The sequence below is a fragment of the Micromonospora sp. DH14 genome (assembly GCF_029809455.1).
GTDB lineage: Bacteria > Actinomycetota > Actinomycetes > Mycobacteriales > Micromonosporaceae > Micromonospora > Micromonospora parva.
The window spans coordinates 623,410-735,260 of the sequence record NZ_JARVKT010000001.1; the positions used below are offsets into that span (position 1 = coordinate 623,410).

Sequence of the window (111,851 nt, forward strand, 5' to 3'; positions counted from 1 at the left end):
CCGGTGATCGAGCAGGTCGACGACCTGGACGGCGGCCCGGCGTACCCGGTGCTCACCGGGGACTACACGGTCGGCGCGCGCTGGGAGTCGGTGCCGATCGAGGCGGGTCGCCCGCTGGCCGCGCCGAAGCCGGTGTTCCGCAAGCTCGACCCGTCGATCGTCGACGAGGAACTGGCCCGACTGGCCGACTGACCGCACGACGCGCGGCGGCGGGTCGCCCTGCCGCCGCGCGCCGTCACATCGCGTACCGGGTGTCCATCACCTGGTCGTCGGTCACCTCGGCGCCCGGCGCCCAGGCCTCGTAGACGCCGCGTTCCTGACACTGGGCACCGGTACTGAGCACCGCGTCCGGGTTCGGGTAGCGCAGCCGCAGCCGCAGCCAGCCCGCCTCCTCCCGCAGCACCAGACACGGCACCCCCCGCCACTGGGCGAACCGGACCCGGCGGGCCACCGCGTCCACCGGGTAACGGGCCGCCCGGGTCATCGCCAGCACCCGGAACCCGCCGGGCAGGTCGGCGACCGCCTCGTACTCGTTGTCGCCGTACGTGCCGACCAGTTGGGTGGAGCGGGGCACGTCGGCGTTCGGCACGTACTCCTGATCGGGGGAGAGACCCGGCACCGCGGCCAACAGGCGCCGCCACTGCGGGCCCACCATCCGCAGCCACCCGCGCTGCTCGGCCTGGTAGGTGTACAGCACCACCTCCACCCCCTCCGCCGGGTAGGCGATGAGGGCGGCGTTCGCCGGCATCGGCAGGTCGGCGAAGTCCCGGGTGATGAACTCCGGGATGAGCTGACCGTTGCTGGGCGTGAAGCCGGTGCCCAGCACGGGAGCGCCGACCCGGTCCCGGGAGGCCAGCGCGGTCAGGCCACGGTGCGCGGGGCCGGCCGGCACGTCGTAGTCACCACTGTCGGACGCGCGCCAACGCAACACGTACGCCACGTCCGGGCCGTCCCGGCCAGCGTCACCATCGGTACGCAGCACCTTCGTCGTCACCGGCGTACGCAGGTGCGCCACATCGTGCTCCCGGTAGCAGAAGCCGTGCGGCAGCCAACCCCGCAGGTGACCGGCGACCTGCTGGGCCGAGAGCACCTTCACCATCCGGGTGCCCCGCCGGACCACCGCCGACGCGCGCGCCATCGCCAGCACCGGGTCGCCCGCCGCCGCCGGCTGCTGGCTGAGCTGGTGCAGGTACGCCCAACCCCGCTCGCGATGGGCCGGCATCAGCAGCGGCGTCTCCGGCTCGTCGGCCGGTTCCGTCGCACCGTGCACCGCTGTCACCTCGGTGACGTGCACGAAACGCCGCCACGGCAGGGCGCTGCCCGGGCGGGGTGCCCACTCGAAGCCGGCCACCTCGTCGGCGCTGAACAACTCGTACGCGGCACCTCGGGCGATCTCCTCGGCCGGGTACACGGCGCCACCGAACGCCACGTGCAGTCCGGTCCGTTCGCTGGCCGTGCCGCCGGCCTGGGGGGTGACGCTCATGCCGTCGCCTCCCTGCTCGCTGGGATGGGGTCCGCACGCTGTCGCGTCCGCTCGTTGGTGACCGTAGAGTCGCGCGACGTAGCCGAGGTGAACGTCGGGTGGCGGGCAGATGGACAGCCCCGGTGTGTGATGCTGTCGCTGATGAGCGAGCCCAGAGAATCCCGCCGCGACCGTGCCGCCCGGCGGGCCGGAGAGTTCCCGCCAGCCCCCGAGTCGTTGCCCCGGGCGGTGCTGGACAGCCACACCCACCTGGACATCACCGTCAGCGAGGCCGGGGTGCCCGGCGGCGGGCCGGCCGACGACCCGGTAGCCGTGGCCATCGAGGTGGCCACGAAGGTCGGCGTGGACCGGCTGGTCCAGGTGGGCGTGGACGTCGCCTCCTCCCGGTGGGGCGCGGACACCGCCGACCGGTACCCCGCCGTGCTGGCCACCGTGGCGCTGCACCCCAACGAGGCGCCCCGGCTCAGCGACCTCGACGAGGCGTTGCGGGAGATCGAGTCACTCGCCGCCCGCGACCGGGTCCGGGGGATCGGCGAGACCGGAATGGACTTCTTCCGCACCGGCGACGAGGGGCGGGCCGCGCAGGAGGAGAGTTTCCGGGCGCACATCGCCATCGCCAAGCGGTACGACAGGACGTTGGTCATCCACGACCGTGACGCGCACGCCGACGTGCTACGGATCCTCGACGACGAGGGCGCCCCGGACCGGGTGGTGCTGCACTGCTTCTCCGGCGACGCCGACTTCGCCCGCGAGTGTGTCCGCCGCGGCTATCTGCTGAGCTTCGCCGGCACCGTCACCTTCGGCAGCGCGACGGCGCTGCGCGAGGCCGCCGCGCTCACCCCGGTGGACCAGATGCTCGTGGAGACCGACGCGCCGTACCTCACCCCGATGCCGTACCGCGGCCGGCCGAACGCGTCGTACCTGATTCCGCTCACCGTCCGGGCGCTCGCCGCGACCACCGGCAGCGACCTGGACGAGCTGTGCGCGGCCATCTCCGCCACCGGCGACCGGGTCTTCGGCCCGTGGTGAGCCCGGCCCGACGGTCGGCACCGACCCCGTCGCTACGCTGCCAGCCATGACCGGTCTCCTCGGCCCGGCGGAGATCCGGGAACTCGCCGCCCGGCTGGGCGTCGCGCCCACCAAGAAGCTGGGCCAGAACTTCGTGCACGACCCGAACACCGTGCGTCGGATCGTCACCGCCGCCGGCCTGACCCCCGACGACGTGGCCCTGGAGGTGGGGCCCGGGCTCGGCTCGCTGACCCTGGGGCTGCTGCCGATCGCCGGGCACGTGCACGCGGTGGAGATCGACCCGGTGCTCGCCGGGGCGCTGCCGGAGACCGTCGCCCGGCACGCCGGGGCCGATGCCGCCCGGCTCACCGTGCACCGCGCGGACGCGCTGCGCATCACCGCCGCCGAGCTGGCCGACCCGCCGCCGACCGCGTTGGTGGCGAACCTGCCCTACAACGTCGCGGTGCCCGTGGTGCTGCACCTGCTCGCCGTGCTGCCCACCCTGCGGCACGGCCTGGTGATGGTGCAGAAGGAGGTCGCCGACCGGCTCGTCGCCGGTCCCGGCTCCAAGGTGTACGGCATCCCGTCGGTGAAGCTCGCCTGGTACGCCCAGGCCCGCAGTGCCGGCAAGGTGCCGCCGAACGTGTTCTGGCCGGTGCCCAACGTCGACTCCGGGCTGGTCGCCTTCACCTGCCACCAGCCGCCCCGCACCGACGTACCCCGGGAGCGGGTCTTCGCCGTGGTGGACGCGGCGTTCGCGCAGCGCCGCAAGACGCTGCGGGCCGCGTTGGCCGGCTGGGCCGGTGGTCCGGACCGGGCCGCCGCGGCGCTCACCGCGGCCGGCGTCGACCCCGGCGCCCGTGGGGAGTCGCTGACCGTCGAGCAGTTCGCTGCCATCGCCGCGTCGGCTCCGGTCGGTACGCCGGCCGCGAAGTAGGCTGACGCCGTGCCCGCCGAGGAGGTGTACGAGTGACCGCGCAGCCGTTCGAGCCCACCGCCCACGGGATGTGGAGTCCGGATCCCGTCCGGCAGCGGCTGGCCAACCACACCATCGAGGACGTGCTGGCCCTGCCCGACGACGCCCCCCGCGTCGAGCTACGTGACGGAGTCCTCGTCGTGGTCCCCTCCCCGACCCTTGGCCATCAGAACATCGGCAACCTGTTGTGGATGTGGCTGCGGCAGCACGCTCCGGCCGAGTTGACGCCGGCCACCGCCGTCGGGGTGGCGATCAACTATCGGAACACTCTCGAACCCGACGTCGTCCTGCTGCGGCGTCCGGTGGCGGCCGATCACCACTACTTCGAGGCTGATCAAGTTGTGCTCGCCGTCGAAGTCGTCTCGCCCGGGACCCGTCGTCGGGACCGGCTGGAGAAGCCGGCCGACTACGCGGACGCCGGCATCCCGCACTACTGGCGGATCGAGCAGGACCCGCTGCACGTGTACGCGTACGAACTGGTCGGCGGCCGGTACGAGCTGGCCGCCGACTCCGCCGAGGAGCTGATCGTGGCCAAGCCGTTCGACATCCGCCTGCACCTGCGGGACATCACCCCGTGACCGAGGCCTGGCGACCGGACGACGAGGACGAGCGACGTGGGGCCGCCGGCCCGGTGCGGGTGCGGGTGCCCGCGAAGGTCAACCTGCACCTCGGGGTGGGCCCGCTGCGCCGGGACGGCTACCACGAGCTGAACACCGTCTACCACGCCATCTCCATCTACGACGAGCTGACCGCCCGGCGCGGCGACACGTTGGCGTTGACCATGGAGGGCGAGGGCACCGGCGAGCTGGCCCTGGACGACTCCAACCTGATCATCCGTGCCGCGCACGCCCTCGCCGGGTACGCGGGTGTGCTGCCGCACGCCCGCCTGCACCTGCGCAAGCAGATCCCGCTCGCCGGTGGGCTGGCCGGTGGCAGCGCCGACGCGGCCGCCGCGCTGGTGGCCTGCGACGCGCTCTGGGGCACCGGGCTGTCCCGCGACGAGCTGGCCGGCATCGCCGCCGACCTCGGCTCCGACGTGCCGTTCCTGATCTACGGCGGCACCGCGCTGGGCACCGGCCGGGGCGAGGCGGTCAGCCCGGTGCTGGTCCGCCCCACCACGTGGCACTGGGTGGTGGCCATCGCCGACGTCGGCCTGTCCACCCCGGCCGCGTACCAGGAACTGGACCGGCTGCGCGACTCCGGTGCCGCCGGGGCCCCGCTGGGCAGCACCGACGCCCTGCTGGGCGCGTTGCGTCAGCGGGACCCACGGGTGCTCGCCCGGACGCTCGGCAACGACCTGCAGGACGCCGCACTGGCCATGCGCCCGACGCTGGCCGACACCCTCAAGGCCGGCGAGGCGGCCGGTGCGCTCACCGGCATCGTCTCCGGCTCCGGCCCGACCTGCGTGTTCCTCGCCGCCGACGCGGCCAGCGCGGAGCGGATCGCCGCCGAGCTGACCGCCGCGGGCGTCTGCCGGGAGGCACGGGTCGCGCACGGTCCGGTCGCCGGCGCCCGGATCGGCTGACCACGCGTCCCGCGAGCGGCTGGCACGCGGTGCGGGCCTTCGGGGCGTCCGCGTACCCTGGGGAGAGGCGTCCAGGTGCCCGCCGGCACCGGGACGCCTTGACATTGAAGGGTGGAACGTGGCGAACATCGTCAATCTGGACCGGGTGTCCAAGGGGTACGGCGCCGCCGGGCGGCTGCTCACGGACGTCTCGCTCGGCCTGGACGACGCCGACCGGATCGGCGTGGTCGGCCTCAACGGCGCCGGCAAGTCCACCCTGCTGCGGCTGCTCACCAAGCAGGAGGACCCGGACGACGGCCGGGTGACGCACCGCCGCGACCTGCGGGTGCTGTGGCTGCCGCAGCAGCTCACCCTCGCCCCCGACGCCACCGTCCGGGACGTGGTGCTCGGCACCGCCTGGCTCGACGAGGGGATGGGCGCCGAGCACGAGTGGGCCGGCGACGCCGGGGTGCGCGCCATCCTCGACGGCCTCGGCATGCCGCACCTCGGCCTCGACCAGCCGGTCGGCCCGATGTCCGGCGGCGAACGTCGGCGGGTGGCGCTCGCCGCGCTGCTCGTCCGCGACTCCGACCTGCTCATCCTCGACGAGCCCACCAACCACCTGGACGTCGGCGGTGTCGACTGGCTGGCCCGGCACCTCACCGGCCGCAAGGGCGCCCTGGTCGTGGTCACCCACGACCGGTGGTTCCTCGACGCGGTCTGCACCACCACCTGGGAGGTCGCGGACCAGACCGTTCGCGCCTACGAGGGCGGCTTCGCCGCCTGGACCCTGGCCCGCGCCGAGCGCGAGCGCGTCGCCGCCGCCACCGAGGCCCGCCGGCAGAACCTGCTCCGCAAGGAGATCGCCTGGCTGCGCCGTGGTCCGCCGGCCCGTACCTCCAAGCCCCAGTTCCGCATCGACGCCGCCAACGCGTTGATCGCCGACGTGCCGCCGGCGCGGGACACCATGTCCCTGCAACGCATGGCCGTCTCCCGGCTCGGCAAGCAGGTGTACGAGCTGGAGAACGTCGAGCTGCACGCCGGCCCCAAGGAGATCCTGCGCGACGTCAGCTGGCTGGTCGGCCCCGGCGACCGGATCGCCATCCTCGGGGCCAACGGCGCCGGCAAGACCACCCTGCTGCGGATGCTCGCCGGCATCACCCGCCCCGACGGTGGCCGCCTCAACACCGGCTCCACGGTGCGGCCGGCGTTCCTCTCCCAGGAACTTGCCGAGCTGCCCGGGCAGCTGCGGGTGCTGGAAGCGGTGGAGGAGGTCGCCCGCCGGGTGCAGCTCGGCGACCGGGAGGTCTCCGCCTCCCAGCTCGCCGAGGTGTTCGGCTTCGACGACCGGCGGCTCTGGACCCCGGTCAGTGACCTCTCCGGTGGGGAGCGCCGCCGGTTGCAGATGCTGCGGCTGCTGGCCGGCGAGCCCAACGTGCTGCTCTTCGACGAGCCCACCAACGACCTGGACACGGACACCCTCGCCGCGCTGGAGGACCTGCTCGACTCGTGGCCCGGCACGATCATCGTGGCCAGCCACGACCGGTACCTGATCGAGCGGGTCACCGACACGGCGTACGGGATGTTCGGTGACGGTCGGCTGGTGCACCTGCCGGGCGGTGTCGACGAGTATCTCGCCCGGACCGCCGAGCGGGCCGGGACCAGCCGCGCCGGTGGCACCCCGACCGCCGCGGCCACCGGTGCGACCGCGAGTGGCCTGTCCGCCGCCGAGGTCCGGCAGGCCCGCAAGGAGCTGACCCGGCTGGAGCGGCAACTCGGCAAGCTCGACCAGCGGGAGACCACGCTGCTCGACCAGCTCGCGGCGGACGCCACCGACTACGCCCGGGTCGCCGAGTTGGACACCCAGCTCAAGGATCTGCGCGCCGAGCGGGAGCGGATCGAGGAGAGCTGGATGACGCTCGCCGAGGACCTGCCCGAGAGCTGACGGGCGGGGCGGACCGGCCCGGCCCCCGTGTGCGGCGTCACACCGCCACATGCGAGACAATCGTCCGCGACACCTCACCTCACGGCGTTGGAGACACAGACATGGCCCACACCCCCGTCAACCACCCCGCGCGGCCGATCTACCGGGCGATCGGCGGGCTGACCGGTCTGTACCTGGTCGTCTTCGGGGTGCTCGGCATCATCGCGAGCACCGGCAACGAGATCCTCGCCCAGGACGACACCCGGGTCCTCGGTCAGGGCACCAACCTCGGCTTCTCGCTGCTCAGCGTGCTGCTCGGGATCGTCGTGCTGATCGGCACCGTGCTCGGCCGCAACATCGACGTGGCGATCAACCAGTGGCTGGCGTACAGCCTCATGGTGATCAGCCTGGCCGGTCTCGCGTTCATCCGGACCGACGCCAACATCTTCAACTTCAGCATCACCACCGTGATCGTGGTGATGACTGCCGCACTGGTGCTGCTGATGGTCGGCATGTACGGCAAGGTCGGCACGGAGGACGAGGCGGAGGCGTTCCAGAAGGCTCGGCTCGTTCTCTGAGCTGTCTTATTGGTTGCGGTGGTGGGTTTTCGCCGGAGCCCGAGCTGCTCCGGGCGGTCAGGCTTGATCCCTGCGCAGCTCGGGCTCCGGCGAAAACCTGACCTGGTCCAGCCTTTCGGCGGACCCCTCCAGCATTGGTGTTCTTCAGACAGTCGGTCTTGCCTTGGGCGACAATCCTCCTGAAACGGTCAAACTCAGGTGGATGGGGTTCGGGGCTATGCCGCATTTTCCGGTTAATCATCCGGCTCGGCCGCTCTACCGGATCCTCTCCGGGCTGATCGGCGTCTACATCCTGGTCTTCGGCGTCTGGGGCGTCGCCGAGACGATCGGCGACCCGCTCTTTGGCCGGGACGGCACCTGGGCCCTCGGACTCCGGACCAACCTGGCCTTCTCGCTCGCCTCGCTGATCTTCGGGGTCTTCCTGATCATCGGGGCCTCGCGGCGCACCAACCTCGGCCACTACATGAACCTCACCGCCGGTGTGGTGTTCCTGGTGACCAGCATCCTGATGATGTCGGTGCTGCAGACCGACGCGAACTTCCTCAACTTCTCGATGTCGACGGTGGTCGTGTCGATGCTGTTCGGGCTGATCCTGCTCGGCACCGGTCTGTACGACAAGGTCGGCCCGCCGGAGTCCGCCGAGGCGGAGTTGGAGAATCGCAAGCACCCGGTGGCCGACGTACACCGCCCCTGATCGGGGGTCAGCCGCGCCGAGCGGTGATCAGCGTCGGCTTCGCCTCCAGGTGCGACAGCCCGTTCCAGGCCAGGTTGACGAGGTGCGCCGCCACCGTCTCCTTGCGCGGCTTGCGCACCTCCAACCACCAGCGGCCGGTCAGCGCCACCATGCCGACCAGCGCCTGTGAGTACAGTTCGGCGAGCTTGGGGTCGTACCCCCGGCTTTTGAACTCGGCGCCCAGGATGTGCTCGACCTGGTGCGCCACGTCGTTCATGACGCTGCTGAAGTTGGCGGTGCCGGACATCAGCGGCGACTCGCGGACCAGCACCCGGAAACCGCTGGTCTCCTCCTCGATGTAGCCCAGCAGGGCCAGCGCCGCCTGTTCCAGCAGCTCGCGTGGATGCCCGGCGGTCAACGCGGTGGTGATCCGGTCCAACAGGGCCCGGACCTCCCGGTCCACCACCACCGCGTAGAGCCCTTCCTTGCCGCCGAAGTGCTCGTAGACCACCGGCTTGGAGACCTTGGCGCGGGCCGCCACCTCCTCGATGGAGGTGGCGTCGAAACCCCGCTCGGCGAAGAGTTGCCGGCCGGTCGCTATCAACTGCTCCCGCCGTTGGGCCGCCGACATGCGGACCCGGGAGGTGGTCTTCGGTTTCGGTGCCGGTGCCGGCGTCGCCCGCCGGCCCTCGGTGCCATCCTTGCTCTCGGGCATATCGCCGCCTCGCTGGCGCTCGATGACGCCCTGCCGTGGGATGGTTTCTCCGCTGTGCCCGTTCACGTCGTCGCCTCACTGGCCGGCGGTCCGACCGCCCTGCCGCGCCGTCCGACCGAACCCGGGTCAGGGCCCGGCTGCCCGGTTGCCGAGTCGTCCGGTCCCCCCGCGTCGCTCGGTCATCCGAACATCCTGCCAGGCGGCATCCCCGAGCACCGCCCGGTTTCAGTGGGGTGCGACCGGCTTCACGAGCTTGGCGGCGATGCGTTCCGGCTTTGGCCAGCGCACCTGCGTCGCCGCACCGGTCTTCTCGAACAACCAGATCACGCGGGCGGAGATGTCCACCTGACCGCGCAGCACGCCGTGCCGGGCGCTGGTCGGGTCGGCGTGGTGCAGGTTGTGCCAGCTCTCGCCGAACGACAGGATCGCCAGCGGCCAGAAGTTCGAGGCGCGGTCCCCCTGGCGCATCGCGAACGGACGCTCGCCGTAGACGTGGCACACCGAGTTGATCGCCCAGGTGACGTGGTGCAGCAGGCCGATCCGGACCAGTCCGGCCCAGAAGAACGCGGTCAGCGCGCCCTGCCAGGACCAGGTCACCAGGCCGCCGATCAGCGCCGGGCCGAGCAGCGAGATGGCCACCAGCGCGGGGAAGAGCCGATCGACGCGGCTGATGTCCCGGTCGGCGATGAGGTCCGGTGCGAAACGCTCCCGGTTGGACAGCTCCCGGCGGAACAGCCAGCCCACGTGGGCGTGGAACAGGCCGCGGGTCAACGCCCAGAAGCTGGTGCCGAAGCGCCATGGTGAGTGCGGGTCGCCCTCCAGGTCGGAGAAGGCGTGGTGCCGTCGGTGGTCGGCGACCCACTGGATGATCTCGCCCTGCACCGCCAGCGAACCCGCGACGGCCAGAGTCACCCGCAGCCACCGCTTGGCCTTGAACGAGCCGTGGGTGAAGTAGCGGTGGAAGCCGACGGTGATGCCGAGCCCGGAGACGACGTACCAGACCAGGCCGATGATCACGTCGGTCCAGCCCAGCCAGCCGCCCCAGGCCACCGGCACGGCGACCAGCAGGGCGACGAAGGGGATGACCACGAAGGCCCAGAGGGCGGCCAGGATGCCGGGGGACTGGCTGCCGTCGGTGAGTGGTTTGGGGCCGGGGCCGGCGGTGTGGGGATCGAGCAGAGCAGTGGACATGGGACCTCGCAGGGGGAAGATGACGATCACTAACTTACGCCTACGTCACCGTAACTTACGGCTCCGTAGATCGCACGGGGAAGTTTCGAATCACCCTCGCGAAACTGATGAAAGACGCAGGTCAGTCCAGGATTGCGACGGGGTACGTGGGCGCTCCGGGAGGCAGTCGGTCGAGGTGTGGGTCGGCCACCCCGAGGTGCCGACCGGGTCGATCGCCAGCCGTGCGACGGGATGAGCGATGGCGCCCGGCGGCCGGGGCGCTAAGGTGTAGCGGCGGGATGTCCATCCCTCAGGCGACGTGCTCGCGTCGCTGATCGGCCGTGGTGTAATTGGCAACACCCGGGTCTTTGGTACCCGTATTTCAGGTTCGAACCCTGGCGGCCGAGCTGCACACCTAGGTCCGTTTTGGGGCCCAGTGGGGGTAAGCGGGGAAGGTGCCGGGCCGCGCGGCTAGCATGGCCGCGAGAGTGTCCGCCGTCCCGACGGGAGCCACATCGTGCCCCAGCCCCACCTCCGTACCGTCGTCGTGCTCGCCGCCGGTGAGGGCAAGCGGATGAAGTCGACACTGCCCAAGGTGCTGCACCCCCTGCTCGGTCGCACGCTCCTCGGTCACGTGCTGAGCGCCGCCGCTCCGCTGGGCGCGGACCGCACAGTCGTCGTGGTGGGACACGGCGCCGACCAGGTCCGGGCGCACCTGTCCGAGGTCGCCCCGGACGCCACGCCGGTGCTCCAGGCCGAGCAGCTCGGGACCGGGCACGCCGTCCGCATCGCGCTGGACGCGGTACCGGAGGGCGCCGGCACGGTCGTCGTGATCAACGGGGACGTACCGCTGCTGCGACCCGAGACCGTCGGCGCGCTGGTGACCGCGCACGAGGAAGCCGCCGCGGCGGCCACCGTGCTGGCCGCCGAGGTGCCCGACCCCACCGGCCTCGGCCGGATCGTCCGGGACGCCGACGGCCGCCTGGAGCAGATCGTCGAGGAACGTGACGCCGACGCGGCGCAGCGCGCGATCCGGGAGATCAACGCCGGCATCTACGCGTTCGACGCGGTGCGGCTGCGCGAGGCGCTGGGCAAGCTCTCCACCGACAACGACCAGGGCGAGGAATACCTCACCGACGTCTTCGGCCTGCTCCGCTCGGCCGGTGAGCCGGTGGCGGTGCACGTCGCCGTGGACCACGTCGAGACGTTGGGCTGCAACGACCGGGTTGAGCTGGCGTCGCTGCGCCGGCTGCTGCGCGACCGGATCAACGAGGCGTGGATGCGCACCGGGGTGAGCCTGCTCGACCCCGTCACCACCTGGATCGACGTGACCGTGGCGCTGGACCGCGACGCCGTGGTCGACCAGAACACCCAGCTGCGCGGCAGCACGGTGGTCGGCTCGGGCGCGGTGATCGGCCCGGACGTCACCCTGATCGACACCGTCGTCGGCCCGGGCGCATCGGTGATCCGCAGCCACGCCGACGGCGCCGAGGTGGGCGCTGGCGCAACCGTCGGGCCGTACGCGTACCTGCGGCCGGCCGCCCGACTGGCCGAGAAGTCGAAGGTCGGCACGTTCGTCGAGGTGAAGAACACCGAGATCGGCGCGGGTGCGAAGGTTCCGCACCTCAGCTACGTCGGTGACGCCACGATCGGCGCGAAGGCCAACATCGGCGCGGCGACCATCTTCGTGAACTACGACGGGGTGAACAAGAACCGCTCGGTCGTCGGTGAGGGCGCGTTCGTCGGCTGCGACACGAGCCTGATCGCGCCGGTCGAGGTCGGTGCCGGCGCCTACGTGGCGGCGGGCAGCGCGATCGCGCAGGACGTTCCGCCGGGCGCGCTCGGGGTCACCCGGGCGCCGCAGCGCAACATCGAGGGCTGGGTGCAGCGCAAGCGCCCCGGAACGGTCTCCGCGGCGGCTGCCGAGCGGGCGCAACGCGCCGCCGAGGGTGCGTCGGGTGTGGCCGGTGCCGCAAGCGACAGTGAGGCAATGCACGGGGGAGCCAAGACAGTGGGCGGCACAACCGGCCCGGGAGATACTGCAACCGAATAGTCCCTGACCCACCACCACCGGGTCGGGTACCGCCGACAAAACGGGAGCAGACGGGCCCATGGGCAGCATCGTCGCCGAAAACCGCAAAAGCCTGATGCTCTTTTCCGGACGTGGCTTTCCGGAGTTGGCCAAGGAGATCGGCGAGGTGCTCGGCGTCGCGCCGACCCCGGCCGACGCCTACGAGTTCGCCAACGGCGAGATCTTCGTACGCTTCAAGGACTCGGTACGTGGTTCGGACGCCTTCGTGGTGCAGTCCGTCACGCACGGGGTGAACACCTGGGTCATGGAGACCCTGATCATGGTCGACGCGCTGAAGCGGGGGTCGGCCAAGCGGATCACCGTGGTGCTGCCGTTCTACCCGTACGCCCGCCAGGACAAGAAGCACCGCGGCCGGGAGCCGATCTCGGCCCGCCTGGTGGCGGACCTGCTGAAGACCGCCGGTGCCAACCGCATCCTCACCGTCGACCTGCACACCGCGCAGATCCAGGGCTTCTTCGACGGCCCGGTGGACCACCTCTTCGCGATGGACATCCTGGCCGAGTACGTGGAGCACAAGTACGCCGGCCGGCCGATGACAGTGGTGGCGCCGGACTCCGGCCGGGTGCGGGTGGCCGAGCGGTGGACCGACCGGCTGGGCGGCTGCCCGCTGGCGTTCATCCACAAGACCCGTGACCCGATGAAGCCGAACCAGGTCGTGGCGAACCGGGTGGTCGGTGAGGTCGAGGGTCGGGTCTGCCTGATCGTCGACGACATGATCGACACCGGGGGCACGATCGCCAAGGCCGCCGACATCCTCAAGGAGTCGGGTGCCGCGGAGATCGTTGTCGCGTCCACCCACGCGCTGCTGTCCGACCCGGCCACCGAGCGGCTGAAGAACAGCTCGATCAGCGAGATCGTGGTGACGAACACGCTGCCGCTGCCGCCGGAGAAGCAGCTGGACAAACTCACCGTGCTGTCGATCGCGCCGCTGCTGGCGCGGGCGATCCGGGAGGTCTTCGACGACGGTTCGGTGACCACCCTCTTCGGTGGCCTGAGCTGAGCCCGCGCCCCGTTTCCGCCACCTGACACGCGGGCGGGGCGGGGCTGGCAAACTGGCGGAAACGGGGCCGGCGCGCTGGTGGAAGCACCACCGGCGGGCCGGTCTTGAGCCGCGATCGGGGACTGCCGGAAACCCTGGAAACAGCTCGGGTAGACTGGTGCGGTTGCCACGGCGAGGGTGCCCGGCGGGCCGCTGAAAAGCGCCGCACGGAGGCACCGTCATCGACGCGGTGCTCCGGGCAGTCGTTCATGACGCATGAGCCCCAGCGAGCCCCTCGCCCCAGCACCGCCAGACGACAAGCCGCCGCAGCGAAAAGCATCAGGAGTTTCCCCGTGTCCGAGGTAAAGATCAGCGCCGAGCCCCGTACCGAGTTCGGCAAGGGTGGTGCCCGCCGTACCCGCCGGGCCGGCAAGGTGCCCGCCGTGCTGTACGGCCACGGCGAGAAGCCCAAGCACATCGCGCTGCCGTCGCGGGAGTTCGCCGCGGCGATCCGCAAGGGCGGTGCCAACCAGCTCTTCGCGATCGACATCACCGACGGCACCCAGGTGCTGGCGCTGCCGAAGGCGATCCAGCGTGACCCGATCCGTGACACCTTCGAGCACGTCGACCTGATCCTGGTCCGCCGGGGCGAGAAGGTCACCGTCGAGGTTCCGGTCCAGCTGACCGGTGAGGCCGCCCGGGACACCCTGATCGTGCACGACCACGACACCCTCTCGGTGACCGCGGACGCCACCAAGGTCCCCGACCACCTCGAGGCCTCGATCGAGGGCCTGGAGGCGGGCAGCCAGGTGACCGCCGGCGACGTCCAGCTGCCGGCCGGCGTCGAGCTGGCCGCCGACTCGGAGCTGACCGTCGCCTCGGTGACCGCCGCCCCGACCGCCGAGCAGCTCGAGGCGACGCTGCCCGAGGTCGAGGTTGCCACCGACGAGGCCGAGGCCGAGGTCGGCGAGACCACCGAGGGCTCCGAGGGCGCGGACGCGGCTCCGGCCGCCGAGGGCGACGAGAACGCCGAGGCGCGCACCGAGGCCTGATCGGTTCAAGCTCTGCGACAGGCGTCCCCGGATGGTCGGGGGCGCCTGTCGGCATATCGGGAGTCGCTGCGTTGGGCGTCGGGAGGGACGGGTCGTGACGGACGAGGCGGGGCCGTGGCTGGTGGTCGGCCTGGGCAACCCCGGTCGGGAGTACGCCGGGAACCGGCACAACGTCGGGTTCATGGTGGCCGACCTGCTGGCCGGTCGGGTGGGTGCCCGTTTCGGCCGGCACAAGCGGGCGGTGGCCGAGGTGGCCGAGGCGCGGCTGGGGTTCGGTGGGCCGAAGCTGGTGCTGGTCAAGCCACTGACGTACATGAACCTCTCCGGTGGGCCGGTCGCGGCGCTGGCGCAGTTCTACAAGGTGCCGACGACGCAGGTGATCGCGGTGCACGACGAACTGGACATCGGGTTCGGTCAGGTGCGGGTCAAGTTCGGCGGCGGTGAGGGCGGGCACAACGGCCTGCGCTCGATGTCGAAGTCCCTGGGGACGAAGGACTACGCCCGGGTGCGGTTCGGCGTTGGTCGACCGCCGGGGCGGCAGGACCCGGCGGATTATGTGCTGTCGGATTTCGGCACGGCAGAACGCAAGGAGCTGGATTTCCTGGTGGACCGGGCCGCCGACGTGGTCGAGTCGGTGATCACCAAGGGCGTGGAGCCGACACAGAACCTCTACCACGGCAGCTGAGGCGGGCGGGGCGTACCGACTCGGAAACGACGGCCCGGTAGTCTGCGCCTTTCGGCGTGCCGCGACCGGCGACGCGAGTCGCGGCGGATCGGCCCGTGCGGGCAGCGCGGCGAGGCGACGGGAGCGGGCAGATGAGCAGTCCTCCGATGATCGATGGCGCGTTCGCCCGATGGTTGGCGTCCCGGGCCGGGCAGGCGCTGCTCGACCTGCGCACCGAGATGGGTTTCGCCGACTCCGGCGCGCTGAAGTCGGCCGGGGACAAGGTGTCGCACGACCTGATCCGCACGGAGTTGGCGAAGTGGCGTCCGGGTGACGCGGTGCTCTCCGAGGAGGACGAGGGGTCGCGGTTGGCCTGGGCCGCGGAGGTGAACACCGGAGCGGTGTCGCGGTTGACCGCGGACCGGGTGTGGATCGTCGACCCGTTGGACGGCACCCGGGAGTTCTCCGAGGAGGGCCGCTCGGACTGGGCGGTGCACGTGGCGCTCTGGGCACGCAACGCGCCGAGTCCGCACGGGCTGGTCGCCGGGGCGGTGGGGTTGCCGGCGCAGCACCGGGTGCTGGGCACCGACTACCCGCCGGCGTACCCGCCGATGACAGTGGAGGCGGCGACTGCCGGCGAGCGGAAGATCCGCCTGGCGGCGAGCCGGAGCCGACCGCCGGTCTTCCTGACCGACCTGGCCGAGGACGTCGGCGCCCACCTGGTGCCGATGGGTTCGGCCGGAGCGAAAATCGCGGCGGTGGTCACCGGCGAGGTGGACGCGTACATCCATGCAGGTGGGCAGTACGAGTGGGACTCGGCGGCCCCGGTCGCTGTGGCGACGGCCACCGGACTGCACGCTTCCCGGATCGACGGTTCTGCGCTGAAATACAACGAGGCGGATCCGCGACTGCCCGACCTCCTGGTCTGTCGCAAGGATCTCGCCACCCGGTTGCTTGCAGCGCTGCAGAAACATTCCGGGTAGCCTGAGCGGACTTTCTTGACATGCCCGACCGGAAAGGTCTGGAAATCGGATGAGCGAGCGAATCGAGCCGGTGTCATGACCACCCCCGCGGCGTACCAGGTCTCCCACCTGGACGCCCTCGAAGCGGAGAGCATCTTCGTGATGCGCGAGGTGGTCGCCGAGATGGAACGGCCGGTGCTGCTCTTCTCCGGTGGCAAGGACTCGATCGTCATGCTGCGGCTGGCGCAGAAGGCGTTCGCCCCGGCCAACGTCCCCTTCCCGGTCATGCACGTCGACACCGGGCACAACTTCCCCGAGGTCCTGGAATACCGCGACCAGCGGGTCGCCGAGCTGGGGTTGCAACTCGTCGTGGCGAGCGTGCCCGAGGCCCTGGCCAGCGGCATGGTCCGGGAGTCCGCTGACGGCATGCGCAACCGGATCCAGACGCCGGTGCTGCTGGACGCGGTGGAGAAGCACCGCTTCGACGCGCTGTTCGGTGGCGCCCGCCGGGACGAGGAGAAGGCCCGGGCGAAGGAACGGGTGTTCAGCTTCCGCGACGAGTTCGGTCAGTGGGACCCGAAGAACCAGCGGCCGGAGCTGTGGTCGCTGTACAACGGCCGGCACCACCCGGGCGAGTCGATCCGGGTCTTCCCACTGTCCAACTGGACCGAGCTGGACGTCTGGCACTACATCGCCCGGGAACGCATCCCGCTGCCGTCGATCTACTACGCGCACGAGCGCGAGGTGGTCGAGCGCGACGGCATGTTCTACGCCGTCAACGAGTTCTTCCGCCCCCGCGCGGGTGAGGAGCGGTTCAAGGCCCAGGTGCGCTACCGCACCGTCGGTGACGCCTCCTGCACCGCCGCGGTCCGCTCCGATGCGGACACCGTGGAGAAGGTCATCGAGGAGGTGGCGGCCACTCGGATCACCGAGCGCGGCGCCACCCGTGGTGACGACCGGGTCAGCGAGGCCGCCATGGAGGACCGCAAGCGGGAGGGCTACTTCTGATGAGCACCGAGATCATGCCCTCCGCGGATGCGGAGGGCCGGGCTGTTGCCGGGGCCGGGTCGGAGGCCCGGGCCATGGACCTGCTGCGGTTCGCCACCGCCGGCAGCGTCGACGACGGGAAGTCGACCCTGATCGGGCGACTGCTCTACGACACCAAGTCGCTCTTCACCGACCAGTTGGCAGCCGTGGAGGCGGTCAGCGCGGCCCGCGGCGACGAATACACCAACCTGGCGTTGCTCACCGACGGCCTGCGTGCCGAGCGGGAGCAGGGCATCACCATCGACGTGGCGTACCGCTACTTCGCCACCCCCCGGCGCAAGTTCATCATCGCCGACACCCCCGGCCACATCCAGTACACCCGCAACATGGTCACCGGAGCATCGACGGCGGACCTGGCGTTGATCCTGGTGGACGCGCGCAAGGGCCTCGTCGAGCAGTCCCGTCGGCACGCGTTCCTCTGCTCCCTGCTGCGGGTGCCGCACCTGGTCCTCTGTGTCAACAAGATGGACCTCGTCGACTGGTCGCAGGAGGTCTACGAGCGGATCGCCGACGAGTTCACCGCCTTCGCGGCGAAGCTCGACGTACCGGACCTGACCGTGGTGCCGGTCTCCGCGCTGCGCGGCGACAACATCGTGTCCCGGTCGGAGAACATGCAGTGGTACGAAGGCCCCTCGCTGCTGCACCACCTGGAGCGGGTGCACATCGCGAGCGACCGCAACCTGGTCGACGTCCGGTTCCCGGTGCAGTACGTGATCCGTCCGCAGTCCACCACCGTCACCGACTACCGCGGCTACGCCGGTCAGGTCGCCTCCGGGGTGCTGAAGCCGGGTGACGAGGTGATGGTGCTGCCCTCCGGCTTCACCAGCCGGATCGCCGCCGTGGAGACCGCCGACGGGCCGGTCGCGGAGGCGTTCCCGCCGATGTCGGTCACCGTACGACTGGCCGACGAGATCGACATCTCCCGGGGTGACCTGATCTGCCGGCCGAACAACGCGCCGGCGGTGGCCCAGGACATCGAGGCGATGGTCTGCTGGATGGACGAGACGGCCCCCCTGCGCGTCGCCGGCCGGTACGCGATCAAGCACACCACCCGGTCGGCTCGGGCGATCGTGCGCGGGGTGCACTACCGGCTGGACATCAACTCGCTGCACCGCGACGAGTCGGCTGACGAACTGCGGCTCAACGAGATCGGCCGGGTGCGGCTGCGCACGACGGTGCCGCTGCTGGCCGACGAGTACCGCCGCAACCGCACCACCGGCGGCTTCGTCATCATCGACGAGGCGACCAACCGCACGGTAGGCGCCGCCATGATCGTCGAAGCCAGCTAATCCCTCTCGGCCCACCCCACCCCCCAACAGGACCCCGAACACCGCGCCCGCGCCCGCGCCAAGATCGCGCTCGATCCATGAAGTAGTGGCCTCGCCCAGCGGGCGAGGCCACTACTTCCTTGAACAAGCACGATCTCCAACCTCCGGCCCACCCCCACGCCCACCCCCGGCCCCGGCCCCGCCCGGTGATCAAGAAGTTTGCGTCAGGATGCGGGCTGAAAGTGACGCAAACTTCTTGATCAACCTGGGGTGTGGGGGTTAGGGGAGGCGGGTGGCGCCGGGGGAGGGGAGGACCGTCACGGTGGTGGGGGCGGTGAAACCCTGCGCCGCGTACGCGTCGGTCACGGCGGCGGCGACCTCGTCGGCACGGTCGGCCTCGATCAGCGCGAGCACGCATCCGCCGAAGCCGCCCCCGGTCATGCGGGCGCCCAGCGCGCCGGCTGCCAACGCCGCCTCGACGGCGGTGTCGATCTCCGGCACGGTGATCTCGAAGTCGTCGCGCATCGAGACGTGGGAAGCCGTCAGCAGCGGGCCGATGTCGCGGACCCGGGCGGCACGCAGCAGCGCCACCGTGTCCAGTACGCGCTGGTCCTCGGTGACCACGTGTCGGACCCGACGCCGGGTCTCCTCGTCGTCGAGCTGAGCCAACGCGGCGTCGAGCTGGTCGATGCCCACATCCCGCAGCGCGGCAACCCCGAGCGCGCTGGCGCCGGCCTCGCAGGAGCGACGGCGGGCCGCGTACTCCCCGTCGGCGTGGCGGTGCGGTGCCCGGCTGTCGATGACCAGCACGGCCAGTCCGGCAGCGTCCAGGTCGAACGGGATGTGCTCGACCGACTCGTCGCGGCAGTCGAGGAAGAGGGCGTGCCCGGCCCGGCAACGGATCGCCGCCGACTGGTCCATGATGCCGGTCGGCGCACCCACGTAGACGTTCTCCGCCCGCTGTGCCAGCCGGGGTTGCAGTTCCGGGGCCAGCTCCAGCCCGCCGAGGTCGAGCAGGGCAGCCAGTACGGCTGACTCCAGCGCGGCCGAGGAGGAGAGCCCGGAACCCAGCGGCACGTCGGAAGCGATCGCCAGCCGGGCACCCGGCACGGGATGACCCGCCTCGCGCAGCGCCCAGACCACACCCGCGACGTACGCGCCCCAACCGGTGACCCGGCCCGGCTCGGCGACGTCGTCCGCGCCGAACGTGATCGTCTCGCCGGAGAGCTCGGACCAGACCGTCCAGTGCTCCCCGTCCTGCCGGTCGGCGGCGACGACGGTGCGCATCGGCAGGGCGAACGGCAGCACGAAGCCTTCGTTGTAGTCGGTGTGCTCGCCGATCAGGTTGACCCGACCCGGGGCCGCCCAGCGCCCGGATGCCTGCCCGCCGAACTGTGCGGAGAAGCCGGCCGCAGCCCGCTCGGCGACATCATCGGCCGGGTGGGTCACGGTGTCTCCCTTCGTTCGCGGCTGCGGGGCTCGCAGGCCCGGCTCACTCCTCGCGCTCACAGCGCCACCTCTGTTCGCGACTGCGGGGCTCGCAGGCCCGGCTCACTCCTCGCGCTCACGGTTGCCCCAGGATGTGCGTGCGGTAGAACGCCCAGGCATCCCCGACCATGTCGTGCAGGGTCGGCTTCTGCGGCACCCAGCCCAGCTCCTCGCGGGCCAGCGTGGACGACGCGACCAACTCGGCCGGGTCGCCCTCGCGGCGCGGGGCGACCTCGACGGGCAGTTGGTGCCCGGTGACCTCGCGGACCACGTCGACGACCTGGCGGTTGGTGAAGCCGTTGCCGTTGCCCAGGTTGTAGATCCGGTGCTGGCCGCCGGTGGCCGCGTCCAGCGCCAGCAGGTGCGCGCGGGCCAGGTCGGCGACGTGGATGTAGTCGCGGACGCAGGTGCCGTCGACGGTGGGGTAGTCGTCACCGAAGAGCTGGAGTTTCTCCCGCCGGCCGGCGGCGACGTCCAGCGCGATCGGGATCAGGTGGGTCTCCGGGTCGTGCCGCTCGCCGAGCGCGGTGTCGCCGTCGAGGTGGGCGCCGGCCACGTTGAAGTAGCGCAGTGACACGGCGGCCAGCCCGTGCGCGATCGCCTCGGAGGTGAGTGCCATGTCGACGGCGAGTTTGGTGGCGCCGTACGTGTTGGTGGGCGCCTTCACCGCGTTTTCGGTGATGGGCAGCTCGGTGGGGTTGCCGTAGACGGCGGCGGTGGAGGAGAAGACCATCCGGGGCACCCCGGCCGCCCGGACGGCGTCGATCAGGGCGAGCGTGCCGACGGTGTTGTTCCGCCAGTACAGCTCCGGCTTGATCATCGACTCGCCGGCGGCGATGAGGGCGGCGAAGTGCAGCACCCCGTCGAAGCCGGCGTCGGCGGTGATGACGTGGGCGGCGTCGTGGATGGACGCCTCGACATGGGTGGCGTCGGGGGCGAGGGCTTCGCGGTGGCCGGTGCGGAGGTCGTCCAGGATGACCACCTGGTGGCCCGCGTCGAGCAGCATCCGGGTCACCACGCTCCCGATGAAGCCGGCGCCCCCGGTGACGAGCAGTTTCACGTCGTTGCCTCCTGCCTGGCCCGCCCGGGACGTGGCCCTTTGGGTGATCACACTAGGGCGGTGGTCGGCATCCTCGCCGACACCACCGGCAACCCATTCCATCATAATCTTTCACGATTAAACAGAGCCGAACATCCGTGGCCGCTCCGCCGGATGGCCGGTGCGGCGGGCCCACGGTGTCTACCATCTCTGTCATGCGGGAAGTGGCCCGTACCGGGCTCCGGCGGCGCGCGCGGGCACACCCCCGCCGCGACCCCGGTCCGCTCGCCCGGGCCGTCGCCCGGGTGCTGGTCCGCGCGGCGGACGGTGCCACCCGACTCGTCACCGACCTGCTCGGGACCGGTCCGACGGCCGGCCGGGAGCGCATCTCGGAGGCCGATCTGCGGGACCTGGTCGCGGCGAACACGGTGCTCGACCCGGACGAGCGACGGATCATCGACGAGGTCCTGGTGGCCGGTGCCAGTCTGATCCGCGAGGTGATGATGCCGCGCACCGAGGTGGTCTTCCTGCCGGCGCGGCTGACCATCGGCGAAGCCGCCCGACTGGTCCGCGCCGAAACACACACCCGCTACCCGGTCACCGACGCCACCCACGACGACGTGATCGGCTTCGTACACCTCCGGGACGTGCTGCTGCGTCCGGACGCCGACCCGTGCCTCACCGTCGGTGAGCTGGCTCGGGAGGTGAAGCGGCTCCCCGGCAGCAAACGGGTGCTCGCCGCGCTGACCGAGATGCGGCGGGAGGGCCAGCACCTCGCGGTGGTGGTGGACGAGTACGGCGGCACGGCCGGGATCGTCACCCTGGAGGACCTCATCGAGGAGCTGGTCGGTGAGATCCACGACGAGTACGACGCCGCCCCGGACCCGGTGCACGCTGGCCTGCCCGCCGTGGTGGACGGTCGCCTCAACCTCGCTGACTTCGCCGAGCGGACCGGGGTGGCGCTACCCGCCGGCCCGTACGAGACGGTGGGCGGGTTCGTGATGGCCGCGCTGGGTCGGCTTCCGGTGACCGGCGACGAGGTGCCGGTGCCCGCCGAGCCCGCCGACGTCAGCGCGCCCGATCCGGCCGAGTTGCCGGCCGGCTGGCTGCTGCGGGTGCTCACGCTGGACGGCCGCCGGGTGGCCCAACTCGCCGTCTCCGCCGCGCGCGGCACCGAGCCGCGCCGCGAGTACGACGCTGTGCCAGCCTCGGCGGGCGGCCCGGAGCCGGCCGGGGAGGCGGTCGCGGGGCAGCACCGCCGGGTCACCCTCGGGTCGACGCACCGGCTTGGCGCGGGCGAAGCACGCGAGGTCAGCACCCCGGCATCGGCGGGCCGGAGCCGACCCGCCGGCCCGTCATGACGGACCGGGTTGCTTGCTGACAGAATTATCGCCATGTCCGACGTTCCCGCCCGGCCCCGCGTCTTCTCCGGCATCCAGCCGACAGCCGACTCGTTCCACCTCGGCAACTATCTGGGCGCGGTGCGGCACTGGGTAGCCCTGCAGGACACCCACGACGCGTTCTACTGCGTGGTGGACCTGCACGCCATCACCGCGGGGCACGACCCGGCGCTGCTGCGCCAGCGGACCCGGGTGGCCGCGGCCCAGCTCTTCGCGGTCGGGCTGGACCCGGAACGCAGCACCCTGTTCGTCCAGTCGCAGGTGCCCGAGCACCCGCAGCTGGCCTGGGTGCTCGGCTGCATCACCGGTTTCGGTGAGGCCAGCCGGATGACCCAGTTCAAGGACAAGTCGCAGAAGCAGGGTAACGAGCGGGCCAGCGTCGGGCTGTTCACCTATCCGGTCCTCCAGGCCGCCGACATCCTGCTCTACCAGGCCAACGCGGTTCCGGTCGGCGAGGACCAGCGCCAGCACCTGGAGCTCTCCCGGGATCTGGCCCAGCGGTTCAACTCGCTGTTCGGCGCCACGTTCACGGTGCCCGCGCCACACATCGTCAAGGACACTGCCAAGATCACCGATCTGCAGGACCCGACGGCGAAGATGTCGAAGTCGTCGTCCTCGCCGGCCGGCATCATCGACCTGCTCGAAGACCCGGCCCGGTCCGCGAAGAAGATCCGTTCGGCGGTGACCGACACCGGCCGGGAGATCGTCTTCGACGCCGAGACCAAGCCGGGTGTGTCCAACCTGTTGACCATCCACTCGGCGCTCAGTGGCCGCAGCATCGACGAGTTGGTGGCCGCGTTCGCAGGCCGCGGCTACGGCGATCTGAAGAAGGAGCTGGCCGAGGTCGTGACGGACTTCGTCCGTCCGATCCAGGAGCGCACCCGCACCTACCTCGACGATCCGGCGCAGCTGGACAAGCTGCTCGCGGCCGGCGCGGAGAAGGCCCGCGCGGTGGCCGCGGCGACCCTGCGGTCCGCGTACGAGCGGGTGGGTTTCTTCCCGCCCGTGCGCGGCGAGTAGGTCCGCGGTACAGGTGGACGGGTCGGTGGTCGGAGGGGCGGCGCGAAGCGTGGATCGCAGTAGCGGGGTGCCGCCGACCGGCGACACCATCCAGATCGGCATCGCGGTGGACATCCCCGAGCCGTGGGGTGCCCAGCTCACCCGGCGACGGATCGAGGCCGGCGATCCGCTGGCGGTGCCCGCGCACGTGACGTTGCTCGGTCCCACCGAGATCAGCACGGCCAACCTGCCTGCGGTCGAGCGGCACCTGGCCGCCGTCGCCGCCGCGCACCTGCCGTTCACGCTGCACCTGCGGGGCACCGGCACATTCCGTCCGGTCACCCAGGTGGTGTTCGTCGCGGTGGCCGCCGGGATCAGCGAGTGCGAGTTGCTGGCCGCGGCCATCGCCGCGACGCCCGGCCTGCACCGGGAGCTCCGATTCCCGTACCATCCGCACGTCACAGTGGCTCAGGACGTGGCACCGGAGGCCCTGGACAAGGTGTACGAGGATCTCGCCGACTTCTCCGCGGTGTTCGAGGTCGGCGCGTTCACCCTCTTCTCGCACAGCGGGCAGACCAGGTGGCAGCCGCGCCGGGACTTCTGCCTCGGCGGCTGACGCGTCGCGACCGAAACGCGGCGACTGAAGCGCGGCGACGCGCCGGCCGGCGAGCACGGGAAGCTGGTTGCCACTACAGCGGTGGGAGATCGGCGAGGATGATCGCGTGAACGTGATCGGCCGGATCGAGGCGGGCATCGACCGCTGGGTGAGCGGCGCGCGCCACCGGTCGAGCCTCTTCGACCACGTGTGGCGGGCCGGCGTGCTGTACGGCGAGGTGCTGGCCGGTCGGTTGGCCGCCGCCATCGCCTACTACGGCTTCTTCGCCGTGTTCGCCCTCGCCCTGGTCGCGTTCTCCGTCTTCGGCGCGATCCTGGAGGACAACGACGAGGTCAGCGCGGCGGCGGCCGACTTCCTCAAGGAGAATCTGCCGTTCCTGGACGCCGAGCAGATCGCCAACTCCAGCGGCACCGTCGGTGTGGTCGGCCTGGTCATCCTGGTCTTCACCGGGATCGGCTGGGTGGAGGCCATCCGGTCCTCGCAGCGGCTGATGTACCAGCTCAACCAGCAGCCGGGCAACCTGGTGGTGCGGCGGCTCGTCGACCTGGGCGTGATGATCGGCGTCTTCGTGCTGCTCGGCGTGTCGGTCGCGGCGGTGGACGCGTTGGAGTCGCTGCTGCGTTTCCTGCTCCGCAGCACCGGCTCGGTCGGTCTGACCACGATCAGCGCGGTGCTCAGCGTGCTGGTCAACACCGTGCTCGCCACCGCGTTGCTGCTCGCCGTGCCCCGGCTGCGGATGAGCCGCTCCCGGCTGCGCCCGGTGGTGTTGCTGGTGGCGATCGGTATCACCCTGCTGAACACGGTCGGGCGATACTACGTGGTGCGGACCGAGCGGAATCCGGCGTACACAGTGGTGGCCGGCGCCGTCGGTCTGCTGCTCTACCTCTACCTGCTCAACCAGCTGGTGCTGTTCGGCGCGGCGCTCCTCGCGACCAGCACCACCGGTCGGGTCGTGGATCTCGCGGAGACCCCCGCGCCGCCGAAGGATGTCGACGAGGGCATCGACCCCGGTACGCCGGGCGGGGCGGGCTGATGACGGAAGGCGGGCAGGTGCTGATCTCGGTCGATGCCGACTCGTCGGTGCCCCCGTACGAGCAGGTGCGGGTGCAGCTCGCCGAGCTGATCGGCGACGGCCGGTTGCCGGTCGGCACTCGACTGCCGACCGTCCGGCAGCTCGCCGCTGACCTGCGGTTGGCAGCGAACACCGTGGCCCGCGCCTACCGCGAGTTGGAGACGGCCGGGCTGCTGGAGACCCGGGGGCGCAACGGCACCTTCGTCGCTCCGGGGCGGGACGACGCCGTCGACCGTCTGCAGCAGGCGGCGGCCGGCTACGCGGCGGAGGCGGCTCGGCTCGGTGTGCCGCCGACCACGGCGCTCGCCCTGGTCCGCGCCGCCCTGGACGCTGTCCGTCCCGGCTGACCGGCCGGGCCGACACGGCCGCCGGACGAGCGCCGAACGACCGCCGGAGCGCCGCCGGACGAGCGCCGAACGACTGCCGGAGCGCCGCCGGACGAGGCCGAACGACCGCCGGAGCGCCGCCGAACGAGCGCCGAACGACCGCCGGACGGGCGACAACAGCGGAGAACCGCACCGGCGCTCGCGTTCGCGGACCATGATGAGCCGGTGGGCGCACTCATGACACTCGACCTGCCGGCGGACTCACCGCTGCTCGGCCTGCCGTGGATCATCACCTTCGGTCCGCTCGGTGATCTCGACGAGTGGGAGCCGGTGGTCTGCGGGCCGTACGAGCGCCCCCACGCGTTGGCCCTGGCCGAGGCGGTGGTGGCCGAGGAGCAGTTGGTGGCCGTGGTGGAGCCGTTGCTGCCGGCACTGTCCGCCGACGAGATCCGCAGCGAGATCGCCGCCGCGCAGGTCGCCGCCGAGGACGAGGCCCGTCAGGTGGAGGGAGCCGACCTGTACGGGGACTTCGAGGACGTGATCGACGAGGAGTTGGACGCGGCCGCCGACGAGGCGGGTCACGGTGAGCCCGCCGAACCGCCGGACGAGGCCGAGGTGCGCGCCGGCTTCACCCGGATCGCGGCGTTGCTCACCGCGAAGTGAGGGGTCAGCGGGTTGGCGCGCGGTCCAGCACGCAGAACTCGTTGCCTTCCGGGTCGGCGAGCACCGTGAACTGTTCGGCCCCGGTCTGCCCGACGTCGACGTGCCGCGCGCCGAGGCTCAGCAGCCGCCGTACCTCGGCCTGGGGGTCCGCGTCCGCGACCAGGTCGAGGTGCAGCCGGTTCTTGCCCCGCTTGGCGGTGCCCGAGCCCTGCAACCACACGGTGGGCGCCGTGGCGGACGGCGGCCCGGGCGGCCGGAGCCTGGCGCTGCCGTCGTCGCCGCGCTCGACCTCGTAGCCGAGGGCCGCCGACCAGAACGCGACCATCACGTCCAGGTCCTCGACGTCGAGCGTGCACTGGGCGATCCGTACCACCATGGGGCACCTCCTAACGACGGTGCCCAATGCGGTACCCGCGACCCCTGCGGGCCACACCATCGGCCGGCTACGGACACCGGCGCCACGCGGAGCGGACTCCGCGCGGCGCCGGTGGCACCTCACCCCCCACCACAAGGGGTCGGTAGCCCAGTCGCCCGCCGGCGCGGGGCACGACGAACGACCAGGTCGGGAACGAGTTACCCGTTCAGCGCTGTTCCAACCAGACTGCCGCGTCAATTGGCAGCAGATGACCGCTGCCCTGCTCGGTGAGCTCGTCGCTGGCGACGAGCGGCTGGCCGTACCCGTGGATCAGGACCGGTGCGCCGCTGAGGTTGACCACGCAGGTCAGCGCGGTTGTGCCGGCGGTACGGGAGAAGGCCAGCACGCCCGGTTCGCTCTCCCGCCAGGTGACCCCGTCGGCGTCGAGGGCGAGCGCGGGATGGTCGCGCCGGATCCGCAGTGCCGCCCGGTACAGCTCCAGGGTGGAGCCGGGCACGCCGGTCTGCGCGGCGACGGAGAGCGTCTGCCAGAGGGCCGGGGCGGGTAGCCAGCTCAGCTCGCTGCCGGCCGGCCCGAAGCCGTACGGGGTCAACTCGCCGCTCCACGGGATGGGCACCCGGCAGCCGTCCCGGCTCTCGCCGGTGCGTAGGAACGCCGGGTCCTGGCGTAGTTCGTCGGGGAGGTCGAGGACCTCCGGCAGGCCCAACTCCTCGCCCTGATAGAGGTAGGCGCAGCCGGGCAGGGCGAGCATCAGCAGGCTGGCGGCGCGGGCGCGGCGCAGTCCTTCGGGGCCGTCGCCGTAGCGGGTGACGTGCCGCTGCTTGTCGTGGTTGGACAACACCCAGGTGGTCGGCGCCCCGACCACCGTCGCCTCGGCCAGCGCGGTGTCGATCACCTTGCGGAACGAGTCGGCCGACCAGGTGGCGTCGAGGAAGTCGAAGCTGAACGCCTGGTGCAACTCGTCCGGGCCGATGTAGCGGGCCAGCCGCTGCGGCGTCTCGGCCCACGCCTCGGCGACCGCCATCCGACCGCCCGGGTAGCTGTCCAGGATGGGCCGCCAGGCGCGGTAGATCTCGTGCACCTCGTCCTGGTCGAAGTACGGCAACCGGCCCTTGCCGAGCAGTTCGACCTGACGCTGGCCGGTGGTCATCGAGCTGAAGCCGACGTCCGGCAGCCCTTCCGCCTTGATCATGCCGTGCGCCACGTCGATGCGGAATCCGTCCACGCCCCGGTCCAGCCAGAACCGCAGCACGTCCTCGAACTCGGCGCGGACCTCCGGGTGGCGCCAGTTCAGGTCGGGCTGCGACGGGTCGAACAGGTGCAGGTACCACTGACCGTCAGCGATCCGCGTCCAGGCGGGGCCGCCGAAGATGCTCTCCCAGTCGTTCGGGGGTAGCTCGCCGTGCGCGCCCCGGCCGTCGGCGAAGAGGTAGCGGGCCCGCTCCGGTGAGCCGGGGCCGGCGGCGAGCGCGGCGGTGAACCACTGGTGCGCGCTGGAGGTGTGGTTGGGCACCAGGTCGACGATGATCCGCAGCCCGTGGGCGTGCGCGTCGGTGATCATCGCGTCGAAGTCGTCGAGGGTGCCGAACATCGGGTCGACGTCGCGGTAGTCGGCCACGTCGTACCCGCCGTCGATCATGGGCGAGGTGTAGAAGGGGGTCAGCCAGAGCGCGTCCACCCCGAGGTCGCGCAGGTACGGCAGGCGCTGCCGGATGCCCTGGAGGTCGCCGATGCCGTCGCCGTCGCTGTCGGCGAAGCTGCGGACGTACACCTGGTAGACGACCGCGGAACGCCACCAGTCGTCGGTGGCGGGCGGTGGGGTGGTGGCGCTGATCATTCGAGCAATATGCCGGCCGGCCGCTGCAAGAGTCAAGCAGATCTTGCGTAAGAGAGGCGGGCGGAACTCGGTGCGACAGCCGTGGAGCCGCGGACCACCAGCTCCGGGCGGAACAGGTACTCCGAATGCGGGGCGCCGTGCCCGTTGATCTCGTCCACCAGCGCCCGGACGGCGGCCACCGCCATCGCGGTGACCGGCTGCCGCATGGTGGTCAGCGGCGGGTCGGTGAAGGCCATCAGCGGTGAGTCGTCGTAACCCACCACGGAGAGGCCGTCGGGCACGTTGAGGCCGCGTTGGCGGGCGGCCCGGACCGCGCCGAGCGCCATCAGGTCGGAGCCGCAGACCACACCGGTGACGCCGCGGTCCAGCAGTCGCCCGGCCGCCGCCTCGCCACCCTCCACTCCGAACAGTGACAGCTCGGCCAAGGGGCCCAGGTCGGCTTCGGCGACGCCGGCCAGCCGGGTCATCGCGGATCGCCAGCCGGCGACCTTGCGCTGCACCGGGACGAACCGGTCCGGGCCGGTGATCAGGCCGATCCGCCGGTGCCCGAGCGCGACCAGGTGGGCGACGGCGAGCTCGGCCGCCTCCCGGTCGTCGCAGGATACGAAGGGTGCGCCGATGCCGGGCACGTAACCGTTGATCATCACGACCGGCAACGGCCGGGCGAGCAGCGCCCGGTAGCGGTCGTGGTTGGCGGCGGTGTCGGCGTGCAGGCCGGAGACGAAGACGATCCCGGAGACCTGCCGGTCCAGCAGCATCTCCACGTACTCGTCCTCGGTCACCCCGCCGGCGGTCTGGGTGCAGAGCACCGGGGTGAACCCGCTCTGCGCCAGGGTGGACTCGATGACCTGGGCGAAGGCGGGGAAGATCGGGTTGTCCAGCTCCGGCACCACCAGGCCGACCAGGCCGGCGCTGCGCTTACGCAGCCGGGCCGGGCGCTCGTATCCGAGCACGTCGAGGGCGGTGAGGACGGCCTGGCGGGTCTCCGCTGCCACGCCGGGGCGGTCGTTGAGCACCCGCGACACCGTGGCCTCGCTGACTTCGGCCTGCTGGGCGATGTCGGACAGTCGAGCGCGCATGGCGGCACTTTAGCCCACCGGCAAGTTCTTGCGGGGTGCTTTGCAAGCCCTTCCATAATCTGCAACGTCTTGCTAACGTCCCCGCAACATGCGCGAGCGGCGACGCAACATCATGCGTCGGTTGGCAAGAACTTCCAGACTTTCCCACTGGCCGGCCGCCCTTCCCCGGCGGACCCGCCATGACGACAGGAGCACCGATGCGCATCCGTACCGCGGGTGTGGTCGCCCTCTTCGCCCTGGCGCTCGCCGCCTCGGGCTGCGGTGGCGACAGCGGCGAGCCGGCCGCGAAGGACACCCCCAAGGCCGCCGGCGGCAAGATGGTCATCTGGGCGGACGACAAGCGGACCGCCGCCCTCAAGCCGTTCGCCGAGAAGTTCGGCCAGGAGAACGGCGTCACGGTCGAGGTCCAGGCCGTCAGCAAGGACCTGCAGACCAACTTCGTCACCGCGTCCCAACAGGGCAGCGGGCCGGACGTCGTGGTCGGCGCACACGACTGGATCGGCAACCTGGTGCAGAACGGCGCCATCGACCCGGTGCAGCTCGCCGCCGACCAGAAGAGCGCCTTCAACGCGACGGCCGTCAAGGCGGTCACCTTCAACGGCCAGCTCTACGGCGTGCCGTACGCGCAGGAGAACCTTGCGCTGATCCGCAACACCGAACTGGCCCCCGAGGCGCCGAAGACCATTGAGGACCTGGTCGCCAAGGGCAAGCAGCTCAAGGCGTCGAAGAAGGTCACCGAGACGCTCTGCCTCCAGGTCGGCCAGAACGGCGACGCCTACCACATCTACCCGCTCTACAGCTCCGCCGGCGGTTACCTCTTCGGCACCGGCGCCAACGGCGACTACGACCCGAAGGACCTGGGCGTGGGCAAGCCCGAGTCCATCGAGGCCTTCAAGAAGATCGGCGCGCTCGGCGAGAAGGGCGCGGGTGTGCTCAAGCGCTCCATCGCGGACACCAACTCGATCGCCACCTTCACCGGCAAGAAGTGCGCGTACCTGGTCTCCGGACCGTGGGCGGTGGCCGACGTCAAGAAGGCCGGCATCTCGTACGACATCTCGGCGATCCCCGGCTTCGCCGGTGGCAAGGAAGCCCAGCCGTTCGTGGGCGTGCAGGCGTTCTACGTCGCCGCCAAGGGCACCAACAAGGCGCTGGCCCAGGAGTTCGTGGCCAACTACACCACCACGCCCGAGCTGGCCGTCGCGCTGTACAACGCCGAACCCCGGCCGCCGGCGCTGACCGCCGCCCTCGACCAGGTCAAGGGCGCCGACGCGGACCTGGCCAAGTTCCAGGAGGCGGGCAGGAACGGGCAGGTGCTCCCGGCCATTCCGGCGATGGCCGCGATCTGGGACCCGTTCGGCAAGGCCGAGGCCGCCGTCATCGGTGGGGCGGACCCGACCAGCACCATCACCGCCGCCGGCAAGACCATCTCCGGCCAGATCAAGTAATGAGTACGCCGCTGTCCGGCCCGGGGTCTGCCACGCAGGCCCCGGGCCGGGAGCCCGCCGGCTCCCCACCCCCGCGCTCCCGTGCCACTCGTGACCACGCGCCGATCACCCTGACCGGGCTCGCCGGCAAGGTGCTCCTGCTCGGCCTGACCGCCGGTGTCGCCGTCTGGGCGGCGTTCCCGCTCGTCGCCGCCGAGATGTGGGTCGGCCTGGCCCTGCTGGTGGCGTCCACCGCCGGGCTGTTCTACCTGTACCTCACCCGTCGGCACGTCCCCGCCAAGTACCTGGTCCCGGGAACCCTGTTCCTGATCGCCTTCCAGGTCATCCCGGTGCTCTACACCGCCAGCACCGCCTTCACCAACTTCGGGGACGGGCACCGGGGCAGCAAGGACGACGCGATCGTCGCCATCGAGTCCTCGTCGGTCGCCCAGGTACCCGGATCCGCCGAGTACGCCCTGACGATCGCCACCACCGGCGACCCGGCCACCGGTGCGCTGGTCTTCCTGGTCACCGACCCGGGCACCGGCGCGGTCTCCGTCGGTGACAGCGACGGGCTGCGCCGACTCGACAGTGCCGACGTCACGGTCGCCACCGGCGGGAGGGTCACCGCCGCCGCCGGGTACACAGTGCTGAACATCGGCCAGGCCAGCTCCCGCAGCAGGGAGATCACCGACCTGGTGGTGCCCACCCCCGGTGGCGCGCTGCGCTCCAGCGGCCTGTCCCGCGCGTACGAGGGCAAGGCGGTGCGGGCGTACGACGCCGCCTGCGACTGCGTCCGCGACGCCGAGACCGGGCGTACCTGGACCGCCGACGACGAGACGGGTGCCTTCGTCGCCGCCGACGGTGAGCGGCTGGCCCAGGGCTGGAAGGTCAACGCCGGCCTGACCAACTTCACCCGCGTGCTCACCGACGGGAACGTCTCCGGTCCCTTCCTCAGCACCCTGATCTGGAACTTCGCCTTCGCCATCGGCTCCACCGGTGGGACGTTCCTGCTCGGCATGCTGATCGCGGTCGTGCTGCACTCGGCCCGGATGCGCGGCACCAATCTCTACCGGGTGCTGCTGGTCCTGCCGTACGCCATGCCGTCGTTCGCGATGCTGCTGGCCTGGCGGGACATGTTCAACGCCGACTTCGGGCTGATCAACAACCTGTTCGGGCTGGACGTGGACTGGTTCGGTCAGGCGTGGACGGCCCGCTTCGCGGTCATCCTGGTGCAGCTCTGGCTCGGGTACCCGTACATGTTCCTGGTGGCCACCGGTGCGTTGCAGGCCATCCCGCGCGAGCTGACCGAGGCCACCTCGGTCGACGGGGCCTCACCCTGGCAGTCCTTCCGCGCGGTCACCCTGCCGCTGTTGCTGGTAGCGCTCTCGCCGCTGCTGATCTCGTCGTTCGCGTTCAACTTCAACAACTTCAACGCGATCTACCTGACCACCGACGGTGCGCCCTTCCCCGCCGACAACCCGACGAACGGCGCCACCGACCTGCTGATCACGTACACCTATCGGCTCGCCTTCGGCGGCCAGGGGGCGCAGCTCGGCTTCGCCGCCGGCATCTCGGTGTTCATCTTCGCCATCGTCGCGGTGGTCTCCGCGGTCGGCTTCCGGCGCACCCGCAAACAGGAAGAGGTGTACGCGTGACAACCCTCAACCTCAACCAGGCCGGCCGGCGGCGTGGCCGCTGGTTCGCCCAGGTCGGCTGGCGGCACCTGGTCGCCGTGCTCGCTGTGTCGTTCAGCCTGTTCCCGATCGTGTTCGTGGTGTCCGCGGCACTCAACCCGCTCGGTACGTTGTCCACCACCGAGTTGGTGCCGACCGGCGGGGTGTCGCTGGACAACGTCGGTGGGTTGTTCGAGCGGACCGCTTTCGGGCGGTGGTTCCTCAACTCGCTGCTGATCGCCGGGGTGGCGGCGTTCGCGTCGGTGTTCCTCTCCGCGCTCGCCGCGTACGCCTTCTCCCGGATGCGGTTCCGCGGCCGCCGGGTGGGGCTGCTCTCGCTGCTCCTGGTGCAGATGTTCCCGCAGTTCCTGGCGATCGTGGCGATCTACCTGATCTTCGGCACGATCACCGACCTGTGGCCGTCGATCGGTTTCAACACTCCGTGGGGTCTGCTGCTGCTCTACCTGGGTGGTGCGCTCGGGGTGAACACCTGGCTGATGAAGGGTTTCTTCGACACGTTGCCCCGGGAGCTGGACGAGTCGGCCACCATGGACGGTGCGTCGCACGCCCAGGTCTTCTTCCGGATCATGCTGCCGCTGGTGGCGCCGATCCTGGCGGTGGCCGGGCTGTTGGCCTTCATCGGCACCATCAACGAGTTCCTGATGGCCAACGTCTTCCTCACCAGTAGCGACTCCAAGACCCTCGCGGTGGGGATGTACGGCCTGTTGGAGGGCAACGAGCGCAACAACAACTTCGGCATCTTCGCGGCCGGCACCCTGCTCACCGCGATCCCGACGGTGCTGGTCTTCCAGTTTCTCCAGCGGTACATCGTCTCCGGGCTGACCTCGGGAGCCGTCAAGGGGTGAGACCGGGGGCGGTCGATCTCCGGTGGCGCGCGGTAGGGTGCTCCGGCGCCGTGCTGACGTTGCTCAGCGAGAGCGGGCCAGCGAACGTGTGGCGCTTTTGTTTCACTGGCCGCTGGTGGCCCGCCGCCCTTCATCCGCCGTCCGGTGCTGTTCCCGGGGAGACTCTCGTGCAACTGTCGATCTTGATGCCGGTCTACAACGAAGCGGAACGCGTCGGGGAGGCCCTGAAGCAGGCCCTCGCCGTGCAGTACCCGTGCGAGATCGAGATCGTGGTGGTCGACGACGGCAGCACTGACGAGACCGCGGAGATCCTCGGTCGGATGGATGACGCGCGGCTGCGGGTCGTGACCCACCAGCGCAACGCGGGCAAGGGCGCGGCGATCAGGACCGCTGTGGACAACGCCCGGGGCGAGTACATGGTGATCCTGGACGCCGACCTGGAGTACGACCCCCAGGACATCCCTCAGCTGTTGGCGCCGGTGCTGGAGGGGCAGGCGACAGTCGTCTACGGCAACCGCACCTTCGGCAGCCACAGCGCCTACAGCTTCTGGTACGTGGTCGGCAACCGCGGCGTCACCACGGCGGCGAACATTCTTTTCAATTCCTACATCGGCGATGTGGAGACGTGCTTCAAACTGATGCCGGTGGAGCTGTTCCGGTCGTTGAACATCCGGTCGCGTGGGTTCGGCATGGAGGCCGAGGTGACCGGCAAACTGCTGCGCCGGCAGATCCGCCCCTACGACGTGCCGATCACCTATCGGGCGCGGGGCCGTGCGGAGGGCAAGAAGATCACCTGGCGGGACGGCATCGAGGCGTTGTGGATCCTGGGCCGGGAACGGGCCCGGCGTCGTCCCGGCGGCATCCCCGCCAAGACCCTCGCTGACCGATGACCGGCACGAAGCGCCGGGACCCGACCACGATCGCCCGGGTCGTCGTGGCGCTCGTCGGTGTGGGCTGCCTCCTGCTGACCGCCCAGGGCGCCGTGCAGGCCACCGGCCGTGGCGTCGCCTTCATGGCCGACCGGGAACACGACCTTCCGGCCCTTCAACACCAGGTGGACCTGGAGACGCTCTGGCAGCAGTTCGCCGAGCAGGTGCCCGCCGGCAGCCGGATCTCGCTCACCCCGGCCCGGGCGGACAAGGACCTGTGGCGACAGCGGTTGAGTGAGCTTGCCGTGCTGCGCGGATGTGTGGTCGTCCAGGCGGGTCCGCGGGACTACTCGGTGGGCGTGACCACGGTGCAGCGGAAGCGGCCGACCAGCCCGGGCGTGCGGCTGGTCGTCCGGAAGGTCGGCTGACGACATGGATCCCACCTCGATGCTCGCCGTGCTCGGCCTCCTCGCTGCGGGGTTTCCGCTGGCCTTCGCGGTGCTGCGCAGTCCCTTCCTCGCAGTGCTCTTCGCGCCGGTGACGGCGGCACTCCTGAGCGCTGTCGCGGTGGTCCTGATGCTGGTCGTCGGCGGTCCGCTGCTGCTCTGGCTCGCGCTCGTGCTGGTCGCCGGGGCGGCCGGCGCCTGGTGGCTGTCGCGCCGTCCCGGCGAGTCGGCACCGTACGGAGGGTGGTCGCACGGCCTGCTGATCGCGCTGCCACTGCTCCCGCCGTGCCTCATGATCTTCGAGCCGGCCTTCCAGTGGGACGCCCACTCCATCTGGTGGCTGCACGCCGGCTACTTCGCCAACGGCAGCGAGTACGCGCGGGAGACGATCGGCAGCCCCGCCTTCGTCTTCTCGCACACCGACTACCCGCCGTTCGCCTCCGCGCCCGTCGCCGCCGTGTGGAGCGTCGTCGAGCCGGACTTCCGTACCGCCCAGCTCGTCGGCACGTTGGTCACCGTCTCGGTGGTCGCGATGCTGGTCTACCTGGTCCGGCGCGCGCTGAACCGGGTGTCCGCGCGGGTGGCCTGGGCACTGGCCATCGCGGTGGGCCTGGCAACCTGGGCGAACGTCCCGTACGCGGTGACCGGCGGTCTCGCCGACGCGCTCTGGTCCACCGCCTTCGTCGGTGCGGCGGTGGCGCTGCTGCTCGGTGCGGATCCGCTGCGCCGACCCGCGTTGCCGCTGGTGCTGTTGACCGTCGCGGCGCTCAGTAAGAACGAGGGGCTGATCGCCGTCGCAGGCCTGGCCGTGCTGGTCACCGTGCGGGGCCGCGCCGACCTGCGGCGGGCGGCGCTGGTGTGGCTGCCGGTGCTGGCCGGGGGTGCCTGGGCGGTGCTGGCCCGCCTGTTGGACGCCCAGTCGGACATCACCAGCGGCACCTCGGATGCTCGCGACGCGGGGGTGGTGGAACGCTTCCAGTTCACCGTCGCGGCGTTGTGGGACGTGGTTGGTCCGCTGCTGGTGGGCGCCGCGGTGGTGGCGTTGGTCGGCACCCTCTTCCTGCGGGGGCGGCGTCATGCCGCCGGGCTGGCGGCGGACGGCTGGGTGTGGGCGGCCAACGGCTACTACCTGGCGGTTCTGATCGGGACCTACCTGTCCGGCCCGAACGAGATCCAGTGGTGGCTGGCGACCTCGGTGCACCGGGTGACGCTGCCGGTGGTGCTCCTGGCTGCGGTGAGCCTTGCCGGATGGGTCGCCGTCGCGTTCGGCGGTGACAGCCGAGCCGGGTCGCAGGCCGCGCTCGACCAGCCGCGCGAGCCGGCCATGTCGGGTTCCACCCCGAGAACGACCGGTTGATCGACTGATTCGCGCCTGTCGGCGGATCCCGCTACTACGATCCGTCGTTCATGGGGGAGTATGACGAGCGTGGAAGCTCTCAGACTCATCCTTCTCTACGTCCATCTGATCGGGTTCGCCCTGCTGCTCGGCGGCTCGATCGCCCAGTACGCCAGCGGTCGGCTGCGGATCAACCAGGCCATGCTCTGGGGCGCGGTGATCCAGTTGCTGACCGGGCTGGGCCTGTCCGCGCCGCTACGCGACGGCGACGAGCCGGCGCCGGCGAAACTTGTGACGAAGTTGGTGATCGCGCTGCTGATCTTCGTCATGGTCTTCTTCTCCCGGAAGCGGGACGTGGTCAACCGTGGTCACTTCCTCGCGATCGTCGGCCTGACCCTGGTCAACGCGGCGGTAGCGGTCTTTTGGCGGTAACGTCCAGGGAGGGAGATCGCCTCCAGGAAACGGACGTTGCGGACACCTTGGCGCTCGGTTACCAGCACGAAGAGTGACTTGCCCCACGCAAGGGTTACACCCGGGTAACAGGCGCTCAACAGTCGTGCACGATTGTCGGCCGGTGGGTGGACGCGGGCGTACGCTCCCGTCCGTAACGTGGGACAGCCGGCGGCACACCCGCAGGCCGGCTGATGGGCTGCCACCGCACAAGGCGCGGTGAGCAATGGGAAGGAGACGTCTTGCGCTCGGTGCGTGGGATGCGGATCGCCTCGATCTTCGCGGTGGGTGGGCTCGCGCTCACCGCCGCCGCTTGTGGCGAGGCGCCCAAGGATGACAACAACGCCGGCAGTGGCGCCAAGAAGTTCAGCGCCTGCATGGTGACCGACGTCGGCGGCATCGACGACAAGTCGTTCAACGCTTCGGCCTGGAAGGGCCTGCAGGAGGCCAAGGCCGCCAACGACAACATCGACATCAAGTACGTCGCGTCGAAGGCGGAGGCCGACTACGAGCCGAACCTGACGCAGTTCGTCAACCAGAAGTGCGACTTCATCCTGGCGGTCGGTGGCCTGATGTCCAACGCCACCTCGAAGATCGCCAAGGCGAACCCGAACCAGGAGTTCGGCATCGTCGACGCGAACCCGGGTGACGCCAACGTCTACCCGATGCAGTTCGACACCGCGCAGGCCGCGTTCCAGGCCGGTTACCTCGCCGCCGGAATGACCAAGTCCGGCAAGGTGGCGACCTACGGTGCGGTGCCGATCCCGCCGGTGACGATCTTCATGGACGGCTTCGTCGACGGCGTCGCGCACTACAACAAGACCAAGGGCAAGAACGTCCAGGCGCTGGGCTGGAACAAGGAGACCCAGAAGGGCTCCTTCTCCAACGCCTTCGACAAGCAGGACGAGGGCAAGAAGGTCTCCGACGCGCTGGTCGCCCAGGGCGCGGACATCATCATGCCGGTCGCCGGCGGCTCCGGCCTCGGCACCACCGCCGCCGCCAAGGCCTCGGGCGGCAAGTACAGCACCATCTGGGTGGACGTCGACGGCTGCGAGAGCACCCCGGACTGCTCGGCAATCATCACCACCGTGGTCAAGAACATCCCGGACGCCGTCAAGGAGGCCGTGGTGAAGGCCGCCGCCGGTGACAAGCTTCCGGCCAACCCGGGCTTCGTCGGCACCCTGGCCAACAACGGTGTCTCGATCGCCCCGTACCACGACTTCGACAGCAAGGTTCCGGCCGAGCTGAAGGCCGAGGTCGACAAGATCAAGGCGGACATCGCCGCCGGCACCATCACCGTCACCTCGAAGGCTCAGCCGACCAAGTGACAACCGCGCGCCTCCTCCGGTGAGATCATCGGGGAGGTCGGCGGGGGACAGGTACGACCGATCGGCCGCTTCGGCCCTGCGGGTGACCGTGGGGTCGGAGCGGCCGATCGCGCACCACGTCAGCCGGGCCGCTCCGGCCGGGTTGACGGCAGCTAGGCTGCACCATCGCTCGCACTCCAGGAGGTTGCGCTGAGACTCGAACTGCGCGGCATCACCAAGCGGTTCGGTGATCTGGTCGCCAACGACCACATCGACCTGACGGTGGAGCCTGGAGAGATTCATGCCCTGCTCGGCGAGAACGGCGCGGGCAAGTCGACCCTGATGAACGTGCTCTACGGGCTCTACCAGCCCGACGAGGGCGAGATCCTGGTCGACGGCAAGCCGTTGAAGCTGAAGGGCCCGTCCGACGCGATCGGTGCCGGGATCGGCATGGTGCACCAGCACTTCATGCTGGTGCCGGTCTTCACCGTCACCGAGAACATCATGCTCGGCGCCGAGCAGGTCCGAGGCGGCATCGCCGGTTTCCTGGACCGGCGGCGGGCCCGGCGCGAGGTCACCGAGGTGTCCGAGCGCTACAACCTGCGGGTCGACCCGGACGCGGTGATCGAGGACCTGCCGGTCGGCATCCAGCAACGCGTCGAGATCGTCAAGGCGCTCACCCGCGACGTCGACCTGCTCATCCTGGACGAGCCGACCGCGGTGCTCACCCCCCAGGAGACCGAGGAACTGCTGACGGTGATGCGGTCGCTCAAGGCGGCCGGCAAGTCGATCGTCTTCATCACCCACAAACTTGGCGAGGTCAAGGCCATCGCCGACCGGATCACCGTGATCCGGCGCGGAAAGACGGTGGGCACCGCCTCGCCGGAGGCCAGCCGGGACGAGTTGGCCGCGCTGATGGTCGGGCGCAACGTCCGGCTCACCGTCGACAAGACCCCGGCCACCCCGGGCGAGCCCGTGCTGGAGGTGGCTGGGCTGGTCGTCGACGACGACCGGCAGATCCGCGCCGTCGACGGCATCGACCTGACCGTGCGGGCGGGTGAGGTGCTCGGCGTGGCGGGCGTCCAGGGCAACGGTCAGACCGAGCTGATCGAGGCGATCATGGGCCTGCGCCCGGTGCTCGGTGGCACGGTCAGCCTGGCCGGCGACCGGATCAACGGCTGGAAGCCCAAGCGGGTGCTCCGGGCGGGCGTCGGCTACGTGCCCGAGGACCGCAGCGTGGACGGCCTGGTCAAGGAGTTCAGCGTCGCGGAGAACCTGGTGCTGGACATCTACGACCGGCCGCCGTTCGGTGCCGGGCTCGCGCTCAAGCCGGACGCGATCGCCGCCTCGGCGAAGGAGCGGATCGAGCAGTTCGACGTCCGCACGTCATCGGCTGACGCGGCGGTGGGCACTCTCTCCGGCGGCAACCAGCAGAAGGTGATCGTGGCCCGGGAGTTGTCCCGGCCGCTGAAGCTCCTCATCGCCGCCCAGCCGACCCGTGGCGTCGACGTCGGGTCGATCGAGTTCATCCACAGCCAGATCATCCACGAACGGGACGTCGGCACCGCCGTCATGGTGGTCTCCAGCGAACTCGACGAGGTGATCGGGTTGGCCGACCGGATCGCGGTGATGTACCGCGGTCGCATCATCGGCATCGTCGGCCCGGACACCCCGCGTGAGGAGATCGGCCTGCTGATGGCCGGCATCACCCCGGACGCGGCGAGCGAGCGCAACACGGACGCCGTGCCCGGCGACGGGCCGGCCACCGACGGGAGCCCGGCGAGCGACCCGGGCTCCGCGAGCGAGGACGAGGCATGAGCGACTCACCCAATCCGCAGTCCGGTTCGCCGGACAAGGAGCCGGCGAGCGAGGCGCAGGCGGCGCAGAACGCTCTCGGCAACACCGAACGGGCCGAGGTGGCGACCCAGCCGGACCGCCCGGCGGCGGAGCCGGAGCCGGGGTCGAAGCCGAGCCTGGGTCGGCTGTTCCTGGACAACCTCTGGGCGGCCAACACCTTCACGGTGACCCTGCTGTCGCTGGTGTTGGCGATCGTGGTCGGCGCGGTGCTGATGATCATCTCTGATCCCGACGTGCTCTCCACGTACTCGTACATCACCTCCCGCCCGTCCGACGCGATCAACTCCAGTTGGACGCTCGTCAGCGAGGCGTACGCGAACCTGTTCAAGGGCTCGATCTTCGATCCCGAGGCGTTCTCCGGCTGGCTGGACGGCGCCAACGGCTGGCAGGCGGTGCTCGCGCCGATCTCGGAGACGCTGACCTACGCGGCGCCGCTGGTCTTCACCGGTCTGTCGGTGGCGTTGGCCTTCCGTGGCGGCCTGTTCAACATCGGCGCCCAGGGCCAGGCCACCATCGGCGTGATCATGGCGGCGCTGGCGGGCTTCCTGCTGCCGTTGCCGCCGGGTCTGCACCTGCTGGTGGCGGTGCTGGCCGGCGCGCTGGGCGGAGCGATCTGGGGTTTCATCCCCGGCATCCTCAAGGCCCGCGCGGGCGCGCACGAGGTGATCAACACGATCATGCTGAACTACGTCGCCACGTACTTCCTCACCTGGTTGATCGTGCAGAACGGCGTGCAGGATCCGACCCGTACCGACGCGATCAGCAAGGCGGTGGACAGCTCCGCCCAGCTGCCCCGACTGCTCGGCGACAACCTGCGGGTGCACGCCGGCATCCTGCTCGCCGTGCTGGCCACCTGGGCGGTCGCCTGGCTGCTCAACCGCTCGACGCTCGGCTTCGAGCTGCGCGCGGTCGGTGCCAACCCGGACGCCGCCCGGACGGCCGGCATCAGCGTCACCCGGACGTACATCCTGATCATGGTCTTTGCCGGCATCCTGGCCGGCCTCGGCGGCTCGAACATGGTGCTCGGCTCGACCGCCAGCGCGTTGACCCCGCTGGTGGTCGCGCAGATCGGCTTCGACGGCATCCTGGTGGCGCTGCTCGGGCGGGTGAAGCCCTGGGGGGTGCTGCTCGCCGCGCTGCTGTTCGGGGCGCTGCAGGCCGGTGGTAACCGGATGCAGTCGTACTCCGGGATCTCGCTGGAGCTGGTGACGGTGCTCCAGGCGCTGATCGTCATCTTCATCGCCGCGCCGGCCCTGGTGAAGGCGATCTTCCAGCTCCGGGCCGCCCGCGCCGCCCGGTTGCAGACGAGCCTGGCGAAGGGCTGGTAACTGATGTCCACCATGGCTGTCCCCGACATCGCCGTCGCCCCGGTAGACGAGGGCTTCTGGACCCGCAGCCGCAAGGTCGGCCTCACGCTGCTGGGGCTCGGCCTGCTGTCCGCGGTGCTCTTCGGCGCGCTCGCCACCGACCAGCAGGCCCGGTTCACCCTCAGCGACGACGCGGCCGGCGCCGCGCTGGAGATCAACGGCACGATCGGGGCGATCCTGTTCGGGATCATCACGATCGCCGCCGGCGCGGCGCTGCTCGCCGGGGTGCCGAAGCGGTGGTTCCTTCCCGTGCTCGGCGTCGGGCTGGTCGCCTTCGTGCTGTCGTTCCTCTGCTGGCAGGTCTCCGCCGCGCCGACCGGGCAGAACTTCATGCCGCTGGTCAACATCATCCGGGGCACCTTCATCCTGGCCCTGCCGTTGATCTTCGGCGCGCTCGCCGGTGTGCTCTGCGAACGCTCCGGCGTGGTCAACGTGGCCATCGAGGGCCAGCTGCTGATGGGCGCGTTCAGCGGCGCCCTCTTCGGCAGCATCTCCGGCAGCGTCTGGGTGGGTTTGGTCGCCGCCGCCATCGGCGGCGCGTTCATCTCGCTGCTGCTCGCCGTCTTCGCCATCCGGTACCTGGTCGACCAGGTCGTCATGGGCATCGTGCTGAACCTGCTGGCGGTCGGCGTCACCGGCTTCCTCTACGAGCGGCTGATGCAGACCGACGCCGCGAGGTACAACAGCGCGCCGCGCTTCAGCAACTGGGAGATCCCGCTGCTGAAGGACATCCCGGTGCTCGGGCCGGCGTTGTTCCGCGGCAACATCTTCCTCTACCTCGGGCTGCTCCTGGTCCTGGTGATCCATATCGCGTTGTTCCGCACCCGGTGGGGGCTGCGTACCCGGTCCGTCGGCGAGCACCCGATCGCGGCCGACACGCTCGGCGTCAAGGTGCTGCGGGTGCGCTACCGCAACGTCCTGCTGGCCGGTGTGGTCGCCGGCATCGGCGGCGCGTCCTACACGCTGGCGCTCTACTCGTTCACCAAGAACATGATCGGTGGTAAGGGCTTCATCGCCCTGGCCGCGCTGATCTTCGGCCGGTGGAACCCGACCGGCGCGCTGCTCGCCGCCCTCTTCTTCGGTTTCGCCGACCAGCTCGCCACCTACCTGGGCGCGATCAGCAGCTCGATCCCCAGCCAGTTCCTGGCCATGCTGCCCTACCTGGCGACCATCCTGGCCGTCGCCGGGCTGGTCGGCCGGGTCCGGGCACCGGCCGCCGACGGCAAGCCGTACATCAAGGGCTGACCACCATCACCACAGACCGCTGCGGGCAGGGCCGGGGACCCGGCCCTGCCCGCTTCTGACCTGGGCTACTTCGGCAGAATGATGACATGACCGACATTGACTGGGCGCAGTTGCGCGCCGCCGCCACCGAAGCGATGCGGCACGCGTACGCGCCGTACTCGACGTTCCCGGTCGGCGCCGCCGCGCTGGTCGACGACGGCCGGGTGGTGGTCGGCTGCAACGTGGAGAACGCCGCGTACGGGGTGACGCTCTGCGCTGAGTGCGGGGTCGTGTCCAGCCTGCACGCCACCGGTGGCGGTCGGCTCGTCGCGCTCTCCTGCGTCGACGCGACCGGCGAGCCGTTGATGCCGTGCGGCCGGTGCCGGCAGCTGCTCTGGGAGCACGGCGGGCCGGAGTGCCTCATCGAGAGCAAGACCCGGCCACTGCGGATGGCCGAGCTGCTGCCGCACGCCTTCGGCGTGGAGGACCTGGAGGCCGTCACCGGTGAGACGCCGGTGCCGGTGGTCCCGGAGCGGCTCGCTGCCTGGCGCGGGCGCGGCACCGTCTTCGTGCACCCGGACATGTCCGCTGGTCAGCAGGTCTGGACGGCGTACTGGGAGCGGTCGGCCGGAGACGACGCCGGCGCCGAGACCGGGGTGCTGGAGGAAGCTCCGAGCTGGGACCAGCCGGCCGAGGCGATCACCTGGGGTCTGGCCCGGACGCCCCGGGTGGTGGTGGTCGACGAGACCGGCACGATCTTCTGGGCCGGTGAGGGTGAGCCGCCTGCGGAGATCCCGGTGCGGTGGTCTTGAGTGGTTGCGGTTGGGGGCGGGGGCCGACCGCCGTCGGTAGGGATCTGCAACAGACTAGGGATGATCTTCTGATGAGTTTTGCTGCTGTTGACGTTATTCGGGTCAAGCGGGACGGGGGCGTGCTGTCGGACGCTCAGATCGACTGGGTGGTCGACGCGTACACCCGGGGGGTTGTCGCCGACGAGCAGATGTCCGCGTTGGCGATGGCGATCCTGTTCAACGGCATGACCGCGCCGGAGATCGCCCGGTGGACCGCCGCGATGATCGCCAGCGGTGAGCGGCTGGACCTGTCGGCGGTACGCCGGCCGACTGTCGACAAGCACTCCACCGGCGGCGTCGGCGACAAGATCACTCTGCCGCTCACCCCTCTGGTGGCGGCCTGTGGCGCGGCGGTGCCGCAGCTCAGCGGCCGGGGTCTCGGGCACACCGGCGGCACGCTGGACAAGTTGGAGTCCATCCCGGGCTGGCGGGCCACGGTGAGCAACGACGAGTTCATCGCCCAGCTCGACGACGTCGGCGCGGTGATCTGCGCGGCCGGTGCCGGGCTCGCGCCCGCCGATCGCAAGCTGTACGCGCTGCGCGACGTGACCGGCACCGTGGAGGCGATCCCGCTGATCGCCAGCTCGATCATGAGCAAGAAGATCGCCGAGGGGACCGGCGCGCTGGTCCTCGACGTCAAGGTCGGCTCGGGCGCCTTCATGAAGTCCGTCGACCAGGCCCGTGAGTTGGCGCGCACCATGGTCGAGCTGGGCGGTGCGCACGGCGTGCGGACCGTCGCCCTGCTCACCGACATGTCCACCCCGCTGGGCCTGGCGATCGGCAACGCGGTCGAGGTGACCGAGTCGGTCGAGGTGCTGGCCGGCGGTGGACCCGCCGACGTGGTGGAGCTGACCCTCGCCCTGGCCCGGGAGATGCTCGACGCCGCCGGTCTGCCGGACGCCGACCCGGCGGCGGCGCTGCGCGACGGCCGGGCGATGGACTCCTGGCGGGCGATGATCCGGGCGCAGGGCGGCGACCCGGACGCGCCGATGCCAACGGCCGCCGAGGTGGAGGTGGTCCGGGCCGAGCGGGACGGCTACGTCGCGGCTGTCGACGCGTACGCCATGGGGGTTGCCGCGTGGCGGCTCGGCGCGGGTCGGGCCCGCAAGGAGGACCCGGTGAGCGTGCCGGCCGGTGTGGTGCTGCACAAGCGCCCGGGTGACGAGGTGCGGGCCGGTGACCCGCTCTACGAGCTGCGTGCCGAGGACGCGACGCGGATTCCGGCCGCGCTGGCCGAGGCCGCCGAAGCGGTGCGGATCGCGTCGACGGCCCCGGCCGGGACGCCGTTGGTCATCGAACGCGTCGGCTGATCGATTCGCTGTCGCCCTGGCGTGGTGCCAGTCACCTGGGAGCGCTATTGTCGCAGGCCAAGGGGGGACAACCGGCCTTGCGCCGGCGCGAGCAGACAGGAAGATCCGCCGTGAGCGTTGCTGCCCCCGACCCACGTGAGGTGCGCGAGGCGAGCCTGGACGAGCTGTCCCGGCTGGGCCTGCCGTTGCCGCCGGCCCAGTTCCCTCTCGTCTGGGAACCGGGTGACCAGATCGACCTGCGCCCGACCGGGGAGATCGAGGCGAGGATCGCGGTGCTGCACCTGATCCTGGCCCGCTGCTTCGGGATGCCCCCGCAGGCGGCGATGAGCTGGCTGCTCGGCTCGCACCTGGTCGACATGGTCACCCCGCCGGAGTGGCAGTTCGTGATGGGCGGCAAGGGCGACCACCGGTCGTTCGTGCTGCACCACGACGCGCTCTTCGCGCTGGCCTGGGTGCTCGGCCTGAGCAAGCAGCTCGACCCCACCCTGGCCGTCGACGAGCGGCTGATCGAGCGGCTGCCGCACATCGCCGAGGGGGAGACCTTCCCGCACTGGCGCTCCCGGATCCTCACGGCGCCGCAGCACCCGGCCGACGCGGCCGCCCTGCTCGACCTGCACTACTGCCTGGACTGGGCGTACCTGGAGACCGAGCGCGGCGGCCGGCGCGCACCGGGCCTGGTCGACGCGAACGCGATCGGGCAGCGGCGTTGGGCGCTGGAGTGGGCGGTGATCCTGCGGGGGCCGTACCACGACGAGCCGCCCGGTTGGGAAGAGGTCGACCTGTCCACCTGAGGTCAGTGTGGCCGGTACGCGTCCACCCGCACCGCCACCGTGACCCGGACCGGTTCGGGCAGGGCGGCCAGCCGGGATGCGAGCGCGTCCGGGTCGGTGTGCCAGGCGCTCGGGCCCATCCCGACCAGGCTGGCGGCCTCCGGCCGGGTCAGTGTCAGCTGCGCCCGGTGCACGGCCGAGCCGGCCGGCGTGAAGTGCCCGCCCAGGCTGTCGGTCACCCGGTCGGCCTTGTCCGGGTCCACCCGCAGCAGGTCGAGGGCATCCACCAACTGGGCGAGATGGTCGGTGCCGGGCGTGACCACCAGCAGCGTCCCGGCCGGGTCGAGCACCCGGTGGAACTCGGCGCCGTTTCGTGGGGCGAAGACGTTCAGCAGCACCGCGGTCGAGGCGTCCGCGAGCGGCAGTCGTTGCCAGGTGTCGGCGAGCGCGGCGGCGGCCCGGGGGTGGGCACGGGCCGCGCGGCGCAGTGCCGGCTTGGACACGTCCAGAGCCAGACCCACGGCGTCGGGCAGCGCCGCCAGCACCGCGCCGAGGTACCGGCCGGTGCCGGCGCCGGCATCCACCACCAGGGGGTACGCGTCGACGTCGGGTGCGGGTTCGGCGCGTACCGCTGCCGTTGTCTGCTCTGCTGCGCCGTCGGTGTGCCGGCTCTGCCCGGAAACCGTCGTGCCGGTTGGCGGGTGAGCCGCGGGCGGGGCGGGTCGCGGACGCGTGGCGGTCGTGGCGGGCAGCCGGCCGACGGCGTCCGTCGCGGCGGCGGCGAGGGCGGCTGAGATGACGTCGTAGTGCCCGGCGGCGAGGAAGTCCGCGCGGGCGGCCACCATCTCGGCGGTGTCGCCGGCGTGCGGGGCGCGACCGGCGAGCAGGTTGACGTACCCCTGGCGGGCGATGTCGAAGCTGTGCCGGCGCGGGCAGCGCAGTGCCCTGGCGGTGCCGGCTGTCGTCTCGGCCAGCGGCTCGCCGCAGACCGGGCAGCGCAGTCGGTGGAGGATGCGGGGGTCCACGTCAGGCCTCCGCAGCGTGCCGTGGCTGCGGCGCCCGCCCGCCGAGGTGGTCGACCACCCGGTGGGTGAGCGCGCCGAGCGCGTCGATCTCCGCCGGCGTGAGCAGGTCGATCAGGTGCCGGCGGACGGCGGCCACGTGGCCCGGTGCGGCGGCTTCGACGGCCTGCCGACCGGCGGGGGTGAGGACGACGACCGCGCCGCGGGCGTCGTCGGCGCACTCCTCGCGGGTGACCAGGCCACGCTGCTGCATGCGGGTCAGGTGGTGGGAGAGCCGGCTGCGCGACCAGAGCATGCGGTCGGCCAGCTCCCGCAGGCGCAGCCGCCCCTGCGGTGTCTCGGAGAGGTCGGAGAGCACGTCGTAGTCGGCCTCGGAGAGGCCGGCGTCCTGGGTCAGCTCCCGGGCCAGCTCCAGGTCGAGCAGCCGACGCATCCGGCGGTAGCCGCGCCACGCGCGGTCCTCGCGTTCGTCCAGCCACCGGGTTGCGTCCACCCGACGAGTCTAGCGGTTGGTTGACACGTCATCGATTCGCCGCCTAAGTTCGATGACATGTCAACGAAATCGTCGCCCAGCGTCGCGCCCCGTGCCCACGCCGCTGCGGGTGCCGCCGTGAACGACGGCCTGTGGGAGCTGTTCGGTGAGCGGGGACGCGGAGTGCTCGTCACCCTGCGCCGGGACGGTCGACCCCAGCTGTCCAACCTCGACTACCTGGCCGAGCCGGGGCTGATCCGCTGCTCCACCACCGGTGACCGGGCGAAGGCACGCAACCTGCGGCGGGACCCCCGGGCGAGCTTCCACGTGAGCACGCCGGACGGTGGCGCGTACGCGGTCGCCGAGGGCACGGTGACCCTCACCGAGCCGGCCGCGACCACCACCGACGCCACCGTCGACGAGCTGGTCGAGGTCTACCGGCGGATTCGCGGCGAGCACCCGGACTGGGCGGACTACCGGGCCGCCATGGTCGCCGACGGGCGACTGGTGATCCGCCTCGCCGTGGACCGGGTCTACGGCTGGCGGCCGTGACACCCGGCCGGTCCCATCCCGGTCCGTCCGGGCCGCTGACTAGGGTCTGAGCATGGTCGCAACTATCCGGTACGAGGACATCGTCAAGGTTCCCAAGGCGCTGCTGCACGACCACCTCGACGGTGGGCTGCGGCCGGCGACGATCGTCGACCTGGCCGCCGAGGTGGGCCACGAACTGCCCACCACCGACCCGGAGGCGCTCGGACGCTGGTTCGCGGACGCGGCGGACTCCGGCTCCCTGGAGCGCTACCTGGAGACGTTCGCGCACACCGTGGCGGTCATGCAGACCGCGCCCGCGCTGCGTCGGGTGGCCCGTGAGTGCGCCCTCGACCTGGCCGCCGACGGGGTGGTCTACGCCGAGGTGCGCTTCGCCCCGGAGCAGCACCTGGAGCGGGACCTCAGCCTGGACGAGGTGGTCGAGGCGGTGCTGGCCGGGTTCGCCGAGGGCACCGCGCAGGCGGTCGAGGCGGGCCTGACGATCCGGGTGGGCACCCTGCTGACCGCGATGCGGCACGCCGCCCGCTCGCAGGAGATCGCCGAGCTGGCCGTGCGGCACCGGGACGCCGGGGTGGTCGGCTTCGACATCGCCGGCGCCGAGGCGGGCTTCCCACCCACCCGGCACCTGGACGCCTTCGAGTACCTCCAGCGGGAGAACTTCCACTTCACCATTCACGCCGGCGAGGCGTTCGGTCTGCCGTCGATCTGGCAGGCGATCCAGTGGTGCGGAGCGGACCGGCTCGGCCACGGGGTGCGGATCGTCGACGACATCGCGCCCGACGGCTCGCTCGGCCGGCTGGCCGCGTACGTCCGGGACAAGCGCATCCCGCTGGAGTTGTGCCCCTCGTCGAACGTGCAGACCGGTGCGGTGGACTCGATCGCGGATCACCCGATCGGCCTGCTGCGGGACCTGCGCTTCCGGGTGACCGTCAACACCGACAACCGGCTGATGAGCGGCACCTCCATGTCGCGGGAGATGTCGCTGCTGGTGGAGACGTTCGGCTACGGGTGGAAGGAGTTGCAGTGGTTCACCATCAACGCGATGAAGAGCGCCTTCATCCCGTTCGACGAGCGACTGCGGATCATCGATGAGGTGATCAAGCCGGCGTACGCGAAGTTGCTGGCCTGAGCTCAGCCGTGCGGGTGGCCGGCGAGCAGGCTGGCCACCCGGCTCAGCACCTCCCGGGCGCGGGCCGCCTCCGCGCCCAGGCCCATCTGCCGACGCAGCACCGCGGGCTCGGCCCGCAGCAGCGCCACCCCGCGCCGAATCAGCACCCGGGGCGCCTTGCGCTGCTCGGACAGGTCGCGGGCGAGTCGGCGCAGGAAGGTCGCCCCACGCGGGCGACGCAGCGCGTACGCCCCGGCGAGCAGGCCGAGTCGACGACACTCCTCGACGATCTCGGCGGCGAAGATCCCTTCGGCCACGAAAATTGGCGAACCGGCGACATCGAATGGCCGGGTGGCCACCCGTCGATCAGCGCCGATCGCATAAACCGGCACATCGGCTCGACCCTCACGGGCAAGTCGGGCAATGATTTCCACCGCACCGGGGGCGTCCCAGGACTGCGGCGATTCCCAATCCACCTGGCCGTTTCGTAGTGGCAACGTAGGGTCATCGCCGTCTTTGTAGAAGTCGTCCAAGCAGAGCACCGGCAAGCCGGTTTGCTGCGCTATGTACGACTTTCCGGACCCAGAAGGGCCGGCTAGCAGGACCACGCGGTGCGGATGTTCCATTACCTTCAGTTACTCCGGCCAGACAGACTGCTATCAAATCGCATCAACATCTCATCACACCTTCGGTTGGGGACAACCTGGGCTTTCTTCTTGTCGACCGGCGTGATGGAATCTCGGGGGTCCGACCCGCCGGGTCGGTCGCTGGGCGTTGCCCGGGGCAACGCGTTCAAGCTGTAATCGCGAGGGCGGTGACGTGAGCAAACGGCCAAAGACGGCGGGCTCCTTCCTGTCGCGGCTGCGCCGGCCGGCCAGCCGGCTCCGGGACATGCCGATCTGGTCCAAGCTCGGTCTCATCATGATCGTGCCGACCATCGCCACGGTCGTGGTGGGCACCAGTGGTCTTGTCGACCACCTGGAGACGCTCAACAATGCCAACCGAGCTGGCGACCTGGCCAACCTGTCGAGCTACTCGGGTGACCTGGTCGACGCCCTGCAGGACGAGCGGACCGCCGCCGTGCTGCTGCTGGGCGCGGACGGGACGCAGCCGACGGCTCAGTACCAGGAGGCCTACAACCGGGTGAACTCCCGGGTCGACCAGGAAGCTGCCCCCTACCGGCAGCAGCGGGCCGAGATCGAGGACCTGCCGAGCAGCCTGGAGGGTCTGCTCGACAGCATCGACCAGAACCTGCAGGACCTGTCGGGCGTCCGCAGCCAGGTGTTCAACGGGAAGCTCGCGCTCACCGAGACCGTGCAGGCGTACGAGGGTCTGATCAGTGACCTGCTCGCCATCCGTGACTCCTCCACGCAGCTCGCCGGTGACAACCAGCTGAGCGACCGGATGCGCGCCGCCGCGGCGGTCGCCCGGGAGAAGGAGTTCCTCGCCGCCCGCCGGGTCGTGGTGCACCGCGCGCTGGGCGTCAAGGGCGGAAAGCGACTGACCCCGGCGCTGCGCAGGGACTACGTCGCCAGTGACACCGGCCAGCAGCAGGCTCTGCAGAGCTTCAAGGCCGTCGCCACCCCGGACGACGCGAAGTTCCACGACCAGACGGTCGCGGGCGGCGACCGCCGGCAGGCGCAGAACTACACCGGCTGGATCGACGGCAACACCACCGGCGACATGCGGGGCGCTCCGTTCGGCCCGGACCAGTGGGAAGCCGCCATGACGGCCAACGCCAAGCTGATCCGCACCGTTGAGCGCAAACTCGACGGCGAAGTGGTCAACCAGGCCGACAGCCTCCGCTCCGACGTCCAGCGCCAGGTCTTCCTGGAGACCGGCCTGCTGCTCAGCATGCTGCTGCTGGCCATCCTCTTCGCGTACCTGGTGGCCCGCTCGATGGCCCGCTCACTGCGTGAGCTGCGACAGGGCGCGCTCTCCGTCGCCCAGTACGGCCTGCCACAGGCGGTGGCCCGCCTGCGCGACCCGCAGGTCGTCGGGCAGTTGTCCCCGGTGCAGCTGGCCAACCAGATCGCCGAGCCGCTACCGGTGCGCAGCAAGGACGAGTTCGGCCAGGTGACCGAGGCGTTCAACGCCGTCCACCTGGAAGCCGTCCGTACCGCCGCCGAGCAGGCCGCGCTGCGCGCCTCCGTCGCGACCATGTTCGTCAACCTGGCCCGCCGTTCACAGATCCTGGTCGACCGCCTCATCGGGCACCTCGACCGGCTGGAGCGCGGCGAGGAGGACCCGGACCGACTGGCCGAGCTGTTCCAGCTGGACCACCTCGCCACCCGGATGCGCCGCAACGACGAGAACCTGCTGGTGCTCGCCGGCGCCGACTCCACCCGTGTGCAGCGTGAGCCGGCCGCTCTCATCGACGTGCTGCGCGCCGCGCAGTCCGAGGTCGAGCACTACACCCGGATCGAGTTCGGTGTCATCGACCGGGACATCGAGGTCGCCGCGCACGCGGTCAACGACCTGGTGCACCTCGTCGCGGAGCTGTTCGACAACGCCACCGCGTTCTCCCCGCCCGACTCGCAGGTCATGGTCGAGGCCCGCCGGGTCGGCGACCGCTCCTCGCTGTACGTCGAGGACCGCGGCATCGGCATCAGCGCCGAGCAGCTGCACGACCTGAACGAGCGGCTCGCGACGCCGCCCCAGGTGGATGTGGCTGTCTCCCGGATGATGGGCCTGGTCGTGGTCGCCCGGCTGGCGTCGCGGCACGGGGTCCGGGTGGAGCTGCGCCCGGGCAACGACCGCGGCACCGTCGCCGAAGTGACCCTGCCCACCTCGGTCCTGGTTCCCCGGGCGCTGTCCGGCCGGGTGCAGCAGCCCCCGGCGCTGCCGGCGGCGGGCGGTGCCCCCCAGTTCGGTGGTCCGCAGTCGGGTGGGCCCACGCCGGTCTTCGGCGCGCTGCCCGCCCTGGGCAACGGCCCTCGCCCCAGCGAGTCGTCCGGCAACCAGGTCACCCTGGGTGGCCGTCCGTTCGAGCCCGCGTCGCGCAACGGCGCCGGGACCCCCGCCAACGGTGGTACGTACCGCTCGATGCCCGCCTGGTCCGATCTGACGGGCGCGGCCGGGACGAACGGCGGCGACGGGTTCACCCCCCGCTCGGCCAACGGCCAGGGGACCGACCCGCTGCCGCAGCGCCGGGCCGGGGACGAGCCTTCGACCGGCCAGCAGCCGTCCATCCCGCGTCAGCTGCCGAGCAGCCCCGAAACGCACCAGTACTCGGCGCCGCCGGTCTCCGCGCAGCCGTACTCGGGCGCGCCGGTCTCCGCCTCGCCGGCCTCCGGTCAGCCCTACTCCGGTCAGCCCTACCCGGGTGCGCCGTACGGTGGCGCCCCGGTGTCCGCCGCGCCGGCCTCCGGTCAGCCGTACGCCGGTCCGCCGGTGTCGGCGTCGCCGGTATCGGCCTCGCCGGCGTCCGGTCAGCCGTACTCGGGTCAGCCGTACTCGGCCCCGCCCGCCTCGGCTCAGCCGTACTCGGCGCCGCCCGCATCGGGTCAGTCGTTCAGCGGGTTCGAGCCCCGGTCCGCGCCGCCCGCGCAGGCGGCCAGCGCTCCGGCGCCACCGGCCTGGCCGCCGGTGCCGGGTAGCGACCGGGACACCGCCACCCCGCCGGTGCCCGAGCGGCTCGCCGCGGCGCTGGACATGACGACGGAACTGCCGCGGGTGCCGCGGCCCGGTGAGCAGCCGGCCCCGGCTCCGCAGGCCCAGGCTCCGCAGACCTCGGCCCCGCAGGCCCAGGCTCCGCAGGCCCAGGCCGCCGCGTCCGCGCAGACTCGGCCGGCGCCGCAGCAGCCACCGGCACAGAACCGCCAGCGGTACGCGGACGAGACGATGGAGCTGCCGATCTTCCGGGAGCTCGAGTCGGCCTGGTTCCGTACCCGTCGCCCGGGCTCCGAGGAGACCGCGGCTGGCGCCCAGCCGGCGACGAACGGCGACTCCGCGACCCAGCAGTTCCCCACGGTCGAGGCCACCGGTCGGGCAGGCCACAAGACAGCACCCGGGACGACAGGTAACACACCGATGGCAGACACTCCGACGGCCGGAGGAGCGCCGCGGGACAACGGCTCCACAGCGAGCGAGGGCACCCGCCCGAGCCTCGCCGAGAGCCTGCCGAACCGCCGGCCCCAACCGCAGAGCAACGGCTGGCAGACCGCGGCCGACGACGGTTGGCGTGCTGCCTCCGCGGCGGCCGGCGCGGCGCCGGTGAGCGAGACCACCACGACCGGTCTGCCGAAGCGCAAGCCGATGGCGCAGCTGGTGCCCGGCGCGGTGGAGAAGCCCACCACCTCGGTCCAGCGGCGCTCCCCGGAGGCGGTCCGTGGCCTGCTCTCCGCCTACCATCGGGGCGTGCAGCGAGGGCGTAGCACCTCGGACAACCCGACCAGCCCGGAGGCGACTCCGGGAGGGCAATCCTCGCAGTCTGGCTCAGGCCCGGTGGCCGGGAGCGGGCAGAAGGAGCAAGAAGGATGACAACTACGCAGGATCTTGGTTGGCTGCTCGCCAACTTCGCCGACCGGGTGCCCGGCGTCGCGCATGCGGTCGCCGTGTCGGCGGACGGCCTACTCCTCGCGTCGTCACGGGATCTGCCGCGCGACCGGGCAGACCAGCTCGCCGCGATCTCGTCGGGTCTGGTCAGTCTGACCCAGGGGGCAGCACGCTGCTTCGAGGGAGGCGCGGTGTTGCAGACCGTCGTGGAGATGGACAATGGCTTCCTGTTCCTGATGTCCATCTCGGACGGCTCGTCCTTCGCCGTGCTGGCAGCCCGCAGCTCCGACGTGGGCCAGGTCGGCTACGAGATGGCGTTGCTGGTCGACCGGGTGGGCGACGCGTTGACCCCGCAGCCGCGTGCGGCTGCGGGCATGCTGGGCTGACGTTTCGCCGATCGTGAGGTCGGCACGACTGCAACAACGACAACGACGGGTTTCACCGGTGGGAGCCGGTAACGGGTGCGAAGGAGGTGAGCGGCGAGATGGCCGATCGTGACGAACCGACCGGAGCGTTGGTCCGTCCATACGCCGTGACCCGTGGTCGCACCCGTCCCCGGCTCGACATCGCGCTGGAGGCGCTCGTCGAGACGACGGTGCGCGGCCGGGCCGCTGCCAATGGCAACGGCGGCCAGGGCCGCGAACACCAGTACATCGCCGCGCTGTGTGACGGACGCGTGCAGTCGCTCGCGGAGATCGCGGCGCGGATGCAGCTCCCGCTCGGTGTGGCCCGGGTGCTCATCGCCGACATGGCGACGGACGGCCTGGTCGCGGTCCACGAGCCGACCATTTTGGACGACTCCGACGACGCGGTGGGCACTGAACTGCTGGAGAGGGTGCTGAGTGGACTTCGCAGGCTCTGACATGTCGCACCGCCCGCCGAACCCGAGCGGCCGCGTGACGTCGGCGAAGATCGTTATCGCCGGTGGATTCGGCGTCGGCAAGACGACGCTGGTCGGCTCGGTCTCGGAGATCACGCCGCTGACCACCGAGGCCATCATGACCTCCGCTGGCGTGGGCGTCGACGACACCCGGCAGGTGCCGGGCAAGACGACGACCACGGTGGCCATGGACTTCGGCCGGATCTCGATCGACCGTGACCTGATCCTGTACCTGTTCGGTACGCCGGGTCAGACCCGTTTCTGGTTCATGTGGGACGAACTGGTGCGGGGTGCGATCGGTGCGGTCGTGCTGGTGGACACCCGCCGGCTGGCCGACTGCTTCGCGGCGATCGACTTCTTCGAGCACCGACGCCTGCCGTACCTGGTGGCGATCAACTGCTTCGACGGGATGCAGTACCACGACCCGCAGGACGTCCGGGACGCCTTGGCGATCTCGAGCGACGTGCCGGTGGTGGCCTGCGACGCCCGTAACCGGGAGTCGACGAAGCACGTGCTGATCTCGCTGGTCGAGTACGTGCTGACCATGCGCCGTACGCGCGCTGTCGCCCCGGCCTGATCGCGGCGCTGCACGCCCCGGTGGTGGCTCCGGCCGCCATCGGGCGTAGCACCCTGCCCGCCGCGCCACCGTACGCTACGCCGCCTCCTTGACGATCGCGCAAGCCCTCCGCCCCCCACCTGGTAGGGGCGCGTGGGTCTTCGTGGTCGAGGAGGCGGCGTCGTCGTGTCCGGGGTTCTCCGGCAGACACGGAAGCGCCCTCAGTCAGCTGACTGAGGGCGCTTGCGCGTGGTGAAAAGGATCAGGACTGGTAGCCCGCCGAGCGGTACTCGTACTCGCGGTCATCGTCGCGGTCCCCGTGGTCGCGGCTGAAGTCCCAGCCGCCGGCCGCCTCGCGACCGGGCCGACCGCCCACCGCGAAACCGCCGATCTCCTGACCACGACGCCAACCCCGGAAGTAGCCGGTCGTGTTCTCGGCGAGGCTTGCCGCATCACGCACTATCCGCAATGGACGCTCCTCGCGCAGCGGGGAACCCGGCACCAGGTTGGCCTGCGGCACACGCTTCGGTAGCCCGGCGTTGGTCTCGGCGCCCACCGCCGGGCGGGCGGCCTGCTCCGCGGCCTGCCAGCCGGTGTCGGCGGTGGTCGACCAGTCCAGGTCGGACTCGTCGGCGTGCCCGACGAACCAGGCCGACTTTGCCTGCGCGAAGATCAGCAGGTCGCCGTCACCCTCGTCGGCGACCGGCGGCGGCCGGTGCTCCATCGGCGGCGGCCGGTGCTCGACCGGGGGAGCCGGCCGGTGCTCGGGGGCGCGCTCGGTACGGGCGGCCGCCCGGCCGTTGCGTGCGGCCTGCTCGCGGTCGACCAGGCGCAGCGGCGGCGTCTCCAGGTGCTGATCCGAGGCGGGGTTGAGCCCTTCGCGCAGCGCCCGGTCGGCCAGCGGCGGCGGCTCCACCAGCCGCAGCATCGGCGGCTCCGGTGGCAGGTCGTCCGCCAGCCAGGGCGGGGTGACGCGACCGTCGGCCCGGCCCGGGTCGGTCGGGGCGTCCACCCCGCGGCTTCCGCCGTACGGGTAGGCCACCGGGTTGTTCGGTGAGCTGTCGGCCGGGTCCTCCGGGTTGTTGACCAGCGGCCAGTTGGCGCGGGAGCCGGGCGGTGCCGCGGGCTCCTGCCCAGGCCGGGGGGTCGGCACCGGAATGCTGAGGTCGGTGGCGCTGAAGCCGCCGGTGGGTGGCTCGTCGACCGGCCGTTGCAGGTGGCTCGGCCGGGGCTCGCCGTTGGTCTTGGGTCGGGGCGGAATGACAGTACGTTGCCGTTCGGCCCGCGCGTTGTTGATCGCGGCGGTGGTCAGCGTCGGCCGGAACGGCTCACCGGCCTCGGCCGGAGGCACCATGCCGCGCTGTGCCGGCGCGATCGGGGTGATCCCGGGCGGCGGAGGCGGCGGTGCGGACACCGGTCGGTTGGTCGGGCCGTCGATCCGGCTGGAGGTCGACTCGGTGCGGCTGGGCAGCGTGGGCGACGGCGGGCCAGCCATCGCCGCCGGAGCCATCGGCGCGGGGGCGACCGGAGGGGGCGTGACCGGTGCCGGGGCGACCGGTGGTGGCCCGAGCGGGCGGGGCGACGCCAGCGGCGCGTTGCCGGGGACCGGCTCGGGGCGGCTGCGCCGCCCGGCGGGTGCCGGATCGGCGGCGGGCGGGGTGGGTCGGACCGACCGCAGTCCGGCGTTGGCGCCGGTCAGTCCGGCGTTGGCGCCGGAGAGGCCGGTCAAGGCGGCGTTGGTGCCGGCCAGGCCGGTCAGCTCACCGACGGACTCGCCACGACGGGCGGCGGCCCGGCGGCCGGGTGCCTGAACCGGCGTGCTGACCCGTGAGCTGAGCGCGCTGACCAACGCCTCGCACCCGGCGTCGCAGGCCCGCACGGAGGCGACGGCCTGGCGGACCGTCTCGGCCACCGCGGACGTGAGGGCCCGGTTGACCGCGGCGCGTCGGGGGGTCTCGGAGATGGCGACCCGCAGGGCGGTGACCGCTTCGTTGATCTCATCGGCGTCGGCGACCCCGTCGGCGGCCAGGTGCGCCGCGATGGCATCCGCCGCGACCGACACCTCGCGGCCCCGGGCCACGGTGCCGCCGAGCATGCCCGGCTCGGGCAGCGCGTCCAGCACGGCCAGCGAGACCGGCTCGGCCGGGTCCGGGTAGGCGCGCAGGGCCGCCGGGTAGAGCTCCCGTAGAACCTCGCGCAGCGCCACGGCGGCGGAGTGTCGACCACTGGCCAGCGCGGCGTGCGCCGAGAGCACCTGCTTGTAGCCGGCGAGGTCCCGGGGCGCCGGCAGGGTGACGGCGGAGAGCGCCCCCGCCTGCAACGCGCGGGCCAGGCCGACCGCCCGTCGTTCGGCCGGAGGCGACTGCATCTCCTCAAGGGAGTCGTCATCGGCGAACCGCTCGGCGAAGTCGTCCACCGAGTCGTCGTCGGCGATCGCCAGGGGTCGCCCGGCCGCGCTCAGCAGCGAGGTGACCGTGTGGTCGTCGCTGTCGGCGGCGATGGCCGCACCGCTCGGCCCGCCCGACCGCTCCACGAGCAGCGCGACGAGCTGGGCGTAGCCAGCGGCGTCATCGCTGATCTCGCAGACATGCAGCAGACGGCCTGCGTCGTCGACCACAGCGGACGTCAGCGTCGAGCCGGCGGAGGCCGGTCGGTCAGCCGGATCCGCCGAGGCCAGACCGCAGTAAACGCGCACGAGCGCCACGGCGTCGTCCTCCTCCCGGGACAGGTCTTTCCTCTGCCAGCAACTGATGCTCCCCGGTACGGGTCAGTCGCGCCAGTCCACCACCGCAGAGATCTTGCCGACAATGGTCCGCCAACCCAAACTCGCGGTCTGCGCGCCGATCTTCTTCAGCCGCCGGCGACCCATGAACGCGCCGATCCCACCGTTGGCCGTGGCGCGCAGCGCCTCGTCCAGGTCGTCGAGGCTGGAGCCGGCGGAGAGCATGTCGAGTACCGCAGGCAGCCGCAATGCGTACGAGAGGTCACGCGCGACCTCGCCGGCCTCGATCAGCAGGGTCGAATCCCACGTGTCGTGCCCGCCGCGCAGGTTCTCCACGACCAGGTCGAGTTCGTAGGTGTCCTCGTCGAGCGGAGCGATATCCGCCGGCTCCACCCGTTCGGACAATTCATTCCAGCTGTCCAGTTGGGACAGATCGTTGGGCGCACCGGATCGGATGAAACTGACCAGCGACTCGGGGGTCTTGAACAGCAGCAGCTTGCCCTGGTGGCTGAGGAAGACCGGCACCTCCTCGTCGTTCTCCTCGTCCGCGACGGCCTCGTCCGAGTCTTCTTCGGTGTCAGTGTCAGCGGCGGCACCGTCCCGGCGGCGCTTGGCGTCCTCGTCGTCGTCCTCGGCGGCGAACTCCTGGGCCAGCTCCTCGTCGAGGATGACGACGGTCTCGTCGTCCTCCTCCTCTTCGATCGCCTGGCGGCGGGCGAGGAACGGGTCGTCCTGGTCGCGCTCGGTCACGTCGGTCGGGGTCAGCGAGCTGGCCGGCCGGTACGCCCGCAGCGTGAAGCCGGTGCCGGCGGGCAGGGCGATCTCCACTGGGTCGATGCGCAGCTCGTCCCAGAGTGAACGGTCGATCGACGCCGAAGGGCGGTCGGTCTCCTCGGTCTCGTCTGGCTGGGCCGCGCCGGTGGTGTCGTCGAGCTCGGGCTCGTCGGCGTCGGGCCGTTGGGGCGACTGGCGGGCCACGCTGACCTCCGTGTGCTTCGGGTTGCCCACCCACCGGGGTCTCCGACCGGCGAGTGACTCTGGGCACATACCCTAGTCGGCGGCCCTGGGTGACCGATGCCCGCACCCCGGTGGCCGGTCGGCGCACGGGTCCGACCTGCTGGTGGTCACCGCTGGCGAAGCGGCCGCCCGACAAGTAGCGTAGCTACTTATGAAGGCCCAGGCGCTGCACGGCCATCTCGACGCTCTGCTGCTCGCCGTGCTCGAACAGGGCGCGCTGCACGGCTACGCGATCATCGAGGCGCTGCGGGCCCGCAGCGACGGCAGCCTGGACCTACCCACCGGCACCATCTATCCGGCGCTGCGCCGGCTGGAACGCGCCGGGCACGTGGCGAGCACCTGGAGCACTGTCAGCGGCCGGGAACGCCGGACGTACCAGCTCACCGACTCCGGCCGGCGGGCGCTGGCCGGGGAGCGCGCCGGGTGGCGCGAGTTCCAACTGACGGTCGGCCGGTTCCTCGACCCCGAGAGCCCGCCCACCCCGTCCTGACCCGCTCCGGTCCGGCCGCCGATCAGCGGGTGGCCAGCAGCCAGCCGCGCGCCGCCCGGGTCAGCGAGAAGTAACCGCCGCCCACCAGCACCAACCCGATGATCATCGGGGGCCAGTGCAGCGCCGCGTCAAAGAGATCGATTGACCAGGCGAAGAGCGCGGAGCCGGCCACGATGCCGAGGATCAGGATGCCGGTCAGACCGGTGCCCACCGCACGCTGCGCCAGGGCCAGGCCCGGCCGCGACGCCCGCGCGCTCGCCCGGACCACCAGCAGACCGGCCACCGAGAGCAGCAACGCGCTCATCCAGATCCAGTCGACCGAGTTGGCGAGCAGCAGATACCCGCCCGGTGGGCGGGGCCCGCCACTCCAGCTCGACCCGCGCCAGGTCAGATCGCCGGCGAAGACACCAACCCCGGCGATCGCCAGCATCCGCAGGGAGAGCCCGCGCAGGGCGCCCACCGCCAGCTCGGCCTGCCAGGAGGGGAGCAGCTGCGCCGGTGAGCCGAACTCGACCACCGCCCGGCGCTGCGCCTCGGTCGGTGGCATCCCGCTCTCCCGGTACGCCTCGACGGCGTCCAGCAGCCCGTGCCGGGCCTCGGTCAGCAGGCCGGACTTGAGTCGCGCCGGCCCCTGCAACCGGGCGGCCAGCTCCCGCAGGTGCTCGTCGACCATCACGTCCTCACCGCGCGCCATGGCACCACCCTGCCACGGAGCCCGGCGCGTCGACGTCCGGGAGAACCCTGGTCCGCCCCGGAGCCGGGTCAGGGGGTGAGCGCCAGGTAACCGCGTTCGGCGGCGGTCTGCAGCAGCCACTGGTCCCGGTACCAGCCCGGGGCGGCCACCAGATCGGCGTGTCGACCGCGCTGGATCACCCGGCCGCCGTCGAGAACCACGATCTCGTCCAGCTCGGCCAGCCCTCTGAGCCGGTGGGTGATCAGCAGCACCGAGTGCCCGGCGGGGGTGAAGGCGAGGGCGGACGCGAGCACCGCGCCCGCGGCGGTCGGGTCAAGACCCTCGGTGGGCTCGTCGAGCACCAGCACCGGCGGCGCGGCCAGCAGGGCCCGGGCGAGCGCCAGCCGCTGCCGCTGCCCGCCGGAGAGCTGCCCGCCCTCCTCGCCGACCAGTGTGTCCCAGCCGGCCGGCTGGGCCTGGACCCAGTCCAGCAGGCCGGCGGCGGCGGTGGCGGCGGTCAGCTCCTCCTCGCCCGCTTCGGGTCGCCCGAGCAGCAGGTTCTCCCGCACCGTGGCGTGGAAGACGTACGCCTCGGCCAGCAGCCCGCCGACCGCGCGGGGAAGCGCCTCCTCGGCGTACGCCGAAAGGTCGTGACCGTCGAGTGTGACCCGACCGGACGCGGGCGGGACGGTGCCGGTCAGCACGGCGGCCAGTGTGCTCTTGCCGGCGCCACTCGGGCCGACGACCGCGACCCGGCGTCCCGCCGGCAGGTCCAGGCTGACCCCGTCCAGGGCGGGTGCAGCGCCGGCCCGGTACCGCACCGTCACGTCGACGAAGCGCAGTTCGTGCGGGCCGGTCAGGTCGGTACGACCGGTCGCGGGTGGCGCGGTCGGCGGCTCCGCGTCGAGCAGGTCGGCCACCCGGGTCAGGCCGGGCCGCAGCTGCGTCCACTGCCGGGCCGCCGTGACCAACGCCAGCGTCACCTCGACGGCGGCCAGCGCGCCGACGGCCAGGACCCCCACCAGCACCCCCGGCACGTCGGCGGCGAGGGCGGCAAGCACCACCGCCGCGGCGGTCGCGCCGGCGGTGAGCACGCCGGCCGCGTCCACCGCGAAACCGGTGGCGGCCAGCCGACGTTCCAGCCGGGCCAGCCGGTGGGCGCGCTGCTCGGCGGCGCGCAGCGCGCCCTCGGTCGCCCCGAACGCGGCCAGGTCGGCGGCACCGTGGGTGAGGTCGATCGCGTCCGTGGCCAGTGCGCCCCGCAGCGGGGCCACCTCGGCCGCGCTGCGGCGGGTGACCGCGGTGGCCAGCGCGGGCAGCGCCACCCCGGCGACCAGCAGCCCGACGGCGAGCGCGCCGGCGGCCGGTACGGAGATCAGCGCCGCCACGGCGACCGCCAGCACACCGACCACCGCCGCCGCCGAAGCGGGCACCAGCACCCGCAGCAACAGGTCCTGGACGGCCTCCACGTCGGAGACCAGGCGGCTCAGCACGTCCCCCGAGCGGTGCGTGGCACCTCGGCGGGCCGCCAGGGTGGCGAAGACGCGGGCCCGGACGTCGGTGATCATGCGGAGCACCGCGTCGTGGCCGGCGAGCCGTTCGGTGTAGCGGAACACGCCCCGGCTGATGGCCAGCGCCCGGACCGCGACGATCGCCACGGTGAGCCGGTCCAGTGGAGGTTGACCGGCGGCGCTCATCAGCAGCCAGGTGGCGGTGGCCATCAGGGCGAGCCCGGCGAACTCGGTGGCGGCCGCCAGCAGCCCGGCCCCGACGAGCCGACCCAGGTACGGCCGGGCCAGCCGCAGCACGGCCCGCTCGGCGGCGACCCGGCCGGTCGAGGCCGGCCCGGTTGTTGCCGCCGGCTCGCGTTGCCCGCTCATCGGGTGACCTTCCCGGTCGGCTCGGGCGTCAACTCGGTGACCCGACCGTCCTCGACGCGCAGGATCCGGTCGGCGTCGGCCAGCAACGCCGGTCGGTGCGCGACCAGCACCGCGGTCCGCCCGGCGACCAGGCGACGGGTGGCGTCGAGCACCACCGCCTCGGCCGCGGTGTCGAGCCGGGCGGTGGGTTCGTCGAGCAGCACCACCGGGGCGGCCCGGAGGAACGCCCGGGCCAGTGCCACCCGTTGCCGCTGCCCGCTGGACAACCCGTGACCGCGCTCACCGAGCACGGTGTCCAGGCCGTCGGGCAGGCCGGCCACCACGTCGTCCAGGGCGGCGTCGTGCACCGCGGCGGCGAGTACGTCGGCCGGGGTGTCCGCCGCGCCGAGGCGGATGTTGTCGGCCAGCGAGGCGGCGAAGAGGTGCGCCCGCTGCGGCACCCAGGCGAGTTGCCGGCGCCAGGCGTCGCTGTCGACGGTGGCGAGGTCGACCCCGTCCACGGTGATCCGGCCGCTGGTCGGTGCCACGAAGCCGAGCAGCAGGCCGAGCAGTGTGCTCTTGCCGGCGCCGCTGGGCCCGATGATGGCGATCCGCTCGCCGGGCCGGATGGTCAGTGTCACGTCGCGCAGCGCGGTGGTCCGCTCGTACGCCACTGTCACCGCTTCGAACCGGATCTCGGCCCGCGCGTCCGGGGTGGCGGCGCCTTCGGCGGCCCGGGGCGTGGCGGGTGCGGCGGAGAGCGTCAACGCCTCGTCCAGCGCGGTCAGCCCTTCCATGCTGGCGTGGAAGCGGCTCCCGGCGGCCCGCAGCGGCAGGTACGCCTCCGGGGTCAGCAGCAGCACCAGCAGCGCGGTCTGCAGGGCCAGCCCACCGCCGAGCAGGCGGATGCCGACCGGCACCGCCACCAGCGCCACCGAGAGGGTGGCGACCAGTTCCAGCACCAGCGCGGAGAGGAAGGCGATCCGCAGCGTCTTCATGGTGGCGACGCGGTGACCGTCGGCCATCCGGCGTACCACGTCGGTCTGCGCCCTGGCCCGTCCGAACGCCCGCAGCGTGGGCAGCCCGGCCACCATGTCCAGGAAGTGCCCGCCGAGCAGCGCGAGCCGCCGCCACTGCCGTTCGGTGGCGGCCTGTGCCTGCCAGCCGAGCAGCGCCCCGAAGACCGGGATCAGCGGCAGCGTCAGCGCGATGATCACCGCCGAACTCCAGTCGGCGAAGACGACCCGGGCCAGCACCGCCAGCGGCACCGTCACGCTGAGCACCAGTTGCGGCAGGTAGCCGGTGAAGTACGCGTCCAGGGCGTCCAACCCGCGCCCGGCCAGCGTGGCGATCTCACCGGCCCGCTGCCCGGCCACCCAGCCGGGTCCGTGCCGGCCCACCGCGCCGAGCAGGTCGGCCCGCAGCGTGGCCTTGACCGTGGCGGCGACCCGCGCGGAGATCGTGCCCTGCGCCCAGACCAGGGCGGAACGGGCGGCGACCGTGACCACGAAGCCGGCCAGCGCCGGTCGATCCACCCGGCCGTCGATCGCGGTGGCCAGCACCGACGCGAGCGCCGTGGCCTGCGCCACGATCAACCCGGCGGCCAGCACACCCAGGAGCGCGAGCACGGCGAGATCGCCCCGGGCCGCGGGGACCCGGCGCAGCAGACGCGGGTCGAACGGACGGCGGCTCACCAGTACACCGGTGCCCTGCCGTCGGTTCTTCCTCGGAAAACCCACCAGCACATCGCCTGGAAGCCTAGTAGGGCCGGAAGTAGCGGCAGCGCCACCCAGCCCAGCAGTCGCAGGGTCGGCACGCTGGCGGCGGCGTCGGCGACCCGCAGCGAGGCGTCCGGGTCGGTCGTGGAGACCAGCACGTAGGGCCAGAGAGCGGCCCCGACCAGCACCACCGGCAGCGCCAGGGCCGCGCCGGTGGCGACCACCGCCCACCCCGGCCGCTGCCGGCCCAGCGCCGCGCGGGCCGCCAGCAGCGCCGCCACGATCAACACCGGCAGGAGTACGGCCACCGCCGGTCGCTGCACGGCGTCGCGTACCCGGGCGGAGAGCAGGCCCACGACGGTGGCCACGGCGACCGCGGTGAGCGCCACCGGTACCAGCCGGCGGGCCGTACGGCCGGCCTCGGCGGCGGCCCCGGCGGAGAGGCGCAGTGTGAGGAAGGTCGCGCCGTGCACCGCGACCACCGTGACCATGGCGATCCCGGCGGCGGCGGCGAACGGGGTGGCCAGGTGGGTCACCCCGGCGACGTGCCCGTCGCTCCGCAGTGGCACGCCCTGCAACAGCGCGGCGAGCAGCGCGCCCCAGCCCAGCGCGGCGAGGGCGCTGCCGACCATCACGACGCGGTCCCAGCGGGCGCGGCCGCGCTCGCCACCGGGCCGACTGCGCAACTGCACTCCGACGGTGACCAGGATGACGCCGACCAGGGCGCCGACGACGGCCGGATAGCAGCCGGCGAGCAACTCGCCCTCCAGCAGGGGGAACGCGCCGAAGAGGATGCCCACGGCGGCCACCAGCCAGACCTCGTTGCCGAGGAAGAACGGCCCGAGGGCGGTGAGCGTCTCGCGCCGCCCGGCCGGGCCGACGCCGCGGGCGAGCAGCAGCCCGACGCCGTAGTCGTAGCCGGCGAGCACCAGGTAGCTCGCGAAGAAGAGGCCGAGCACTGCGTACCAGGCGAGGTCCACGATCTTCTCCTCAGATGAGGGCGGGTTCGGGGTGGGCGGGCTCGCTGGGCGGTGCCGGTGGGCGTCCGAGCGCCGGGTCGGCCGCGCCCCGTCTGGCGTGTCGGACGAGCAGCACCCAGTTGGTGACGGCGAGAGTGCCCAGCAGCAGGCTGAACCCGATCAGCGAGGTGAGCATCAGCGGTGCGCCGACCGGCGAGACGGCCTGCTCGGTGGGGAGCAGCCCGTACGCCACCCAGGGTTGCCGGCCGACCTCCCGGGAGATCCAACCGAGGATCACCGCGACGAACGGCAGCGGCAGGCCGACCAGGATCAGCCAGAGCGGAAAGCGCAGTCGGATGATCCAGTCCCGGTAGAGCAGGGGCAGCAGGAGCCAGACGCAACCCAGTGTGAAGCCGATCAGAATCATGAAGCCCAGTCCGACGCTGGCGAGCACGGGCGGGGTGTAGTCGCCGGGACCGAAGCGCGTGGTCCACTCGGCGATCAGCGCCCGGCTCTCGGGGGTGTCGCCGCCGAACTTGGTCGGCTGCACCGAGCCGACCGGGCCGAACTGGGCGAAACCGAAGCCCTGCACCATCGTGATGGCCAGTGCCGCGGTGACCAGGCCGATCCGGAGCGAGGTGCGGAAGAGGGCGAAGTCGGGGGTACGCCGGATCAGGTGCCCGGCGCTGATCGCCGCCATCAGCATCCCGCCGACCAGCAGCGCCGCCGAGACCACGTGCCCGAGGGCCATGCCGAGGCTGGGGTTGGTGAGCAGCGCACCGAAGTCGGTGAGGTGGGCGATCCCGTCGCGGACCTCGTACCCGACCGGGTTCTGCAGCCAGGAGTTGGCCACCATGATCCAGAACGCGGACGCGTACGCGGTGATCGCCACGCCCCAGAGCAACGCGAGGTGCACGCCCTTGCCGAGTCGGTGCCAGCCGAAGATCCACATCCCGAGGAACGTGGACTCCAGGAAGAACGCCACCAGCGTCTCGATGGCCAGGGGCGCGCCGAAGACGTTGCCGACGTAGCGCGACAGGCCGCTCCAGTTCAGCCCGAACTGGAACTCCATCACGATGCCGGTGGCGATGCCGAGCACGTAGTTGATCACGTAGAGCTGGCCCCAGTAACGCGTCAGCCGCTCCCACTTCGGGTTGCCGGTGAGCACCCAGGCGGTCTGCATGCCGACCAGCAGGGTGACCAGCCCGAGCGTGACGACGACGAACAGGAAGTGGATCGAGGTGGTGGTGGCGAACTGCAGGCGGGCGAGGAGCAGGGTGTCCATGACCAGCCCTCCATAGCTGTTGGCTCCCTTGTCATAGCCACCCTACACGTAGTCTGCCTACATGTAAGTTCTACTACGCCTTGTCGTAGGCAAGTCTACGACAAGGCGTAGTAGTCATGGGGTCGGTGGAAGATCGCGCTGGAACCTGGTTGTCGTGGCCTGGTGGCCTCTCAGACGCCACTCGATCCTGGATCGAGCACGATCTTGCGGCAGACGTGTGGCCTGACGTGAGGTGTCAGCTCAGGAAGAGGGTTACCGGGAGGGCGACCAGCATGGTGGCGACCGCGAGGGCGGTGGCACCGAGCACCCGGGGCGGCCGGTCACTGACCAGCAGGCGCTGCATCCGTACGTCGAGATCCCGGTCGCCAACGCCCAGCGCGCCGGCCGGGGTGATCCGGTGCCCGGCGGCGGCGAACTGGCGCAGCGCCCCCGCCAGCGGGGCCTCGGCGTGCAGCTCGCGGGCCTTGTCGTCGGCGCGCATCTCGACCAGCAGAGCGACCCGCTCGTGCGCGTCGCGCACCCAGCCGAACCACGGCAGCGCCCGGCACAACGCGGTGAACGGCAGCAGCACCAGGTCGTGCCGCTCGTTGGCGTGCGCCCGCTCGTGGCTGAGCACCGCGGCCAACTCGGCCCGGTCCAACAGGCTCAGCGTGCCGGCGCTGACCACCACCTGCGGCTTCACCCCCGGCAGGCAGTACGCGGCAGCGCTCGGATGATCCAACACCAGCGCGCCCGGCGCGGCCGGGTCGTTGCGGGCGACCAGGGAGAGCAGGTCCCGGTGGCGGCGCTGGGCGCGTACGGTGCCGTGGATGCTGCGAACTGTCGTCGTGACCAGCACCGCCCCGATGCCGAAGCCCACCCCGACGCCGGCCAGCTCGAAGGTGCCCACCCCGATCGGTAGGGCGCCATGGGCGAGGTCGTCGGCCAGGGCGAGCAGTGCTGACCCGGTCGGTCGGTCGTACGCGCTCAACCCGAGCGCCATCGGCAGGCCCATCGCCGAGAGGCCCAGCGCCAGCCCGACGGCCTGCCAGCAGACGATCGCCACCCGAGGGCTGCGCCACGTCCAGGTCGAACGGGACAGCACCTGGGCGGTCAGATAGCAGGCCAGCATCGTGGCGGCGAAGTGCACGGCGTACGCCATGGCGTGCGCCCTACCGCTCCGCTGCCTCGCCGGCGGGGCGTCGGCCCGCCGGCCCGTCCAGTCGATCGGTCAGTGCGTCGGCGCCGCCCGTGTCGCCACCGGTGGCACCCGGCCCGGTCAGGCCGGCCTCACTGCCCAGGGCGGCCCGCAGCACCTCGGCCTCGGTGCCGGTGACCGAGCGGGCGAACCGCACCAGCGCGGCGTCCCGGCTGCCACCCAGGTCGAGGGCGTCGAGCATGAGCTGGGCGATGTGCGCCTCGCGGCTGGCCGCCGGCCGGTACCGCCAGGCCCGCCCCTCCCGCTCCCGCTGCACCATGCCCTTGCCGGCGAGCCGGTCCAGCACTGTCATCACAGTGGTGTACGCCAGCTCACGGCCGTCGAGCGCGTCGGCCACCTCACGCACGGTCACCCCGTCCGACGTGCCCGGGACCACGTCCCACAGCACGTCCATCACCGCACGCTCAAGATCGCCCAACCGAGTCACGAATCAATCCTACCCCCGGTAGTAGACCCCCCACCGACCCGAGCCTCAACCCCCACCCCCCACGTGATCATGAGGTTGACCGGGTGGAGCGACACCAAACACCCCGTCAACCCCATGATCACCAGCTTTGAGGCCGGGCGGACCGGCGCAAGACCCCGCGCCCGCGCTTTACGCCCTCATGATCCAGACAAGAACAGGGATGTTGCTGCCTCAAACCCTCCCGAGGCAGCAACACCCCGGAACTTGCGCGGATCTTGGAGCGGGGCAGGGCGAGCGCGGCCTTGGGGCCCCGGGCGGACACCGTTGACCGGTAACCCGACCCGAGGCAGAGCCCGTGAGCTGACCCGACCGAGGAACCCGGCCCACGTCAGGTTTTCCGGGGAGCCCCGCCCGCGGAGGGATCAAGCCTGACCGCCCGGAGCGGGCGGGGCTCCCCGGAAAACCCCAAAGGCCGAGAAAAAACGATCACACCCCCTTGGGATGCCAGACCGTCTTCGTCTCCAGCAGCGCGGTCATCCGGGCCAGGCCCGGGTCGGCGAACCAGTCCGCCGCACCGGACGCCGGTCGGAGCACCCGCTTGAGGTTCTCCGCCGCCCTGACCTCCAGGTCGGTGGCGAGCGAGGCGTCGGTGACCCCGGTCAGGTCGATCGCGTTGACGTCCATGTGCGCCGCCAGCGTCGGCGCGGTCTCGGTGATCGCGCCGGTGAGGATGTTGACCACCCCGCCGGGCAGGTCGGAGGTGGCCAGCACCTCGGCCAGCGTCACCGCCGCCAAGGGCTCGGACGGCGACGCCGCGACCACCACCGTGTTGCCGGTGACGATCGCCGGGGCGATCACGCTGACCAGGCCGAGCAGCGCCGGCCGCTCCGGGGCGACCACGGCGACCACACCGGTCGGCTCGGGCGCGGAGATGTTGAAGTACGGGCCGGCGACCGGGTTGGCGCCCCCGTACACCTGGGCGAGCTTGTCGGCCCAGCCGGCGTACCAGACCCAGCGGTCCACCGCCGCGTCCACCTCGTCGCCGGGAATGCCCAGCGCGACGAACTGCTCGCGGCGGCCCTCCAGCATCTCGGCGGCGCGGTAGAGGATCTGACCCCTGTTGTACGCGGTCGCGCCGGCCCAGCCCTTCACGGCGGCGCGGGCGGCGACCACCGCGTCCCGGGCGTCCTTGCGGGAGGCCAGTGACACATTCGAGGACTGCACGAGATACGACCGTCCCGACTCGCTGCGCGGGAACTTCCCGCCGATGAAGAGCTTGTACGTCTTGCGTACCGCGACCCGCTCAGACATTGAGGTAACCCTCCAGCCCGTGCCGGCCGCCCTCGCGACCGTAGCCCGACTCCTTGTACCCACCGAACGGCGAGGTGGGGTCGAACTTGTTGAACGTGTTGGCCCAGACCACGCCGGCGCGCAGCCGGTCGGCCATCCACAGGATCCGGGAACCCTTGTCGGTCCAGATCCCGGCCGACAGCCCGTACGGCGTGTTGTTGGCCTTCTCGACGGCCTCGGCCGGGGTGCGGAAGGTGAGCACCGACAGCACCGGGCCGAAGATCTCCTCGCGGGCGATCCGGTGTGCCTGGGTGACGCCGGTGAAGATGGTCGGCGCGAACCAGAAGCCCCGGTCGGGCAGCTCGCACGGCGGCGACCAGCGCTCGGCGCCCTCGGCGGAGCCGGCGTCGGACAGCTCGCGGATCCGCTCCAGTTGGGCGGCCGAGTTGATCGCGCCGACGTCGGTGTTCTTGTCCAGCGGGTCGCCGACCCGGAGCTGGGCCATCCGCCGCTTCAGCGACTCCAGCACCCGGTCGGCAACGTTCTCCTGCACCAGCAGGCGGGAGCCGGCGCAGCAGACGTGCCCCTGGTTGAAGAAGATGCCGTTGACGATGCCCTCGACGGCCTGGTCGATGGGCGCGTCGTCGAAGACGATGTTGGCGGCCTTGCCACCCAGTTCCAGGGTGAGCTTCTTGCGCGTGCCGGCGACCGACCGGGCGATGGCCCGGCCCACCTCGGTGGAGCCGGTGAAGGCGACCTTGTCCACGTCGGCGTGCTCGACCAGCGCGCGACCGGTGTCGCCGGCGCCGGTGAGGATGTTGACCACCCCGGCCGGCAGGTCGGCCTGCTGGCAGATCTCGGCGAACAGCAGCGCGGTCAACGGGGTGGTCTCGGCCGGCTTCAGCACCACGGTGTTGCCGGCGGCGAGCGCCGGGGCGATCTTCCAGGCCAGCATGAGCAGCGGGAAGTTCCACGGGATGACCTGCGCGGCCACCCCGATCGGCTGCGGGTTCGCGCCGAAGCCGGCATGACCCAGCTTGTCGGCCCAGCCGGCGTAGTAGAAGAAGTGCGCGGCGACCAACGGCAGGTCGACGTCGCGGCTCTCCCGGATCGGCTTGCCGTTGTCCAGCGACTCCAGGACGGCCAGCTCGCGGGAGCGCTCCTGGATCAGCCGGGCGATCCGGTACAGGTACTTCGCCCGGTCCCGGCCCGGCATCGGACCCCAGACCTTGTCGTACGCCTTGCGGGCGGCGCGTACCGCGCGCTCCACGTCCTGGGCGCCGGCCTCGGCGATCTCGGCCAGCACCTCCTCGGAGGCGGGGTTGATCGACTTGAAGCTGCCACCGTCGGTCGGGTCGACGAACTTACCGTCGATGAACAGCCCGTACGAGGGCTTGAGGTCCACCACCGAGCGGGACTCGGGGGCGGGGGCGTATTCGAACATCGGCTATCAGTCCAGGGTGAAGTAGGTAAGGCAGAGATCGTAACCGGATCTACCTGCGTCGGCGTAGATCACTTCGACTCCTTGGGGCGCATGTGGGGCACATCGCGTCCGAAGACGTCATCGATTGCCTGCCTCGACCGGTCGTCATCGTCCGGCCAAAGGTGACTGTACGTGTTCAGAGTGAGGGTCGCGTCTCGGTGGCCCAGCCGCTCGGCGACGACCTTCGGATTCAGCCCGGCCCGGATGAGCAGGCTCGCGTAGAAGTGCCGCAGGTCATGCTGCGTCGTCTCGGGCAGCCCGACCTGCTCGCGTGCCGGCCGCCACACCGACTCGTTGAAGGTGTTCCGGTTGAGCGGGCGCCTGGCGTCGTCGACGAACACGAACCGGGCCGTCCGCGTGACTGGCTTCGGCCCGGTGACGTCCAGGACCTCGACCGCGACAGGCGGGTACGCCGCCAGGTGTGCGTCCAGGACCTCGAACATGGCCTTCCCGAGCGGGACGGTCCGGTAGCTGTGCCGGTTCTTCAGCGGGCACACCACCACACCGCCGCCGGCCGCCGGCTGGAGCTGCCGCTCGACCGTGAGGGTCTTCTCCGCGCGGTCGATGTCGCCGACCTCCACCCCGAAGACCTCGCCCTGGCGCAGACCCGTCCCCGCGTCGAACTCGACCAGGGCGCGGTACCGCGGCTTGACCGCGCCGGCCAGTGCCGATACCTCGCCCGTGGTGAGCGGCACGACCTTGACGCGAGGCAGCTCCGGGAGCGTGATGTCCTCGCACGGGTCGAACTTGATCAGCCGGTCCCGCTTCGCCGCTGAGAAGATCGACCGGACCGTGCGGAACACCGTCTCGATCGAGCTGGGCGCCAGGTCCGGCGACAGGCCGGTGACGAACGCCTGCATCGTGCTGTGCCGGATCGTGGCCAGCTGCCGGCCACCGATCGCCGGATAGACGTGCTTGAAGAGCAGCGACTTCTTCCGGGCCGCAGTGTTCGGCCGGTGCTGCTGAGCTGCGCGCCAGTCCTCCGCGTACGCCTGGAACGTGATCTTCCCGGCCTTCGGGTCGATGTAGCTACCGTCATTGAGCGAGTGCTCGACCTCAGCCCGGAACCGATCGGCGTCGACCTTCCGCGTGAACGACTTCTTCCGCTCCGTCCCGGCCTCGTCCCGCCATCGGACCAGCCAGGGTTTCGGCCGCCCGTCGTCGCGTTTCTTAACGCTCGCCATCGGCCTCCCCGATCAACGCCTCGACCTCAGCGATCAGACGCTTGAGCCGTGCACGGAGAGCTGCCGGCTGACTCGCGTCGAGGCCGGGGGCGCGGGCGAAGACGCTCGACGTATCCCCCGGGTGCCGCTCGGCGTGCCTGGCACGCAACTGGTCTTCACGGGCGAACACCTCAGGCTGCTCCAGGCGATCCAGGAGAGCCCTGGTGCTGTCCAGGACGTCTCGCGCGGCGCGCGCCGCGGTGTGGTTATCTCGCAGCCTCTCTGACGGCGGTAACGAGTGTCGGCGGAAGTCGTCGACGAGTTCTTGCAGCGGCGCGGGCGAGTCGTTCTCGTCATCGATCAGCGCGACCAAGCCAGCCATCAACGGCGACTCGGCGCGCGCCCATGCCCAGAGCTGGAACTGCCGTGCCGCCACGGCTGGCGTCAGGGGCACGTCCTGGTCGACCGCAGCATCCACCGGCAGCAGTAGGCGGTCCGGTGTGACGCCGAGAGCCAGCGCCAACGCAACTAGGTCGCCTACGTCGACCCGACGTGAGTTGTCCTCGATCTTCGTGATCCCCGACGGAAGAATCGGCCGGCCCAGCTTCCCCAGACGGGCTGACAACGCCCGCACCGTCAGCTTCCGATCCTTCCGGAGCTGTTGCAGGTTACGCGCTACACGCGCCTCGGTTGTTTCCACGACGCGAACACTAGACACCGTTTGACAAACGCACAACGTTGCGCACAGACTCGCATCACGCGTTCGTAAGTTCGCGTCGTTTGATTCCAGAAGGGAAACAAGCTGATGCGGGACACCCGTCCACTCGCCACCTCGCCCGAAGTGGCCAAGCACCTCGGCGTGCCTGTTCGCACGCTCGACCAGTGGGCGTACAAGGGCCTCGGCCCCCGCTTCTCGAAGGTCGGCCGGCACCGCCGTTACCGCTGGAACGACGTGGAGAAGTGGCTCGACGATCAGGTCGGGGCGAAGGTCGCATGATCACGACGCAGAACGGCCACCCCGGGATGGCACCCGAAGTGGCCGGCAAGCAGGTCGGCGAGACCAACCGCAGCGTACCGCCGGCTGGCGACACTCCACGGCCACTGGCCGGATGGTGCCCGCCCGGCGGATGCACCACCCGTAGCGCCGCTGAACTCGAGCACGCCGTCACCCTCGCGTTCGAGGCCGGCCGCGCCTACGAGCGCGCCGAGCTGGCCGAGCAGCATGAGTTGTGGTGGAAGACCCGACCGGCCAAAGCGCTCGGATACGGGCGGGATCACTCCACCTACGAGCGTCAGGTCGCCGGTCGCATCGCCGTGATGGAAGCCGCCGCCGCCCGTTTCGCCGTCGACCTGGCCGAGAAGCACGGCCGGATGCCCTGGGCGTACAACGGCGGCCCGGTCGACTGGCACACCGGCCGCCCGTTGCGCGAGTCAACGAGTCAGACGAGTCACGAATCCGGGCCATCTCACCTCGGATCGGGGGTGGCAGCGTGAACGACGACCAAATCGTCGACGCCGCGATCGCCAACGGGTTCGTCGACCCAGTGACGGAAGCAGGCATCACCGCGAGCACAGGCAAGTCGGCGAGCAAGGGCAAGAACACGGAACCGACGATTCCTGAGCTGCTGGTCGAGATGGCCACCGCCAGGTATGACGTGTTCCTCGGCCTCGACGGCGAGCCGTACGCCGTCGAGCGCAACGGGTCCAGCATCGCACTGCCGCTACGGGGTCGCACCGGACTCAAGCAGCGGTTGGCAGTGCTGCTCTGGGAATCTCGGGGCAAGGTGCCATCCGGGCAGGCCTCCGCCGACGTGCTCAACGTCCTGGAGGGCAAGGCCTTGGACAAACCACGTCGACCGGTGTCCCTGCGTGTCGAACGTGCTGGCGACCGACTGTTGATCGACATGGGCACCGCCGACGGGCGCGTCATCGACGTCGGCCCAGACGGCTGGCACGTCGTCACCGGTGGCAGCCCTGGGCTGTTCCGTCGGACCGCACTCACCGGGGCCATGCCGGACCCTGACCCGGAGGGCACCCTCGACGCGTTCCAGGCAGGCATGAACGTCTCCGAGGTGAACTTCCGCCTGATCATCGGATGGATGCTGCACGCATTCATCCCCGACGAGCCCCATCCCGTACTGGGGCTCGTCGGGGAGCAGGGCACGGCCAAGACCACCGCCGCAAAGCACATCGCGGGAATCATCGACGCCTCTCCCGCGCCGACCCGGACCGCCCCGAAGGACCTCACCGACTGGGCAGTCACCGCGGCCGGATCGTGGGTGGTGACCCTCGACAACATCAGCGAGATCAAGCCGTGGTTCTCCGACGCGCTCTGCAAGGCGGTCACGGGCGATGCCATGACCAAACGGGCCCTCTACACAGACGGCGACCTGTCGGTGCTGTCGTTCCTCCGCCCCATCGTCATGACCTCGATCGAGGCCGGCGCGCTCCGGGGCGACCTCGCGGAGCGGATGCTCCCGGTCGAGCTGGAACGGATCCCACGGGAAAAGCGCCGGACGGAGAAGTCCGTCCGCCTGGACTACGAGCACCACCAGGGGCAGACGCTCGGCGCACTGCTCAACCTGTTGTCCCAGGTGCTCAAGGTGCTGCCCGACGTACAGGTCACCGACCTACCTCGGATGGCCGACTTCACCCGCTTCCTGGCGGCCCTGGATCAGGTCAGCGGATGGACCACCCGCACCGACTACGAAGAGACCTTTGGCGACCTCGCCGACGCCGTCATCACCGGCGACCCGTTCGCCACGGCGATCAGGGAGAAGATCGACCGACTGCCTGCCCCCGGATTCGATGGCACCGCCTCGGAACTCCTGACCTGGGCCGCGCCGGCCACCGATGAGCCGCTGGCATCCACTCCCCGTGGTTGGCCGAAGACACCCCACGGCGCATCCGGCGCCTTGAAGCGGATCACCCCGGCCCTGCTGGCCGCTGGGATCAGCGTCGACTTCTACCGGGAGGGCCACAAGCGGACTCGCAAGATCCGAATTTGGCGCGCTGCGGACGCTGCGGACGCTGCGGACGCTGTTTCGCAGCTTCTATATACCCAAACTGAAATAGGAAATAAAGGGCAGCGGAGCGCCAATCGGTCGGCAGAAAGTTTGCCGGAAACAGCGTCCGCAGCGTCCGCAGCGTCCGCAACCGCCTCTGACCTGCCCAAACGTGCGGACGCTCCTGCGGACGCTGCGGCCTACCGCGCGGACGCTCCAGCGTCCGCACCTGCTGCCGGCGGCACCACCTCACCTCAGCCTGGGTGCTGCGGCCAGCGGGCCGACGCCGGACAGCCGGTCGTTGGTGCCTGCACCCTCTGCCCCAGCTCCCCGACCTACTGGAGGAAGACGCCATGACCCCGACCCTGGTGCTGGAGCAACTGATGCTTCACCCTCGCTTCAACGAGCTGGCCACGCTGACCCGCGCCATCACACCCGTGGGCCTGGTCGACCAGACCGACCGTGCCACCGAGGACGCCCGCCAGGTGATGGCAGCCGAGGGCCACGGGGTCAAAAGCGTCGACGCCAGCTCCGTCCCGGGCTGGCTACGCCTCGGCCTGCTCGACGTCTACGCCCAGTGGGCCGCTGGAACCGCCGACACCTGCCGACACCAACCCGCCGTCGATCGCCCGATGCCCGTGATCGCGGCTGCCTGGCGGCCCGGCCTCGTCGTCTGCCCCGCCTGCGTCCACCTCACCGGACTGCCACGTGGCGCCGACACCACCTGTGACGCCTGCGGACACCAGTGCGGCGATCTCGCCCACGGCGACGGGATCTACGCCGACATGATCCAACTCGGCCCGCTCATCTACCAGTACGGCACCTGCGGCGACTGCCGACCCGCGATCACCGCCCAGAGCAGCCCGCCCAGCGCCACACAGACGGCCGAACCGGCCACGCCGAGAGGTACGGGCAGGGCCCGCCCCGCACGCCCGCACAACCGGCGACGCCGCCCCCGATAAGCCACCAAGACCAACAACCACCCACCAGAAGGGACCAACCCAATGCGACCCGCAGCCGACCACGACAAGCAATTCCAGCGGATCACCAACCTCCAGAGCACCCTCGACAAGTTCCGCGCACTCACTGGCGCAGCCACCGACCCGCTCCGCGAGGCCACCCAGCCGCACCTCACCGCTGCCGCGCAACTGCGCAACGCGGCACAGGTGGCCGTCGACCAGCACGCCGCCCGGGCCCGCCGTCTACCCGAGCAGCTGGCCACCGGTGAGATCAGTCTCGACCAGGTCGCCACCCACCTCGCGAGCCTCGGCGCATGGGCACCACCCGCAGGCAACCCGAAGGGCAAGCCGGCAGGAATCACCATCGCCGACCAGGCGGCCCGCTACCACGAGGCCGACGCCATCGCCGCCGCCAAAGCCGCCGCCCCGCAGCTGTACGCCCTGCTTGGTCCGTTCGCTCGGACCGCGGTCGCTGGCGCCGACAAGGCCACCCGCAAGTTCATGGACGTCGCCACGATCGCCGAGCACGTCCGCCAACTGAAGGTGCCAGCGATGCACAGCTGGACGCCGCAGAAGGGCACGGCCAAGGACCAGCAAGAGGCGATCCAGTACCTCCAGCTGTTCAGGCTCATCCACTCCACCGGCAACGTGATCCGCCTCATCGAAGGCGGACACCAGGACCCGATGGACGCCACCTTCGACGTGCCCGTCAGCCCGCGGCACTACCAATTCCTCACCCGCAACGTCGACGACCACATGCAGTTGGCCGTTGCTGTCGAGCTCGGTTGGCAACCCGGCTTCTACCCACCCGACCAGCCCAAGACCCCGGGCAAGGCATCGCGCGTAGCAACGAAGGCGGGCGCCGTCATCCGTGCCATGGCCGGTGCCCACTGATCGGCGAAAACGCGCTGACCTGCGGTTTTTTCCCGTCAGGGGGCCCCTGGACACCCCGAGGTACGTGTCCTTTCTCTCTCCCCGACCGAAACCGGCGTCCAGCGAAGAGGGGTCCGGTGAGCGGCTGGTGACAGACAGTTCAACGTTCAACTGTCCCGAATGGGATATCTCGATAATCAAGGGAAGCGACCGCGCTGGTAGCGGTCCGACGATGGAGGTTCCGATGTTCACGATGGATGGTCCCGTTGAGGTGGCCGTGGGCACCGACGGCGCGTTGGTGCGGGGGTTGCCCGTGCCGCCGCCGGAGGTCGCTCACCTGTTCCCGTACAGCAGCCTGGAGAACCGGCAGGGGCAGTTGCTGCTGGTGGATGGTTCGCCGACTGCGGTGGCGGCGTTCGTGGCCGAGTTGGGCCGCCGGGGCATCAACGCGGTGGTGCGGCACACGTTCGCCCGTGTGGCCCTCGGTCGGACGGCGCCACCGCAGCCGCGGCGCGCGCAACACACGTTCTGATCGGTCAGGGGCCGGCGCCGAGACGTCGGCCCCCGACCGGTAGGCCTTCATCTATGTGATCTAGGGGGGTGGGGTATGGCTAGAGACGTTGAGGTAGACATCCTTCTCCAGGACAAGACCGGTCCGGGGATCAAGAGCGTCGAGCGGAACCTGAAGTCGGCGTCCGACACCGCCGAGAAAGTGAACAGCACCCTGGGCAAGGGGCTGGCTCAGTGGGGTGCGGGGTTCTCGAAGCTGGGCGACCAGGCCAGCAAGTGGGCCAACTCCGGCGACACCGCCGGTAAGCGGTTTGCCCAAGGGATCGGTAAGGGACTCTCGAAGGTCGCCGAGCTGGGCGGCGCGGTCGGTGCCAGCGTGTCCAAGGCCGTTACCGCGGCCGGCCCGCAGGTGGCCTTGGCCGCGTCCGCCGTGCTGGTCGGTGCGGCAGTAGCGGCCGCCCCGGCGGTCGGTGCCGCGGTGGTCGGTGCGGCCGGTCTGGGTGGCCTCGTCGGCGGCGTGATGCTCGCCTCAAAGGACGCGCGGGTCAAGGCCGCGTTCAGCGACCTTGGCGAGGAAGCTGGGCGGGATCTGCAGAACGCAGCTGGCCGGTTCGTTCCCGCGACACTGGCCGCGACCAAGGAGGCCCGTAAGGCGTTCCAGGCCATGCTGCCTGACCTAAAACGGATCTTCGACGTGAGCGCTACCTGGTTGCCGGGGCTGACCGCGTCGGTTGGTCGCGGCGCGGAGGCGGCCGTGGCCGGCATTGCGCAGGCGATCACGAAAGCCGGGCCCATCATCACGGTGATCGGTCAGGGTGTTGAGGGAATCGGCAAGGCCGTCGGTCAGACGTTCGGCATGTTGGCTGACAACGGCAGCTCGATGGCCCTGGCTCTCAAGGGTGTGTTCTGGATGCTGGAGTCCAGCATTCGTGGGGCCGGCGCAATGCTGAATCTGCTGGTCGAGGGTTTCGAGTTCTTCGTCAACAAGATCCCCGGCGGCAAGAAGCTGCTCGATTCGATGGTGGCCTCTCAGGACGGGGCGAAGGCGAGCACCTTCAACCTGGCCGGCGGTTTCCAGGCCCTGGCCGGCGATGCGAATAAGGCCGCTGCTGGGCTCACCAACGCGCAGCAAAAGGCCGACGAGCTGGTCAACTCGAACATCGGGCTTGCCCGGTCGCAGATCGCTTCGCGGGATGCGACCCGCCAGGCGGCCGAGGCGATCACGCAGAACTCGAACGCGAAGATGACCAACCAGCAGCGCGCCGACGCGAACAAGGCCTCGCTGCTGAACATGGCGCAGGCGTTCAACCAGGAAACGGCGGCCGGTGAGAAGTCCGGGCTGGGAGCGGGCAAGGCGTCCGCCGCGTACGCGACCAATCGCGAAGCCTTGATCAAGATGGCGCAGAAAGCGAACCTCTCCAAGGTCGAGGCGGAAAAGCTCGCTGCGTCGCTGTTGAGGATCCCGAATAACGTTCACACGGACATCAACGCGTCCACCGCGAAGGCGTTCAAGCAGCTCGAGACTTTCCAGAAGAAGGTCAACGGGCTCAAGGGCAAGACGATCACGATCGTCGTGAAGACGAACGGTGACCACTACATCCCGGGTGTCGGCACGCAGCTGCACCGCTGGGGTGGCATCGATCACCACATGGCGGCCGGCGGCATGATCGAGTCGCACTTTGCCAAGGCGCCGACGGTGCTGTACGGGGAGCGGGCCACCGGCGGCGAAGCCTTCATCCCGCGCCGCGGTGACCTGGGCCGGTCGCGGGGTATCGCCGAGAAGGTGGTGCGGGACTGGCTGGGCGGTGACGTCCAGTGGGGCAACCGGCGCGGTGGCCGCGGTGGTGGTGGCGGGGTCGTTGTGGAGAACCTGACGGTGAAGGCCTACAGCGATCGCTTCTCGCTGCGTCAGGTGATGAGTGACCTGGCAATGCAGGGCGTGCACTGAGGGGTAGTCCGCAACGGGGGCAGGACCAGGGACTCTGGTCCTGCCCCCGTTGGCGTTCAGGCTCGGCGGGCGGTCACCGGGTCCAGGCCACGAACCGCTCGTACAGGTCAGCCGTGCTCGCGGTGGGCATCTCCGCGATGGCCAGGACCAGCAACCCTCCGACGTACATGGCAAGGCCGGACCGGTTCTCCCCGTATGCCTTGGTCAGGGCCGCCCGCGCCGGCTCACACGGCCACGGGGTACCTCGCTGCGCGCAGGTACGGCAGTCCCACTCCGGCCGTCGCGGCAGGTGCTCTCCGTCCAGGCGCCGCTCAAGGCCGTCGACCGCGCGTAACGCCTCGCCCGCGCGGGTGGCCCGAAGGGTGGTCGGGATCTCGGCCATCATCGGCGGCCCCTCGCCTCAGGGGCTGAGGCGCCCGGTCATCTCCGGCACGGACGCCCCTGCCCTACCTGGGTGAGGGTCCGGCAGCCGGACGTCACGGGGGCAACAGCCGGTTACCGGACCCTCACACTGAGGTTCGCGGGTTGACCGGCGTCTCTCCAGGCATGGACCGTACGACCTGTCACGGTCGGTGACTCCAGTCGTACGCTGCGTCCTAGTTCCGGTATCCGACTAGGTCAGCCAACGCGGCCAGGTCGTCCGTCATGGCCCGGCGTCGCCCTTCGTCGATCGTCTGCACGATGTCTCGGGCGTAGCGCTGGTGCCGCAGCCACGCCGGCGCCAGGCGGCCCAGATCGGTCAGGATCGTCTCCGACTCGACGAACTGGCGGCGGGCGGCGTACGCCCACGCCACGTCCAGGCGGTGGCGCTGCCAGCTCGACCCGACGGGCGTCGGTCCCGGCGGCACGACCTCGGCGAGGGTCAGGACTCGTCCCGGATCGCCGGCTACCGCCGCCGCCTCGACCCGGGCCATCTGCACCCGGCCCGCGTTGAACCCGCCGACCATCATCAGGTGCTCGCCGCCCGGGTCCCGCTCACCGATCCTGACTGCCGCCGCGGCGGCGGCGTCGACCAGCTCGGCGGCGTCGTCGGGTCGGTTGTCCCGGGCGTGCGCGGCGGCGGCGCCCATCAGCAGCCACCCCCACGCCGCGAGTTCGCCGGGGGTGGCGCGGGAGAAGCGCGGTTCAACGTGGTCGGCGGTGGACACTCCCAGCTGCGCGGCCTCGGCGAGCCGGCCTTGCCGCATCAGCAGCCAGCACAGGCCCTGGATGACGGTGGCCGCGACGACCTGGTCCCCGCAGCGGCGGGCGGCGGTGAGCGCGTCCGTGAGGGCGGTCTGCGCCAGGTCGCCGGCCCGCAGCTGGATGAGCAGGTTCCCGGTGAGGTGGAGTGTTCGGGCGAGTAGGGCGTACGCCGCCGGCTCGTCGTCGCCGTCGGCCAGGTCGACGGCCGCGCGCACGTCGAGCAGCAGCGGCGGCAGGGCGGTGAGCGCGGTGGCGTAGTCGTTGGCCTGGTACGCCCGGTCGGCGGCACGCAGCCTGGTCCGCAGCGTGTCTACGGGTGGCGGGTCGCCGACGGGAGCGGCCAGCACTGCACCGGTCAACCCGTGCACGGGGGCGACCGCGCGGCGGATCTCGGCCAGGGACAGCGGCCGGTGGTCGGGCTCGTCCCGTGCGGCGGCCTCGGACGCGTCGCCGATCAACACGGTGGTGGGCACACTGAGCGCGCGGGCGAACGCGTGGAGGGTTTCCAGCCGGGCCGACCCGGGTTTGTTCTGCTCCAGCTTGCGGACTGTTTCGACGCTCAACGCGGCGCGTTCGGCCAGCTGCTCTTGGGTCAGCTTCGCTGCGCGGCGTAGGCGGGCGAGGTTGTCACCTGTGGTCGGGTTCGTCATCAGGGCTCCCAGGTAGCGGTCTGGGGCGGCCCGCCGACCGCTACAACCGGCGGGCCTGCCACTTCGGACGGTACACCCCGAAGTGCCCTGGTCAGCAGTAGCCTGCCCTGCATGGATGCCCACGAAGAACGGATCCTGGCCGGCGCGAACCAGATCGCCAACGCTGCCCGCGAGGTCATCACCGGCTCGGAAGCCGGACAGGGCGGCGACATGTGGTCGATGGTGTATGGCGGGCTTCATGTGGAGACGACCAGCGTCGAGCAGCTGGTCGAGGTGTTCAGCGAGCACTACAACGCGCTGAACCAGGGCGCTATGGCGCTGGTCGTGGCCCTCGCGCAGATCCACGCCTCCGCAACCGGGACGCCCGACGTCGAGGTCATCGACCAGGCGCAGGCGCTCATCGCGGCCACGATGGAGGCTTGACGAGCGGCCGGGCATTCCCGGCCGCTCGTCGTGAAGTTGCCCGGGTCAGTGCGCCTCGCGGTGCTTCTGCCGCATCCGGTTCCACACGCGGCGGCCGATGCGCCACCGCTTGCCGGTGTTCTTGCACCACCAGCAGCGCCGGGAGTGCTTCGGGTTGCTCTCGGACCGGTGGACGCCCTGGCCCTTGCAGCACCAGCAGTCTTTGAGCGGGAACAGGGCGATCCGCACGACGTAGATCACGACGAGGGTCAGGGCGATAGCGCTAGCTGTCAGTGGGCCTCTCACAACGCCTCCACGGGCCGAAATCGGGGTTTGGGCGGTGGTGGGGTCTAGCGTCGTTTCCGCTGCTCAGACGGGCTAGCGGAGGGGCTAGCGCTAGACCCCACCGGGGCTATCAGGACTCGACCTCAGCGAGGTCCGTGGAGGCGATCGTCTCGGCGTTCTTCTCGGTGATCCGGGCGTCCAGGGCGGCCAGCTTCACGCCCTTGCGGGTGGTCGCCTTGCCCTCGATCCGTCGGCCGATGCTCTCGGTCTTCACCCCGGCGCGGGCCATCCACGCGCCGAACACCTCGACGGTCAGATCGGCGTACGCCTCGGGGTCGAGGGCCTGGAGCCGGGGCACGATCAGCTCCGACCACAGCGCCTCTTCGCCCTCGTGCCACACCTGGCGGACGTCGGCGAGCAGGTTCCGCAGGGCGATGCGCGGCACCTCGACGGGCTGCTCACCGCGGCGCATCTCCAACGCCCGAACGACGACCTTCTCCGCGGCCGGGTTGTCCACGTACGACGACCGGCACGGCCGGGTCGGCCCGGCGCCGGCCCGGTACCCCCACCCGGAGTCCTTCGGCCCGGTGGAGTCGCCCGGCTCGAACTCGGTCGGTCGCGCACCCCGGGCGTACGAACCGGTGCCCAGCACGAGATCCGTCTCCGTGTGGGAGGTCACGGCCAGGCAGGTCCGCAGGGCGATGTTCGAGCTGATGCCACGCGGCACCGACTCCTTGTCGATGCGCTGGGTGGCAAACACGATGTGGATCCCGAGCGCCCGGCCCCGCTTAACGATGGACGTGAGCAGGAACTTTGCCCGCTTGCCGTGGATCGGGTCGGTCAGCAGCTCCTGCAGCTCGTCGAAGAACGCCACCAGGGGCCGGAGCCGGGCGTCGTGCTCGGCCATCTTCCGGTTGACCTTGTTGACGGTGTTCATGCCCTGAGCTGCGTACTTGCGGACCAGCGGCGCCCGCTCGTCGCACTCGGACAGGAGCCACTCCAGGGCGTTGAGCCCGTTGGCCTTGGTGACTTCGTCGGCACCGGAGCCGTAGAGCCCCTCGGGGCAGAGCGGCTCGAAGCAGTCGACGTCACCGGAGCCCTTGAAGTCGAACACGACCGGCACGACCAGCGGGTCCAGGACGCCAGCGAGCAGCACCACCCGCGCGGCCAGGGTCTTACCCGACCCGGGGATGCCCGCGAACAGGCTGTTCTTCTCGGCCAGCGAGTACGTGACCGGGCGCATCCGCTCGTCATGGCCGTAGACGAACGTGCCGGTGAAGTAGTCGAACGTGCCCGACTCCAGCAGCGGCCACGCCGGGGCCTTCATGCTGCTCACGGGCTTGTCGGCCACCCAGATCGACAGCATGCCCGGGTGCTGCCCGTCGACCGTCGAGGGCCACACCTGCGTCTTGGGCAGCCGGAACCCGGACGCCAACCGGTCCCGCTCGTCGATGACGTCGGTGGCCAGCACCCCGGCGGGCAGCAGCACCAGGGCCTCATGCCCGGGGCCCTCACGGCTGATGTCCCGCACGAACTTGATGTCCTTGGCGTCCTTGATGCCCTTCACCGAGCAGGCCAGGATCGCCGCCCGGGTCAGGCCGGCGGTCAGGCGGATGAACCGCTCAGCGTTGAACACCCGGTCCAGGATCGGCGCGTCGATCGGCCGGCCGACGTGCGCCAGGAACGGCACCACGATGGCGGCCGCGAGGGCCTGAGCCCACCACGGTGCGACGAACACGAGCAGCCCAGCCACGACGACCAGCAGCAGCACGATGGGCGCGAGCTTCCACACCCGGCCGCCGACGCGCCGGTCGCGCTGCCGGGACAGGTCGAGGTAGTCCTGAGTGTTGAGCCGGTTGGCTGCGTGCTGGCGGAAGGGCTCGCCCTCCAGGTCCAAGGTCCACCGGATCGCCTTGCCGGTGATCCGGGCGACGCCCCACGGCGCGTACCAGGCCACCTTGACCGCGTACTTCGGCGACCGGGTGATGTGGATGGCCGCCGAGTACGTCACGAACGACACCGCCTCCACCATCAGCGCGTGCCGGCCGGCCTTCGAGCGCAGCGACGCGGGCACGATCGGCTTGCGGTCGCCCTGGTAGCGGCTGGTGATGTCCGCGAACGTCGTCGACGTCCGGGGCGGGTCCACCGGCGGCCCGTCCTCGCGGCCGCCCTCAATGGCCAGCTGCTCGCCGCGCGGCTCGAAGAACTCCGGCTCGCTAGCACGCGGCGCCGGCACGATCGGCTCCAGGTCGTCGCCGGTGTGGATGAGCTCTGCCATGCTGATCACTCCTCATTCGTGGGGAAGCGAGGCCCGGCCGGGCTTGTGGAGGTTGCGGCCGGGCCTCGCGCTTGGTTCGGGTCAGTAGCCGTGCCGCTTGAGGGCGTCGCAGGCGGCGGCCTGGTCGGCGGGCGCAGCCGCACGAAGCGCCCGCTCGAACTTCACCTTGGCGGCGTCGAACTCGGGGCTGTCGATGTCGCGGTCGGCGGCGTCGGTCTCGGCCATGCCGAGCTTGAGCAGGTTCCTCACCACGTCCCGGTTGATCGGGGCAGGCTTCGGCTTGCTGCTGAACAGGCCCGGTCCGCGCCTCATCGGGCGTCCTCGCCCTCGGTGATCGACGCGATGGCGGCGGCGAAGTGGTCCTGAATCAGCGTGATGACCAGGGCCGACGCGAACGCCAGACCGGGGATGAGCAGGTGTAGGAGCACCTGCATCGCCTGCTCACGCCACCCGCCGGGGTAGCCCTCGGCCAGGGTCGGCATGACGTTCATCGCCGCGGTGCTGGCCAGCAGCGCGTACTCGACGCGCCGCACGGTGCGCTGGTGGACGCTGCGGCCGACCGCCGAGAGCTGCCCCCGGGCGATGAGCAGGCCGACCAGCAGGATGGAGAATGCAGGGTCGACCAGCCAGGCGACCATCCACGTCGGCGACCACGGCTCGGCGTGGCCGGCGGCGAACCGCTGCACGTTGACCATCGTGAACGCCAGCGCGAACAGCAGCGCCGACCACGCCATCGCCGTCCACCGTGCCCGCTGGCGCATCAGCCGGACCGCCTGAATGTCCGGGTCCATCAGTAGCCGGCGCAGCTGCCGGGCCTCGGCCGCCTTGGCGGTCCACTCGCGTACCCGCCGGGTCTGGCCCTGCATCAACGCGTCGTGCGCGGCCTGAGCGCGCACCGCCCGGCGCTCGCTGCGGTTGAGCGCCGGGGGCGGGCCGAGCGGGGTGGGCGTGCCCGGGTGACTGACCGCCGCGACCTGCTCGACCGGCTCGGCAACCACCGGCGTAACGACGGGGGTCGGATCCGGTGCGACCACCGGCGCGGACTCGGGCACGACCGGGGCCGGCTGCGGGTCCGGGCCGATCGGCTCCGCGTAGTCCCACGGGTCGACGGCCGGCTCACGGAACCGCTCCCGCGCCGCCTCGGCCTCAGCGATGAGACGGGCGCGCAACTCGTCGGCCTTCGGCGCACCGATCCGGAACTCACGCATGAGCCGGTTCCGCGACGGTGGACCGCCGAGCTGAACCCAGAGCACCCGCCCGGGGTCAAGCAGCTCGTCGACCGACTGCGGGTACTTCGTGCCGTTGATGGCGGGGGCGGTCATCGGGCCATCTCCTTGGTGCGCTGGCTGGCCCTGCGACGGGCCTCGGCGTTGGCCACTTCCCGCTGGCCGACGATGCGGGCCTCGCGGTAGGCGCTCTTGTTGCCGCGCCAGACGAAGTAGGTGGCGACACCGAACGTGCCGCCCATGACGGTCGGGCCACCGATCAGGATCAGCAGCAGGATCTGGTACTGGTTCACGACTGGATCCCCCATCCGAGCTCGGTCAACTGGTTCAGGGCGTCGGCCAGCAGCGCCGCGTCGGGCAGGTCGAGCAGCACCGCCTCGGCCGGGTTCTGGTCGCCGGGCTGGTCCCACTCCTCGACGGCGATCAGCGGGCTACCAGCCGCGGACTGGCGCAGCGTGGCGAACAGGCCGTCACGGATGCGCAGCGGCTCGGTTTGGTGCTCGCCGGCTGGCACAGCGGCCACGGTGCACTGCGACGGAACGCACCAGGCGGGGTGCTGCGGGCGGCTCATCGGGTCGCCTCCGCCGCGAGCGCCCGCAGCAGCCGGTAGAACGCGCGCTGACGACGTCGGGCCGCCCGGCGGTGTTTCTGCGCCACCTCCGTGTCCAGGTGGGTCCACCCGCCGCAACGGTGCTCGGCGTCCGCCCACCGCATCGCCATCTGCTCGACGGCGAACTGGAGGTCAACGACGCGGGCGCTAGGTCGCCGGGTCATCGGGCCACCGCCGCCACGGTGACGCACATGCCACCGGCGCCAACCCGGTCGCCGGTGCACGGCTGCGTGGTGTGGTTGTAGGCAAACGCGAGGCCGGCCAGGGCCGCGCACACCAGAACGGTGCGCGCGACCAGGCGGTCAAAGCGGCCGCGCATCAGCGGCCGGTCCGGGCGGTGCGGGCGGCGGCCAGCAGCGCGTACGCCAGCTGCTCGACTTGCTCGACGGTGCCCGTCCAACCCAGCACCCGGTTGCCGGTGCGGTCCGCGTCGTCGGCGACCTGCAACACCACGCGGGCCGGGTCGGTGACCTCGCCGCGCTCGGTGCCCATCTCGACGGTCACGTCCGCCGCGATGGACACACCCAGCGACGGGCAGTCGCCGGTGAGCTCGGCGACGGTCCGGGTGTGCAGCGTGCCGAGGACCAGGCCGTCAATCTCGGTGATGTCGTCGGAGTGGTCCAGCGCGCACCACGCCGGGCACGCCCGCTCAGCGTCGTTCGGAGCGGTCGCCGCCTCGATGGCGGCCTGGTCGACGCCGAGGCGCGCGGCCAGCTCGTCGACGGTCAACGGCCGGACGTACGCCGCCTGCAACGCGGTGATCCGCTCGGCCAGCGGGGCGGGCCGGTACGGCCGGTTGACCGGGAACAGGTCGCCGGTCGTCGCCGGGCGGCGGATCGCGGTCAGGTCAGTGGTGTCGGCATCGATCAGCCGGTTGGCCGGCGGAACGGACGCGGATGCAATGATGCTCATGGGTCGGGACTCGCCTCCTGATCAAGGCCTTCGGCTAGCGCTGCAATCGCTTGGCCGGAGGCCGCCCTATTGGTGCGGGTGTAGCTACACCGTACGTCCTTGTGTAGCTACACCGCAACCCCGTAGTCTCGACGTGTATCTACGGCAGGGGAGAGCACATGGCACCGACACGGGGCACGCCCACGCGGCCCATTCGCATCGACTCGACGCTCTGGGAGAGATTCGGGGCCAGCGTCGGTTCGCTCGGGCTGGACCGCTCGGCCGTGCTCCGAGACTTCATCCGCTGGTACACCCGGGAGCCAGGCGCCAAGATGCCCCGGCGACCCGACGTGACCGCCTCCGCTGAAGAGTGACGGTCTGTCGTGGGGCACATCCGGGGCACATGGCGACGTGAAGTATTGAGTTTCGCTGAGAATTGGTGGGAGGTAAAGCCGCAGGTCAAAGCCGCTTTAGCAGCCCTCACCGCAGGTCAGCGGTGTCAGCCGATCAGTCCAGGGTGAAGTAGTCGGGACCGGAGTAGGTGCCGGTCGTCAGCTTGGTGCGCTGCATCAGCAGGTCGTTGAGCAGGCTGGACGCGCCGAAGCGGAACCAGTCCGGGGCGAGCCAGTCCGGGCCGACGGTCTCGTTGACCATCACCAGGTACTTGATCGCGTCCTTGGTGGTCTTGATGCCACCGGCCGGCTTCACGCCCACCTGCCGACCGGTCGCCGCGCGGAAGTCGCGGACCGCTTCCAGCATCACCAGGGTCACCGGCATCGTCGCCGCGACCGGGACCTTGCCGGTGGAGGTCTTGATGAAGTCGCCGCCGGCCAGCATGGCCAGCCAGGAGGCCCGCCGCACGTTGTCGTAGGTGGCCAGCTCGCCGGTCTCCAGGATCACCTTGAGGTGGGCATCCCCGCAGGCTTCCTTGGTGGCCACGATCTCGTCGTAGACCTCCTTGTACCGCCCGGCCAGGAACGCGCCACGGTTGATCACCATGTCGATCTCGTCGGCGCCGGCCGCGACGGCGGCCCGGGTGTCGGCCAGCTTGATCTCCAAGGGCGCCTGGCCGGACGGGAACGCGGTCGCCACGCTGGCCAGGTGCACCGAGGACCCGCGCAGCACCTCGGCGACGTACGGGACCATCGCCGGGTAGACGCAGACCGCGCCGACGTGCGGGCAGGACGGGTCGGCCGGGTCGGGGCGCAACGCCTTCGCGGCGAGCGCACGCACCTTGCCCGGAGTGTCCGCCCCCTCCAGGGTGGTCAGGTCGACCATCCGGATCGCCAGGTCGATCGCCTGGGCCTTGGCGGTGGTCTTGATGGAGCGGGTGCCGAGCTGTGCCGCCCGCTGCTCCGCGCCGACCTGGTCCACGCCGGGCAGGCCGTGCAGGAAGGTCCGCAGAGCGGTCTCGGATCGTCCCAGCTCGGAGAGCTCCGACCGGGCCGACGTCGTTGTCGCCGTCATGCCGAGAAGTCTACGCACCGAAGCTCCGAGTGATCTTGCTCACGATCGCTGAGTGACGTACCGACGTGAGCGGCGTCCCTGGTCCGACCGCACCGGCACCGCCGCGCGCTACGGACCGGTAGGTTGAGCGATCGTGGACGTACACGTCATTGACCACCCGCTGGCCCAGTCCAGGTTGACCGCCATGCGGGACGCGCGCACCGATTCCTCGACGTTCCGGGCCGCGCTGCACGAACTGACCACCATGCTGGTGTACGAGGCGGCGCGCACCTTCCCCGTCGAGCGGTACCCGGTGCAGACGCCGGTCACCGGCACCGAGGGCACCCGGCTGGCCAATCCGCCGCTGCTGGTCCCGGTGCTGCGCGCCGGCCTGGGCATGGCGGACGCCGCGTTGGGCCTGCTGCCGGAGTCCTCGATGGGCTTCGTGGGCCTGGCCCGCGACGAGGAGACCTACGAGCCGCGCGCGTACATGGAGTCGTTGCCGCGCGACCTGACCGGGCTGCCGGTCCTGGTGCTCGACCCGATGCTGGCCACCGGCGGCTCGCTGGAGCACTCCTGTCGGCTGTTGGCCGAGCGCGGCTGCACCGACATCACAGTGCTCTGCGTGCTCGCCGCGCCGGTCGGCATCGAGCGGCTGGAGCGCTCCGGCCTACCGTTGCGCCTGGTCACGGCCTCGATCGACGAAGGGCTCAACGACCGCATGTTCATCGTCCCCGGGCTCGGCGACGCCGGTGACCGCCAGTTCGGTGGCATGCCCCGCTTCTGAGGCGATACCCGGTCGGAACCGGGTTCGGCGGGTCCGTGCACGGGGTGCGCGGACCCGCTACCGTCTCCGGCCATGACTGGTGTTGCGCTCGCCGAGGAGTTGCTGCTCCTTGCCTACGACGACACGACCGGCAAGGCGACCATGCCGCGGATCAGCCTGGACCTGGGCATGGCCGCCGCGGTGCTGGTCGAGCTGGCCCTGTCCGGCCGGATCGCGTACGCCGACGGGTCGTTGACGGTGCTCGACCCGACGCCGACGGGCGAGCCGTTCAGCGACGACGTCCTCAGCCGGATCGCCGCCGACACCCCGCACACCCCGGCGTCCTGGGTGCAGCGCCTGCGGCACGGCCTGCGCGACCGGATCCTCGCCGACCTGTGCCGGCAGGGCGTCGTCCGGGACGTGGACGAGACCGAGCTGGGCTTCATCCACGTTCACCGTTACCCGGTGGTGGACTCCTCGGTCGAGGCGGAGACCCGGCAGCGGCTGGCCGAGGCGCTGACCGGCGCGGCGGCCCCGGACGAGCGCACCGCCGCGCTGGCCACCCTGGTCGTGGTGCTCCGGATGGAGTCCGCGCTCGGGGTGAGCGGAGAGGCCGCCGCCGACGCCCGCCGCCGGCTGACGGAGATCGCCACCGGCGCCGGGTTCTCCGGCGAGGTGAGCACCGACGACTCGGTGGTCCGCCCGTCGGTCGGCCTGGTCGTGGCCGCCCTGGCCACCGCCGTCGACCAGGCGCTCGGCCCGCGCCGCTGACCGTCGGGGCGACCCCGCTCGACGTGCCCTTTGCTCTGCACCCGCCCAGGCGCCACCCGGACGACAGTCGAATGGCGCTTCCGCGGGTGCAGAGCAAAGGGCGGACTTGTTGTGGGTGGGTGCTGCGGGGTTCAGATGCCAAGGGCAGCGCTGACCTCGGCGCGGAGCGCGGCGACGGCCGACGCCGCCCTGCTGCGGGCCGTCGGTACGTCACCGTTCGCCACCGGTTCCACCACCTCCAGATACGCCTTGAGCTTCGGCTCGGTCCCGGACGGGCGGATCACCACCCGGGCCACAGCGGTGCGCAGGATCACCACGTCCGACTCGGGCAGCAGGTCCCGGACGCTGTCCACCGGCTGTCCGAGCAGGGTGGCCGGGGTGGTAGTCCGGATCCGGGCCATCGCGTCGGCGATGATCCGCAGGTCGTCCACCCGCACGGAGAGCTGGTCGGTGTGGTGCACGCCGAACTCGGCGGCCAGCTCGTCCAGCCGGTCGGTCAACGTCCGACCCTGCGTCTTCAGGCCGGCGGCCAACTCCGCCACGGTCAGCGCGGCGGTGATGCCGTCCTTGTCCCGGACGTGCTCCGGGGCCACGCAGTAGCCGAGCGCCTCCTCGTAGCCGAAGACCAGCGGCGCGCTGCCACCACCGGCCCGCACGATCCACTTGAAGCCGGTGAGCGTCTCGTCGTAGGGCAGACCCCGGGCCGCGCACATCGCCCGCAGCAGCGACGACGACACGATCGTGGTGGCGTAGAGCCCGGTCACCCCCCGGCGCATCAGATGGTCGGCGAGCAGGACGCCCACCTCGTCGCCGCGCAGCATCCGCCAGCCGTCACGGTCGTCCCGGACGACCACCGCGCACCGGTCGGCGTCCGGGTCGTTGGCGATGGCCAGATCCGCGCCGGTGGAGTCGGCCAGGGCGATCAGCCGGTCCACCGCACCCGGTTCCTCCGGGTTGGGGAACGACACGGTGGGGAACGTGGGGTCCGGCTCGGCCTGGTCGGGCACCACCCCGGGGGTCGGGAAACCGGCGCGGGCGAAGGCGGCGGTCAGCACCGCCGCGCCCACCCCGTGCAGCGGGGTGTACGCCACCGTCAGGTCCCGTGGCCCGTCCGGGTCGATCACCGCGGTGGCCCGTTCGACGTACGAGGCGACCAGGTCGTCGCCGAGCACCTGACCGGGCTCGCCCAACGGCACCTGGGTCAGCGGCCCGACCGACCGGATGGCGGCCTCGATCCCGGCGTCGGCGGGCGGCACGATCTGCGCCCCGGCGCCCAACTCGCCGCCCAGCTCCGCGCCGAGGTAGACCTTGTAGCCGTTGTCCTGCGGCGGGTTGTGGCTGGCCGTGACCATCACGCCGGCGACCCCGCCGAGGTGCCGCACGGCGTACGCCAGCACCGGGGTGGGCAGCGGGCGGGGCAGCAGCAGCGCCGGGCGGCCAGCGCCGGTGGCCACCTGGGCGGTGCGCTCGGCGAACTGCCGCGAGCCGTGCCGGGCGTCGTACCCGATCACCAGCGGGCCGGTGCCACCCTGGGCCGCGAGCCAGGTGACCAGGCCGGCAGCGGCCTGGGTGACCACGGCGAGGTTCATGCCGTTCGGGCCGGCGCGCAGCGGGCCGCGCAGGCCCGCCGTGCCGAAGGTCAGCGGGCCGGCGAACCGGTCGGCCAGTTCCGGCGCGCTCGCCGGCAGCCCGTCGAGCACCGCCGTCAGCTCGTCCCGGCTGGCCGGGTCGGGGTCGTCGGCCAGCCAGCGCCGGGCTTGCTCGCGAATGTCGTCGATGTCAGTGGTGTCCGCCGCCATGCCCCTTGATAGCACGGCGACGGATCATCCCTGTCGGTTCCCTCCGGCTCAGCCGTCCCCGGTGAGCTGGAACGTCCGCGCCATCTCGTCGAAGATCGGCTTGCTCTCCGCGAACTTGGCGTCCGTGGCGGTCAGGTAGAACGAGTACGCCTTGCCGTCCTGCGCCACGCCCCGCCACACGCCGTGCCGCATGGTGTCGCCCTCGCCGCAGGTGTACTCGAATTCGGCGGCCGGCTTGCTGGCCAGCTGGGTCTCGGTGGAGGACGAGATCTGGTTGTACGGCTTGACGCAGGAGGTGCTCCTGGTCTTGAGACCGTTCTCGGCCGTCTCCGCCCACCGGGCGGAGCTGCTGGTCCACTTCTCGGTGATGATGCGGACCTTGCGGCCGCTGTCCTCGGGGTCGATGTAGTCGGTGTACGACCCGCCGGTGGCCTTCTTCCAGCCCTTCGGCACCATGACCTGGATCCCGCGCGCCGTGTGCTCCTGCATCTCGACGGTGGGGGCCGCCGCGGCGGACGGGGTGGGCTGCGCCGCCGGGGTGTTCGGCGACGTCTTGTCGTCGTCGCCGCCGGAGAGCGCCACCACGCTGAGCAGCAGCACGACGACCAACCCGCCGGCCGCGGCGAGCTGGACCTTGCGCGGCCAGCCCTTGACCGTGGTGACCAGCTGACCCCCGGTGGCCCGGACCTTGTCCAGAGCGCTGCCGCCGGACGTGGCGGGCGCGGTGGCCCAGGGCTGGCCGGTGCCCGGCACCGACCACTGGTTGCCGCCGTAGGTGCCGCCGACGCGCTGGGTGGCCTCCGGTGCGCCGCCGAACCCGACCTGCTGGGTGGCGTCGGCCGGGTTGCCGTAGCTGACCCGCTGGGTGGCGTCGGGGTGCCCGCCGGCGTCCACCCGCTGGGTGGCGTCCGCGCTGGCGCCGTAGGTGCGCCCGGCCGCCGGTCGGCCGGCGGCCGGCATCGCGCCGGTCGGCGTGTGCAGCGGGCCGGCCAACGCGTCGGCGCTGGTCTCGTCGAGCCCACCCGTGGCAGCGGCAGCGGACGCTGCCTGCTGACGCTTGCCCCGGCGCAACGAGGCCAGCCGGTCGGTCAGGGACTCACCCGGGGCCAGCATCGCCGGGCCACCGATCTGGCTGTCCGGCTTGGGCTCCGGCTGGGCCGGCGGGAGGACGGGCACGGGGCGCTGCTGCACCGGCACCACGGCGTACGGGTCGGTGACCGAGTGCACCGCCGTCGCCGTGCTGCCCAGCGGGCCGGCGAGCAGCTCGCGCAGCATGGCCCGGGAGGTGTGCACGTCCAGTCGACGCGCCGGGTCCTTCTCCAGCAGACCCATGAGCACGCGGGTCAGCGGGCCGCTGCGCTGCGGCGGGGCGGGTGGGTCCTCCACCACGGCGTGCATGGTCTCGATCGGGTCGCCCTTGTCGAACGGGGGCCGCCCCTCGACAGCGGTGTAGAGCGTCACACCCAGCGAGAAGAGGTCGCTCGGCGGGCCGAACTCCTGGCCCATGGCCCGCTCGGGCGAGATGAAGTGCGGCGAGCCGAGCACCATGCCGGGCGTGGTGAGCTGCACGTCCGTGGGCATCCGGGCGACACCGAAGTCGGTCAGCACGCAGCGGCCGTCGGAGCAGATCAGCACGTTGGCCGGCTTGACGTCGCGGTGCAGTACGCCGATCGCGTGGGCGACCTCCAACGCGCCGAGCAGCGCGATGCCGATCTTGGCGACGGCCCGGGGCGCGACCGGCCCGTCCTCGATCACCATGTCGGCCAGGCTGCGGGCGTCCAGCAGCTCCATCACGATCCACGGCCGGCCGGCCTCGGTGACCACGTCGTACACCTGCACCACGGCGGGGTGCTGGATGGCGGCGGCGGCGCGGGCCTCGCGCAGGGTGCGTTCGTACATCGCGTCACGGTCGCTGGGGGCCAGCCCCGGGGGCAGGACGACCTCCTTCACCGCCACGTCACGGCGCAGCAGGGTGTCTGTGGCACGCCACACCGTGCCCATGCCGCCGTTGCCCACCGAGGACCGCAGCGAGTACCGGTCACCAATGGTGGTGCCGGGCGCCGCTCGTCCGTTGGCGGGACTAACTGGTCCGCCGCTCCACGTCGGGATCTGAGTCACAGAAAAGCCACCGGGGGAAATCGAGGGGGGCTGGGACACAACCCCCCTATCTTGCTGGTTCCGACGCCCGATGCGAAAGCCGACGCGACGGACGTTTATCGAAGTCAACAGAACGTGCCCTGTCGTTCACCTGGTGTCGACCGGTCGGGACGCACTGTGCGGTATCCCTCACCCGACGACGTGGCCAGGCGTCCTACCATCCGGGGATGAACCAACGGCGGTCAAGTGAGTCCGGTTTCCCGATCAACGGCGTCTACACGGAGGCCGACCTTCCGGAGGACCTGGACTCCCGGCTCGGCAGCCCCGGCGAGTTCCCGTACACCCGGGGCGTCTACCCCACCATGTACACCTCCCGCCCGTGGACCATGCGCCAGTACGCCGGCTTCGGCACCGCCACCGAGTCCAACGCGCGGTACCACCAGCTGTTGCGGGCCGGCACCATGGGACTCTCGGTCGCGTTCGACCTGCCGACCCAGATGGGCTACGACTCCGACGACCCGATCGCGCACGGTGAGGTCGGCAAGGTGGGCGTCGCCATCGACTCCATCGAGGACATGCGGCTGCTCTTCGCCGACATCCCACTGGACAAGGTGTCCACCTCGATGACCATCAACGCGCCCGGCTCGGTGCTGCTGTTGCTCTACCAGCTCGTCGCCGAGGAGAACGGGGTGCCGGGCACGGCACTCAACGGCACCATCCAGAACGACATCCTCAAGGAGTACATCGCCCGGGGGACGTACATCTTCCCGCCGAAGCCGTCGCTGCGCCTGGTGGCCGACACCTTCGCGTACTGCCGCAAGGAGGTGCCGAAGTGGAACACCATCTCCATCTCCGGCTACCACATGGCGGAGGCCGGTGCGACGCCCGCGCAGGAGATCGCGTTCACCCTGGCCAACGGCGTGGAGTACGTCCGGGCGGCGCTGGCCGCGGGGCTCGCCGTCGACGACTTCGCGCCCCGGCTGTCGTTCTTCTTCGTGGCCCGCACCACGCTGCTGGAGGAGGTGGCGAAGTTCCGCGCCGCCCGGCGGATCTGGGCCCGACTGATGCGCGACGACTTCGGCGCCAAGGATCCGAAGTCGATGATGCTGCGGTTCCACACCCAGACCGCCGGCGTGCAGCTCACCGCCCAGCAGCCGGAGGTGAACCTGGTCCGGGTCGCGGTGCAGGGGTTGGCCGCGGTGCTCGGCGGCACCCAGTCGCTGCACACCAACAGCTTCGACGAGGCGATCGCGCTTCCCACCGAGAAGGCGGCCCGGCTCGCGCTGCGTACCCAGCAGGTGCTGGCCTACGAGACGGACCTGACCGCCACCGTCGACCCGTTCGCCGGCTCGTACGTGGTGGAGGCGATGACCGCCGAGATCGAGGCCGCCGCCGTCGAGCTGATGGAGCGGGTGGCTGACCACGGTTCGGCGGTGGACGCGATCGAGGCCGGCTTCCAGAAGCGGGAGATCGAGCAGTCCGCGTACCGGATCGCCCAGGAGATCGACTCGGCGGAGCGGGTGGTGGTCGGGCTCAACCGGTTCACCGTGGACGAGGAGGAGCCGTACGAGCCGCTGCGGGTCGACCCGGCGATCGAGGCGGCCCAGGCCGACCGGCTGGCCCGCCTGCGCGCCGAGCGGGACGCCGACGCGGTGGCGCGGGCGCTCGCCGATCTTCGGGCCGCCGCCGAGGGTGCGGAGAACGTGCTGTACCCGATGAAGGAGGCGCTGCGGGCCCGGGCGACGGTGGGCGAGGTGTGCGGGACGCTGCGCGAGGTGTGGGGGTTGTACCGGCCCACCGACCGCTTCTGAGCGCGCTCGGTCGCGGCTCTACGGCCCGACGGCACTGTGTGTCAGTCGGGCCGAGCGGGTATCCGGTCGGTTGAGCCGGGACGCACACCCTGTGCGCCCACGGTGGGTGGGTGCGTGTGAGCGTCCTTATCCGGCTCGTTGCGGAGTGTGGTCGGCTAATTGTCGGAGTGTCAGTTCACCACCCCGACTAATGCGACAATTTGGCAACGAGTTCCGACTGGTGCCGGGATTCGTGACCGCCGCGATTGGTTACGCGTTGTAGGAGGTGAGGGGCCGATGACGGCGTTCGACCGTGATCTACCTGCTGTCCCCCGCCTCGACGAGCGCCCTCAGCAGGGCATACGTGACTCTGTGCGGTCTGATCATCACCGTAACGAGGTTGCGCAGCGTCACCGTCGGAGGTCTAGGCTGTCTGCTGTCCCCGATGATCCATCCATCTCTAGTGATCGAGAATTCGACGTGACGAGTGCGTTGACGCTGCCCACGGGTGGCCAGCTGGCGTCGTCCTGGCCGGAGACGCCACCGGGATCCCAGCCCCTGCCCCGCGAGCTGGATCACCTTCTCGCGCTCCGGGTACCGGGGCTGATCGCTACGCGCCGTCACCTCCACTCGCACCCCGAGCTCTCCGCCAACGAGTTCGAGACGGCCGCGCTGATCGCCCGGGAGTTGTCGCTGGCCGGGTTGAGCCCGCGCCTGCTGCCCAAGGGCAACGGCGTGATCTGCGACATCAACGGCCGGCCGGACGGCCCGGTCGTGGCGCTGCGCGCCGACATCGACGCCCTGCCGCTCGACGACCCCAAGGACGTCCCGTACCGGTCGACGGTCGAGGGCGTCTGCCACGCCTGCGGGCACGACGTGCACACCACGGTCCTGCTCGGCGTCGGCATGCTGCTGGCCCAGCTCGCCGACCTCGGGGAGCTGGACGGCCGGGTCCGGCTGATCTTTCAGCCGGCCGAGGAGATCCTGCCCTGCGGTTCGCTGGAGGTCATCGAGGCCGGCGGCCTGGACGACGTGGTGCAGATCTTCGCGCTGCACTGCGACCCGAACCTGCCGGTGGGCCAGGTCGGCCTGCGGGTCGGTCCGATCACCGCGGCCGCCGACAACGTGACGGTCCGGCTCTCCGGCCCGGGCGGGCACACCGCCCGCCCGCACCTGACCGTCGACCTGGTCGACGCGCTCGGGCGGCTGATCACCGAGGTGCCCGCCCTGGTCAGCCGCCGGGTGCCGGCCAACAGTGGCCTGCTGCTGGTCTTCGGCCACGCCTCGGCCGGCACCCGCTACAACGTCATCCCGTCGGAGGCGAGCGCCTCCGGCACCCTCCGGGTGATGGACCGCGACACCTGGGAGCAGGCTCCCAAGATCGTCGCTCAGGTGGTGCGGGACGTGATCGCACCGACCGGCGCCACCGTCGACCTGGAATACCTGCGCGGCCGTCCGCCGGTGTGCAACGACTCCCGCGCCATCCAGGTGCTGACCGCCGCCACCGCCGCCGCGCTCGGCCCGGAGGGGATCGCCGAGACACCGCAGAGCATGGGCGGCGAGGACTTCTCCTGGTATCTGGAGTACGTCCCCGGCGCCCTCGCCCGGCTCGGCGTGGGTCGCTCCGGCCCCAACGTCGACCTGCACCGGGGGAGCTTCGACGTGGACGAGCGGGCCATCCCGGTCGGCGTCCGGGTCATGGTCCAGACCGCGCTGCGGGCACTGGCGGCGGCGCGCTGACCGGTGCGACCAGCGCCGGGGACCTGCGCCGCCGGCGCAGCACCACCAACAGCACCGCCAGCGGTACGCCGAGCGCCACCAGCCACGGCAGCAACGCGCCCAGCACCGTCAGCAGGACGGTCATCGAGACGACGAACGCCTTCCAGCCGCCCTTGAGCCCCACCAGGAAGCCGGTCTCGTCCTTCTCCTCGGTGGCCTTCGCCGCCGGTCCGGCCAGCGCCACGGTGATCGTGGAGAGGGCGGTCAGGTCGGCCAGGCGTCGCTTCTTGGCCTCCAACGAGGCCAGGTCCGCCTCCCGGCGACCCAGTTCGTTCTCCAACGACACCAGGTCGGTGATCGAGGTGGCTCGGGCCAGCAACCGACGGGCGCTGTCCACCCGCGCCCGCTGACTGGTGATCCGGGCATCCAGGTCGACGGTCTCCTCGGTGACGTCCTGGGTGTTGATCTCCCGGTTCTGCTGCCGACCGAGCTTCGCGATCTCCTCCACCACGCCGGTGAACTTCGCCGCCGGCACCCGCAGCACCAGCTCCGCCACCGCGTCGGCGTCGGCGCTGCGCCGCTGGTCCCCACCGACGAAACCACCGGCCCGAGTGGCCACGGCGGTGGCCTCGCGGGCGGCCGAGTCCACATCGTCCACCTGCACCCGCATCGTTCCGGTGTAGATGATCGCCCGCTGGTCCACCCGCAGGTCCGGTGCGCCGGCACCGGCCGCCTCCGGTGCGCCCGCGGCGGCGTCCCGGGGCACCTCACCGCCCTTGGCCGGCGGCGCCTCGACCGCCGAGCCGGCGGTGTCCTGTGCCCCACTGTCGCCGGCACCGCATCCTGTCAGCGCCAGCGCGGCCGCCAGTGCTGTCGCCGCCAGCAGCGCACCGCGGCGTCGTCCCACCCGTCCGTCCATCCCCGCTCCCATCGTCGTCAACCGGTGTGGCGATAGCTCGGACGCGACGCACACTCCGGCTGGTTCCGGCAGACTGCGCTGAGGACGTCACGATTCGATAATCGAGGAGTCACGATGCGACTCACCAAGTACGCCCACTCCTGCCTCCGGGTGGAACACGATGGGGGAGTCCTCGTCGTCGACCCCGGGGTGTTCAGCGACACCACGGCGGCGCTGGACGGTGCGGACGCGGTGCTGATCACCCACGCGCACCCCGACCACCTCGACCTGGCAGCGGTGCGCCTCCAGCTCGACCGTCGGCCGTTCCCGATCCACGGCCCCGCCTCGCTCGCCGAGGCCCTGGGCGACGCGGCCGACGCGCTGCGCCCGGTCGACGTGGGTGAGTCGTTCACCGCCGCCGGGGTCGCCGTGCGCGCGTACGGGGGGCGGCACGCCGTGATCCACCCCGAGATCCCGGTGATCGACAACCTCGGTTACCTGATCAACGACGTGGTCTACCACCCGGGCGACTCCCTGGTGGTGCCCGACGAGACTCCCGTCGACACGCTCTTCGCGCCGATCCACGCCCCCTGGTCGAAGTTCTCCGAGGTGCTCGACTTCATCCGCGCGGTCGCGCCGCGGCGCGCGTACGCCCTGCACGACGCTCTGCTCAACGACAACGGGCTGGGTGTGCTGAACCGGCAGTACACGGCGATGTCCGGCACCGAGTACCAGCGACTGGAGCCCGGCAGCCGGGTGGACGTCTGACCCGATGCCCGGCCTCTCCGCGGAGCTGGTGCAGCAGCTCTACCGCACCCCACCGGACCGGTTCGTGGCCGCCCGGGAGGCCGCCGTGGCGCAGGCCCGCCAGGCCGGTGACCCGGCCACCGCCCGGGAACTGGCCCGGCTGCGTCGCCCGACGGTGGCCGCCTGGTTGGTGAACCTGCTCGCCATCCGACGTCCGGAGCTGGTCGCCGATCTGGTGCAGCTCGCCGACGCCCTGCGGTCCGCCCAACGGGAGCTGCGCGGGCCCAAACTGCGGGAGCTGTCCGCGCAGCGCCGGGCGGTGGTGGGCGCCCTGGTCGCCGAGGTGCGCAAGCTCGCCGCGGCCGAGCCGGACGCGCCACCGGCGAACCGGCTGCCCCTGGCCGAGGTGGAGGCGACGCTGAACGCGGCGTTCTCCGACGTCGAGGTCGCCGAGCAGGTGCGGGCGGGTCGGCTGCTGCGGGCGGCGAGCTACGCCGGCTTCGGTGAGGTGCCCCGGCCACAACTGCGGCTGGTCACCGGCGACGACGAGGAGCACGACGAGAAGCGCCCGGTCGGCGCCCAGCGGGGGCGACCCGAGGCGGCACCCCGTACGGATCGTGCGGCCGAGCGGGCCGAGCGGGCCGCGCAGCGGGCGGCCCGAGCCGAGCGGGCCCGGCAGCGTCGCGCCCTGGACCGCGAGTTGGCGAAGGCCCAGGCCGACCAGGAGCGGGCCGAGGCGGAACTGACCGGGGCGACCGGGCAGGAGCGCGACGGCGCGGCGGTGCTCGATGGGCTCGAGGCGGAGCTGGCCGAGCTGGAGCGGCGGCGCGCGGTGGCCGAGCAGGATCTCAGCCGGGCCAAGCTCGCCCGGCGGGCCGCCGAGCGGGCGCTCACCGTGGCCCGGCGTCGCGCCGGGGAGGTCGAGGCGGCGATCGAGGCACTGGCGGCCGAAGAGGGGGATGCGGACGCGGGCGGTGGCGCGGCAGACTGACCATTGATGGACGACGACGAGTGCGCGGGCCGTGCACGGTGGGTGGCCGTGGATCGGGGCGTGGTCGGGCGCGGCGGGTCGGGCCGCGCGAAGAGGGCCCCGCGGTGACTCCGGAGCAGGTCGCGGCTGCCAGCAAGCCCGTCGTGCTCGACCTGGGCGACGCCTTCAGCCGGGACCCGACCACGTTGCGCCGGGCCCGACTGCTCGGCATCTCCGGGTGGGCCTTCTACATCAGCGGCCGGGCCGGCGCGCTCGGCGATGTGCGGGCCGAGACAGCAGCCGCCGCCCTCGGGTTCATCGCCCCGGACGCTGTCGCCGACGGTTGGGACGCCGCCGCCCGGGTCGTCCCGCCGTTCCAGGTGGCCGCCGCGAGCCTCGCCGAATGCTGCCGGTGGGGGGCGCAGCAGCTCGGCCCCCTGCCCGGTGCCGAACGCCTGTCCGCGCTCGTCGAGCGGGCCGTCGTCGCGGCCGACACCAGCGGGATGCCGCTCTTCGCCGCGTGGCGGGCCATGCCCCTTCCGGATCTCTCTCCTGGTGCCCGCTGCGCCGCTGGGCTGCGGCTGCTCCGGGAACACTTCACCGGCGCCTACCTGCTCGCGGTACGGGCCGCCGGGATGACCCCGCTGGAGGCGGTGCTGGCCGGGCCGGAGGGTGAGGCCGGGGCGGTGGCCTGCGGGTGGCCGCCGCCGTACCCGCCGATCGGGCCGCTGGTGCGCCGCCGGCTCTGGGCGGAGGCGGTGACGAACCGGTTGGCCGCGCCGGCGTTCACCGCCCTCGGGCCGGCCGACGGCGCGGAGTTGGTGGAGTTGCTGCACCGCACCCGGGTCGAGCTCGGCTGAGCCCTCCGCCAGTCGGAAAATAGGCGGCGCCCCGCCGCCTCGGCTGCCAGGATGTCCTGCCGTGACCCTTCCCGCTGGTTGGACAACGCGCCGCCCCACCCTCGACGACGTGCCGGCGATCCTCGCGGTGGTGCACGCCGCCGACACCTTCGCCATCGGCCACCCCGACTTCGACGCCGAGGACGTCACGGCGTCACTGACCGCCAGCCACTTCGACCCGACCCGGGACTCCTGGTTGGCGATCGACCCGGACGACACAGTGGTCGGCTGGGCGACGGTGGACAACCCGAGCGGGGTGGGCCGGGAGTTCGTGGAGGTCTACGTCGAGCCGGTGCGGGCCGCCGCCGTCCGCGCGCCGTTGCTGGTTCGCCAACTGGACCGGGTCGCCGAACGCGCGGCCGAGCGGGGGTTGCCGTCGCTCACCGTCCGCTGCGCGGTCTTCGCTCCCGAACATGACTGGGAACAGACCCTGCGCGGGCTCGGTTTCGCCCGCGTCAAGCGGTACGTCCGAATGAGCCGACCATTGGACGACCTGCCCGACGAGCCGGCCGCACCTGCGGGCGTGACCGTGCGGCAGGTCCGCCCGGACCACGAGACCGACCTGGTGGAGTTCCACCGGATCTACGAGGCCGCCTTCGGTGACACCCCGGACCACGAACCGTTGTCGTACGAGCGGTGGCGGGCCCGCATCGGCGACCTGACCGCCTGGGACGAGTGGTTCGTCGCCGAGGTGGACGGGGTGCCGGTCGGCGCGTTGCAGTCCTCGGATCAGGCACTCGACCAGCAGTCGGGCTGGGTGAAGACCCTGTCGGTGCTGTCCGCGTACCGTCGCCGGGGTGTGGGTGCGGCGCTGCTGCGCCGCGCCTTCGCCCGCTACGCCGAGAAGGGGCGGAAGTCGGCCGGTCTGGGCGTCGACCTCACCAACCCGACCGCTCCGCTGTCGCTCTACCGGTCGGTGGGCCTGCGGGAGACCCACTGGACCGACATGTACGAACGGTCCGTCCCGGCGGCCCGTGTGTGATTGACGACCCCGGGCGGGCCCGACCGGCCCCGCGGTCGACGGCGGTAGCAGACTGGAGGCGTGCGATACGCGCTGCTACGCCGACGCGGTGCCGGTGGGGCGGGCCCGCAGCTCGGTGACGTAGTCGTCCGGGGCGCCCGCCTTCTCGGCGGCGTTCGCGATCTCCGACAGGTACCACGAGGTCGGCAGGCCACCCTCGTACCCGTTGAAGACGTAGATCCACGCGGTCACGTCGCCGTCGAGGGTGGAAACCCGGACGTGCAGCTTGCGGTACGTCCCGGCGGCGACGCCCTCCAGCTCGTCGAGCTGCTCGGCGTCGTACGGGTGGATGTCGTAGAGCGCCACGAAGACCCGGTCACCGGGAGACTCGACGAGGGTGCTCACCGCACCCTCCCAGCCGATCACGTCCGCCCCGGCGAAGGTCAGCCGCCAGCCTTCCAGCCAGCCGGTGCCCACCATCGGCGAATGCGGACAGTAGGCGCGCATCCGGGCGGGGTCGAGATTTGAGCCGTAGGCGGCGTGATGACGCACGGCGATGACGATAGCCCGGCCGACGGGTGGGGGAGAATACGACAGTGCGTGTCGAACGCGTTCGGGAGAAGAAAGTCACTGTGAGCATCGACGAAGGGCGAACGCGGTGAGCGCGAGGAGTGCAGCGCAGCGGAGCCCCGCAGTCGCGAGCGAAAGGATGGCGCTGTGAGCCAGATCGTGATCATCGGCGGGGGGCCGGCCGGGTACGAGGCGGCACTGGTCGCCGCCCAGCTGGATGCCGATGTCACCGTGGTGGAGGCCGACGGGGCCGGCGGCGCCTGTGTGCTCTCCGACTGCGTACCGTCGAAGACCTTCATCGCCAGCTCCGGGGTGGTCACCGGCTACCGGGACACCGAGGAGTTCGGGGTGCACTCGGACGGCCTGGAGGCGGTCACCGTCGACGCGCGGGCGGTGCACGAGCGGGTCAAGCGGCTGGCCCTGGCGCAGTCCGCTGACATTCACGCCAAGCTGCTGAAGGCGGGCGTCACCTTCGTGGCCGGCACCGCCCGGCTCGGCGAGGACTCCCTCGGGCACACCCACCGGGTCGTCGTCAGCCCCGCCGACGGCGGCGAGGAGTACTCGATCGACGCGTCCACCGTGCTGGTGGCCACTGGTTCGACCCCCCGTCAGCTGCCCACCGCCGTACCGGACGGTGAGCGCATCCTGACCTGGCGACAGGTGTATGACCTGCCGGAGCTGCCCGAGCACCTGATCGTCGTCGGATCCGGCGTGACCGGTGCGGAGTTCGCCAGCGCGTACCTGGCCATGGGGGTCGAGGTGACCCTGGTCTCCAGTCGCGACCGGGTGATGCCCCACGAAGACGCCGACGCCGCCTCCGCGATCGAGCGGGTGTTCCGCAACCGGGGCATGGAGATCCTCAACAACTCCCGGGCCGACGCGGTCCGGCGTACCGCCGACGGCGTCGAGGTGGAACTCTCCGACGGCCGTAAGGTGACCGGCTCGCACGCGCTGATCACCGTCGGGTCGATCCCGAACACCGCCAACCTGGGCCTGACCGAGTACGGGGTGCAGCTGGGCCGGGGCGGCTACGTGACAGTCGACAGGGCGTCCCGGACCAACGTGCCGGGCATCTACGCCGCCGGTGACTGCACCGGCGTGCTGCTGCTGGCCAGCGTCGCCGCCATGCAGGGCCGGATCGCCATGTGGCACGCGCTCGGCGAGGCGGTCCGCCCGCTGCGGCTGCGGACCGTCGCGGCGAACGTCTTCACCGATCCTGAGCTGGCCACGGTGGGTGTCTCGCAGGACGAGGTGGACGCGGGCAAGGTGCCGGCCCGACAGGTGATGCTGCCGTTGTCCGGCAACGCCCGGGCCAAGATGGACGACCTCTCCGACGGCTTCGTGAAGCTGTTCTGCCGCCCGGCCAGCGGTCAGGTGATCGGGGGTGTGGTGGTCGCTCCGAAGGCCAGCGAGCTGATCCTGCCCATCACCATGGCGGTGGAGAACAACCTCACCGTCAACGAGTTGGCCCAGACCATCACCATCTACCCGTCATTGTCCGGCTCGATCACCGAGGCGGCCCGCCAGCTCATGCTGCACGAGCTGGAGTAGCCGCCCCTTCTCGTCGTCGATCATGGAGTTGTGGTGGGCGGTTCACGCCGCGATGCCCCCTTGGTGAGGCGCCACAACTCCATGATCGACGGCCGCACGGGTCTGGGCCAGCGCGATGGTCGCCAGCACTGCCACCTCGGTGACGATGAGCAGTCGCTCGGCCAGGCCGATCAACAGACGGTCGCCGGGGTAGGCGGACCAGATCATCGCCGCCGCCAGGGTCAGGCTCAGCAGGACGAGGGTGCGGAGCGTTCGGGCGACCGGCGCCAGCTCGGATCGACGGGCGAGCAGCCAACCGGCCGCCGGCAGTGCCAGAAAGGCGACCACCGAGGCGTACCGGTGCACGTAGGCCGCCGTGGTCATGGCGGTGCCCGGTTCGTTCGTCGGCACCACCGCGGCCAGCAGCAGCCCGGTCACCCACGCGCCGAGCAGCAGTTCGGTTGCCGGGGCGGGCCGTGCCGGCGCGGCGCGGCGCAGTCCGTACAGCAACGCCACGGTGGCGAGCGCCAGCACCACCATGGCGACGTCGATCACGCCGCCCCGGTCGGACACGGCGAAGTCGCTGATGGTCAACGCCCAGGGGTTGAGGTCGTCGTTGACTTCGAGGTGACCGATGACGGTGAGCAGCGCCGCCAGGGCGATCCCGCCCAGGGCCAGCAGACCGGTACTCCGGGTTCCAGGCATGCCTCAGCCTGTCGCCGAGGGCACCCCAGCCGGATCCGGGACAGCCACCGAAATCTCTCCCCGGGACCACCCCTAGAGGCACCCGGACATGGGGCTGTCGCGCGTCCCGGAACCTCCCGGGATCGCGAGGACCGTCGCCAGGTCAGGCGACGTTCAGCTGGATGTTCCCGATGCGGGCGACGACGTCGAGATGACCGCCCAGTCCGGTGACGTAGGCACGGAGTGATTCCAGGCTGGTGTGCTCGCCGTTCTCAATCTGGCTGATTCTCGCCTGTGTCAGCCCCGCCGCCTCGGCCAGTTGAACCTGGGTCATACCGAGGTGTTTGCGGATCTCTGCCAGCTGTGCGCCACTGACCGATGCCAGCATCTGTTCACGGTGCTGAGCCCGTCGGGAGACCCGGTCGGGATCTTCCCAGGACGGATCGATCGCGCGGGCCTTCGCCTTGACGTCCCGCCAGTCCGCTTCACCGGTCATCTCTGTGTTCCCTCAGCCTGGAGAGGTGCTCCTGAAACCGGTCGTCCGCCAACGGGACCGCCGTCTTGTACCAAGTCTGCCACTGCCCTGATTTGTCGCCGGCGACCAGGAAAACAGCTTCTCGAACTGGATCAAACGCGAAGATCATACGAATCTCCGTGTCGCCAGCCGACCCGGGCCGCAGCTCCTTCATGTGATGGAAGCTGCTGCCCTTGAGGCGGTCAACCAGGGGACGCCCGAGCGCCGGCCCGTGTTCGGCGAGCAGATCGACGGCCTCGCTGATGAGGTCGGCGCTGGCGGGATCCGTCTTGCAGAGGTTGAGGAACCACTCCTCGACCTCGGGATGAAGTTTGACGTCCCACATGCTGTCAATATAAGTCCAGCTTATACCCGCAGGTCCAACGACACTCAGTCGATGGGGACGTCGACTGTGGCTGCGGCGCGGGCGTGGCGGGCGCTGACCAGGGTCATGGCCCAGCCGGCCGCGGCGAAGCCGGCCGCCGCGGCGGTGGCGATGATGGCCAGCCGCCACGCCGACTCGGTCAGCGCGGTGCCGCCGAGGTGCCCGACAAGGGCGCCGTAGGTGGCCCAACCCAGTGCGGCGACGGCCTCGTAGAGCACGAACAGTCGGTAGGGGTAGCGGCTGCGCCCGGCCGAGAAGCAGGCCGCCATCCGGCCGCCGGGCACGAACCGGCAGAGCAGGATGACCATCGGCCCGGGTTGTCGCAGCCCCTGGGTGACCCGGCTGGCCACCCGGCGGGCGCGGCTCAGCTCGGCGTGTCGGGGCGGGCGCCGGTCCGGCGCGCTGCGTCCGAGCAGGTAGCAGGCCAGGTCACCGGCGAACACGCCGAGCGCGCCGACGGCGATGGTGACCGGCAGGCTGAGCCCGCCGTAGACGGTGAGCGCACCACTGGTGATCATGACGATCTGGGTGGGAATCACCGGTACGAAGGCGTCCGCGATCAGCAGAGCGAGCAGCACCAGGTACGCCCACGTCGGCGACGCGACGTCAGTCAGAAGTTCGGGCACGCCTGCCACCTCGCCGGATGCGGCCGATTGGGTGTCTTGAGCCTGACGTCGTGTCCGGCGTCACCGTGGAGGGCCCCGGCCCGTCGTGACCGTCGACACCACTGGGCCACCCAGCTGCAACGAGACCGGTCGCTGCCGGGTGACGGGTTCGGCGGGCGGTCCACCCGTTCGAGGCGGGCGGCGGATCGGCGTTCGTCGGCGTACCGTTGTCGGCGCGGCCACGCCCGTCGGGTCCCCCGTTCCTGACGATTCGGCCGCCAGGGCCGCCGGCGGGTCCCGCGCCGGCGGCCCACCCCCGTAAATCCAGGTGCGTCCCCGGTCGTCGCGTGGGTACGGTCGCCCCATGCGCAGCGCGGTAGTGCAGACCACGACGCCGGGAATCCCCGGCGCGCCGCTCTGACGTAACCACCGTCGACCAGGCCCCGGGGCGATCCGCCCCCGAGGGCAGCGCGCCGAACGGAGCTCAGGTCGCCTCCGGGTCGTACCCGATCCAGGAGCCCGACATGATCGACCACCGCAGGCTCGGCCGCGAGCTGGACCTCTTCGTCTCCGATCCGCTGGCCGGCGCCGGCCTGCCCATCTGGCTGCCGGCGGGCGCCGCCGCCCGGCACGCCGTCGAGGAGTACGTCCGGGAGTTGGAGCACCGCTCCGGCCACCAGCACGTCTACTCGCCGCCGTTGGGTAAGCGGGAACTCTTCGAACTCTCCGGTCATCTCGGCTACTTCGCCGACGACATGTTCCCGCCGATGCGGCTGAGCGCCGACGACGAGTTCGTGCTCCGGCCGGCGCTCTGCCCGCACCATGCGCTGGTCTTCCGGGCGCGGGGCCGCTCCTACCGGGAGTTGCCGTTGCGGATCGCCGAGCTGGGCGGGATGTACCGCTCGGAGCGCTCCGGTGTGCTCGGCGGGCTGTCCCGGGTCCGCGCCATCTCGCTCAACGACGCGCACACCTTCTGTGCCCCCGAGCAGGTCGGCGCGGAGGTCGTCGAGATCCTCGGGCTGATCCGCGCCGCGCACGCCGCGCTCGGCGTCCGTCCGGCCGGGTTCCGGTTGTCGCTGCGCGGGCCGGGCGAGAAGTACGTCGGCGACGACGCGCAGTGGGCCCGCGCCGAGGCGCTGCTCCGGGAGGCGCTGGCCGGGGTGGAGTACGTGGAGGCGCCGGGGGAGGCCGCCTTCTACGGCCCGAAGATCGACATTCAGATCGTCGACGCGGCCGGCCGGGAGTCGACCATCTCCACCATCCAGGTGGACTTCGACAAACCGGAACGGTTCGACCTGTCGTACACCGATTCGGATGGCAGCCGGAGTCGACCGGTCATGCTGCACCGCAGTCTGGTCGGCAGCATGGAGCGGCTGTTCGCGTACCTCATCGAGGTGCACGAGGGGGCGTTCCCGGCCTGGTACGCGCCGGTGCAACTGGTGCTGCTGCCGGTCGACGACGGCCAGGCCGACGCGGCGGCCGACCTGGCCCGACGGGCGGCCGAGGTCGGCCTGCGGGTCGAGGTCGACGTCGCCGGCTCGCTGGGCGCCCGGGTCCGGGACGCGGCCCGCCGCCGCGTCCCGTACCTCGGGGTGTTGGGTGCCCGGGAGGCGGCCGACGGCCACCTCGCGCTGCGGTTGCGCGGCGGCCACGCCCTGGCCCCGATGCCCGCCGACGCCGCGCTCGCCCTGATCGGCGGGCAGGTCGCGGCCCGCGCCGCCGACCTGCTGCCGCAGGGCTGACCGACTGCCGGATCCGGGGCGGACCGCTGTGCGCATGGCGGTCCGCCCTACACCGACGCCGGTTGCGCGGCTGGTTCCTCGTCGACCACCGCACCGGTGAACTGCGAGCGGTAGAGCCGGTGGTATGCCCCCTGGGCGGCGAGCAACTGCTCGTGGGTGCCCTGCTCGACGATCCGACCGTTCTCCATCATCAGGATCAGGTCGGCGTCGCGGATGGTGGAGAGCCGGTGCGCGATGACGAAGCTGGTCCGGTCCGAGCGCAGCGCGGCCATCGCCCGTTGCAGCAGCACCTCGGTGCGGGTGTCCACCGAGCTGGTCGCCTCGTCCAGGATCAGCAGGGACGGCTCGGCGAGGAACGCCCGCGCGATGGTGATGAGCTGCTTCTCGCCGGCGCTGACGTTGCTGCCCTCCTCGTCGATGACCGTGTCGTAGCCGTCGGGCAGGCTGCGCACGAACCGGTCCACGAAGGTGGCCCGGGCCGCGGCGAGAATCTCCTCCTCGGTGGCGTCCGGCCGCCCGTAGGCGATGTTGTCCCGGATGGTGCCGCCGAAGAGCCAGGTGTCCTGGAGCACCATGCCGATCCGGCCGCGCAGGTCGTCGCGGCGCATCGTGGTGATGTCCACCCCGTCGAGCGTGATCCGGCCGGCGTCCAGCTCGTAGAAGCGCATCACCAGGTTGACCAGTGTGGTCTTGCCGGCACCGGTCGGGCCGACGATGGCCACCGTGTGCCCGGGCTCGGCGACCAGTGACAGGTCGTCGATCAACGGCTTGTCCGCCTCGTAGCGGAACGACACGTGCTCGAACTCCACCCGACCGTGCGGGTCGGCGACCCGGGCCGGTTCGACCGGGTCGGGGGTCTGCTCGTCCGCGTCGAGCACCGCGAAGACGCGCTCGGCCGAGGCCACCCCGGACTGGAGCAGGTTGGCCATCGAGGCGAGCTGGGTGAGCGGCTGGGTGAACTGGCGGGAGTACTGGATGAACGCCTGCACGTCGCCGAGGCTCATCGTGCCGGAGGCCACCCGCAGCCCACCGACCACGGCGATCGCCACGTAGCTCAGGTTTCCGATGAACATCATCGACGGCATGATGATCCCGGAGATGAACTGCGCCCCGAAGCTGGCCCGGAAGAGCTCCTCGTTCTTCGCGTGGAACGCGGCCTCGACCTCACGCTGCCGGCCGAAGACCTTCACCAGCTCGTGACCGGTGTACGCCTCCTCGATCTGGCCGTTCAACTCGCCGGTGTGCGTCCACTGGGCGATGAACTGCTTCTGCGAGCGCTTGGCGATGCGCTGGGTGACGAGCACCGACAACGGGACCGCGACCAGGGCCACCAGAGCCAGCACCGGCGAGATCCAGAACATCACGGCCAGCACCCCGATGACGGTCAGCAGCGAGGTGAGGAGCTGGCTGAGGGTCTGCTGGAGGCTGGTGGAGATGTTGTCGATGTCGTTGGTGACCCGGCTGAGCAACTCACCGCGCGGCTGCCGGTCGAAGTAGGGCAGCGGCAGCCGGTTGAGCTTCTCCTCCACCTCGGCGCGCAGTCGCAGCACCGTGCGCTGGACCACGCCGTTGAGCAGCCAGCCCTGCCACCAGGACAGCAGGCTCGCCGCCAGGTAGAGCCCGAGCGCCAGCAGCAGCACCCGACTCAGGGCGCTGAAGTCGATGCCCACCCCGGGCACCACGTCCATCCGGGCCAGCATGTCGGCGAAGCTGTCGTTGCCGCTGGCCCGGGCCGCCGCGACGGCCTGGTCGGCGGTGGTGCCGGCGGGCAGTTGCCGGCCGATCACCCCGGTGAAGATCAGGTCGGTGGCGTGGCCGAGGATCTTCGGCCCGGCCACGCTGAACCCGACGCTCACCACGGCCAACGTGATGATCGCGGCCAGGTGCAACCGCTGCGAGCGCAGCCGGCCGAGCAGCCGCCGGGCCGAGGGCCCGAAGTTCATCGACTTCTCGGCGGGCATCCCGGCGCCCATCCAACCCGGGCCGCCGCCCTGACGGCCGGGCGGCAGCCGCTTCGGCGTCCGCGCGTCCCCGCCGGGCTGCTGCGCGGCGTCGCCGCCGGGCTGTTGTGGCGCGTCGCCTCCCGGCGTCCGCGGGTCGCCGGCCGGCTTCTGACTGGGTACGGCCGCGGTGCGCGGCTCCTCACGCTCGCTCATGCCGCCACCTCCGTCGTCTGCTGCGAGGCCACGATCTCGGCGTACGTCGGGCAGGTCTCCAACAGCTCGGCATGTCGTCCCACTCCGACGACCCCTCCGTTCTCGAGAACGATGATCTGGTCGGCGTCGATGATCGTGGAGACCCGTTGGGCCACGATCACCACCGCGGACTGCGCGGTGACCGGCCGTAGCGCCGCTCGCAGCCGTGCGTCGGTGCCCAGGTCGAGCGCGGAGAACGAGTCGTCGAAGAGGTAGATCTCCGGTTGCCGGACCAGGGCCCGGGCGATGGCGAGACGCTGCCGCTGTCCACCGGAGACGGTGGTGCCGCCCTGGGCGATCGGGGCGTCCAGCCCGCCGGGCATCTGGGCCACGAAGTCCCGGGCCTGGGCGATCTCCAGCGCCGTCCACAGCTCCTCGTCGGTGGCGTCCGGGTTGCCGTAGCGCAGGTTGCTGGCGACCGTCCCGGTGAACAGGTACGGCCGCTGCGGCACCAGGCCGATGCGTCGCCACAGCTCGTCCGGTGCCAACTCCCGCACGTCCACCCCGTCGACCAGCACCGCGCCGGCGGTCACGTCGACCAGGCGGGGGATCAGCGACAGCAGTGTCGTCTTGCCCGCTCCGGTGCTGCCGATGATGGCCGTGGTGGTGCCCGGGGTCGCCCGGAAGGAGATGTCGCGCAGCACCGGCTCCGCCGCTCCCGGGTACTGGAAGCGCACCCCGCGCAGTTCCAGCTCGGCCCGGCCGGGCAGCTCGGTGACCGGTGCGGTGGCCGGAACCACGGAGGAGTCGGTGTCCAGCACCTCGACGATCCGTTCGGCGCAGACCGCCGCCCGCGGCACCATCATCAGCATGAAGGTGGCCATCATGACCGCCATCAGGATCTGCATCAGGTACTGCAGGAACGCGGTGAGCGCGCCGACCTGGATCGCACCGGCGTCCACCCGCTGCGCGCCGAACCAGAGCACCGCGACGCTGGAGACGTTCAGCACCAGCATGACCACCGGGAAGATCAACGCCAGTAGTCGACCGGTACGCAGCGCGGTGGCGGTCAGGTCGGCGTTGGCGACGGCGAAACGGTCCGTCTCGTACGGCTCGCGGACGAACGCGCGGACCACCCGGATGCCGGTGATCTGCTCCCGCAGCACCCGGTTGACGGTGTCGATGCGGGTCTGCATCAGCCGGAAGCCCGGCACCATCCGGCGGATGATCGCGCCGAGGGCGATGGCCAGCACCGGCACGCTGACCAGCATCAGCCAGGAGAGCCCGACGTCCTCACGCAGCGCCATGAACACCCCGCCGACGCTCATGATCGGTGCGGCGACCAGCATCGTGCAGCTCATCAGCACGAGCATCTGCACCTGCTGCACGTCGTTGGTGTTGCGGGTGATCAGTGACGGCGCCCCGAACCGGGCCACCTCGCGGGCGGAGAAGCGGTTGACGTGCCCGAACAGTTCGGCGCGTACGTCCCGGCCGAAGCCCATCGCGACCCGGGCGCCCAGGTAGACGGCGGCGATCGAACAGACGATCTGGATCAGGCTGACCAGCAGCATCCAGCCGCCGGTGCGCACGATGTAGTCGGTGTCGCCCCGGGCCACGCCCTGGTCGATGATGTCCGCGTTGAGGCTGGGCAGGTAGAGCGAGGCCATGGTGCCCACGAACTGGAGCAGCACCACCGCCAGCAGCGGTTTCTGATAGGTGCGCAGTTGGCCGCGTAGGAGTCGGATCAGCACGTCGGGTCCTCCGCTCCGGTGGGGCGTCCGGTCATCCGCGGGTCGTCTCCGCTGCCGATGACCTCAAGCAGAAACTCTCGGATCACCTGGGCTTTCGCCGGGTCGGCGTCGACCGAGGTGAGTGGCCGTCCGGAGTGCATGAGCGCGCCGAGCGCGGCCACTCGTTCCCGCCCGGCGGGGGTGATGGCGAGTCGGATGCTGCGCCGGTCGCTGTCGTCCCGCTGCCGCTCGACCAGACCGTCGCGCTCCAGCGTGTCGACGATGCCGGTCAGGGTCGCCGGGCGGACGAACCCCTTCTCGGCGACCTTGCGGTGGGGTAGCTCGCCGTGTCGGGCGAGCGTCATCAGGGTGATCATGCCGGCCTGGGTGAGGCCGTGCTCCTCGGCGAGGTAGCGGTTCCACCGCTGCCCGACGAGGTGCCCGGCCACCACCAGGAGCCGGCCGAGCGGCACGTCCTGGAGGGTGATGAGTTCCACGAGAGGTAGATTAGCCCCCTGATAGTCAGGCACCAAACGAAATTACCGTGGCGGCGGCCACGAACAGGATCTGCAGGGCGGTGCGCTGGGCCAGCGGGGTGACCGGGCGGCCGGCGAGGGTCAACTGGCGACGCGCGGCCGAGACGTTGGCCGGGAACATGGCGAGCATGAGCAGGCCGAGTCCGGCCGCCGCCACCCGGGCGGTCGCCGGCAGCAGCAGGCCGATCGCGCCGACCAGCTCCAGTACGCCGGTGACGGTGACCAGCAGGTCCGGCCGGGGTAGGCGGGGCGGGACCATGGCGATCAGTCCGGCCCGGCGCCGGCCGGCGAAGTGCGCGACGGCGGTCAGCGTGAACATCACGGCCAGTCCGACGCGCAGCGCGGGGATCCAGCCGTCCAGTGCGTCGATGCCGGCCAGGCCGGCGAGTCGGGCCAGGGCGGTGCCGGCGATCAGGGCGATCAGGGGTGCCATCGGAATCCTCCTCAAGGAAACTTGTCAGTGACAAGATTCGCCGACGACGTGGCATCTTGTCAATGACAAGATTAGGATTCGGTGGTGACCGACACCCGCTCGTACCATCACGGCGACCTGCGCCGCGCGCTGCTCGCCGCGGCGCTGGAGGCCATCGAGGAGGTCGGGCCGGTCGCGCTGAGCCTGCGCGACCTGGCCCGACGGGCCGGCGTCTCGCATGCCGCGCCCGCCCACCACTTCGGCGACAAGGCGGGCCTGCTCACCGCGCTCGCCACGCAGGGCTTCGACCTGTTGACCCAGACGTTGACCGAGGCGGATGGCGACCTGCTGGAGGCCGGTGTCGCCTACGTCGACTTCGCCGTCACGCGCCGCGCGTACTTCGAGGTGATGTTCCGGCCGGAGCTGCACCGTTCCGACGACGCCGAGCTGATCGCCGCCCAGGGCCGGGCCGGCGCCGCGCTCCACGCCGGGGTGGCGACGCTACCCACCGGCGGCGCGCCCGCCGACCCGGGCCGGGACGCCCTCGCCGCCTGGTCGATCGCCCACGGCTTCGCCACCCTCTGGCTGGCCGGCGCACTCCCCGACCGCCTCGGCGACAACCCCCGCGAAGCAGCCCGCACCGTCCTCCGCCGACTGACAACCTGACCCCGCCGCTCCTCCGTTGATCATGAAGTTGTTGCCACGACACGCCGGCGCGGGAGGCAACAACTTCATGATCAACCGGAGTGGGGCGGGAGTTACCAGCTGGTGGGGAGGGGCATTCCTTCGGTGAAGCCGGCAGCGCTCTGGACGCCGACGATCGCCCGCTCGTGGAACTGGGTGAGGTTCCGGGCGCCAGCGTAGGTGAAGGCGCTGCGTACCCCCGCGATGATCTCGTCGATCAGGTCCTCGACGCCGGGTCGGGCCGGGTCCAGGTGCATCCGGGCCGAGGAGATGCCCTCCTCGAAGACCGCCTTGCGGGCCCGGTCGTACGGGCTGTCGTCGGCGGTTCGGGCGCTGACCGCCCGGGCCGAGGCCATCCCGAAGCTCTCCTTGTACCGCCGGCCGTCCACGTCCGTGTACAGGTCACCGGGGGACTCGTAGGTGCCGGCGAACCAGGAACCGATCATCACGTTCGACGCCCCGGCGGCGAGCGCCAGCGCCACGTCCCGGGGGTGCCGCACCCCACCGTCGGCCCAGACGTGCCGACCCAGCTGGCGGGCGGCGGCCGCG

The 111,851-nt window shown here is 71.3% G+C and carries 110 protein-coding genes, 1 tRNA gene and 1 pseudogene (2 of these 112 only partly in view); 63 read left to right on the top strand and 49 right to left on the bottom strand.

What is annotated here, in order from left to right; genetic code table 11:
* Positions 1-192 carry the 3' end of a methionine--tRNA ligase gene (metG, locus tag QCZ28_RS02955; protein WP_279515086.1) on the top strand. It extends 1,611 nt beyond the left edge of the window, so the window shows 192 of its 1,803 coding nt (coding positions 1,612-1,803); its start codon lies off the left edge, out of view; it ends in the stop codon at positions 190-192.
* Between the two features lie 43 nt (positions 193-235).
* On the opposite strand, the gene QCZ28_RS02960 is transcribed toward metG, so the two are convergent.
* On the bottom strand, positions 236-1,483 hold the full coding sequence (locus tag QCZ28_RS02960; protein WP_279515087.1) for a hypothetical protein: 1,248 nt from the start codon (positions 1,481-1,483) through the stop codon (positions 236-238).
* Between the two features lie 129 nt (positions 1,484-1,612).
* Here QCZ28_RS02960 and QCZ28_RS02965 point away from each other — a divergent pair, with 129 nt between their 5' ends.
* The 7 genes from QCZ28_RS02965 (at position 1,613) to QCZ28_RS02995 (ending at position 8,167) form a co-directional block, all read left to right on the top strand.
* On the top strand, positions 1,613-2,512 hold the full coding sequence (locus QCZ28_RS02965; protein ID WP_279515088.1) for a TatD family hydrolase: 900 nt from the start codon (positions 1,613-1,615) through the stop codon (positions 2,510-2,512).
* A 46-nt stretch (positions 2,513-2,558) separates the two neighbouring features.
* On the top strand, positions 2,559-3,428 hold the full coding sequence (rsmA, locus tag QCZ28_RS02970) for a 16S rRNA (adenine(1518)-N(6)/adenine(1519)-N(6))-dimethyltransferase RsmA (protein ID WP_279515089.1): 870 nt from the start codon (positions 2,559-2,561) through the stop codon (positions 3,426-3,428).
* A 32-nt stretch (positions 3,429-3,460) separates the two neighbouring features.
* A complete protein-coding gene (locus QCZ28_RS02975; protein WP_279515090.1) occupies positions 3,461-4,045 on the top strand; it encodes a Uma2 family endonuclease in 585 nt (194 codons plus the stop codon).
* Complete coding sequence (locus tag QCZ28_RS02980; RefSeq protein WP_279515091.1) at positions 4,042-4,992, top strand: 4-(cytidine 5'-diphospho)-2-C-methyl-D-erythritol kinase; 951 nt, start codon at positions 4,042-4,044, stop codon at positions 4,990-4,992. The genes QCZ28_RS02975 and QCZ28_RS02980 overlap by 4 nt, the downstream gene beginning before the upstream one ends.
* A gap of 118 nt (positions 4,993-5,110) precedes the next feature.
* Complete coding sequence (locus tag QCZ28_RS02985) at positions 5,111-6,916, top strand: ABC-F family ATP-binding cassette domain-containing protein (protein ID WP_279515092.1); 1,806 nt, start codon at positions 5,111-5,113, stop codon at positions 6,914-6,916.
* Between the two features lie 101 nt (positions 6,917-7,017).
* Entirely contained in the window at positions 7,018-7,473 is a 456-nt protein-coding gene (locus QCZ28_RS02990; protein WP_279515093.1) for a DUF4383 domain-containing protein, read from the top strand.
* 217 nt (positions 7,474-7,690) lie between these two features.
* Positions 7,691-8,167 (top strand): DUF4383 domain-containing protein, encoded by a 477-nt coding sequence (locus tag QCZ28_RS02995; RefSeq protein WP_279515094.1) that lies wholly within the window; start codon positions 7,691-7,693, stop codon positions 8,165-8,167.
* Between the two features lie 7 nt (positions 8,168-8,174).
* Here the strand turns inward: QCZ28_RS02995 and QCZ28_RS03000 are convergent, their stop codons facing one another.
* Entirely contained in the window at positions 8,175-8,861 is a 687-nt protein-coding gene (locus QCZ28_RS03000) for a TetR/AcrR family transcriptional regulator (RefSeq protein ID WP_279515095.1), read from the bottom strand.
* Between the two features lie 225 nt (positions 8,862-9,086).
* Positions 9,087-10,052, bottom strand: coding sequence for an acyl-CoA desaturase (locus tag QCZ28_RS03005; RefSeq protein WP_279515096.1), 966 nt, complete (start codon positions 10,050-10,052; stop codon positions 9,087-9,089).
* Between the two features lie 314 nt (positions 10,053-10,366).
* Here QCZ28_RS03005 and QCZ28_RS03010 point away from each other — a divergent pair.
* The 8 genes from QCZ28_RS03010 to QCZ28_RS03045 all read left to right on the top strand — a co-directional run bounded on the left by QCZ28_RS03010 (position 10,367) and on the right by QCZ28_RS03045 (position 18,116).
* Positions 10,367-10,438, top strand: a tRNA-Gln gene (locus QCZ28_RS03010).
* 107 nt (positions 10,439-10,545) lie between these two features.
* Entirely contained in the window at positions 10,546-12,084 is a 1,539-nt protein-coding gene (glmU, locus tag QCZ28_RS03015; RefSeq protein ID WP_279515295.1) for a bifunctional UDP-N-acetylglucosamine diphosphorylase/glucosamine-1-phosphate N-acetyltransferase GlmU, read from the top strand.
* 58 nt (positions 12,085-12,142) lie between these two features.
* Positions 12,143-13,123: a ribose-phosphate diphosphokinase gene (locus QCZ28_RS03020; protein ID WP_030329105.1), complete on the top strand. Its 981-nt coding sequence runs from the start codon at positions 12,143-12,145 to the stop codon at positions 13,121-13,123.
* A 332-nt stretch (positions 13,124-13,455) separates the two neighbouring features.
* Positions 13,456-14,154 (top strand): 50S ribosomal protein L25/general stress protein Ctc, encoded by a 699-nt coding sequence (locus QCZ28_RS03025; RefSeq protein WP_279515097.1) that lies wholly within the window; start codon positions 13,456-13,458, stop codon positions 14,152-14,154.
* A gap of 94 nt (positions 14,155-14,248) precedes the next feature.
* Entirely contained in the window at positions 14,249-14,839 is a 591-nt protein-coding gene (gene pth / locus QCZ28_RS03030) for an aminoacyl-tRNA hydrolase (protein ID WP_030329100.1), read from the top strand.
* 131 nt (positions 14,840-14,970) lie between these two features.
* Positions 14,971-15,801 carry an inositol monophosphatase family protein gene (locus QCZ28_RS03035; RefSeq protein ID WP_279515098.1) on the top strand — a complete coding sequence of 277 codons (831 nt, stop codon included), beginning with the start codon at positions 14,971-14,973 and terminating at the stop codon, positions 15,799-15,801.
* Between the two features lie 75 nt (positions 15,802-15,876).
* Positions 15,877-16,788, top strand: a complete 912-nt coding sequence (cysD, locus tag QCZ28_RS03040) for a sulfate adenylyltransferase subunit CysD (RefSeq protein WP_030329095.1) — start codon at positions 15,877-15,879, stop codon at positions 16,786-16,788.
* A gap of 14 nt (positions 16,789-16,802) precedes the next feature.
* Positions 16,803-18,116, top strand: coding sequence for a GTP-binding protein (locus QCZ28_RS03045; RefSeq protein WP_279515296.1), 1,314 nt, complete (start codon positions 16,803-16,805; stop codon positions 18,114-18,116).
* A gap of 258 nt (positions 18,117-18,374) precedes the next feature.
* On the opposite strand, the gene galK is transcribed toward QCZ28_RS03045, so the two are convergent.
* Together galK and galE are read right to left on the bottom strand one after the other, a co-directional pair.
* Positions 18,375-19,544, bottom strand: coding sequence for a galactokinase (galK, locus tag QCZ28_RS03050; protein WP_279515099.1), 1,170 nt, complete (start codon positions 19,542-19,544; stop codon positions 18,375-18,377).
* A 115-nt stretch (positions 19,545-19,659) separates the two neighbouring features.
* Positions 19,660-20,643: a UDP-glucose 4-epimerase GalE gene (gene galE, locus QCZ28_RS03055; protein ID WP_279515100.1), complete on the bottom strand. Its 984-nt coding sequence runs from the start codon at positions 20,641-20,643 to the stop codon at positions 19,660-19,662.
* Positions 20,644-20,837: 194 nt separating this feature from the next.
* On the opposite strand from galE, the pseudogene QCZ28_RS03060 reads away from it, so the two are divergent.
* The 6 genes and pseudogenes from QCZ28_RS03060 to QCZ28_RS03085 all read left to right on the top strand — a co-directional run.
* A pseudogene (locus tag QCZ28_RS03060) lies at positions 20,838-21,812 on the top strand (hemolysin family protein); the annotation flags it as partial.
* 204 nt (positions 21,813-22,016) lie between these two features.
* On the top strand, positions 22,017-23,042 hold the full coding sequence (gene trpS, locus QCZ28_RS03065) for a tryptophan--tRNA ligase (protein WP_030329086.1): 1,026 nt from the start codon (positions 22,017-22,019) through the stop codon (positions 23,040-23,042).
* A 49-nt stretch (positions 23,043-23,091) separates the two neighbouring features.
* On the top strand, positions 23,092-23,637 hold the full coding sequence (locus tag QCZ28_RS03070; protein ID WP_279515101.1) for a 2'-5' RNA ligase family protein: 546 nt from the start codon (positions 23,092-23,094) through the stop codon (positions 23,635-23,637).
* Positions 23,638-23,743: 106 nt separating this feature from the next.
* The gene (locus tag QCZ28_RS03075) at positions 23,744-24,670 is read left to right on the top strand and encodes a YhjD/YihY/BrkB family envelope integrity protein (protein WP_279515102.1); all 927 of its coding nucleotides are present in this window, start codon (positions 23,744-23,746) and stop codon (positions 24,668-24,670) included.
* A complete protein-coding gene (locus QCZ28_RS03080; RefSeq protein ID WP_279515103.1) occupies positions 24,670-25,056 on the top strand; it encodes a GntR family transcriptional regulator in 387 nt (128 codons plus the stop codon). Before QCZ28_RS03075 ends, QCZ28_RS03080 begins: the two co-directional genes overlap by 1 nt.
* A 204-nt stretch (positions 25,057-25,260) precedes the next feature.
* Positions 25,261-25,698, top strand: a complete 438-nt coding sequence (locus tag QCZ28_RS03085) for a hypothetical protein (RefSeq protein WP_279515104.1) — start codon at positions 25,261-25,263, stop codon at positions 25,696-25,698.
* 4 nt (positions 25,699-25,702) lie between these two features.
* Here QCZ28_RS03085 and QCZ28_RS03090 read toward each other — a convergent pair whose 3' ends face one another.
* The 3 genes from QCZ28_RS03090 to QCZ28_RS03100 all read right to left on the bottom strand — a co-directional run bounded on the left by QCZ28_RS03090 (position 25,703) and on the right by QCZ28_RS03100 (position 28,990).
* A complete protein-coding gene (locus tag QCZ28_RS03090; RefSeq protein ID WP_279515105.1) occupies positions 25,703-26,074 on the bottom strand; it encodes a VOC family protein in 372 nt (123 codons plus the stop codon).
* 205 nt (positions 26,075-26,279) lie between these two features.
* Positions 26,280-27,911, bottom strand: a complete 1,632-nt coding sequence (locus QCZ28_RS03095; RefSeq protein WP_279515106.1) for a glycoside hydrolase family 13 protein — start codon at positions 27,909-27,911, stop codon at positions 26,280-26,282.
* Between the two features lie 32 nt (positions 27,912-27,943).
* Entirely contained in the window at positions 27,944-28,990 is a 1,047-nt protein-coding gene (locus QCZ28_RS03100) for a LacI family DNA-binding transcriptional regulator (RefSeq protein WP_030329071.1), read from the bottom strand.
* Between the two features lie 197 nt (positions 28,991-29,187).
* Between QCZ28_RS03100 and QCZ28_RS03105 the strand changes: the two genes are divergently transcribed.
* The 14 genes from QCZ28_RS03105 to QCZ28_RS03170 all read left to right on the top strand — a co-directional run bounded on the left by QCZ28_RS03105 (position 29,188) and on the right by QCZ28_RS03170 (position 44,764).
* The gene (locus tag QCZ28_RS03105) at positions 29,188-30,435 is read left to right on the top strand and encodes a maltose ABC transporter substrate-binding protein (protein ID WP_279515107.1); all 1,248 of its coding nucleotides are present in this window, start codon (positions 29,188-29,190) and stop codon (positions 30,433-30,435) included.
* Positions 30,435-32,072 carry an ABC transporter permease subunit gene (locus QCZ28_RS03110; RefSeq protein WP_279515108.1) on the top strand — a complete coding sequence of 546 codons (1,638 nt, stop codon included), beginning with the start codon at positions 30,435-30,437 and terminating at the stop codon, positions 32,070-32,072. Before QCZ28_RS03105 ends, QCZ28_RS03110 begins: the two co-directional genes overlap by 1 nt.
* Positions 32,069-32,956 carry a sugar ABC transporter permease gene (locus tag QCZ28_RS03115; RefSeq protein WP_279515109.1) on the top strand — a complete coding sequence of 296 codons (888 nt, stop codon included), beginning with the start codon at positions 32,069-32,071 and terminating at the stop codon, positions 32,954-32,956. Before QCZ28_RS03110 ends, QCZ28_RS03115 begins: the two co-directional genes overlap by 4 nt.
* A gap of 167 nt (positions 32,957-33,123) precedes the next feature.
* Entirely contained in the window at positions 33,124-33,846 is a 723-nt protein-coding gene (locus tag QCZ28_RS03120) for a glycosyltransferase family 2 protein (protein WP_279515110.1), read from the top strand.
* Positions 33,843-34,253, top strand: coding sequence for a hypothetical protein (locus QCZ28_RS03125; protein WP_279515111.1), 411 nt, complete (start codon positions 33,843-33,845; stop codon positions 34,251-34,253). Before QCZ28_RS03120 ends, QCZ28_RS03125 begins: the two co-directional genes overlap by 4 nt.
* 4 nt (positions 34,254-34,257) lie before the next feature.
* Positions 34,258-35,628 carry a hypothetical protein gene (locus QCZ28_RS03130; protein WP_279515112.1) on the top strand — a complete coding sequence of 457 codons (1,371 nt, stop codon included), beginning with the start codon at positions 34,258-34,260 and terminating at the stop codon, positions 35,626-35,628.
* 69 nt (positions 35,629-35,697) lie between these two features.
* Complete coding sequence (locus QCZ28_RS03135; protein WP_210857649.1) at positions 35,698-36,039, top strand: hypothetical protein; 342 nt, start codon at positions 35,698-35,700, stop codon at positions 36,037-36,039.
* A 278-nt stretch (positions 36,040-36,317) separates the two neighbouring features.
* Complete coding sequence (locus QCZ28_RS03140; protein ID WP_030329054.1) at positions 36,318-37,385, top strand: BMP family ABC transporter substrate-binding protein; 1,068 nt, start codon at positions 36,318-36,320, stop codon at positions 37,383-37,385.
* A gap of 249 nt (positions 37,386-37,634) precedes the next feature.
* Positions 37,635-39,182 carry an ABC transporter ATP-binding protein gene (locus QCZ28_RS03145; protein ID WP_347815081.1) on the top strand — a complete coding sequence of 516 codons (1,548 nt, stop codon included), beginning with the start codon at positions 37,635-37,637 and terminating at the stop codon, positions 39,180-39,182.
* Positions 39,179-40,549, top strand: a complete 1,371-nt coding sequence (locus QCZ28_RS03150) for an ABC transporter permease (RefSeq protein WP_279515113.1) — start codon at positions 39,179-39,181, stop codon at positions 40,547-40,549. The genes QCZ28_RS03145 and QCZ28_RS03150 overlap by 4 nt, the downstream gene beginning before the upstream one ends.
* 3 nt (positions 40,550-40,552) lie before the next feature.
* Positions 40,553-41,833, top strand: coding sequence for an ABC transporter permease (locus tag QCZ28_RS03155; RefSeq protein WP_279515114.1), 1,281 nt, complete (start codon positions 40,553-40,555; stop codon positions 41,831-41,833).
* Between the two features lie 86 nt (positions 41,834-41,919).
* The gene (locus tag QCZ28_RS03160; RefSeq protein ID WP_279515115.1) at positions 41,920-42,624 is read left to right on the top strand and encodes a cytidine deaminase; all 705 of its coding nucleotides are present in this window, start codon (positions 41,920-41,922) and stop codon (positions 42,622-42,624) included.
* 68 nt (positions 42,625-42,692) lie between these two features.
* Positions 42,693-43,973, top strand: a complete 1,281-nt coding sequence (locus QCZ28_RS03165; protein WP_279515298.1) for a thymidine phosphorylase — start codon at positions 42,693-42,695, stop codon at positions 43,971-43,973.
* Positions 43,974-44,083: 110 nt separating this feature from the next.
* On the top strand, positions 44,084-44,764 hold the full coding sequence (locus QCZ28_RS03170) for a DUF4272 domain-containing protein (protein WP_030329040.1): 681 nt from the start codon (positions 44,084-44,086) through the stop codon (positions 44,762-44,764).
* A 2-nt stretch (positions 44,765-44,766) separates the two neighbouring features.
* On the opposite strand, the gene QCZ28_RS03175 is transcribed toward QCZ28_RS03170, so the two are convergent.
* Together QCZ28_RS03175 and QCZ28_RS03180 are read right to left on the bottom strand one after the other, a co-directional pair.
* Complete coding sequence (locus QCZ28_RS03175) at positions 44,767-45,768, bottom strand: putative RNA methyltransferase (protein WP_279515116.1); 1,002 nt, start codon at positions 45,766-45,768, stop codon at positions 44,767-44,769.
* A 1-nt stretch (position 45,769) separates the two neighbouring features.
* Complete coding sequence (locus QCZ28_RS03180) at positions 45,770-46,258, bottom strand: MarR family transcriptional regulator (RefSeq protein ID WP_279515117.1); 489 nt, start codon at positions 46,256-46,258, stop codon at positions 45,770-45,772.
* A 57-nt stretch (positions 46,259-46,315) separates the two neighbouring features.
* Between QCZ28_RS03180 and QCZ28_RS03185 the strand changes: the two genes are divergently transcribed.
* Positions 46,316-46,789, top strand: coding sequence for a PPOX class F420-dependent oxidoreductase (locus tag QCZ28_RS03185; RefSeq protein WP_279515118.1), 474 nt, complete (start codon positions 46,316-46,318; stop codon positions 46,787-46,789).
* Between the two features lie 52 nt (positions 46,790-46,841).
* Entirely contained in the window at positions 46,842-47,915 is a 1,074-nt protein-coding gene (locus tag QCZ28_RS03190; protein WP_279515119.1) for an adenosine deaminase, read from the top strand.
* Positions 47,916-47,917: 2 nt separating this feature from the next.
* Here QCZ28_RS03190 and QCZ28_RS03195 read toward each other — a convergent pair whose 3' ends face one another.
* Positions 47,918-48,253, bottom strand: a complete 336-nt coding sequence (locus tag QCZ28_RS03195; RefSeq protein ID WP_279515120.1) for a hypothetical protein — start codon at positions 48,251-48,253, stop codon at positions 47,918-47,920.
* Positions 48,254-48,713: 460 nt separating this feature from the next.
* On the opposite strand from QCZ28_RS03195, the gene QCZ28_RS03200 reads away from it, so the two are divergent.
* From QCZ28_RS03200 to QCZ28_RS03215, 4 genes are all read left to right on the top strand, one after another.
* Positions 48,714-52,376, top strand: coding sequence for a sensor histidine kinase (locus QCZ28_RS03200; protein ID WP_279515121.1), 3,663 nt, complete (start codon positions 48,714-48,716; stop codon positions 52,374-52,376).
* On the top strand, positions 52,373-52,777 hold the full coding sequence (locus QCZ28_RS03205; protein ID WP_030329023.1) for a roadblock/LC7 domain-containing protein: 405 nt from the start codon (positions 52,373-52,375) through the stop codon (positions 52,775-52,777). The genes QCZ28_RS03200 and QCZ28_RS03205 overlap by 4 nt, the downstream gene beginning before the upstream one ends.
* A 98-nt stretch (positions 52,778-52,875) precedes the next feature.
* Positions 52,876-53,253, top strand: coding sequence for a DUF742 domain-containing protein (locus QCZ28_RS03210; RefSeq protein WP_030329021.1), 378 nt, complete (start codon positions 52,876-52,878; stop codon positions 53,251-53,253).
* A 1-nt stretch (position 53,254) separates the two neighbouring features.
* Entirely contained in the window at positions 53,255-53,848 is a 594-nt protein-coding gene (locus QCZ28_RS03215) for an ATP/GTP-binding protein (RefSeq protein WP_007455465.1), read from the top strand.
* A gap of 241 nt (positions 53,849-54,089) precedes the next feature.
* On the opposite strand, the gene QCZ28_RS03220 is transcribed toward QCZ28_RS03215, so the two are convergent.
* Positions 54,090-56,555, bottom strand: coding sequence for a transposase (locus QCZ28_RS03220; protein ID WP_279515299.1), 2,466 nt, complete (start codon positions 56,553-56,555; stop codon positions 54,090-54,092).
* 39 nt (positions 56,556-56,594) lie between these two features.
* Entirely contained in the window at positions 56,595-57,557 is a 963-nt protein-coding gene (locus QCZ28_RS03225; RefSeq protein ID WP_279515122.1) for a DNA primase, read from the bottom strand.
* A 160-nt stretch (positions 57,558-57,717) separates the two neighbouring features.
* Between QCZ28_RS03225 and QCZ28_RS03230 the strand changes: the two genes are divergently transcribed.
* Complete coding sequence (locus QCZ28_RS03230) at positions 57,718-58,056, top strand: helix-turn-helix transcriptional regulator (RefSeq protein WP_030329010.1); 339 nt, start codon at positions 57,718-57,720, stop codon at positions 58,054-58,056.
* 22 nt (positions 58,057-58,078) lie between these two features.
* Here the strand turns inward: QCZ28_RS03230 and QCZ28_RS03235 are convergent, their stop codons facing one another.
* The 11 genes from QCZ28_RS03235 to QCZ28_RS03285 form a co-directional block, all read right to left on the bottom strand.
* Complete coding sequence (locus QCZ28_RS03235; protein WP_279515123.1) at positions 58,079-58,750, bottom strand: permease prefix domain 1-containing protein; 672 nt, start codon at positions 58,748-58,750, stop codon at positions 58,079-58,081.
* A gap of 68 nt (positions 58,751-58,818) precedes the next feature.
* On the bottom strand, positions 58,819-60,609 hold the full coding sequence (gene cydC, locus QCZ28_RS03240; protein ID WP_279515124.1) for a thiol reductant ABC exporter subunit CydC: 1,791 nt from the start codon (positions 60,607-60,609) through the stop codon (positions 58,819-58,821).
* Entirely contained in the window at positions 60,606-62,282 is a 1,677-nt protein-coding gene (gene cydD, locus QCZ28_RS03245) for a thiol reductant ABC exporter subunit CydD (RefSeq protein ID WP_279515125.1), read from the bottom strand. The genes cydC and cydD overlap by 4 nt, the downstream gene beginning before the upstream one ends.
* Positions 62,279-63,286, bottom strand: coding sequence for a cytochrome d ubiquinol oxidase subunit II (locus QCZ28_RS03250; RefSeq protein ID WP_279515126.1), 1,008 nt, complete (start codon positions 63,284-63,286; stop codon positions 62,279-62,281). Before QCZ28_RS03250 ends, cydD begins: the two co-directional genes overlap by 4 nt.
* A gap of 10 nt (positions 63,287-63,296) precedes the next feature.
* Complete coding sequence (locus QCZ28_RS03255; RefSeq protein ID WP_279515127.1) at positions 63,297-64,550, bottom strand: cytochrome ubiquinol oxidase subunit I; 1,254 nt, start codon at positions 64,548-64,550, stop codon at positions 63,297-63,299.
* A 235-nt stretch (positions 64,551-64,785) separates the two neighbouring features.
* Positions 64,786-65,691 carry a M56 family metallopeptidase gene (locus QCZ28_RS03260; RefSeq protein ID WP_279515128.1) on the bottom strand — a complete coding sequence of 302 codons (906 nt, stop codon included), beginning with the start codon at positions 65,689-65,691 and terminating at the stop codon, positions 64,786-64,788.
* 10 nt (positions 65,692-65,701) lie between these two features.
* The gene (locus QCZ28_RS03265; RefSeq protein ID WP_279515129.1) at positions 65,702-66,175 is read right to left on the bottom strand and encodes a BlaI/MecI/CopY family transcriptional regulator; all 474 of its coding nucleotides are present in this window, start codon (positions 66,173-66,175) and stop codon (positions 65,702-65,704) included.
* A 465-nt stretch (positions 66,176-66,640) separates the two neighbouring features.
* Positions 66,641-67,465 (bottom strand): aldehyde dehydrogenase family protein, encoded by an 825-nt coding sequence (locus tag QCZ28_RS03270; protein ID WP_279515130.1) that lies wholly within the window; start codon positions 67,463-67,465, stop codon positions 66,641-66,643.
* Positions 67,458-68,888 carry an aldehyde dehydrogenase family protein gene (locus QCZ28_RS03275; protein WP_279515131.1) on the bottom strand — a complete coding sequence of 477 codons (1,431 nt, stop codon included), beginning with the start codon at positions 68,886-68,888 and terminating at the stop codon, positions 67,458-67,460. The genes QCZ28_RS03270 and QCZ28_RS03275 overlap by 8 nt, the downstream gene beginning before the upstream one ends.
* A gap of 68 nt (positions 68,889-68,956) precedes the next feature.
* A complete protein-coding gene (locus QCZ28_RS03280) occupies positions 68,957-70,111 on the bottom strand; it encodes a site-specific integrase (protein WP_279515132.1) in 1,155 nt (384 codons plus the stop codon).
* Positions 70,098-70,790, bottom strand: coding sequence for a helix-turn-helix transcriptional regulator (locus QCZ28_RS03285; RefSeq protein ID WP_279515133.1), 693 nt, complete (start codon positions 70,788-70,790; stop codon positions 70,098-70,100). Before QCZ28_RS03285 ends, QCZ28_RS03280 begins: the two co-directional genes overlap by 14 nt.
* A 105-nt stretch (positions 70,791-70,895) precedes the next feature.
* On the opposite strand from QCZ28_RS03285, the gene QCZ28_RS03290 reads away from it, so the two are divergent.
* From QCZ28_RS03290 to QCZ28_RS03320, 7 genes are all read left to right on the top strand, one after another.
* Positions 70,896-71,087 carry a helix-turn-helix domain-containing protein gene (locus QCZ28_RS03290; RefSeq protein ID WP_279515134.1) on the top strand — a complete coding sequence of 64 codons (192 nt, stop codon included), beginning with the start codon at positions 70,896-70,898 and terminating at the stop codon, positions 71,085-71,087.
* Positions 71,084-71,584 (top strand): hypothetical protein, encoded by a 501-nt coding sequence (locus QCZ28_RS03295; protein ID WP_279515135.1) that lies wholly within the window; start codon positions 71,084-71,086, stop codon positions 71,582-71,584. The genes QCZ28_RS03290 and QCZ28_RS03295 overlap by 4 nt, the downstream gene beginning before the upstream one ends.
* Entirely contained in the window at positions 71,581-73,452 is a 1,872-nt protein-coding gene (locus tag QCZ28_RS03300) for a hypothetical protein (RefSeq protein ID WP_279515136.1), read from the top strand. Before QCZ28_RS03295 ends, QCZ28_RS03300 begins: the two co-directional genes overlap by 4 nt.
* Positions 73,449-74,057 (top strand): hypothetical protein, encoded by a 609-nt coding sequence (locus QCZ28_RS03305; RefSeq protein ID WP_279515137.1) that lies wholly within the window; start codon positions 73,449-73,451, stop codon positions 74,055-74,057. Before QCZ28_RS03300 ends, QCZ28_RS03305 begins: the two co-directional genes overlap by 4 nt.
* 42 nt (positions 74,058-74,099) lie before the next feature.
* A complete protein-coding gene (locus QCZ28_RS03310) occupies positions 74,100-74,948 on the top strand; it encodes a hypothetical protein (protein WP_279515138.1) in 849 nt (282 codons plus the stop codon).
* Positions 74,949-75,171: 223 nt separating this feature from the next.
* Positions 75,172-75,459 (top strand): hypothetical protein, encoded by a 288-nt coding sequence (locus tag QCZ28_RS03315; RefSeq protein WP_279515139.1) that lies wholly within the window; start codon positions 75,172-75,174, stop codon positions 75,457-75,459.
* Between the two features lie 75 nt (positions 75,460-75,534).
* Positions 75,535-77,385, top strand: a complete 1,851-nt coding sequence (locus QCZ28_RS03320; protein ID WP_279515140.1) for a hypothetical protein — start codon at positions 75,535-75,537, stop codon at positions 77,383-77,385.
* Between the two features lie 73 nt (positions 77,386-77,458).
* On the opposite strand, the gene QCZ28_RS03325 is transcribed toward QCZ28_RS03320, so the two are convergent.
* Both QCZ28_RS03325 and QCZ28_RS03330 read right to left on the bottom strand, forming a co-directional pair.
* Positions 77,459-77,770, bottom strand: a complete 312-nt coding sequence (locus QCZ28_RS03325) for a hypothetical protein (RefSeq protein ID WP_279515141.1) — start codon at positions 77,768-77,770, stop codon at positions 77,459-77,461.
* A gap of 211 nt (positions 77,771-77,981) precedes the next feature.
* Positions 77,982-79,220: a helix-turn-helix domain-containing protein gene (locus QCZ28_RS03330; RefSeq protein ID WP_279515142.1), complete on the bottom strand. Its 1,239-nt coding sequence runs from the start codon at positions 79,218-79,220 to the stop codon at positions 77,982-77,984.
* Positions 79,221-79,331: 111 nt separating this feature from the next.
* On the opposite strand from QCZ28_RS03330, the gene QCZ28_RS03335 reads away from it, so the two are divergent.
* The gene (locus QCZ28_RS03335; RefSeq protein WP_279515143.1) at positions 79,332-79,643 is read left to right on the top strand and encodes a hypothetical protein; all 312 of its coding nucleotides are present in this window, start codon (positions 79,332-79,334) and stop codon (positions 79,641-79,643) included.
* A 45-nt stretch (positions 79,644-79,688) separates the two neighbouring features.
* Here the strand turns inward: QCZ28_RS03335 and QCZ28_RS03340 are convergent, their stop codons facing one another.
* From QCZ28_RS03340 to QCZ28_RS03380, 9 genes are all read right to left on the bottom strand, one after another.
* Complete coding sequence (locus tag QCZ28_RS03340; RefSeq protein WP_279515144.1) at positions 79,689-79,928, bottom strand: hypothetical protein; 240 nt, start codon at positions 79,926-79,928, stop codon at positions 79,689-79,691.
* A 109-nt stretch (positions 79,929-80,037) separates the two neighbouring features.
* Entirely contained in the window at positions 80,038-82,185 is a 2,148-nt protein-coding gene (locus QCZ28_RS03345; protein ID WP_279515145.1) for an FtsK/SpoIIIE domain-containing protein, read from the bottom strand.
* A gap of 81 nt (positions 82,186-82,266) precedes the next feature.
* Positions 82,267-82,497 carry a hypothetical protein gene (locus QCZ28_RS03350; protein ID WP_279515146.1) on the bottom strand — a complete coding sequence of 77 codons (231 nt, stop codon included), beginning with the start codon at positions 82,495-82,497 and terminating at the stop codon, positions 82,267-82,269.
* On the bottom strand, positions 82,494-83,507 hold the full coding sequence (locus QCZ28_RS03355; RefSeq protein ID WP_279515147.1) for a hypothetical protein: 1,014 nt from the start codon (positions 83,505-83,507) through the stop codon (positions 82,494-82,496). The genes QCZ28_RS03350 and QCZ28_RS03355 overlap by 4 nt, the downstream gene beginning before the upstream one ends.
* Positions 83,504-83,704 carry a hypothetical protein gene (locus tag QCZ28_RS03360; RefSeq protein ID WP_279515148.1) on the bottom strand — a complete coding sequence of 67 codons (201 nt, stop codon included), beginning with the start codon at positions 83,702-83,704 and terminating at the stop codon, positions 83,504-83,506. Before QCZ28_RS03360 ends, QCZ28_RS03355 begins: the two co-directional genes overlap by 4 nt.
* Complete coding sequence (locus tag QCZ28_RS03365; RefSeq protein WP_279515149.1) at positions 83,701-83,982, bottom strand: hypothetical protein; 282 nt, start codon at positions 83,980-83,982, stop codon at positions 83,701-83,703. The genes QCZ28_RS03360 and QCZ28_RS03365 overlap by 4 nt, the downstream gene beginning before the upstream one ends.
* Positions 83,979-84,185 (bottom strand): hypothetical protein, encoded by a 207-nt coding sequence (locus QCZ28_RS03370; protein WP_279515150.1) that lies wholly within the window; start codon positions 84,183-84,185, stop codon positions 83,979-83,981. Before QCZ28_RS03370 ends, QCZ28_RS03365 begins: the two co-directional genes overlap by 4 nt.
* Positions 84,182-84,340: a hypothetical protein gene (locus QCZ28_RS03375; protein WP_279515151.1), complete on the bottom strand. Its 159-nt coding sequence runs from the start codon at positions 84,338-84,340 to the stop codon at positions 84,182-84,184. The genes QCZ28_RS03370 and QCZ28_RS03375 overlap by 4 nt, the downstream gene beginning before the upstream one ends.
* The gene (locus QCZ28_RS03380; RefSeq protein WP_279515152.1) at positions 84,340-84,933 is read right to left on the bottom strand and encodes a hypothetical protein; all 594 of its coding nucleotides are present in this window, start codon (positions 84,931-84,933) and stop codon (positions 84,340-84,342) included. The genes QCZ28_RS03375 and QCZ28_RS03380 overlap by 1 nt, the downstream gene beginning before the upstream one ends.
* Positions 84,934-85,091: 158 nt before the next feature.
* On the opposite strand from QCZ28_RS03380, the gene QCZ28_RS03385 reads away from it, so the two are divergent.
* On the top strand, positions 85,092-85,286 hold the full coding sequence (locus QCZ28_RS03385) for a hypothetical protein (RefSeq protein WP_279515153.1): 195 nt from the start codon (positions 85,092-85,094) through the stop codon (positions 85,284-85,286).
* Positions 85,287-85,419: 133 nt separating this feature from the next.
* Here the strand turns inward: QCZ28_RS03385 and deoC are convergent, their stop codons facing one another.
* On the bottom strand, positions 85,420-86,379 hold the full coding sequence (gene deoC, locus QCZ28_RS03390; RefSeq protein ID WP_279515154.1) for a deoxyribose-phosphate aldolase: 960 nt from the start codon (positions 86,377-86,379) through the stop codon (positions 85,420-85,422).
* Between the two features lie 133 nt (positions 86,380-86,512).
* On the opposite strand from deoC, the gene upp reads away from it, so the two are divergent.
* Together upp and QCZ28_RS03400 are read left to right on the top strand one after the other, a co-directional pair.
* Positions 86,513-87,145, top strand: a complete 633-nt coding sequence (gene upp / locus QCZ28_RS03395) for a uracil phosphoribosyltransferase (RefSeq protein ID WP_279515155.1) — start codon at positions 86,513-86,515, stop codon at positions 87,143-87,145.
* 72 nt (positions 87,146-87,217) lie between these two features.
* Positions 87,218-87,895, top strand: coding sequence for a GPP34 family phosphoprotein (locus tag QCZ28_RS03400; protein WP_279515156.1), 678 nt, complete (start codon positions 87,218-87,220; stop codon positions 87,893-87,895).
* A gap of 131 nt (positions 87,896-88,026) precedes the next feature.
* Here the strand turns inward: QCZ28_RS03400 and QCZ28_RS03405 are convergent, their stop codons facing one another.
* Complete coding sequence (locus tag QCZ28_RS03405) at positions 88,027-89,694, bottom strand: phospho-sugar mutase (protein WP_279515157.1); 1,668 nt, start codon at positions 89,692-89,694, stop codon at positions 88,027-88,029.
* 48 nt (positions 89,695-89,742) lie between these two features.
* Positions 89,743-91,812: a serine/threonine-protein kinase gene (locus QCZ28_RS03410; protein ID WP_279515158.1), complete on the bottom strand. Its 2,070-nt coding sequence runs from the start codon at positions 91,810-91,812 to the stop codon at positions 89,743-89,745.
* A 206-nt stretch (positions 91,813-92,018) separates the two neighbouring features.
* Here QCZ28_RS03410 and QCZ28_RS03415 point away from each other — a divergent pair, with 206 nt between their 5' ends.
* Both QCZ28_RS03415 and QCZ28_RS03420 read left to right on the top strand, forming a co-directional pair.
* A complete protein-coding gene (locus QCZ28_RS03415) occupies positions 92,019-93,602 on the top strand; it encodes a methylmalonyl-CoA mutase family protein (RefSeq protein WP_279515159.1) in 1,584 nt (527 codons plus the stop codon).
* A gap of 459 nt (positions 93,603-94,061) precedes the next feature.
* Positions 94,062-95,321, top strand: coding sequence for an amidohydrolase (locus tag QCZ28_RS03420; protein ID WP_279515160.1), 1,260 nt, complete (start codon positions 94,062-94,064; stop codon positions 95,319-95,321).
* On the opposite strand, the gene QCZ28_RS03425 is transcribed toward QCZ28_RS03420, so the two are convergent.
* The gene (locus tag QCZ28_RS03425; RefSeq protein WP_279515161.1) at positions 95,278-96,240 is read right to left on the bottom strand and encodes a DUF4349 domain-containing protein; all 963 of its coding nucleotides are present in this window, start codon (positions 96,238-96,240) and stop codon (positions 95,278-95,280) included. The two genes, QCZ28_RS03420 and QCZ28_RS03425, sit on opposite strands and share 44 nt — an antisense overlap.
* Before the next feature lie 93 nt (positions 96,241-96,333).
* On the opposite strand from QCZ28_RS03425, the gene QCZ28_RS03430 reads away from it, so the two are divergent.
* From QCZ28_RS03430 to QCZ28_RS03445, 4 genes are all read left to right on the top strand, one after another.
* On the top strand, positions 96,334-96,966 hold the full coding sequence (locus QCZ28_RS03430; protein WP_279515162.1) for an MBL fold metallo-hydrolase: 633 nt from the start codon (positions 96,334-96,336) through the stop codon (positions 96,964-96,966).
* A gap of 4 nt (positions 96,967-96,970) precedes the next feature.
* Positions 96,971-97,936, top strand: a complete 966-nt coding sequence (locus QCZ28_RS03435) for a hypothetical protein (protein ID WP_279515163.1) — start codon at positions 96,971-96,973, stop codon at positions 97,934-97,936.
* A 104-nt stretch (positions 97,937-98,040) separates the two neighbouring features.
* Positions 98,041-98,775 carry a hypothetical protein gene (locus QCZ28_RS03440; protein ID WP_279515164.1) on the top strand — a complete coding sequence of 245 codons (735 nt, stop codon included), beginning with the start codon at positions 98,041-98,043 and terminating at the stop codon, positions 98,773-98,775.
* 61 nt (positions 98,776-98,836) lie between these two features.
* Entirely contained in the window at positions 98,837-99,796 is a 960-nt protein-coding gene (locus QCZ28_RS03445) for a GNAT family N-acetyltransferase (RefSeq protein ID WP_279515165.1), read from the top strand.
* Between the two features lie 75 nt (positions 99,797-99,871).
* Here the strand turns inward: QCZ28_RS03445 and QCZ28_RS03450 are convergent, their stop codons facing one another.
* Positions 99,872-100,327, bottom strand: a complete 456-nt coding sequence (locus tag QCZ28_RS03450; RefSeq protein ID WP_030328953.1) for a gamma-glutamylcyclotransferase — start codon at positions 100,325-100,327, stop codon at positions 99,872-99,874.
* Between the two features lie 165 nt (positions 100,328-100,492).
* Between QCZ28_RS03450 and QCZ28_RS03455 the strand changes: the two genes are divergently transcribed.
* On the top strand, positions 100,493-101,896 hold the full coding sequence (locus QCZ28_RS03455; protein WP_030328951.1) for an NAD(P)H-quinone dehydrogenase: 1,404 nt from the start codon (positions 100,493-100,495) through the stop codon (positions 101,894-101,896).
* 42 nt (positions 101,897-101,938) lie between these two features.
* Here QCZ28_RS03455 and QCZ28_RS03460 read toward each other — a convergent pair whose 3' ends face one another.
* The 4 genes from QCZ28_RS03460 to QCZ28_RS03475 all read right to left on the bottom strand — a co-directional run bounded on the left by QCZ28_RS03460 (position 101,939) and on the right by QCZ28_RS03475 (position 104,084).
* Entirely contained in the window at positions 101,939-102,580 is a 642-nt protein-coding gene (locus QCZ28_RS03460) for a DUF998 domain-containing protein (protein ID WP_279515166.1), read from the bottom strand.
* Between the two features lie 142 nt (positions 102,581-102,722).
* Positions 102,723-103,055 carry a helix-turn-helix transcriptional regulator gene (locus tag QCZ28_RS03465; protein WP_279515167.1) on the bottom strand — a complete coding sequence of 111 codons (333 nt, stop codon included), beginning with the start codon at positions 103,053-103,055 and terminating at the stop codon, positions 102,723-102,725.
* Positions 103,045-103,419, bottom strand: a complete 375-nt coding sequence (locus tag QCZ28_RS03470) for a type II toxin-antitoxin system RelE/ParE family toxin (protein ID WP_279515168.1) — start codon at positions 103,417-103,419, stop codon at positions 103,045-103,047. The genes QCZ28_RS03465 and QCZ28_RS03470 overlap by 11 nt, the downstream gene beginning before the upstream one ends.
* A 44-nt stretch (positions 103,420-103,463) precedes the next feature.
* A complete protein-coding gene (locus QCZ28_RS03475; RefSeq protein WP_036410846.1) occupies positions 103,464-104,084 on the bottom strand; it encodes a DedA family protein in 621 nt (206 codons plus the stop codon).
* Positions 104,085-104,587: 503 nt separating this feature from the next.
* On the opposite strand from QCZ28_RS03475, the gene thrS reads away from it, so the two are divergent.
* Positions 104,588-105,805 (top strand): threonine--tRNA ligase, encoded by a 1,218-nt coding sequence (gene thrS / locus QCZ28_RS03480; protein WP_279515169.1) that lies wholly within the window; start codon positions 104,588-104,590, stop codon positions 105,803-105,805.
* 47 nt (positions 105,806-105,852) lie between these two features.
* On the opposite strand, the gene QCZ28_RS03485 is transcribed toward thrS, so the two are convergent.
* The 4 genes from QCZ28_RS03485 to QCZ28_RS03500 form a co-directional block, all read right to left on the bottom strand.
* Entirely contained in the window at positions 105,853-107,766 is a 1,914-nt protein-coding gene (locus QCZ28_RS03485; protein ID WP_279515300.1) for an ABC transporter ATP-binding protein, read from the bottom strand.
* Between the two features lie 191 nt (positions 107,767-107,957).
* Complete coding sequence (locus tag QCZ28_RS03490; RefSeq protein ID WP_279515170.1) at positions 107,958-109,691, bottom strand: ABC transporter ATP-binding protein; 1,734 nt, start codon at positions 109,689-109,691, stop codon at positions 107,958-107,960.
* Entirely contained in the window at positions 109,685-110,167 is a 483-nt protein-coding gene (locus QCZ28_RS03495; RefSeq protein WP_279515171.1) for a MarR family transcriptional regulator, read from the bottom strand. Before QCZ28_RS03495 ends, QCZ28_RS03490 begins: the two co-directional genes overlap by 7 nt.
* A gap of 25 nt (positions 110,168-110,192) precedes the next feature.
* On the bottom strand, positions 110,193-110,639 hold the full coding sequence (locus tag QCZ28_RS03500; RefSeq protein ID WP_279515172.1) for a DoxX family membrane protein: 447 nt from the start codon (positions 110,637-110,639) through the stop codon (positions 110,193-110,195).
* Positions 110,640-110,723: 84 nt separating this feature from the next.
* Between QCZ28_RS03500 and QCZ28_RS03505 the strand changes: the two genes are divergently transcribed.
* A complete protein-coding gene (locus tag QCZ28_RS03505) occupies positions 110,724-111,284 on the top strand; it encodes a TetR/AcrR family transcriptional regulator (protein WP_279515173.1) in 561 nt (186 codons plus the stop codon).
* 92 nt (positions 111,285-111,376) lie between these two features.
* Here QCZ28_RS03505 and QCZ28_RS03510 read toward each other — a convergent pair whose 3' ends face one another.
* Positions 111,377-111,851, bottom strand: the 3' portion of a protein-coding gene (locus tag QCZ28_RS03510; RefSeq protein ID WP_279515174.1) for a GuaB1 family IMP dehydrogenase-related protein. 965 nt of this gene lie beyond the right edge of the window; 475 of the gene's 1,440 nt are visible here — the last part of the coding sequence; its start codon lies beyond the right edge, outside the window — the gene reads right to left on this strand; its stop codon occupies positions 111,377-111,379.

Excerpts from the sequence above, each read along its gene's own strand:
- QCZ28_RS03355 (WP_279515147.1), bottom strand. The coding sequence starts at position 83,507 with ATGACCGCCCCCGCCATCAACGGCACGAAGTACCCGCAGTCGGTCGAC.
- QCZ28_RS03405 (WP_279515157.1), bottom strand. The coding sequence starts at position 89,694 with ATGGCGGCGGACACCACTGACATCGACGACATTCGCGAGCAAGCCCGG.
- QCZ28_RS03335 (WP_279515143.1), top strand. The coding sequence starts at position 79,332 with ATGGATGCCCACGAAGAACGGATCCTGGCCGGCGCGAACCAGATCGCC.
- QCZ28_RS03465 (WP_279515167.1), bottom strand. The coding sequence starts at position 103,055 with ATGACCGGTGAAGCGGACTGGCGGGACGTCAAGGCGAAGGCCCGCGCG.
- QCZ28_RS03155 (WP_279515114.1), top strand. The coding sequence starts at position 40,553 with ATGTCCACCATGGCTGTCCCCGACATCGCCGTCGCCCCGGTAGACGAG.
- QCZ28_RS03190 (WP_279515119.1), top strand. The coding sequence starts at position 46,842 with ATGGTCGCAACTATCCGGTACGAGGACATCGTCAAGGTTCCCAAGGCG.
- QCZ28_RS03460 (WP_279515166.1), bottom strand. The coding sequence starts at position 102,580 with ATGCCTGGAACCCGGAGTACCGGTCTGCTGGCCCTGGGCGGGATCGCC.
- QCZ28_RS03375 (WP_279515151.1), bottom strand. The coding sequence starts at position 84,340 with ATGCGCGGCCGCTTTGACCGCCTGGTCGCGCGCACCGTTCTGGTGTGC.
- QCZ28_RS03270 (WP_279515130.1), bottom strand. The coding sequence starts at position 67,465 with ATGTCTGAGCGGGTCGCGGTACGCAAGACGTACAAGCTCTTCATCGGC.
- QCZ28_RS03100 (WP_030329071.1), bottom strand. The coding sequence starts at position 28,990 with ATGCGCGCTCGACTGTCCGACATCGCCCAGCAGGCCGAAGTCAGCGAG.
- QCZ28_RS03125 (WP_279515111.1), top strand. The coding sequence starts at position 33,843 with ATGACCGGCACGAAGCGCCGGGACCCGACCACGATCGCCCGGGTCGTC.
- QCZ28_RS03235 (WP_279515123.1), bottom strand. The coding sequence starts at position 58,750 with ATGGCGCGCGGTGAGGACGTGATGGTCGACGAGCACCTGCGGGAGCTG.
- QCZ28_RS03210 (WP_030329021.1), top strand. The coding sequence starts at position 52,876 with ATGGCCGATCGTGACGAACCGACCGGAGCGTTGGTCCGTCCATACGCC.
- QCZ28_RS03430 (WP_279515162.1), top strand. The coding sequence starts at position 96,334 with ATGCGACTCACCAAGTACGCCCACTCCTGCCTCCGGGTGGAACACGAT.
- QCZ28_RS02995 (WP_279515094.1), top strand. The coding sequence starts at position 7,691 with ATGCCGCATTTTCCGGTTAATCATCCGGCTCGGCCGCTCTACCGGATC.
- QCZ28_RS03280 (WP_279515132.1), bottom strand. The coding sequence starts at position 70,111 with ATGGCGAGCGTTAAGAAACGCGACGACGGGCGGCCGAAACCCTGGCTG.
- QCZ28_RS03005 (WP_279515096.1), bottom strand. The coding sequence starts at position 10,052 with ATGTCCACTGCTCTGCTCGATCCCCACACCGCCGGCCCCGGCCCCAAA.
- QCZ28_RS03325 (WP_279515141.1), bottom strand. The coding sequence starts at position 77,770 with ATGATGGCCGAGATCCCGACCACCCTTCGGGCCACCCGCGCGGGCGAG.
- QCZ28_RS03150 (WP_279515113.1), top strand. The coding sequence starts at position 39,179 with ATGAGCGACTCACCCAATCCGCAGTCCGGTTCGCCGGACAAGGAGCCG.
- QCZ28_RS03020 (WP_030329105.1), top strand. The coding sequence starts at position 12,143 with ATGGGCAGCATCGTCGCCGAAAACCGCAAAAGCCTGATGCTCTTTTCC.
- QCZ28_RS03370 (WP_279515150.1), bottom strand. The coding sequence starts at position 84,185 with ATGACCCGGCGACCTAGCGCCCGCGTCGTTGACCTCCAGTTCGCCGTC.
- deoC (WP_279515154.1), bottom strand. The coding sequence starts at position 86,379 with ATGACGGCGACAACGACGTCGGCCCGGTCGGAGCTCTCCGAGCTGGGA.
- QCZ28_RS03000 (WP_279515095.1), bottom strand. The coding sequence starts at position 8,861 with ATGCCCGAGAGCAAGGATGGCACCGAGGGCCGGCGGGCGACGCCGGCA.
- QCZ28_RS03090 (WP_279515105.1), bottom strand. The coding sequence starts at position 26,074 with ATGGTGGTACGGATCGCCCAGTGCACGCTCGACGTCGAGGACCTGGAC.
- QCZ28_RS03385 (WP_279515153.1), top strand. The coding sequence starts at position 85,092 with ATGGCACCGACACGGGGCACGCCCACGCGGCCCATTCGCATCGACTCG.
- trpS (WP_030329086.1), top strand. The coding sequence starts at position 22,017 with ATGTCCGACGTTCCCGCCCGGCCCCGCGTCTTCTCCGGCATCCAGCCG.
- QCZ28_RS03315 (WP_279515139.1), top strand. The coding sequence starts at position 75,172 with ATGTTCACGATGGATGGTCCCGTTGAGGTGGCCGTGGGCACCGACGGC.
- cysD (WP_030329095.1), top strand. The coding sequence starts at position 15,877 with ATGACCACCCCCGCGGCGTACCAGGTCTCCCACCTGGACGCCCTCGAA.
- QCZ28_RS03160 (WP_279515115.1), top strand. The coding sequence starts at position 41,920 with ATGACCGACATTGACTGGGCGCAGTTGCGCGCCGCCGCCACCGAAGCG.
- QCZ28_RS03290 (WP_279515134.1), top strand. The coding sequence starts at position 70,896 with ATGCGGGACACCCGTCCACTCGCCACCTCGCCCGAAGTGGCCAAGCAC.
- QCZ28_RS02990 (WP_279515093.1), top strand. The coding sequence starts at position 7,018 with ATGGCCCACACCCCCGTCAACCACCCCGCGCGGCCGATCTACCGGGCG.
- QCZ28_RS03380 (WP_279515152.1), bottom strand. The coding sequence starts at position 84,933 with ATGAGCATCATTGCATCCGCGTCCGTTCCGCCGGCCAACCGGCTGATC.
- QCZ28_RS03320 (WP_279515140.1), top strand. The coding sequence starts at position 75,535 with ATGGCTAGAGACGTTGAGGTAGACATCCTTCTCCAGGACAAGACCGGT.
- QCZ28_RS03275 (WP_279515131.1), bottom strand. The coding sequence starts at position 68,888 with ATGTTCGAATACGCCCCCGCCCCCGAGTCCCGCTCGGTGGTGGACCTC.
- QCZ28_RS03345 (WP_279515145.1), bottom strand. The coding sequence starts at position 82,185 with ATGGCAGAGCTCATCCACACCGGCGACGACCTGGAGCCGATCGTGCCG.
- QCZ28_RS03260 (WP_279515128.1), bottom strand. The coding sequence starts at position 65,691 with ATGGCGTACGCCGTGCACTTCGCCGCCACGATGCTGGCCTGCTATCTG.
- QCZ28_RS03230 (WP_030329010.1), top strand. The coding sequence starts at position 57,718 with ATGAAGGCCCAGGCGCTGCACGGCCATCTCGACGCTCTGCTGCTCGCC.
- QCZ28_RS02965 (WP_279515088.1), top strand. The coding sequence starts at position 1,613 with ATGCTGTCGCTGATGAGCGAGCCCAGAGAATCCCGCCGCGACCGTGCC.
- QCZ28_RS03470 (WP_279515168.1), bottom strand. The coding sequence starts at position 103,419 with ATGTGGGACGTCAAACTTCATCCCGAGGTCGAGGAGTGGTTCCTCAAC.
- QCZ28_RS03485 (WP_279515300.1), bottom strand. The coding sequence starts at position 107,766 with ATGCCCGCCGAGAAGTCGATGAACTTCGGGCCCTCGGCCCGGCGGCTG.
- QCZ28_RS03035 (WP_279515098.1), top strand. The coding sequence starts at position 14,971 with ATGAGCAGTCCTCCGATGATCGATGGCGCGTTCGCCCGATGGTTGGCG.
- QCZ28_RS03500 (WP_279515172.1), bottom strand. The coding sequence starts at position 110,639 with ATGGCACCCCTGATCGCCCTGATCGCCGGCACCGCCCTGGCCCGACTC.
- QCZ28_RS03400 (WP_279515156.1), top strand. The coding sequence starts at position 87,218 with ATGACTGGTGTTGCGCTCGCCGAGGAGTTGCTGCTCCTTGCCTACGAC.
- QCZ28_RS03185 (WP_279515118.1), top strand. The coding sequence starts at position 46,316 with ATGTCAACGAAATCGTCGCCCAGCGTCGCGCCCCGTGCCCACGCCGCT.
- QCZ28_RS03310 (WP_279515138.1), top strand. The coding sequence starts at position 74,100 with ATGCGACCCGCAGCCGACCACGACAAGCAATTCCAGCGGATCACCAAC.
- QCZ28_RS03215 (WP_007455465.1), top strand. The coding sequence starts at position 53,255 with ATGTCGCACCGCCCGCCGAACCCGAGCGGCCGCGTGACGTCGGCGAAG.
- QCZ28_RS03205 (WP_030329023.1), top strand. The coding sequence starts at position 52,373 with ATGACAACTACGCAGGATCTTGGTTGGCTGCTCGCCAACTTCGCCGAC.
- rsmA (WP_279515089.1), top strand. The coding sequence starts at position 2,559 with ATGACCGGTCTCCTCGGCCCGGCGGAGATCCGGGAACTCGCCGCCCGG.
- QCZ28_RS03095 (WP_279515106.1), bottom strand. The coding sequence starts at position 27,911 with ATGATCAGCGCCACCACCCCACCGCCCGCCACCGACGACTGGTGGCGT.
- QCZ28_RS03330 (WP_279515142.1), bottom strand. The coding sequence starts at position 79,220 with ATGACGAACCCGACCACAGGTGACAACCTCGCCCGCCTACGCCGCGCA.
- QCZ28_RS03435 (WP_279515163.1), top strand. The coding sequence starts at position 96,971 with ATGCCCGGCCTCTCCGCGGAGCTGGTGCAGCAGCTCTACCGCACCCCA.
- QCZ28_RS03350 (WP_279515146.1), bottom strand. The coding sequence starts at position 82,497 with ATGAGGCGCGGACCGGGCCTGTTCAGCAGCAAGCCGAAGCCTGCCCCG.
- QCZ28_RS03365 (WP_279515149.1), bottom strand. The coding sequence starts at position 83,982 with ATGAGCCGCCCGCAGCACCCCGCCTGGTGCGTTCCGTCGCAGTGCACC.
- QCZ28_RS03045 (WP_279515296.1), top strand. The coding sequence starts at position 16,803 with ATGCCCTCCGCGGATGCGGAGGGCCGGGCTGTTGCCGGGGCCGGGTCG.
- cydC (WP_279515124.1), bottom strand. The coding sequence starts at position 60,609 with ATGAGCGGGCAACGCGAGCCGGCGGCAACAACCGGGCCGGCCTCGACC.
- thrS (WP_279515169.1), top strand. The coding sequence starts at position 104,588 with ATGATCGACCACCGCAGGCTCGGCCGCGAGCTGGACCTCTTCGTCTCC.
- QCZ28_RS03305 (WP_279515137.1), top strand. The coding sequence starts at position 73,449 with ATGACCCCGACCCTGGTGCTGGAGCAACTGATGCTTCACCCTCGCTTC.
- QCZ28_RS03080 (WP_279515103.1), top strand. The coding sequence starts at position 24,670 with ATGACGGAAGGCGGGCAGGTGCTGATCTCGGTCGATGCCGACTCGTCG.
- QCZ28_RS03415 (WP_279515159.1), top strand. The coding sequence starts at position 92,019 with ATGAACCAACGGCGGTCAAGTGAGTCCGGTTTCCCGATCAACGGCGTC.
- QCZ28_RS02960 (WP_279515087.1), bottom strand. The coding sequence starts at position 1,483 with ATGAGCGTCACCCCCCAGGCCGGCGGCACGGCCAGCGAACGGACCGGA.
- QCZ28_RS03105 (WP_279515107.1), top strand. The coding sequence starts at position 29,188 with ATGCGCATCCGTACCGCGGGTGTGGTCGCCCTCTTCGCCCTGGCGCTC.
- QCZ28_RS03110 (WP_279515108.1), top strand. The coding sequence starts at position 30,435 with ATGAGTACGCCGCTGTCCGGCCCGGGGTCTGCCACGCAGGCCCCGGGC.
- QCZ28_RS03130 (WP_279515112.1), top strand. The coding sequence starts at position 34,258 with ATGGATCCCACCTCGATGCTCGCCGTGCTCGGCCTCCTCGCTGCGGGG.
- QCZ28_RS03255 (WP_279515127.1), bottom strand. The coding sequence starts at position 64,550 with ATGGACACCCTGCTCCTCGCCCGCCTGCAGTTCGCCACCACCACCTCG.
- QCZ28_RS03295 (WP_279515135.1), top strand. The coding sequence starts at position 71,084 with ATGATCACGACGCAGAACGGCCACCCCGGGATGGCACCCGAAGTGGCC.
- QCZ28_RS03140 (WP_030329054.1), top strand. The coding sequence starts at position 36,318 with ATGCGGATCGCCTCGATCTTCGCGGTGGGTGGGCTCGCGCTCACCGCC.